The following is a 112,830-nucleotide window of genomic DNA, read 5'->3' as shown; positions in this document are numbered from 1 at the left end:
GACCTCGGCGAGCCGGCGGTCGGCCTGGCGGCGGGCGGAGGTCTGCCGGGCGGTGTCGACCTGGCCGGTGGCGGCCTGCTCGCGGTGGATCCGCTCCAGCAGCTCGCCGACCCGGCGGAGCTTGTTCAGCACGCTGCGGCGGGCGGCCTCGGTCGGGTGCGCGGTGAAGACCGGACGGACCGCCAGGTTGGCCAGGGTGTCCGCGAGGTGCTTCGGGTCGGCCTCCTTCAGCTGGTCCGCGGTCTGCGCCAGCACCGAGCCCTCGCGGGCCCGGCGCGCGGCGAACTCCCGTCCGCGGTGCACCTGTTCGGTGACGTTCGCGAGGTGGAAGTAGGTGGAGAAGGCGCGCACCAGCTTCGCGGCGGTGTCCAGGTCGATCTCGGCGAGCAGCTGCGCGGTGGCCTCGCCGTCGGTGCGGCTCAGCAGTCGGACCTGCTCGACCAGGCCCAGCAGTTCGGGGCCCTCCTGCCGGACGAGCGTCTCGCCGAGCAGATCGCCGAGGCGGCGGATGTCCGCGCGCAGCGCCGCGTTGTCCGCGCTGTCGGTGATCGAAGTGGGGTTGTCCGCCGAGATGGGGACCGGAGCGGTCACGGCTGGCTCCCTGTGGTGGTGGGGTTCGGCAACGGCTCTGCCATCACCGCGGTGCGGGTGACGGGTGCGGACCGCGCTGTCCGACGCGACCAGCATAGGTGGCACGGGGTGCCAAGACGGAGAGGTGGCCGGATGGCGGACAGCCGCCCACGCGCACGGGCGAATGACGGCCCGTCGGAACGCCCCGGGTTTCACCTCGCCGCGTCTCCTTCCCGTTCTCCTGCGGTGCGTAAGGTGTCCGCATGAGTGAGAAGCCGGCGGGGGACGGCCTGTGGTGGTGGACGCGTAGGCGCAGTGCGGTGTTGGACGTGGGGCTGGCGGCGGTCGCCGGGGTGGAGTGCGCGCTCGGCGCGTTCCAACTGCTCCGGGGCCGGCTGGAGCTGGGCCTGGGCGCGGCGGTGGCCGGGGTGGTGATCGGGGCGCTGGCGGGCGGCTCGCTGGTGGTGCGCCGCCGCTGGCCGGTGCTGCCGGTGGTGGTCGCGCTGGTGTTCGTGCCGGGCCTGTTCGGCGTGGTGCTGCTGGTGGTGTCGCTGTACACGCTGGCCGCCACCTGGGAGTGGCCGTCGCGGCGCGGCCGGGTGGTGGTGCTCTCGCTGATCGCCCTGGTCGAGACCTTCTTCATGGTGCTGCTGGCGATGTCGGCGCCGGGCCGCGGCACGTCCGAACCGCTGCCGCCGAGCTGGGTGCTGGCGCTGGTGGCCGGCTTCGTGGCGATCGGCATGGCGCTCGCCCCCGTGGTGACCGGCCTGTACGTGGGCGCCCGGCGGCGGCTGGTGCTGTCGCTGCGGGACCGGGCGCACGGCCTGGAGACCGAGCTGACGCTGCTCGCCGAGCAGGCCCGGGAGCGGGCCCGCCGGGCCCGGCTGGAGGAGCGCACCCGGATCGCCCGCGAGATGCACGACGTGGTGGCGCACCGGGTCAGCCTGATGGTGGTGCACGCCGCGGCGCTGGAGCGGATCGTCCCGAAGGACCCGGCCAGGGCCCAGCAGTCGGCGAAGCTGATCGGCGAGACCGGCCGGCAGGCGCTGGACGAGCTGCGGGAGATCCTCGGCGTGCTGCGGATGTCCGACCAGCACGAGGCCGGCGCCGAACCGCCGGTCGGCGGGCTCACCGAGCTGCCCCGGCTGGTCGACCAGTCCAGGGCCGCGGGCATGGCCGTCGCGCTCACCGTCAAGGGCGAGCACCAGGCGTACGTCGCGGAGGCCGAGCAGACCGCCTTCCGGGTGGTGCAGGAGGGGCTGACCAACGCCCACAAGCACGCCGGCGGGGCGCGGGTGTCGGTGCTGCTGGCGTACGTGCCCAACGGGGTGCGGGTCTCGGTGCTGAACGACTGCCCGCAGGGCCAGGCGCCCGCGGTGGCGCTGCCCAGCGGCGGCAACGGCCTGGTCGGGATGCGGGAGCGGGTGCTGGCGCTCGGCGGCAGCTTCAGCGCCGGGCCACGCGAGGGCGGCGGGTTCCTGGTCGAGGCGGTGCTGCCGTCACGCCTGCTGCGCCGGAGCGACCGACTTGCCTGACGCTGCGTCAACACCGGTCGCCCCGACATGACCTGAAAGGTCGTCAAGGCTCGGGCGCTGCGCGGGCGCGCGCGGCGCCAGCAGCCGCCCGACCGGCGGCTGCACCAGCGGCCGCAGCAGCCGCACGCTCGCGGGCAGCGCCAGCACCACCGCCAGGGCCAGCGCGAACGCGCCGAGCAGCGGGAGCGCGACGTACCAGTGGTGCAGTTCGGGCCGCCGGTACAGTCCGGCGTGCTGCAGGACCTTCAGCACCAGGCCGTGCAGCAGGTAGACGTACAGCGACGCCGCACCGAGCCGGGTCCACCTGGTCGGACGGTCCGGCAGCAGGGCGAGGAACGCCGCCCCGGCGAGCAGCGCGACCGCGCCGAGCGCGGCCCGGACGGCCAGCCACGGCAGGTAGCGGGTGTGCAGTTGGGCGGCGCTGTCGGTGTACTCGATCCAGCCCGGGTCCAGCAGCCGCGGCGCGGCCAGCCAGAACCCGGCGGCGACCAGCGCCAGCACCAGCGGGGCCAGCCGGCGGGCCGGCCGGGTGCGCAGCAGCGCGAAGTGCTCGGGGCGCAGCGTGAGGCCGAGCACGAAGAACGGCAGGAAGCCGAGGGTGCGGCCGAGCGCGAACTGCGCCGGAAGCGCGGTCGCGGTGCCCGACGCGGCGGCCACCAGCACCGCGACCGGCAGCGGGCGGCGCAGCGCCGTCCACAGCGGCACCGACAGCCGCCACAGCAGCAGCGAGAGCAGGAACCAGGTCAGCCAGCGCGGCTCCAGCAGGTGCACCGGGAGGCTGAAGCCGGCCAGCTGGTACAGCACTTGGAAGACCAGGTAGGGCACCGCCAGCTGGGTCACCAGGCGCGGCCCGTCCACCGCGGGCCGCCCCGGCCGGGGACGGGCGAAGTAGCCGCACAGGGTGGTGAACAGCGGCATCGCGAAGGCCGCGACGGTGAGCACCGCGCCGACCGTCACCCGGTCGTCCAGCAGTGGCATCCAGGTGTGCGCGCAGACCACCAGCGCGACCGCCGCGAACTTGGCGTGGTCGAACAGCGCGCGGCGCCCGTCCATGGCTTCTCCCCGGAACCTTCACGTTTCTGTCGGGGGCTCAGTGTGCCGGGCGGCCGGGCCGGTCGGTACCGGTTCGCCGAAACGGGCCGCGAACGCCACCCGCCGGGGGTACGGGCGGGTTACTCGTCGGCGGTGCGCAGCCGGTGCGGGGCCAGGCCCAGCACCAGGGTGGCCAGCGCCTGGTCGACGCTCTCGCCGAGGAACCACTCGCCGGTGTGGTCCAGGCTGAACACCCGGCCCTGCTCGTCCACCGCCAGCAGCGCCTGTCCGTGCAGCTCCTCGCCGAGCGGGGCCAGCCGGGTGTCCAGCGCCCGGCCCAGGTCGGCCAGGGTGCGCGGCTGGTGCAGCCCGCAGCGCGGGTCCAGCAGGAACGGGGTGCGGGCCAGCGTGCGGCCCGCGCCCGGCACGTCGAAGGCCAGGCCGCCGAACTCCGCCCAGGCCTCGATCGCGGCCGGGAAGACCGAGTGCTGCGGGTCCAGCGGACCGCCGTACGCGACCAGGGCGTCGGCCCATCGTTCGGCCTGCCGGATCTCCCACCTCCCCGGGTGCCAGCCGGCCTGCTTCAGGGCGGCGGCCACGTCGGCCGGGAAACGGGGCTGGGTGCGGACGGTGCTGGCGTTCAGGGCGGGCTCCGGGAAGTCGGGGACAGGGGAGGGGCGCGGTGGTCCGCGCTCAGCGGCCGGGCGGGCCGACCGCGACGCTGACCACGTTCAGGTGGTCCAGCAGCGGCTCGCACGAGCGGCACGGCGGCGCGTGCGTCCCGTGCGCCGGGTCGCCCTCCTCGCGGATCCGCACCGTGGTCAGCCGGGCGCCCTTCAGCGCCTTGCGGGCCTCCTGCACCGTCATCGGCTTGCGCGCCGCGCGCTTCGAGCGGGAGGCGTCCACCTGCACCAGGTACTGCGACAGCAGCGCCGCCTCCGGGCAGCGGCCGAGGAACCGCTCACGCCGTTCCACCGGCAGCGCGGCCAGGAACTCGCCGACCAACGGGTGCAGCCGCGGCGCCAGTTCGGACTTCTCCCCGGCCAGTGTGTGCACCTCCCCGCCGCGCAGCGACAGCGCGGCGGCGACCGCGGGCAGCAGGCTGTCGCGCTGATGGCGCAGCACGGGCGGCGGGCCCGACGGTTCCATGACTGCTCCTCGGTCGGTGGGCGGCTGACGGACGGTGGGATCCGGTGGAGAGCGACAGGGTCCGGGAAGTGACCGGACGGTGAATCCTCACCCCAGAGCATCCAGCCTGCCAAACCGCTGCGACACCCGCCGCGCCGGGGGGTCGACACGGGGCGCGCGGAGGTGTACGGAGGGCCCCGTTCCGGACCCGCGCGCCCTGGGGCGGCATCCACCGATTTTGCCGAATACGCCCGCCCCGGTGCACCCGGCCGGTACCGTTCCAGCGACGCGACGGCAAGGGGGGTCTTGCGATGATGTCGAACGTCGTGGCGCACGAGGCGCCAGCAGAACACGTACCCACTCCCGGAAGCACCGACCACACACCCGACCGGCGGATCGGACTGGCCGTCATCGGGGCCGGCTACTGGGGACCGAACCTGGTCCGCAACGCCCAGCAGACACCCGCACTGCACCTGCACTGGCTGTGCGACCTCGACGAGCAGCGCTCCCGCCGGGTCCTCGGCGAGTACTCCACCGTCCGCTCCACCACCTCCTTCGAGGAGGTGCTCGCCGACGAGCGGGTGCACGCCGTGGCCATCGCCACCCCGGCCGCCGCGCACCACCGGCTCGCCCGGGCCGCGCTGGAGGCCGGGAAGCACGTCCTGGTGGAGAAGCCGATCACCACCACCGTCGAGGACGCCGCCGACCTGGTCGCCCTCGCCGAGGAGCGCGGCCTGGTCCTGATGTGCGACCACACCTTCTGCTACACCCCCGTGGTGCGGCGGATCCGCGAACTCGTCCACGGCGGCGAGATCGGCGACGTCCAGTTCTTCGACTCGGTGCGGATCAACCTCGGACTGGTCCAGCCCGACGTCGACGTGCTCTGGGACCTCGCCCCGCACGACCTGTCCATCCTCGACTTCGTGCTGCCGCCCGGCGTCGAACCGGTCGGCGTCTCCGCCCAGGCCGCCGACCCGATCGGCGCCGGCCGCGCCTGCGTCGCCTACCTGACGCTGCACCTCTCCAACGGCGCGCTCGCCCACTGCCACGTCAACTGGCTCTCCCCGACCAAGGTCCGCACCACCATGATCGGCGGCTCCCGCCGCACCCTGGTCTGGGACGACCTCAACCCGCAGGCCCGGCTCGCGGTCCACGACCGCGGCGTCGACCTCACCCCGCCCGACGAACTCACCGACGCCATCCGGCACCGCGCCCTGATCTCCTACCGGGTCGGCGACATGGTCGCCCCCGCTCTGGTCGAGCAGGAGGCGCTGCGCAACGTGATGGCCGAGTTCGCCGCCGCCATCACCGAATCCCGCCCCGCGCTCACCGACGGCCGGGCCGGCCTGCGGGTGCTGCGCCTGCTGCACGCCGCCTCCCGCAGCCTCGAACTCGGCGGCGCCACCGTCCCGGTGGACTCCGCCGCACTCCGCACCGACCTCGACCTGATCGCACCTCAGCTCCCCACCCAGGAGAGGGCCACCGCCCGATGAACGCCATCGCCCTCGCGGGCTCCCGCTGCCTCGTCACCGGCGGCGCCGGAACCATCGGCTCCACCGTCGTCGACCAGCTCCTCGAAGCCGGCGCCCGCGAGGTCGTCGTCCTCGACAACTTCGTCCGCGGCCGGATGGCCAACCTCGCGCGGGCCCAGGAGATCGCCGCTCCCGGTCAACTCCGCGTGGTGGACGGGGACATCCGCGACCGGGCGCTGCTGCGCGAGCTGCTCGCCCCGGGCACCGACGCCCTGTTCCACCTCGCCGCGATCCGGATCACCCAGTGCGCGGCCGAACCCCGGCTCGCGCTGGAGATCATGGTCGACGGGACCTTCGACGTCGTCGAGGCGGCGGCGGAGGTCGGCGTCGGCAAGGTGATCGCCTCCTCGACCGCGTCCGTGTACGGCCTCGCCGACGTCTTCCCGACGCCCGAGACCCAGCACCCGTACAACAACGACACCCTGTACGGGGCGGCCAAGGTCTTCAACGAGGGCCTGCTGCGCAGCTTCCACACCATGTACGGCCTGGACTACGTGGCGCTGCGGTACTTCAACGTGTACGGCCCGCGGATGGACGTGCACGGCCGCTACACCGAGGTCTTCATCCGCTGGATGGAGCGGATCGCCGCCGGGCAGCCGCCGCTGATCTTCGGCGACGGCGCCCAGACCATGGACTTCGTCTACACCGAGGACATCGCCCGGGCCAACCTGCTCGCCGCCGCCGCCCCCGTGACCGACCGGGTCTACAACATCGCCTCGGGCACGGAGGTCTCCCTGCGCGGCCTCGCCGACGCCCTGCTCGAAGCCATGGACTCCGACCTCGACGTCGAGCACCAGGCCGCCCGGGACACCGCGGGCGGCGTCGTCCGGCGCCTTGCCGACATCTCCGCGGCGGAACGCGACCTCGCCTGGAAGCCCGAACTGGGCCTGACGGACGGCCTCCGAAAGCTCGTCACCTGGTGGCGCGAACAGTAGTCCCACCACGCCCACGCCCGCCAGGAAGCGCCCCGCAGGGGCGCGGGGAACTGCGCGAGCAACCACTCACCCACAGTCAGGTCGCGTCCACGTGCAGGTCACTCTCCTGCGCCGCGAGCCTGCTGGTGGGCGCCTTCCTCCCCAGTCGACGTCCAGCCATAGGAGCTCCGTCTCATGTCCACCATCCCCGTCATGATCCCGTGGCTCGGCGACGAGGAGGCCGAGGCCGCCGCGGAGGCCGTGCGGTCCGGGTGGGTGGCGCAGGGCCCGCGGGTGGCCGCGTTCGAGCGGGCCTTCGCGGAGTACCTGGGGGTGCCGCACGCGGTGGCGGTGTCGTCGTGCACGACCGCCCTGCACCTGGCACTGATCGGGGCGGGGGTCGGGCCGGGCGACGAGGTGGTGGTGCCCTCGCTGTCGTTCATCGCGACCGCCAACGCGGTGACCTACGTGGGGGCCACGCCGGTGTTCGCGGACGTCGACCCGCGCAGCGGCAACCTCACGCCGGAGACCGTCGAGCCGCTGCTGACCGAGCGGACCACGGCGGTGATCGCGGTGGACCAGGGCGGCATCCCGGTCGACCTGGACGCACTGCTCGCCGTCACCACGCCGCGCGGGATCACCGTGGTCGAGGACGCCGCCTGCGCGGCGGGCTCGCGGTACCGGGGCCGGGCGGCCGGCGCGGGGGCGGCGATCGCGGCGTTCTCGTTCCACCCGCGCAAGCTGCTGACCACCGGCGAGGGCGGCATGATCACCTGTCAGGACGGCGAACTCGCCGCCCGGATGCGGCGGTTGCGCGAGCACGGGATGAGCGTCTCGGCGGCCGACCGGCACGCGGCGTCGGGCGGGGCGGGCCTGATCGAGACGTACGACGAGATCGGGTTCAACCACCGGATGACCGACGTCCAGGCGGCGATCGGGCTGGTGCAACTCGGCAAGCTGCCCGCGATGGTCCAGCGCCGCCGTGAACTCGCCGACCGCTACCGGGAGTTGCTCGGACCCGAGCTGGCCGGGCGGATGGTCGCGGACCCGGCGCACGGGACGGCCAACTTCCAGTCGCTGTGGCTGATGCTCCCCGACGGCGCGCCGGACCGCAACGAGGTGCTGGCCCGGCTGGCCGCCGACGGGGTGTCGGCGCGGCGCGGGATCATGGCCGCGCACCTGGAGGCCCCGTACAAGGGGACGGCCCGGGTGCCGCTGCCGGCGACCGAGACGATCACCGCGCGGAGCCTGGTGCTGCCGCTGTTCCACTCGCTGACCCACGCCCAGCAGGACCAGGTGGTCGCGGCGTTGCGGGCGGCACTGGGGTGACCCGGATCAGGCACCTGGGGCACGCCGGCTTCACGGTCGAGCACGGCGGGCTGCGCCTGCTGATCGACCCGTGGTTCCACCCGGCGTTCCTCGGGGCCTGGTTCCCCTACCCGGACAACCGGGCGCTGCTGCCCGAGGTGCTGGCGGGGGCCTACGACTACCTGTACGTCTCGCACCTGCACGAGGACCACTTCGACGCCCGGACGCTGGCCGGGATCTCCCGGGAGACCGCCGTCCTGGTGCCGCGGTTCCGCAGCCGCGCGCTGGCCGGGCGGCTGGCGGCGCTGGGGTTCCGGAACCAGATCCCGCTCGGGCACCGCGAGCAGTGGCGGCTGGGACCGGACGCCACCGCCACCATGCTGCTGGACACCAGCCACAAGGAGGACAGCGGCCTGCTGCTCGACCTGGGCGGGTACCGCTTCCTCGACCTGAACGACTGCAACACGCCGATGTCCGAACTGCCCGGCGACGTCGACCTGCTGGCCGCGCAGTACTCGGGCGCGATGTGGTACCCGAACGCCTACGACTACCCGCCCGAGGTGATGGCGGAGAAGACCGCCGCGGTCCGCGCCGACCTGCTGGACACCCTGGTGCGCAAGGTCCGGCTGACCGGGGCGCGGGCCTACCTGCCCTCCGCCGGGCCGGCCTGCTTCCTCGACCCGGAGCTGGACCGGTTCAACGACCGGGCGGCGACCATCTTCCCGCACTGGGAGGACGTCGCCGGGGAGTTCGCCGCCGCCTGCCCCGACGTCGAGGTGGTCCGCACCGCGCCCGGCGACACCGTCGACGCCCCGACCGCCGAGCGGCCCTGGCTGGACGACCCGCCCCGCTACCTGGCCGCGTACCGGGAGCGCCGCCGCCCCGAGTGGGAGGCGTACCGGCGCCAACCCTGCCCGCCGCCCGGCGCCGAGGAGGTGGCCGGGTACTTCGGGCGGCTGCAGCGCCGCAACCGGCCGCTGCTCGCCGGGTACCGGGGCGGGCTGCGGATCGAGGCGGGCGGCACCGCCTGGGGCCTGACGCTCGGTGAACTCGCCGACCGGGTCGAGCTGGAGGATGAGCCGGTCGACCCGGCGTACACCATCCGGGTCCCGCCGCCGGCGCTGCGCGCGATCCTGGACGGCCGGGCCGGGTGGGAGGAGGCGCTGCTGTCGATGCGGCTGTCCCTGCACCGCGAGCCGGACGTCTTCGACCTGACCCTGCTCGGCCTGCTGCGCTACGGCCACCAGCCCGCGCAGACCCGGCAGTTGGTGCGCGAGCGGGCCGGCTCCGGGGAGATGGTGGAACGCGACGGGCTGCGCCTGCAGCGGTACTGCCCGCACGCGGGGGAGGACCTCGGGCACGCCGTGATCGCCGACGGCGTCATCGAATGCCCCCGCCACCACTGGAAGTGGAGCGCCGCCACCGGCGCCTGCCTGTCCGGCGGGGCACTGCCGCTGGTCGTCGAGGCGGCCGAGCCGCCGGTCGCCGAAGCCCTGTCCATCGAACCCGAGAGGCCCATCCGGTGAACGACATCCCCCTGGTCGACCTGCGCGCCCAACACGCCGAGATCGCCGACGAGGTCCGCGCGGGCTTCGACGCGGTGCTGGCGAGCGGCGCGTACATCAAGGGGCCCGACGTGGCCGCCTTCGAGCAGGAGTACGCCGCGTACTGCGGCGTCGCCCACGCCGTCGGCACCGCCAACGGCACCGACGCGCTGGAACTCGCCCTGCGCGCGCTGGACCTGCCGGCCGGCGGGGGAGTGGTGCTGCCCGCCAACACCTTCGTCGCCACCGCCGAGGCGGTGGTGCGGGCCGGGCTGACCCCGGTGCTGGTCGACGCCGACCCCGAGCACCTGCTGATCGACGTCGAGCAGGCCGCCGCCGCGGCGGGCACCGCGGTGGCCCTGATGCCGGTCCACCTGAACGGGCAGCTCGCCCCGATGGAACGGCTGCTGGAGATCGCCGGAGACCTCCCGGTGGTCGAGGACGGCGCCCAGTCGCAGGGCGCCACCCGGCACGGCCGCCCGTCCGGCAGCTGGGGCCGGATCTCGGCGACCAGCTTCTACCCCGGCAAGAACCTCGGCGCGTACGGCGACGCCGGCGCGGTGGTCACCGACGACGCCGACCTCGCCGCCGCGGTCCGGCTGATCGGCGACCACGGCTCGGCCCGCAAGTACGTCCACGAGCGGTTCGGCTTCAACTCCCGGATGGACACCCTGCAGGCCGTGGTGCTGCGCGCCAAGCTGCGCCGGCTGCCCGAGTGGAACGCCGCCCGCCGGGCCGCCGCCGAGCGCTACGACAAGCTGCTCGGCGGCCTGGAGGGCGTCACGCTGCCCCGGGTCCTGCCCGGCAACGAGCACGTCTGGCACCTGTACGCGGTGCGGGTCGAACGCGACCGCGACGGGGTGCTGGCCGCCCTGCAGCAGGCCGGGATCGGCGCGGGCGTGCACTACCCGGTGCCGGTCCACCTGCAGCCGGCGTTCCGTCACCTCGGCCATGCGGAAGGCGCTTTCCCGGTCACCGAGCGGGCCGCCGCCGAACTGCTCACCCTGCCGCTGTTCCCGCAGCTCACCGAGGACCAGCAGATCCGGGTCGCGGAGGCGCTGAGCACGGCCGTCCGCCGCGCCTGACGGTCCGTCGACACCCGGCCGGACGGGGTCCGGCCGGGTACCCCCGCGCCCCTGAAGGACATTCGTCAGTGCCCTACCCTGGACCCCAGGATTTTCGGCTTCTGCCAGTGGGGGACCCCAGATGACGACAGGTCGGCCCGGCACCGCCGCCGCCGTGCCCAACGCGGCCTACGCGGGCCAGGTGGTGCAGTTCCCGGACCCGGTCCGGGCCGAGCGGCACCCCGCGGGCGTCCGCGTCGACGAGTCCGGCCACCCGGACTTCGCGCCGTACGCGGCCGCCGTCGCCGAGGTCGCCGACCCCCCGCAGGGCTTCGGCGTCGACGAACTCCGGCTGACCGACTACGTCTCCGCCAACGCCGCGCTGTACACCCAGGGCCACCCGCTCTGGGCCGACCTGGAGACCGCCGTCGCCACCCCGGCCGGCTGGACCTGGCACCACGTCATCGGCCGCGCCCCGGCCGGCTGGCGCCGGATGGAACTCGTCCCGGTCGAGGTCAAGGCCCTGTTGCGGCACCACGGCGGCCTGGCCGTCTCCACCGCCGACCACACCCGGCGCGGCACCCGCCCGCTGCAGGAGCACCGCCCCGTCCACTTCCCGCTCGCCCGGGACGGCGGCGACCCGGTCGCCGTCACCGAGGACCTGGTCCAGCGCGCCGAACAGCGCCTCGGCCACCCGCTGCCGGCCGCGTACCGCGACTTCCTGAAGCTCTCCGGCGGCCGCGCCCCCGCAGGCGTCGCCCTCGACGTGGACCTCGGCCTGCTGCTCGACCAGCCCTTCCTCACCCTCACCGAGGAGTACGGCGTCCAGGACCTGGTGTACGCCAACAAGTGCCTGCGCGACCACCTCACCAAGGACTACCTCGCCGTCGCCTACCTCCAGGGCGGCCTGCTCGCCGTCAAGGTCCGCGGCGAGCAGACCGGTTCGGTCTGGTTCTGCCCCTACGACGACGCCCGCGACGAGGGCGGCGACGAGACCCCCGAGCAGCGGGTCGAGCGCCTGCTGCTGCCCTGCGGCGACAGCTTCGACGCCTTCCTGCTCCGGCTCGCCGGCAGCCCGTCCGAGCTGGAGACCGTCGCCGAACTCATGGTGGACGGCGGGTTCGCCCGCGCCGTCCCGCTGAACTGACCGAACGACAGGGGTGGGACGAGCCGTGGTGACCACGTACGCGCAGGCGCAGGAAGCCGCCGAGGACTGGATCAACGCCGGAGTGCCGCGCGCACAGCAACGCGAGGTACGGGTCCGGGAGTTCGACCTGGGCTTCGTCTGCTGGGCGGTCGACGGCAGCGAGGGCAGCGGCGAGGCCGGCAGCTCGCTGCGGCTGGTCATCGCCCGCGACAGCGGCGCCAGCACACTGTGGCCGCCGCTGCCGGTCAACGAGGTGGTCCGCCAGTTCGAGGAGCAGTACGGCTCCCGCGCCGAACCCAACCCGGCCGGCGCCGCCAAGCCGGTCCGCGGCGCGGTCGAGGCCACCTCCTTCCTGCTCAGCCCCCCGCAGTGGCTGCACGAGGCCGCCGACGCGGCGATCGCCGCCGAGTCCGTGCAGCTCGCCACGCCCCCCGCCTCCGACCGCCCGGCCGGCGACGCGCCCACCTTCCTCTCCCCGCCGCCCGCGGCCTTCCCGGCCACCGACCCGTACGCCGCCACCGCCCAGCTCCCGGGCACACCGGCTGCCGGCGCAACCCCCGTGCCAGGCACGCCCGTTCCGCCTCCGAGCTCGCCCTTCCCGCCCCCGCCGCCATCCCCGGGCACGCCGCCGGGCGGCACCGCGTTCCCGCCGCCGCCGGTGAGCGTCCCGCCGTTCCCCGGCGGGACTCCCGTGCCCGGTACGCCCGTTCCGCCTCCGGGTTCGCCCTTCCCGCCTCCGCCGCCCTCCCCGGGCACGCCGCCGGGCGGCACCGCGTTCCCGCCGCCGCCCGGGGCGACTCCGCCGTTCCCGCCCGGCGGTCCTGACGGTCCGTCGGCTCCCGCGCCGTCGATCGACCACGCGCCGACCATGCTGGCCAGCGACGGCCCGCCCGGGCTGATGGGCCTGCCCGGGGCGCCGGGCCGCGGCGGGCCGACCGCCCCGCCGCCGCCCCCGCCGGGCGACCTGCTGCCGCCGGTGGGCGGTCCCGCGCACGGTCCGGGCGGACGCGTCGGCCCCGGCGCGCCCCCGCCCCCGCCGCCGAACGACCTGCTGCCGCCGGCCGGCGGCCCGGCGCACGGTCCGGGCGGGCGCAGCGGTCCGGGCGCCCCGCCGCCGCCCCCGCCGGGCGAGCTGCTCGGCGGCGCCCCCGCGCAGCCGTTCGCGCCGCCCGCCCCCGAGCCGCAGCCCGGCGCGGGTCAGGACGCGGCGGCCGTCGCCTACCAGGCCACCCAGCTGGCCCCGGCGATCGAGCTGTCCGCCCCGGCGCCGGGCGCGACCCCGCCGTTCCCGGGCCCGCCGATGCAGGGCCCGCCGCCGGCCAACCCGTTCCCGGCCCCGCAGCAGCCCTTCCCGGGCCAGCCGCCGTTCCCGGGCGCCCCGGTGCCGCCCGGCCCGCCGTTCCAGGGCCCGCCGCCCACCCCGCAGGGCTACGGCTTCCCGGCCGGCCCGCCGGCGCCGCCCGCGCCGGTCCCCGGCCCGGTGCCGATGGGCGCCCCGCCGCAGGCCGCCGCCCCGGTGCCGCCGCCCGGCGTGCCCGCGATCGGCCCCGGCACCCAGGCGGTGGTCAGCTACCGCGGGCCGGACGGCTCCGAGCAGAACGTGATCATGCGCAGCGAGCCCGGCACCCCGCACCCGGAGTGGAAGGCCCTGCAGGAGCTGCGCCGCCTCGGCGTGCCCGCCGACCAGGTGCTGGAACTGCACACCGACCTGGAGCTGTGCGACCTGCCCGGCGGCTACTGCGCGCGGATGGTCAAGTCCTCGTGGCCGAACGTCCGGATCAGCCACACCGTCCCGTACGGCCGCGACGCGCAGGCCCGGCAGAACGGCATGGGCCTGCTGTACGAGCACCTCGACCAGCTGCACCAGCTGGCGTCCGCCCCGCAGCGGCCGCGCGCCGTCCGGGTGCCGCTGCCGCCGCCCGGCGCCGTCCCGCCGCTGCCGCCGCTCGCCCCGCAGCAGCTGGCCGCGGAGCTCGGCCAGTACTTCGGCGCGGGCGTGTTCCGGTTCGAGCAGCGCGCGGTGGCGCGGCAGGGAGTGCCGGAGCAGGTCGCGCAGACCCTGATGTGGGTCGGCCTGCCCCGTGAGTTCGCGCCGTTCTTCTGGGCCCAGGCCCAGGAGGGCCGACCGATCCCGACGCTCGCCGAACTCGCCGCCGAACGCGGCCTGCCGGCCGGCCCGGACTTCGGCGGCTACCTGGTCCTCGGCAACGACTACGGCCGCCAGCTGTGCGTCCAGTACGGCACCGCCGCGGTGGTCGCCGTCGACCTGGAGAACCCGGCCGAGCCGCCCCGGTTCGTGAACAGCGGAGTCCCCGAGTTCGTCCGTAGCCTGGCCGTGCTGGGCCGGATGTGGCGGCTGCGCTACGGTCTCACCCCGGAGCAGGCCGGCCGCTGGACCACCGACCTCCAGGCGCAGCTGCTCGCGGTCGACCCGGCCGCGCTGCACACGCCGGAGAGCTGGTGGTCCGTGCTGGTCGAACAGCTCTGGGACGGCCTGCTGTAACCCCGGCCGTGCGGCCGGTTCCCCCGGCCGCGCGACCGCGGCCTGTTTGGTTTGCGTTCGTATGTGCGCAAAATAGGTCAATGGGACGGGTTAACCCGTGCCCTCCGCACCACGCACCCGGCGGGGCTGCGCAGCCCGCGAGCACGAGGGGATCAGCCTGATGAGCGACGCCGTGTCCCAGTACGGCTTCACCGTCTCCAGGCGCGGCTACGCGCCCGAGCAGGTCGACGCGGCGGTCGCCGCGCTCGCCCGCGACCGTGACGAGGCCTGGGAGCGGCTCAGCGTTCTCGGCTCGGGCATCCGCGAGATGGAGAAACGACTCGCCGAGGTCCAGCAGGCCGCCCAGGACGCCCCCGACCCCGACTACGCCGGCCTCAGCGAGCAGGCCGCCGGCCTGCTGAAGACCGCGCAGAACGAGGCCGAGGCGATCCACACCAAGGCCCGGCGCGCCGCCGAGGACTCCCGCGACGCCGCCCACGAGGCCGGCGAGGCCGCCGCCGAGGCCGCGAAGCAGTACGCCGCCCAGCAGCGCGAGGACGCCGAACAGGCCGCCCGCCGCACCGCCGAGCGCACCCGCGCCGAAGCCGAACGGGTACGCGCCGAGGCCGACGCCGAGGCCCGCGCCGTGGTGCACGCCGCCACCGGCCACGCCGCCCGGGTCCGGGTCGCCGCCGCCGACGCCTCCGAGCAGTCCGAGGTCGCCCTCGCCGAGCGCCGCCGCAAGGCCGACGAGGAGGTCGCCACGGCCGAGACCGAGGCGGACGCCGCCGTCGCCGAGATCACGGCCGCCGCCGAGCGCCGGGTCAAGGAGGCCGAGCAGCACCGCGAGGCGATGCTCGCCGAGGCCCGCCGGCTCGACACCGCCGCCCAGGTCAAGGCCGACACCGCGATCGCCGCGGCGAAGGAGAAGGCCGACCGGATCCGCAAGGCCAGCGAGCAGGACCAGGCCGACTTCACCAAGCGCCTCGACAAGGTCCAGACCCACCTCGACCACATCAAGGGCACCCTCGCCTCGCTGCGCGGCGCCGCGGTCGGTGCGATCGAGCCCGAGGAGGAGGCCGCCGCGGAGGGGCCGAAGGCCGGGTCGAAGAAGGCCGACCTGACCAAGCCGCCGGTCGCCGACGACGCCACCACCGTCCTGCGCAAGACCGAGGACCCGCGCAAGCCCTTCGCCGCCGACCCCCCGGAGCCCGCGGCCCCGCCCGCCAAGCCCGTCCCCAAGATCGTCATCGTCGACGACGGCCTCGACCACGACACCCGCCCCGACAAGGGCCGCATCACCCGCAAGGGCTGACTTCCCAGCCGGGAGAAGCTGCACGATCAGGGGCTCGGGGAACTGCGAGGCGAGTGCCCGGTGGTCTGAGCTCGGCCGGCGGTCTCGGAGACCTCGAGCCGAGTCGAGACCTCGCAGACACCGCCTCGCGTTTCCCCGAGCCCCGATCGTCAGAGCACTTCGACCGCGGCGCCCGTCAGTCGGCGGCGGCAGTCGAGGACGTACTGCGCGTGGGCGGTGATCGCGTCGTAGTCGAACTCGTCGTGGTCCGCGAGCAGCACCACCGCGTCGGCGGCGGCCAGTTCCTCGGGGGTGGCCTCGACACGGTGGACGGTGGCGAGCGGGCCGCCGTCGTGGTCGGGGGTGCGCTGGCCGGGGACGTGCGGTTCGGCGACGTGGACGCCGGAGACCACGTGCGGGTCGGCGGCGCGGACCTCGGCGCCCATCTTGGCGAGGAGTTCGGCGACCCTCGCGGCGGGCGTCTCCCGGGCGTCGCCGGTGTTCTTCTTGTAGGCGAGGCCGAGCAGCAGCACCCGCGAGCCGTTGACGGAGCGCCGGCGCTGGTTGAGCGCCTGCGCGAGCCGCCGCACCACGTAGTCGGGCATGTGGCTGTTGACGTCGTTGGCGAGTTCGACGAAGCGGAAGGACTGGCCGAGGGCGCGTTCCACCCGCCAGGACAGGTAGGACGGGTCGATCGGCAGGCAGTGCCCGCCGACGCCGGGGCCGGGGGTGAAGCGCAGGAAGCCGAACGGCTTGGTGGAGGCCGCGTCGATCGCCTCCCAGACGTCGATGCCGAGGTCGTGGGCGAACATCGCCAGCTCGTTGACCAGGGCGATGTTGACGTGCCGGAAGGTGTTCTCCAGCAGCTTGGTGAGTTCGGCCTCCTTGCAGGAGGAGACCGGGACGGTGCGTTCGACCAGCTGCCCGTAGAAGCCGTCGACCGCGGCCAGGCCCTCGGGCGTGGTGCCGGAGACCACCTTGGGGGTGTTCTCCAGCTTCCACTGCGGGTTGCCGGGGTCGATCCGCTCGGGGCTGTAGCCGAGGTGGAAGTCGGCGCCCGCGCGCAGGCCGGAGCCCTCCTCGAGCAGCGGGGCGAGCAGCTCCTCGGTGGTGCCCGGGTAGGTGGTGGACTCCAGGACCACGGTGGCACCGGGCTTCAGGTGCCGGGCCAGCAGCATGGCGGAGGACTCGATGTAGGAGAGGTCGGGCACCCCGTCCCGCAGCGGGGTCGGGACGGTGATCACCGCGATGTCGAAGTCCGCCACGTCGGCGGGCTCGGCGGTCGGCAGGTAGCGGCCGGAGTCGAGCAGCGGGCGCAGCCGGTCGCCGGGGATGTCCTCGACGTAGGACTCGCCGACGGCGAGCCGCTTGATCCGGCGCACGTCCACGTCGTAGCCGACCACGGTGTGGCCGACCTCGGCGGCGCGGACGGCCAGCGGCAGTCCGACATAGCCCTGACCTGCGATGACGACGCGCATGACGAAGAAACCCCCTGGATCGACGCCGGTGTCCCCACACCTTCTTCACATGAGGGTACGGAGCGGCGGTGTCCGTGCGGGGCGCTTCCGGCGAAGTGGGGCGGACGGTCTCGCACACGCCCCGGAAAAGCGTGACGCCGAGACCCGCGGCGCCCGCCCCAGGCGGACGCCGCGGTCCCGGCGTGAGTGGCACGGGCGCCCCCACCCAGGGTCGCCCGGCCTTCGCACTCCCGACCCCCATCGAGGTGCGATCGCGCTTCCACAGCCATCCCCCACGGTTGGATGCGGCGTGCGCTGAGACCATCTTGCGCGGCGACCATGGACGGACAGTGACAGGAGTGTGTCGCCCGCATGATCTCTGGACGAGCCCGCCCGAATAACGGAGAGAGGGCTCGGACCTGCCGCGCCGCGTGCCGACCGCCGGTGCGGCGTAGGCTGGATACCCCCCGGGCGCACCGCGTTCCGGGCCGTTCGCGTTGCCCGGCCGGCCTCCTCGCGCCGGGCCCACTCCCCGCCGTGGAGAACTTGACGTATGAGCCTGTCCGGACTGCTCGATGTCGTCGTACGCGACGCCGCCCTCGCCGAGGCGATCGAGGCGGCGGCCACGGGCCACAGGCAGCACCTCGACCTGGTCGGCCCGCCCGCCGCGCGCCCGTTCGCGATCGCCGCGCTGGCCCGTTCGCTGGCCGCGCGGGCCGGGGAGCGCGGCCGCCCGGTGCTGGCGGTGACCGCCACCGGCCGGGAGGCCGAGGACCTCGCGGCCTCGCTGCGTTCGCTGCTGCCGCCGGACGCGGTGGCGGAGTTCCCGGCCTGGGAGACCCTGCCGCACGAGCGGCTCTCGCCGCGCTCCGACACCGTCGGCCGCCGCCTGGCGGTGCTGCGGAGGATCGTTCATCCTCGGGCGGACGACCCCGCGGCCGGGTCGGTGCAGGTGGTCGTCGCGCCGGTGCGCAGCGTCCTGCAGCCGCAGGTGAAGGGGCTGGCCGAGCTGGAGCCGGTGGCGTTGCAGCGCGGTGAGCAGCACGACCTGGGCGAGGTGGCCCGCAAGCTCGCGGCGGCCGCCTACGCGCGGGTCGAACTGGTCGAGAAGCGCGGCGAGTTCGCGGTGCGCGGCGGCATCCTGGACGTGTTCCCGCCGACCGAGGAGCACCCGCTGCGGGTGGAGTTCTGGGGCGACGACGTCGAGGAGATCCGCTACTTCAAGATCGCCGACCAGCGGTCGCTGGAGATCGCCGAGCACGGCCTGTGGGCGCCGCCCTGCCGCGAGCTGCTGCTGACCGACGAGGTGCGCGCCCGGGCCGGCGAACTGGCCGCGCGGCACCCGGAGTTGGGCGAGATCCTGGACAAGATCGCGCAGGGCATCGCGGTCGAGGGCATGGAGTCGCTGGCCCCGGTGCTGGTCGACGACATGGAGCTGCTGCTGGACGTGCTGCCGAGCGGTTCGATCGCGGTGGTCTGCGACCCGGAGCGGGTCCGCACCCGGGCCGCCGACCTGGTCGCCACCAGCCAGGAGTTCCTGGCCGCCTCCTGGGTGGCCGCCGCGGCGGGCGCCGACCGTCCGATCGACCTGGAGACGATCGACGTCTCCGCCGCCTCGCTGTGGTCGCTGGCCGACGTCCGGGAGCACGCCGCCGAGATCGGCCTGCCCTGGTGGTCGGTGAGCCCGTTCGCCACCAGCGACTCGAGTGTGAGCGCAATCCTCGAGTTCGACGCGGACACCCTGACGCTGGGCATGCACGCGGTGGAGGCGTACCGCGGCGACACCGCGCGGGCGATCGCCGACGCCAAGGAGCGCCTGGCCGGGGACTGGCGGGTCGTCATGGTGACGGAGGGTCACGGCCCGGCGTCCCGGCTCGCCGAGGTGCTCGGGAACGAGGGCATCGCGGCCCGGCTGGTCGCCGACCTCGCCGAGGCCCCGACCCGGGACGTGGTCTACGTCTCCTGCGGCTCGATCGAGCACGGCTTCGTCGACGAGCAGCTGAAGCTGACCGTCATCACCGAGACCGACCTGTCCGGCCAGAAGTCCTCCACCAAGGACATGCGGCGGATGCCGTCCCGCCGCCGCAACGCGATCGACCCGCTGGCGCTGGCGGCCGGCGACTACGTGGTGCACGAGCAGCACGGCGTCGGCCGGTACGTGGAGATGGTGCAGCGCACCGTCCAGGGCGCCACCCGCGAGTACCTGGTGCTGGAGTACGCCCCCGCCAAGCGCGGCCACCCCGGCGACCGGCTGTTCGTGCCGACCGACCAGCTCGACCAGGTCACCAAGTACGTCGGCGGCGAGGCCCCGACGCTGCACCGGCTCGGCGGCGCGGACTGGGCGAAGACCAAGCAGCGCGCCAAGAAGGCGGTCCGGGAGATCGCCGCCGACCTGATCAAGCTGTACTCGGCGCGGATGGCCGCCCCCGGCCACGCCTTCGGCCAGGACACCCCCTGGCAGCGGGAGTTGGAGGACGCCTTCCCGTACGCGGAGACGCCGGACCAGCTGACCACCATCGCCGAGGTCAAGTCGGACATGGAGAAGTCCGTCCCGATGGACCGGCTGATCTGCGGCGACGTCGGCTACGGCAAGACCGAGATCGCGGTGCGCGCCGCCTTCAAGGCGGTGCAGGACGGCAAGCAGGTCGCCGTGCTGGTGCCGACCACGCTGCTGGTGCAGCAGCACTTCTCGACCTTCGCCGAGCGGTACGCCAACTTCCCGGTCACCGTGAAGGCGCTGTCCCGGTTCCAGACCGACACCGAGGCGAAGGCCGTGCTGGAGGGCCTGTTCGAGGGCTCGGTGGACGTGGTGATCGGCACCCACCGGCTGTTCTCCTCGGAGACCCGGTTCAAGGACCTCGGCCTGGTCATCGTCGACGAGGAGCAGCGCTTCGGCGTCGAGCACAAGGAGCAGCTGAAGAAGCTGCGGGCCAACGTCGACGTGCTGACGATGTCCGCCACGCCGATCCCGCGCACCCTGGAGATGGCGGTCACCGGCATCCGCGAGATGTCCACCATCACCACCCCGCCGGAGGAGCGGCACCCGGTCCTCACCTTCGTCGGCCCGTACGACGAGAAGCAGATCGCGGCCGCGATCCGGCGTGAACTCCTGCGCGAGGGCCAGGTGTTCTACATCCACAACCGGGTCGAGTCGATCGACAAGGCGGCGGCGCGGCTGAAGGACCTGGTCCCCGAGGCGCGGGTCGCCACCGCGCACGGGCAGATGGGGGAGACCCACCTGGAGAAGGTCGTCGTCGACTTCTGGGAGAAGGAGTTCGACGTCCTGGTCTCCACCACGATCGTGGAGTCCGGCATCGACATCTCCAACGCCAACACCCTGATCGTCGAGCGCGGCGACACCTTCGGCCTCTCCCAGCTGCACCAGCTGCGCGGCCGGGTCGGCCGCGGTCGCGAACGCGGCTACGCCTACATGCTGTACCCGCCGGAGAAGCCGCTCACCGAGACCGCCCACGAGCGGCTGGCCACCATCGCCCAGCACACCGAGATGGGCGCCGGCATGTACGTCGCGATGAAGGACCTGGAGATCCGCGGCGCCGGCAACCTGCTCGGCGGCGAGCAGTCCGGCCACATCGCGGGCGTCGGCTTCGACCTCTACATGCGGATGGTCGGCGAGGCGGTCGCCGAGTTCCGCGAGACGCTGGAGGCCGGCGGCGGCGAGCCGGAGGAGGAGCCGCTGGAGGTCAAGATCGAGCTGCCGGTCGACGCGCACGTCCCGCACGACTACGCCCCCGGCGAGCGGCTGCGCCTGCAGGCGTACCGCTCGATCGCGGCGGTCAACTCCGAGCAGGACATCGTCCAGGTCCGCGAGGAGCTGACGGACCGTTACGGCAAGCTGCCCGAGCCGGTGGAGAACCTGCTGCTGGTGGCCGGGCTGCGGCTGTTCGCGCGGCGCTGCGGCGTCGGCGACATCACGCTGCAGGGCAACTTCGTCCGGTTCGGCCCGGTCGAGCTGCGGGAGTCCCAGCAGCTGCGGCTGAACCGGCTCTACCCGCGCACCCAGCTCAAGTCCGCCGCCCAGCAGCTGCTGGTGCCGCGCCCCAGCTCCGGCGGCCGGATCGGCGGGAAGCCGCTGGTGGGCCGGGAGTTGCTGTCCTGGTGCACGGAGTTCCTGAGCACCATGTTCGACGACCTGAAGCGGTAGCCGGTGCGGTCAGGGGCGTCGGGGGGATTCCCTCCGGCGCCCCTGACCGTTTCCCCCCCCCACGACCCGGTCAGCCGAGCTTCCACTGGCCGGTCTGCGGGGCGAAGTCGCTGTCCAGGGCGAACTGCGCCTTGTCCAGCTTGGCGTCGGCCGGCACCTCGAAGGTGATGAAGCCGAGCGCGCTCTCCCCGGGGGCGATGTTCGCCGGGACCTGGAACTCCGGGCCGGCCTTGGTCTCGGCCACGGTCGCGCCGAACGCCTGCCCTTGCACGTCGATCAGCTTGGCGCTGTTCTGCGGGGCGTCGCTGTAGGCGGCCTTGCCGGTCGCCTTGATCCGGAACTGCACCGAGACGAAGCGCTTGCCGTCGGCGGGCTTCGTGAACTCGTCGTTGCCCTCCGCGTTGTCGACCACCTTCACCAGCGTGACGTCCGCGGTGTTGGCCTTGTCGTTCCCCTTGAGCCCGATGGTGTCGCCGAGCTTGGCGACGGTGCCCTTCCCCGCGTCGCCGGCCGCCGGGGCGGAGGAGGCGGCGCCGCCGGCCGGGGCCGCGGCCGCGGTGCTCTTCGGGCTGGTGGAGACGGTGTTGTCGGGGCCGCAGGCGGTGGCGCCGACGGCGAGCAGGCAGGCGCCGAGCAGGACGGCGGCGGAGCGGCGGGTGGTGGTGCGAGCGGTCATGGCGGTCTCTCCCCCAGGGATTGCGGTGGGCCGGTCGTTCCGGCGATGGCTCCACTAGACCATGATGCTGTGAACAGTGTCAACGTAGATTCGAAAAAGAGCTCTGTTCACGTGTGAACCCGTGGCAGTGACGTGCTCGCTATGCTGTGTGGTCACACGCCGCCGTGAAGGAGTCAGCCGATGCCGGACCGTCCCGAGGTGACCGCCGCCGAGATCGCCCGGCTCGCCGGGGTCGGACGCGCCGCCGTCTCCAACTGGCGCCGCCGGCACGCCGACTTCCCGAAGCCGGCCGGCGGCACCGAGACCAGCCCGACCTTCCGGCTCGACCAGGTCGAACAGTGGCTGCGCGAGCAGGGCAAACTCGCCGAACTCCCGCTCCTGGAACGGATCTGGCAGCAACTGGAGACGCTCCGCGACCCGGCCGGACCCGCCGTCGCCCCGCTCGTCACCGCCGGAGCGCTGCTGCTCCTGCTGCACCGCGAGCCCGCGATCCGCGCCGAGCTCGCGGGCCAGCCCGACACCCGCCTCGCGACGACGCTCCCCAAGGCCCTCCGACGCGCCGTCACCGCCGCCCTCGGCCCCGACGCCCCCACCGCCCTCGCCCTCCCCCTGCTGGCCGGCGCCACCCACCTCGACCTGGCCCGCCTCCTCCTCCGCCTCACCACCGACACCACCCCCGCCACCGCCTACGAACACCTCCTCACCCGCCACACCGAAGCCAACCCCCGCCTCCCCCAGCCCATCCCCACCGCCACCGCGACACTGCTGGCCGCACTGGCCGACGTGTCGTCAGGTGTTGTCTCGTCGACTTCCTCCCCGGTCGTGTTCGATCCGGCTTGTGGGGCCGGGGGGTTGCTGCTTGCGGCGGTCGGTGGGGGGGCGTGGGTGGGGCAGGAGGCGGACGGGGGGTATGCCGGGGTGGCGTTGCTGCGGCTGGCGTTGGCGATGCCTGCGGGTGCGGGGCCGCTCGCGGTGGAGGTGGCGGCGGGCGACGCCTTGCGGGCGGACGCCTACCCGGGGCTGGCGGCGGACGCCGTGGTGTGCCGGCCGCCGTACAACGAGCGGGACTGGGGGCACGAGCAGCTGCAGTACGACGCGCGCTGGCCGGGCGGGGTGGTGCCGCCGCGCGGGGAGTCGGAGCTGGCCTGGGTGCTGCACTGCCTGGCGCACACCCGGCCGGGCGGGGTCGCGGTGGTGCTGCTGCCGCCGACCGTGGCGTCGCGGCGGGCCGGGCGGCGGGTCCGGGCGGAGCTGGTGCGCTCGGGCGCGCTGCGCGCGGTGGTGGCGCTGCCCGCGGGGGCGGCGCCGCCGTTCGGGGTGCCGCTGCACGTGTGGGTGCTGCGCGGGCCGGTGCCGGGGGACGGCTTCCGGCACGTGCTGCTGCTGGACGCCTCGGCCGAGGGCGGCCGCGAACGTACCGACCGCGACGCGCTGCACCGCACGGTGCTGGCGTCCTGGCGGGAGTTCGACTCGGCGGCCCGCACCGGCGCCCCGCTGCCCGCGGACCGTCCGGGCCTGTCCCGGGCCGTCCCCGCGCTGGACCTGCTGGACGACGAGACCGACCTGACCCCGGCCCGGCACCTGCCCGCCGCCCCGGCCGAGGCCGCGCCGGACACCGTCGCCGCGCTCCGGCTGCGCCTGGCCGGGCGGCTCGCGGACCTCGCCGACCTGGACGCCGCGCTGCCCGCCGTCCGCGCGGCCGCCGCGCCCGCGGCCCCGCAGGTGAGCATCGGCGAACTCGCTCGCTCCGGCGCCCTGGAGGTGCACTCCTCCGGGCAGGGCACCCCGGTCCGGCCGGGTGGCGGCGTCCCGCTGCTCACCGACCAGGACCTGCTGACGGCCGCCCCGCCGAGCGCGACCGCCGACGCCCCCGGGGTGACGGTCCGTCAAGGCGACGTGCTGGTTCCCGCCCTCGGGGGTGAGACGGCCTGCGCGGTGCACCCCGGCAGCCCGTATCTGGGGGCGGCGCTCGGGCCCCGGCTGCACCTGCTGCGGCCGGACCCGGCGGTGCTCGACCCGGACTTCCTGGCGGGCCAGTTGCGGGCCACCGGCGCAGGGCGGCGGGCCAGCAGCTACGCCTCGACCACCACCCGGCTGGACATCCGCCGGGTGGAGCTGCCGCGCGTCCCGGTGGAGCAACAGCGTTTGCTGGGCGCGGCGTTCCGGCGGATCGCCGAGTTCGAGGGGGCGCTGGCCCGGGCCGCCGCCGAGGCGCGGACGCTGACCCGGGCGCTCACCGACGGCCTGGCGTCCGGGGGCACCGAACCGGCCTGACGGCGACTCAGGTCCGGACGCGCCCGGGGACTCTCGGCGCGGCGGCGTGTGACGGTACCGTGTGCGATGCACTGCCCCGCCGTCGTCGAGGAGCGTCCATGCCCGGCCCCGTCGCGTCCGGTCCGTACCGGCCCTGGGTCTCGGCGCTGTGTGCCGCGCTGCCGGTGCTGAGCCTGGGACTGCTCGGTCTGGTGCCCTCGCTGGTGCTCGCCGTCGGACGCCGCCGCCGGGTGGACGTGGTCGGCGCGGTGGTCTTCGGGGTGCTGCAGCTGGCGGTGTACGTGGCGTCCGGGCTGACCCCGCGGGGCGAGGCGCTGAACCTGGTGGTGGTCGGGGTCGCGCTGATCCCGCTCTGGCTGGGCGCGCCGGTGCACTTCCTGCTGATGAACCGTCGGCGGCACTGGCCCGCCGCGAAGACCGCGTACCCCTTCCCGGTGCAGCCCTATCCCGTCCCGCCGTACCCGACCCCGCCCCAGGCGTACCCCGCGCAGCCCTACCCCGGGCAGCCCGTCCAGCCGACCGGGGCGGCGGAGCTGCGCGAACTCGGCGAGCTGCTGCGGCGTCAGGCCGGGGACGGGCGGCCGTGAGCGAGCGGCGGACGGTCGACGGGCGGTACGCGCTCGCCGAGAAGATCGGCCACGGCGGGATGGGCCAGGTCTGGGCCGGCCATGACCTGCGGCTGGACCGCCGGGTGGCGGTCAAGCTGCTGCGCACCGACGCGATGCCCTACCCGGTGGCGCGCGGCGACAGCCAGGCCGAGCTGCTGCGGCAGCGCTTCCTGCGCGAGTGCCGGATCAGCGCCGGGCTGGAGCACCCCGGGCTGGTCAGCGTGTACGACGCCGGGGCGGACGGCGAGGAGCTGTACCTGGTGATGCAGCGGGTGCCCGGCCTGAGTCTGGCCGACCTGATCGCCGAGGAGGGCCCGCTGCCGGTGGCGCAGGCCGTCGCGGTGGCCGGGCAGCTGTGCGCCGCGCTGGCCGCCGTGCACGCGGCGCAGGTGGTCCACCGCGACCTCAAGCCAAGCAATGTGATGATCCGTCCGGACGGGCGGGTGGTGCTGCTGGACCTCGGCATCGCCGCCGCCCTCGACCCCGGCGCCACCCGCCTCACCCTCACCGGCAGCCCGATCGGCAGCCCCGCCTACATGGCCCCCGAACAGGCCCTCGCCGCCGCCACCGACCCGCGCAGCGACCTGTACGCGCTCGGCTGCATGCTGCACGAGATGCTGGCCGGCCAGGCGCCGTTCCCCGCGCCCACCGCGCTCGGCGTGCTGCGCCGCCAGGTCGACGACCCGCCGGTACCGCTGCGCGAACTGCGCGCCGAGGTGCCCGCCGGGCTGGAGGCGCTGGTGCTGCACCTGCTCGCCAAGCGCCCCGAGGACCGGCCCGCCGACGCCCGCCTGGTGCACGCCCGGCTGCTGCCCCTGCTGCCGGCGCCCGCCGCCGCCCTGCGCACCCGGCTGCCCGCCGTCCCCGACCCGACCGACCCGTACCGCTACCCGCACCACCCCGAACCCGCACACCCGGCGCCCGCCGCACCGCTGTCGGCCGCCGCACCCGCCGCGGTGCCCGCCCCCGCCGCACCGCCCGCCGCCGCGGCCCCCGGCCGGTACGAGAGCGGGTACGACGGCGGCCCGGAGAGCGGGTCCGAGGGCGAGACGCTGGCCCGGGCCTGTGCCCGGCTGTCCGACCTGGTCGCGGCCGGCCGGCACACCGAGGTGCTGGAGCTGGCCGGCCGGCTGCTGCCCCGGGCGGTCGCCGAGCAGGGCGAGGCCGCGCCGCTGGTGCACACCGTCCGGGCGATCCGGGCCCGCACCCTGCTGGCGACCGGCCGCTGGGGCGAGGCGCTGCCCGAGTTCCAGCGGCTCGCCGCGCACGCGACCGTCGAGCGCGGCCCGTACGACCCCGCCGCGCTCGACCACCGGCGGCACGCCGCCCGCTGCCTGGAGCAGCTCGGCCTGCCGGTCGACGCGCTCGCCGAGTACCGCGCGGTGCTCGCCGCCACCGCCCCGGACGCCGCGCACGGCACCGAACTGCGCGAGCGCATCGGCCTGTTGCAGGCCGCCACCGGCCACCCCGAGACCGGCTGGCAGACCCTGCTGGAGCTCCTCCTGGAGACCGAGCGCCGCCACGGCCCGCACCACCCCGACGTCCGACGCCTGCGCGGCCACCTCGAACAGCTCGGCGCGCAGCGCACCACCACCAACCCGTACGCGACCTGATCCGGGCCCGTTCGCGCGGGGGGTCTGGCACCGGACGGCGGGGCTCCCTATTGTTCGTCCCAGCCCCGCACGCCAGCGCACCACCGGAACGCACCCCCACCCGCCGGGAGGCCCCCGTGATCCGCACCAGCTCCGCCCGTACCCGCCGCCTGCGGACGGCCGTCGGCGTCGCGCTCGCCGCCGCCGCGCTGACCGCGTGCGGGACGGCGACGCCGCACCAGGGCGCCGCCGCGGTGGTCGGCGGGGAGCGGATCACCGTCGCGCAGGTGGAGTCCCGGGTCGCGGCGGTCCGCGCCGGCATGGGCCCGCAGACCGGCGCGAAGAGCAACGAGCCCGCCGGGCTGGCCCGGCACGCGGTCTCCGACCTGATCCTCGACAAGGTGATCGCCCGCGCCCTGGTGGACCGTCAACTCGCGATCAGCCAGAGCGAGATCGACGCCGCCCGGGCGGCCGACACGCGCACCGTGGGCGGCGAGGACCGGCTGGCCCAGCTGCTGCTCTCCCGTCAGGGCGTGCCCGCCGCCGGGATCGACGGCTACTACCGCCAGCAGCTCGGCATCGTGAAGCTGGCCGGCGGCCAGGACCCGGAGTCCAGCTCCGGCGACGCCGCGATCCGCAAGGCGCTGGCCACCGCGGGCACCGCCCTGCACATCGAGGTCAACCCCCGCTACGGGGCCTGGGACCCGGCGCAGATCGCGCTCACCGAGACCACCGAGGACTGGCTGCCGAAGAACGCCCAGCCGCTGTAGCGGCGGGGGTCGACCGCTTCGCACCCCGCGCGGCTTTCGCAGTAGGTTCGAGCCGTGGACACTCCCAAGCTCATCCTGCTGACCACCACCCACCGGATCGCGCCCGGCCTGCTCTCCTGGCCCGCCTGGCAGGCCCTGCACTCGAACCCCAGGGTGCTGCTCGGCGCCGCGGACCACCCGCAGCTGCCCGCGCTGCGGCAGGCCGGGATCACGCCCGAGCTGATCGAGCGCCCGAGCGCCCCCGCGCTGGCCCGGCAGCTGCTCGCCGCGGCCCCCGCGGTCTGGCTGGAGAGCCCGGACGGCGACCCCGGGCTGACCGACGCGCTGGCCCGGATCGCCGTCGAGGAGGCCGGCGCGCACCCGGAGATCGAGGTGCTCCCCGGCTCGTACGACCTGCCCGGCGCCCGGCTGCTCGACCTGGCCGCGGTGATGGACCGGCTGCGCTCGCCCGGCGGCTGCCCCTGGGACGCCGAGCAGACCCACGCCAGCCTGGTGAAGTACCTGGTGGAGGAGGCGTTCGAGCTGGTCGAGGCGATCGAGGAGGGTGACCGGGAGACCCTGCGCGAGGAGCTCGGCGACGTGCTGCTGCAGGTGTTCTTCCACTCGCGGATCGCCGAGGAGGACCCGGCCGACCCGTTCTCGATCGACGACGTGGCCGGGGACATCGTCGAGAAGCTGATGTACCGCCACCCGCACGTGTTCGGCGACGTCCAGGCCGAGGGCGCGGAGCAGGTGGAGGCCAACTGGGAGCAGCTGAAGGCCGCGGAGAAGCAGCGCGAGTCGGTGCTCGACGGGGTGCCGGGCGGACTGCCGGCGCTCGCCTACGCGGCGAAGCTGGTCTCCCGGGTGCGGCGGGCGAACTTCACCGCGGTGCCCGACCGGCCGTACCGGCTGCCCGCCGAGCTCACCGAGGAGTCGGCGGGGGAGCTGCTGCTGGCGGTGGCCCAGCAGGCCTACGACCGCGGCGTGGACGTGGACGCGGCACTGCGCGCGGCGGCCCGCGGCTACCGCCGGGAGGTGCGCGCCGCGGAGGGGCTGGAGGGCTGAGCCGGGCTGACGGCGGGTCAGCTCGCCAGGCGGGCCGGGTGGTCGGCGTCGGCGGGCTGCCGCTGCGCGGGGACGACCTCGCCGATCGCCTCGCCGACCAGGGCCAGCACCTCGGCCAGCAGGTCGAGGTGGCCGGGCAGTTCGGCGAGCTGGACGATCCGCTCGCCGTCCGGGCCGGCCACCGCGAACAGGTCGATCGGGCCGAGGTGCTTGGCGGCGGTGTCGACCAGGGCGGCGATGTCGCTGGGGCGGTGGACGTCGCCGGACACGCCGACCACGGGGCAGCCGGGGCGGTCGAGTTCGGCGGCGAGGTCCTCGGCGACCCCGGGGTGCAGGTCGGCGATGAGCAGACCGGCGGCCCCGGCGGCGGCGAACCGGCGGGCCAGGTCGGCCCCCGAGCCTCCGTCGAGCACCGCGATGACCACCACTGCCCCGGCTACCCGCATCGTCTGCTCCCCCTTCAGGGCGGACTCGGGCGGCCCGCACGACCGCCCGCGCTATGACTGTCGGAGGATGGTAGGCACGCCCATCCCCTCTGCAACAGGGATTACCCGCCAGGTGACCAGACTCACGCGGCGGAGCCTTTGGATACGGTCAAGACATGTCCCACACGCCCCACCCCACGCAGCCGGAACTCTTCACCTGGGAGTTCGCGGCCGACCCGTACCCGGCGTACGCCTGGCTGCGCCAGCACGCGCCGGTGCACCGCACCACGCTGCCGAGCGGGGTGGAGGCGTGGCTGGTCACCCGGTACGCGGACGCCCGGCAGGCGCTGGCGGACGCCCGGCTGTCGAAGAACCCGGCGCACCACAGCGGGCAGGCGCACCGCACCGGCCGGGTGGGCATCCCGGGCGAGCGGCAGGCCGACCTGATGACCCATCTGCTGAACATCGACCCGCCGGACCACACCCGGCTGCGCCGGCTGGTGTCCAAGGCGTTCACCCCGCGCCGGGTGGCCGAGTTCGAACCGCGCGTGCAGCAGCTCACCGACCGGCTGATCGACTCCTTCGCCGCCCGCGGCGAGGCCGACCTGATCCACGAACTCGCCTTCCCGCTGCCGATCTACGCGATCTGCGAGCTCCTCGGCGTGCCCGAGGAGGACCAGGACGACCTGTGCGACTGGGCCGGCATGATGCTGCGACACACGAAGCCGGGCCAGACCGGCGCCCGGCGCGGGGGAGTGGGCCGCGCGGTGAAGCGGATCCAGAGCTACCTGGCCGAGTTGATCCACCGCAAGCGGGCCGACCTCGGCGACGACCTGATCTCCGGTCTGATCCGGGCCAGTGACCACGGTGAGCACCTCACCGAGAACGAGGCCGCGGCGATGGCCTTCATCTTGCTTTTTGCGGGATTCGAGACCACCATCAATCTAGTCGGCAACGGCGTGTACGCACTGCTCCGCAATCCCGACCAACTCCAGCGCCTGCAAGCTTCGTTGGACCGCGGAGAGACCGGCCTGCTGGAGACCGGGATCGAGGAGCTGCTGCGATACGACGGCCCGGTCGAGCTGGCCACCTGGCGGTTCGCCACCGCTCCGCTGCGGATCGGCGGGGTGGAGATCCCGGTCGGCGACCCGGTGTTGGTGGTGCTGGCCGCGGCCGACCGCGACCCGGCCCGGTTCTCGGACGAGAACACCCTCGACTTGGCCCGGGCGGACAATCCGCACCTCGGTTTCGGACACGGTATCCACTACTGCATCGGCGCCCCGCTGGCCCGACTTGAGGGCCAGCGCGCGATCGGCAGCCTACTGACCAGGCTGCCGGACCTGCGGCTGGCCGCGGACCCGTCCGAACTGCGTTGGCGCGGCGGCCTGATCATGCGCGGTCTGCGCGACCTCCCGGTCTCCTTCACACCCCGCTGACGCCGTTTCGAACCGTCCGAACCCCCGTTCGCAGTGGCTGACGGCGCGTCGGACGGGGGCGCGCGCCGCACTCCCCACACGGACGAAACCGGACATATATGGATGCTCTGTGTACGAGCCGTAGAGGTTCGTGATTTCGGCGTGATGCCGGTGATATGAGCTTGTGATTGCCCGTCAGCTCTGCCTACTCTCCGATCTGCTCGCAGCAGCGGGCCCCGAACGCGGTACGCCGAGTCCTGTCCGCCGCGTCCTCGGGCCACCGAGTCATCGACCCGGACAGGAGCGGGGGAACCACGTATGACCGCCGCCGTCCCAGCGGCTAGGGGTGAAGCCGCCCGGAGGTGGACGCACACGCGTCCGTGACCACCGGGTGGCCGGGCCAGCCTCCCGGTCCGAACCCGACAGCTCACCTCGCAGGCGTGCGGAGAGGACATCCCATGGCAGTTACCGGTACCGGCCGTCACCGACGCAGTACCAAGGCCGAGAAGGTCATCGCCGCCGCCGGCGTGGTCTCGGTCGGCCTGGCCCTGCCCCTGCTCGCCGCCGCCGGAGCGGCAGCCGCCCCGAGCTCCGTCTGGGACCGCGTGGCCCAGTGCGAGAGCGGCGGCAACTGGAGCATCAACACCGGAAACGGTTACTACGGCGGCCTGCAGTTCAGCTCCTCCACCTGGCGCGCCTACGGCGGCGGCCAGTACGCGGGCCGCGCCGACCAGGCCAGCCGCGCCCAGCAGATCGCGGTCGCCGAGCGGGTCCTGGCCTCCCAGGGCCCCGGCGCCTGGCCGGTCTGCTCGGTGCGGGCCGGCCTCAGCCGCGGCGGCGAGGTGGCCGACACCTCGGACGACACCGTCTCCCGCTCGCAGGAGCGCCCGGCCGCGCCGGCCGTCAAGCCGTCCCCCAAGCCCTCGAAGCCCGCCGCCAAGCCGGCCCAGTCCGAGCCCGCCGCCCAGCCGCCGGCCGCGGAGACCCCCGCGCCCGCCGCCGGCGGCTACACCGTGATCGAGGGCGACACCCTCTCCGGCATCGCCGCGGCCCGCAGCCTCCCCGGCGGCTGGGAGCAGCTCTACCAGGCCAACCGCCGGGTGATCGGCGACAACCCGGACCTCATCCTCCCCGGCCAGGTGCTCGCGCTGTGACGCGCGGCGCCTGACGGTCCGTCCGCCCCGGGCGTGCGCAGGGCAGTTCGCGCCGTCCGGGGCCCCGGGCCTGCGGGCAATCAGGTGAACTACCAGTGAGTAGCGGTGCCACACCGTGAGACGAGGCCCGGCCGGACGTGGCCGCGGGGCGGTGTAGGGCTAGGCTCAGGTCGTAACGACCACACATCCGCTTCCGCTAGGAGATGCCTCGTGCCGTCCATTGATGTCGTCGTAGCCCGTGAGATCCTCGACTCCCGCGGCAACCCCACGGTCGAGGTCGAGGTCGGTCTCGACGACGGCAGCACCGGTCGTGCCGCTGTCCCGTCGGGCGCCTCCACCGGCGCGTTCGAGGCGCTGGAGCTCCGCGACGGCGACAAGAACCGCTACTTCGGCAAGGGCGTCGAGAAGGCCGTCCTCGCCGTGATCGAGCAGATCGGCCCCGAGCTGGTCGGCTACGACGCCACCGAGCAGCGGCTGATCGACCAGGCGATGCTCGACCTGGACGCCACCCCGGACAAGTCCTCGCTCGGCGCCAACGCGATCCTCGGCGTCTCCCTCGCCGTCGCGCACGCCGCCTCCGAGGCCAGCGACCTGCCGCTGTTCCGCTACCTGGGCGGCCCGAACGCCCACGTGCTGCCGGTCCCGATGATGAACATCCTCAACGGCGGCTCGCACGCGGACTCCAACGTCGACATCCAGGAGTTCATGATCGCCCCGATCGGCGCGGAGACCTTCTCCGAGGCCGTCCGCTGGGGCGTCGAGGTCTACCACACCCTCAAGGGCGTGCTGAAGGAGCGCGGGCTCTCCACCGGCCTGGGCGACGAGGGCGGCTTCGCCCCGAACCTGGACTCCAACCGCGAGGCCCTCGACCTCATCACCGAGGCCATCAAGAAGGCCGGCTACACCCCGGGCAAGGACGTCGCGCTCGCCCTGGACGTCGCCGCCTCCGAGTTCTTCAAGGACGGCGCCTACCAGTTCGAGGGCAAGGCGCTCTCCTCGGCCGACCTGATCGCGTACTACGCCGAGCTGGTCGCCGACTACCCGCTGGTCTCCATCGAGGACCCGCTGGACGAGTCGGACTGGGACGGCTGGAAGGCCATCACCGACGCGATCGGCGACAAGGTCCAGCTGGTCGGTGACGACCTGTTCGTCACCAACCCGGAGCGCCTGCGTAAGGGCATCGAGACCGGCACCGCCAACGCGCTGCTGGTGAAGGTCAACCAGATCGGCTCGCTCACCGAGACCCTGGACGCCGTCGAGCTGGCCCAGCGCAACGGCTACCGCTGCATGATGTCGCACCGCTCCGGCGAGACCGAGGACGTCACCATCGCCGACCTCGCCGTCGCCACCAACTGCGGCCAGATCAAGACCGGCGCCCCGGCCCGCTCCGAGCGCGTCGCCAAGTACAACCAGCTGCTGCGCATCGAGGAGATCCTCGACGACGCCGCGGAGTACGCGGGTCGTTCCTCCTTCCCGCGCTTCAAGGGCTGATCCGGCTCCCCGCCGAGCCTGTTGTGACCGGATGCCCCGGCTCCCACCGCGTAGGGTGGGGGCCGGGGCACCGGCATGCGCAGGAGGGGTGAGCAGATGGCCAAGTGGAGGATCCCGGGACTGGCGGCGCGACCGCGCTTCACCAGCCGGGCCACCGTCCTGGTCCTGGTGCTGTGCTCGCTCGTGGCGATACTCGCCTATCCCACCCGGCAGTTCATCGCCCAGCGCGAGGAGATCGCCGCCCAGCGGGCCAAGGCCGAACACGCCCGCCAGCAGGTCGAGGAGCTCCGCCGCGACCGGGCTCGCTGGCAGGACCCCGAGTACGTCAAGGCGCAGGCCCGGGAGCGGCTGCACTACGCGCTGCCCGGCGAGACCCCGTTCGTCTCGGTCGACCCGCAGCCCTCGCCCGGTGCCCGGCCCTCCTCCGCGGACGCCGCGGACACCGCCCGACCGAAGGCGCTGCGGCCCTGGTACTCGGTGTTCTGGGACTCCGTGGACACCGCCGCCGACGCCGCCGCCCCCGCCCCCAAGTCCCCCTGACGAACAGACCCCTGATGAGCAACCAGAACCCTCCCGTCTCCGAGCACGACATCGCCGCGATCGCCGCCCAGCTCGGCCGGGTGCCGCGCGGACTGCGCGCCGTCGCCCACCGCTGCCCCTGCGGCAACCCCGACGTGGTGGAGACCGCCCCCCGGCTGCCCGACGGCACGCCGTTCCCCACGCTCTACTACCTGACCTGCCCCAGGGCCGCCTCGCTGATCGGCACCCTGGAGGCGGACGGCGTGATGAAGGAGCAGACCGCCCGGCTCGCCGAGGACCCGGAGCTCGCCGCCGCCTACCGGCGGGCCCACGAGGACTACATCGCCCGCCGGGACGCCATCGAGGTGCTGGAGGGCTTCCCCAGCGCCGGCGGCATGCCGGACCGGGTGAAGTGCCTGCACGTGCTGGCCGGCCACTCGCTGGCGGCCGGCGAGGGGGTCAACCCGCTCGGCGACGAGGCGCTCGGCCTGCTGGAGGACTGGTGGGCCAAGGGCCCGTGCGTCTCCCCGGCCGAGGTGCAGGCCGCCGGTGAGCGGGTCGCCCGCAACCAGGCCAAGGCCCAGGACCACGAGGCGGTGATCGCCGCCAAGGAGGCGCTGACCGCCGAGCGGGCCGCCCGCAAGGCCGCCGCCGAGGACGCCGCCGACCCCGAGGGAGCTGACGAGTCGTGACCGCCATCCGGGTCGCCGCCATCGACTGCGGCACCAACTCGATCCGCCTGCTGATCGCCGACCTCGACCCGGCCACCGGGGACATCACCGACCTGGACCGGCGGATGCTGATCGTCCGGCTCGGCCAGGGCGTCGACCAGACCGGCCGACTGCACCCCGAGGCGCTGGCCCGGACCTTCGCCGCCTGCCGCGAGTACGCGGAGGTGATCGCCGGGTACGGCGTCGCCCCGGACCGGATCCGGATGGTCGCCACCTCCGCCTCCCGGGACGCCGAGAACGCGGCCGAGTTCACCGCCGGGGTCAAGGAGATCCTCGGCATCACCCCGAGCGTGGTCAGCGGCGACGAGGAGGCCCGGCTCTCCTTCACCGGCGCCACCCGCGAACTGCTCGGCGGCCCGCACCGCCCGCCGTACCTGGTCTTCGACCTCGGCGGCGGCTCCACCGAGTTCGTGCTCGGCGAGCGGGACGTCCGGGCCGGCTACTCCATGGACATCGGCTGCGTGCGGATGACGGAGCGTCACCTCGGCGGCGGGGGACGGCCGTCCGAGGCGCAGATCGCCGCCGCCCGGGCCGACATCCGGGCCGCCCTGGACACCGTGGCCCGGCACGTCCCGCTGGACTCCGGCGCCACCCTGGTCGGCCTGGCCGGCACCGTCACCACGGTCGCCGGGATCGCCCTGGAGCTGCCCGGCTACGACTCCGAGCTGATCCACCACGCGGTGCTCGGCGTGGAGCAGGTCCGGGAGACCGCCGAGTGGCTGCTGCACTCCTCGCACGCCGAGCGCGCCGCGATCCCCGTCATGCACCCCGGCCGGGTCGACGTGATCGCCGCGGGGGCGCTCGTCCTGCTGGAGATCATGGAGCGCACCGGGGCCCCCGAACTGCTCGTCAGCGAGCACGACATCCTCGACGGAATCGCCTGGAGCATCGCCTGACGGGCCCGCCCGGCCCGCCCGGCGGGCCCTCCCGGCGTGTCGGCGAAGAACCTTCGTGAATTTCTTCACATGGGGATCCAGCCTTTCGTCGCACTCCGGTGTCCGGTCCGTCCGATATGTGGGACCGAAGGCTCCGTCGGCGGGTTGCCCGTGGGATCGCAGGTCACCTGACGTTCACGGGGTGGAAATCGAATTCACACCCGGGAACCCGTGCGGTACGGGGATCGTTGCTGCTCAGCGAGGCCCTATCCGCCGGTCCGCTCACCGCGGCGGGCCGGCGGCGGTGAGCGCGCGCCGAGGCCGGGCGGATGTGGGCGCGTAGTGTAGCACCCGGTGTCCAGGACCTTGTGACGGGCCTCACGAATGGTGCGTCAGGTGGGGGTGGATACTTTCGGATATGAGCACCACGGAGCGTCCTCGCATCCTCATTGTCGGCGGTGGTTACGTCGGCCTGTATGCCGCGATGCGCATCCTCAAGAAGATGCGCTACGGCGAAGCGACCGTCACGGTCGTCGACCCGCGGTCGTACATGACGTACCTGCCCTTCCTTCCCGAGGCGGCCGGCGGCAACGTCGCCCCTCGCAACCTCGTCGCCCCGCTGCGCAGCGCCCTCAAGAAGGCGGAGGTGCTCACCGGTCACGTGACCGATGTGGACCACGCCCGCAAGGTCGCCACCATCCAGCCCGCGGCCGGCGACTCCTACGAACTGCCCTTCGAGTACCTGGTCGTGGCGACCGGCTCGGTCTCCCGCACCTTCCCGATCCCGGGTCTGGCGGAGCACGGCATCGGCATGAAGACGGTCGAGGAGGCGATCAGCCTCCGCAACCACGTCATGGCGCAGCTCGACAAGGCCGAGTCCACCGCCGACGAGGACGTCCGCCGCAAGGCGCTGACGTTCGTCGTCATCGGCGGCGGCTTCGCCGGCATCGAGACGATCGCCGAGATCGAGGACATGGCGCGCGACGCCGCCAAGATCTACAAGACCGTCAGCCGTGACGACATGCGTTTCGTCGTGGTCGAGGCCGCCAACCGCATCCTCCCCGAGATGGGCCCGGACCTCGGTCTGTGGACCAAGGGCCGGCTGGAGGAGCGGAACATCGAGGTCTACATCGAGACCTCGATGGACTCCTGCGTCGACCAGCACGTGGTGCTGAAGAACGGCATGGAGTTCGACGCCTCCACCATCGTGTGGACGGCCGGCGTCAAGCCGAACCCGGTGGTCTCGCGCTTCGGCCTCCCGCTGGGCCCGCGCGGCCACGTCGACACCAAGCCGACCCTGCAGGTCCAGGGCTTCGACTACGTGTGGGCGGCCGGCGACAACGCCCAGGTCCCGGACCTGGCCGCCGGTGAGGGCGCCTGGTGCCCGCCGAACGCGCAGCACGCCGTCCGTCAGGCGGCCGTCCTCGGCGACAACGTCGTCGCGGGCATGCGCGGCTTCCCGCAGGCCGAGTACAAGCACAAGAACCTCGGCGCGGTGGCCGGCCTCGGCCTGCACAAGGGCGTGGCCATCCTGTTCGGCAAGGTCAAGCTCAAGGGCCGCCTCGCCTGGTGGTTCCACCGCGCCTACCACGGTGCGATGGTCCCGACCATGAACCGCAAGATCCGGGTCTTCACCGACTGGACCCTGGCGATGTTCCTCAAGCGCGAGACGGTCGGCCTCTCCGAGATGGAGAAGCCCTTCGACGCGTTCCAGGAGGCGGCCGGCCCCGCGCCGAAGCCCGTCGTCGCCCAGGCCGCTCCCGCCAAGGAGCTCGCCGCCAGCAAGTAAGCGACCAGACCCGCCCCACGCGGGTACGAGTCGGAGGCCCTCCGCCCGGCAGCGCAGCCGGACCACGACCTCCGTGGTGCTCAGCCGGTTGCGTCAACCGGGCGGAGTACAACAGCAGTTGACGAAGGCCCCACCGCCCCCGCGGTGGGGCCTTCGGGCGTCCTCAGGCCTCGCCGTCGGCGGCGGTCCGGTCGGTGAGCCGCTCGTGCCGCTGCCGGGCCGCCTGCGGGGTGCCCAGGCCGAGGCCGAACGCGATCTCCTGCCAGGTCATCCCGCGCCCGCGCGCCATCTTCAGCAACCCGGCCTCCAGCTCGTCGAGTTCGGCCCGCACCAGCGGCAGCAGGGTGAGCGCCGCGGTGACGTCCGCCCGGTCGACCTCGGGCTCGCCGTCCTCCGCCAGCGCCGCCCCGCTCAGCAGGAACGCCACCAGCCGCACCGCCTCGTGCGGCCCCACCATGGCCTGGTTCACCTGGCGCCGCCGCTGCTGCTCGGTCGCACCGTGCCGCCCGGCGATCCGGAACAGCGAGGCGTACACCCGCTGGGCCCGGGCCTCCTCGGCCTGCGGGGGAGCGAACGGGTCGGTGGCCGGTTCGGGGTTCTCGGTCATGCCGTCCAGCATGCGCAGCAAACGGACCGACGTCAACGAATTCTTGTGAACACTTCGTTCAACACTCGCGCATCCGAGCGGTCACAGCAGGTCACTACGAGTGCACATGGGAGTGCCCAGAGCCGGACTCGAACCGGCACGGCCTCTCGGCCAAGCAGTTTTAAGCTGCCCGTGTCTGCGTTCCACCATCTGGGCCTGGGGCACGGCGAACTTGAGGCTGAGCCTAGTCGGCCGGTCGGGGGTTTCGCATATTTCCCGGGCCGGAAGTTGTCATGCTTCCATGCCATCTGACGAAGCGTCCGCACTTTCGGCCACGGCTCGACGGTTCTCGGCCACTCGCCGCTCTCAGGGCCCGGGTCATACCGCAGGAGGAGACGTCCGCGGTGCTCGTACGCCTGGCGGGGGTGGGCCAACCGTTCGGCGGAGCGACGAGGAACCATGATCGTCGAGGCGAGGATGGGATAGCGGTCGGGAACTCCTCCCGACCGCCCACCACACCCCGCCCACCCTCTCCGGACAGGAGTCCCCACCGTGAGCACCTCGACCGCGTACGCAGCCCACACCGGTCTGGCAGCGGCCCGCGCCACCGGTCTGAACAAGGTCTACGGCGAGGGCGAGACCCGCGTCGTCGCGCTCGACGACGTCTCGGTGGCGTTCGGGCAGGGCGAGTTCACCGCCATCATGGGGCCCTCCGGCTCCGGCAAGTCCACCCTGATGCACTGCATGGCCGGCCTGGACACCGTCTCCTCCGGCTCCGCCACCATCGGCGACACCGAACTGGTCGGGCTGCGCGACAAGCAGCTCACCCGGCTGCGCCGGGACAAGATCGGCTTCGTCTTCCAGGCCTTCAACCTGCTGCCCACGCTGACCGCGCTGGAGAACATCACCCTCCCGATGGACATCGCCGGGCGCAAGGTCGACCAGGCGTGGCTCGACCGGGTGGTGGAGACGGTCGGCCTGTCGGGCCGGCTCTCGCACCGCCCCTCGCAGCTCTCCGGCGGCCAGCAGCAGCGCGTCGCCTGCGCCCGGGCGCTGGCCTCCAAGCCGGAGATCGTCTTCGCCGACGAGCCCACCGGAAACCTGGACTCCCGCTCCGGCGCGGAGATCCTCTCCTTCCTGCGCAACTCGGTCCGCGAGCTCGGCCAGACCGTGGTGATGGTCACCCACGACCCGGTCGCCGCCTCCTACGCGGACCGGGTGGTCTTCCTCGCCGACGGCCGGATCGTCGACGAGCTGGTCGCGCCGACCGCCGACACCGTCCTCGACCGGATGCGTCGCTTCGACGCCAAGGGCCGCACCAGCTGACGCCGGCAGCTGACGCCCGCCGCGCCGGACCGACCCGACCACCCCAGGACTGACCCCATGTATCGCACCGCACTGCGCAACGTGCTCGCCCACAAGGGCCGACTGCTGATGACGGCACTGGCCGTCATGCTCGGCACCGCCTTCGTCGCCGGCACCCTGGTGTTCTCGGACACCGTGGGCCAGGCCATGCGCAACAGCTACTCCAAGAGCTTCAGCGACGTCTCCGTGCAGGTCGCCGACCACAACGCGGACGGCGACCGGCCCGCCAAGGACCCGGGCGACAAGGCCGCCAACACGCTCACCGACGCCACCGTCAAGCAGCTCGCCGCGCTGCCCGGCACCGCGCACGCCCGCGGCGTGGTCTCCGGCTTCACCGGCATCGCCGACAAGAAGGGCAACCTGCTCGGCGAGGCGTGGAACTCACGCGGCGTCAACTTCGCCCCCGACGCGAGCGGCCAGGACTCCCGCTACCCGATGGCCGAGGGCCGCGGCCCGCGCGCCGCCGGCGAGATCGCCATCGACGCGCAGGCCGCCGAGAAGGCCGGCTACAAGGTCGGCGACACCGTCCGGATCGCCGGCAACGGCGCCGCCGTCAACACCACCCTGACCGGCGTCTTCACCACCGACGACCCCGAGGTCAGCTCCGGCGGCACCCTGGTCCTGATGGACACCGCCACCGCCCAGCAGCGGCTGCTCACCCCCGGCCAGTACAGCGCGATCGTGCTGACCGCCAAGCCGGGCACCACCGAGACCCAGCTGCTCGACCAGGCCAGGAGCAAGGTGGCGGAGACCAGGCAGGTCGCGCTGCAGACCGGCCAGGAGCTCAAGGACGAGCAGACCGCGATGGTCGCCAGCTCGGTCAGCGGGATGAAGACCATGCTGCTGGTGTTCGCCGGCATCTCGCTCTTCGTCGGCATCTTCATCATCGTCAACACCTTCACCATGCTGATCGCCCAGCGCATCAAGGAGTTGGCGCTGCTGCGGGCGGTCGGCGCCAGCCGCGGCCAGGTCACCAAGTCGGTACTGGTCGAGGCGCTGGCCATCGGCGTGATCGCCTCCGTCACCGGCCTGCTGGCCGGCATCGGGATCGGCGCGGGCATGCAGGCGGCCCTGCACGCCGTCAACTCCGGCCTGCCGACCGGTTCGCTGGTGATCGCCCCGGTCACCGTCATCGGCACCCTGGTGGTCGGCGTCGTGGTCACCGTGCTCTCCGCGCTGCTGCCCGCGATCCGCGCCTCCCGGATCCCCCCGGTCGCCGCGATGAGCAGCGGCGAGCAGCCCACCTCCCAGCGCAGCCTGGTGATCCGCAACGCGATCGGCGGCGTGATCGCCGGCGGCGGCCTCGGCCTGATCCTGGCCGGCGCCTTCCAGAAGGGCAGCAACGCCCAGCACATGCTGGAGTTCGGCGCCCCGCTCGCGCTGATCGGCATCTTCATCCTGCTGCCGCTGCTGTCCCGTCCGGTGATCGCCCTGGTCGGCCCGCTGCTGGCCCGGCTGTTCGGGATGCCCGGCAAGCTGGCCCGGCTGAACGCGGTGCGCAACCCGCGCCGCACCGCCACCACCGCCGCCGCGCTGACCATCGGCCTGACCCTGGTCACCGCGCTCACCGTGATCGGCACCTCGGTCAACTCGGCCGTCGCCAAGGCGGTCTCCGGCTCCATGAAGGCCGACTACTCGGTCAGCATGGCCAACGGCCACCCGGTCTCCACCGACCTGGTCCCGCTGGTGGCCAAGGCCTCCGGGGTCACCGCGGCCAGCGCCGTCACCGACGTCTACTGGGACATCGAGGGCAAGAGCCGCGCCGTGCAGGGCTTCGACGCCGCCGCCTTCGATCAGGTGGTCTCGCTCGACCTGCGCACCGGCACCACCGACGCCCTGAAGCAGGGTCAGATCCTGGTCAACGACGAGGTCGCCAAGAACCTGAACCTCGCCGTCGGCTCCACCGTCAAGGTGAACTACGACGACCGGAGCACCGGCAGCCTCACCGTCGGCGGCGTCTTCGAGCGCAACGACAACCTCTCGCCGATCGTCGCGCCCAACTCCGTGATCTCCCAGCACGAACCGGACCCGTACGTGGAGCGGATCCTGGTGAAGTCCGGCGACGGTGCGAGCGCCGCCGTCAAGCAGTCGATCAAGGACGCCACCGGCAGCAACCCGGTGATCAAGGTCGACACCAAGCAGGACATGGCCGACGACTTCAGCCGGATCATCTCCACGATGCTCAACATCATGTACGGCCTGCTCGGCATGGCGGTGATCATCGCGATCCTCGGCGTGGTCAACACGCTGGCGATGTCGGTGTTCGAGCGCAAGCGCGAGATCGGCATGCTGCGGGCGATCGGCCTGGAGCGGCGCGGCATCAAGCGGATGGTCCGCCTGGAGTCCGTGGTGATCTCGGTCTTCGGCGCCTTCATCGGCATCCTGCTCGGCTGCTTCCTGGCCTGGGCCTCGACCCGGATCCTGGCCTCCGACCTGAAGGGACTGACCACCGTGATCCCCTACGGCAGCGTGCTGCTCTTCCTCGCCCTGGCCGCCCTGGTGGGCGTGGTCGCCGCCCTGTGGCCGGCCCGCCGGGCGTCCCGGATGGACATCCTCGCCAGCATCAAGACCGACTGATCCACCGTCGGCACACGCGAGCCGCCCGCCCCGGAGCACTCCGGGACGGGCGGCTCGCGCGCATCGGGCTCAGCGGGTCTCGACGACCACCTTCTCGATCACCACGTCCTGGACCGGGCGGTCGTTGCGCGGGTTGGTCTCGGCGGTGGCGATCGCGTCCACGACCTTCTGGCTGGCCTCGTCGACCACCTCGCCGAAGATGGTGTGCTTGCCGGTCAGCCAGGTGGTCGCGCCGACCGTGACGAAGAACTGCGAGCCGTTGGTGCCCGGGCCGGCGTTGGCCATCGCCAGCAGGTAGGGCTTGGTGAAGGCGAGGTCGGGGTGGAACTCGTCGGCGAACTTGTAGCCCGGGCCGCCGGTGCCGTTCCCGAGCGGGTCGCCGCCCTGGATCATGAAGCCCTCGATCACCCGGTGGAAGACCGTCCCGTCGTACAGCGGCGCGTTGCTCGGCTGCCCGGTGTTCGGGTCGGTCCACTGCCGCTCGCCGGTGGCCAGCTCGACGAAGTTCTTCACCGTCTTGGGGGCGTGGTTCGGCAGCAACCGCACCACGATGTCGCCCTTGTTGGTCTTCAGCGTGGCGTACAGTTCCTCGGCCATCCGTGCGCACCTTCCTGAGAGTCAGTCAGTTCCGGGCCCACCCTGCCCGGTCGCGAGGTGTTCAGGTAATCCTCCTCGCGGCGTACGCGGAATACTTTGCCAAGACATTACCCTTGTGGTCTGTGTGGGTGGTTCCGTGCCGCCCCGGAGGGAATTTGAGATGAGAAGCAGCAACCCGGTCTTCTCGCGGGAGGGGTCCTTCACCCGCGACAACCAGTACGCGGGATTCGGCACGCAGGCGGCGCCGCCCCGCGCGGGCGACCCGTACGCCAACAACCCGTACGGCAACAACCCCTACGGCGGCCAGCGGGCCGCCACCGAGCCGCTGACCGACCAGCAGCTCGCCGAGATGTACGGCGCCCCGTCCGCCGGCCCGGCGCAGACCGGCCGGATGACCATGGACGACGTGGTCGCCCGGACGGCGATGACGTTGCTGACGCTGGTCGCGGCCGGCGCCGTGGCCTGGTTCACGATGCCCGCCGAGAACTTCGCGGCGGCCGGGATCGCGGCCTTCGCCGCGTTCGTGGTCGGCATGGTGGTCAGCTTCAAGCGCAGCGTGAACCCGGCGCTGATCCTCACCTACGCCGCCCTGGAGGGCTTCTTCCTGGGCGCGATCAGCAAGGCGTTCAACACCGTCTGGCCGGGCATCGCGATCCAGGCGGTGCTGGGCACCACGGCCGTCTTCGCGGCCACCCTGATCGCCTACAAGAGCGGCCGCATCCGGGTCACCCCGCGGTACGCCCGGATCGGCATCACCATCGCGATCGGGTTCCTGGTGCTGATGGTGGTCAACTCGGTGGCGCTGCTGTTCGGCGCGGACATGGGCCTGCGCTCCGGCCCGCTGGGCATCGTGGTCGGCCTGATCGCGATCGCGCTCGGCGCGTTCTTCCTGACCCTGGACTTCGCCTCGATCGAGGAGGGCATCCGCGGCGGCGCCCCCGAGCGGGAGTCCTGGCGGGCGGCCTTCGGGCTGACCGTCTCGCTGGTCTGGATCTACCTGGAGATGCTGCGCCTGATCGCCATCCTGCGCGGCGACGACTGATCCGCGCGGTGACGCGGCGGCGGGCCCCCGGGGAAACGGTTCCCCGGGGGCCCGCCGCGGGTCGGGATACCCTCGGCTCCATGTCCGAGCACCCGCCCGCCCAGCCCTCCACCGCGCAGCCGACCCCGGCGCAGCTGACCGCCGCCGTGGACCGGCTCGCCGACCGCTTCCGGGCGATGCCGCAGAGCCGGCTGCTGGGCGCGGTGCCGGGCCACCGCTCGCGCGCCGCCGCGGCGTTGGCGCTGGCCCGCCGGTTCGCGGAGGTCGGCCGGGCACTGGAGGGGCTGGCGCCGCTGGACGTCCCGGACGCCGGGGCGTTCGCGGTCGGCGACCAGATCGCCGTCACCGGCCACGACCTGGCCGCCGCCGCGGCAGGCCACCCGGAGCAGCTGGCCGCCGCGCTCGCGGACCTGGAGCGGACCGAGACGGCCGTCGCCTGACCGGCGCCTGACGGATCGTCGGGAACGCCGAACGGGGCGCCGACCGCGCGGGCAACCCCTTGCCGCGCGGTCGGCGCCCCGTTCGGTGGGACGGCGACGGGTCAGATGGAGGCGACCACCCGGTCGGCCAGCACGTAGACGGTCTCGTCGTCGGTGGAGAAGGTCAGCGAGTAGGAGCCCGAGAACCGGGAGCCGCCGAGCAGCCGGACGTCCTCGCCGGCCCGGACCGCGTCGATCAGCCGGTAGGCGGCCTCGCGGTCGCCGGGGGCGACGCACAGCGTGGTGCCGTCGGCGAAGGCGTACACGTCGAGGGTGCCCAGCGGGCCGGGGCGGACGTCGGTGAGCGCGATCTTCTCGTCGGCGAGCGCGGTCAGCCGGTCGTCGGTCCACTCGCGGGACGGGGTCGGGCTGGGCACGAAGTCCGGGTGCGAGGGGTGGCGGCGCGGGTCCGGGGCGGTGGCCGGCTCGGGCTCGGTGTCCAGCAGCCCGGCCTCCAGGCCGGTGGCCAGCAGGTCGGCCTCGCGGCGCGCCTTCACGTCGCCGGAGTCGACCGGGACGGGGGCGCCGCCGCCCTGGGACGGGTGCCGCAGGCCGCCCTCGGCCGAAGTCGGCGCGATCGGGCCGTCCTTGATGAGGTCCTCCAGCGCGTTGCGCAGCGCCTCGCCGAACTCGGGGTCCATCACACCGCCGTTGTCGGCCGCCTCCTGCGGGCCGGTGGGGCGGGGGAAGAAGATCGGCCACTCCTCGCCGATGGTGGTCAACGGGCTGTCGAACAACGGGGAGTCCTCGGCGGCGCGCGCCTCCTGCTCGGCCCAGAACGCCCGGGCCTCGGTGATCTCCCGCTCCCGGTCGACGGCCAGCGCCTCCGCGACGGCGCGGCGTATCAGCGCTTCGTCGAGCTGCGGGGCGGGCCGGGGTGCGTCCAACTTCCGCGCCAGGGTGCGCAGGTGGAGCAGGACGCCGGCGGTCAGGGCGATCAGGACGATCAGCAGGGAGAGGTAGACGACGCTCACGGAACGTACTCCCAACGAGGAGCGGAACGGGGTTACGTCTCCACACTGCCGTATCGACGGCCGTTACTGCAGTGGCTGATGTCGGATTTGTCGGTGACTTTCCTACTTGTCCTCAAATTGTTAGGTAATACCGTTCTACGCTGCGGAGTTGATCCAATCCGGTGCGTCGACAAAACGGTCCGCGGAGGCGAAAAAACGGGCCGGATCGCACCCGCGGTGTGATCCGGCCCTCAATTACGGAGCGTGACTCCAGACGGGTGAGACGCCCGTCACGTTGCCCGTCCGCGCCCCGTCGGGGTCAGCTCAGGCGCTCGATGACCATCGCCATGCCCTGGCCGCCGCCGACGCACATGGTCTCCAGACCGAACTGCTTGTCGTGCCACTGCAGGGAGTTGATCAGGGTGGTGGTGATCCGGGCGCCGGTCATGCCGAACGGGTGGCCGACCGCGATCGCGCCGCCGTTGACGTTCAGTCGGTCCAGGTCGATGCCGAGGTCCCGGTAGGAGGGGATGACCTGAGCCGCGAACGCCTCGTTGATCTCCACCAGGTCGATGTCGGAGATGGACAGGCCGGCCCGCCGCAGGGCCTGCTTGGAGGCCTCGACCGGGCCGTAGCCCATGATCTCGGGGGAGAGGCCGGAGACGCCGGTGGAGACCACCCGGGCCAGCGGGGTGATGCCCAGCTCGCGGGCCTTGGTGTCCGACATGATCACCAGCGCGGCCGCGCCGTCGTTCAGCGGGCAGCAGTTACCGGCGGTCACCGTGCCGTCCGGGCGGAACACCGGCTTCAGACCGGAGACGCCCTCCACCGTCACGCCCGCGCGCGGGCCGTCGTCCGCGCTGACCACGGTGCCGTCCGGCAGCGTCACCGGGGTGATCTCGCGCTGCCAGAAGCCGGCCTTGATCGCCGCCTCCGCCAGGTTCTGCGAGCGCACGCCGAACTCGTCCTGCTCGGCCCGGGTGATCCCCTTCAGCGCGGCCAGGTTCTCCGCGGTCTGGCCCATCGCGATGTACGCGTCCGGCAGCAGCCCGTCCTCGCGCGGGTCGTGCCACTCGCCGCCGCCGTTCTCCGCGCGGGACTTCGTGCGCGCCTGCGCCTCGTCGAAGAGCGGGTTCATGGTGCCCGGCATGCCGTCCGAGGTGCCGTTGATCGAACGCGAGACGGTCTCCACACCGGCCGACAGGAAGACGTCGCCCTCGCCCGCCTTGATCGCGTGCAGCGCCATCCGCGTGGTCTGCAGCGAGGACGAGCAGTACCGGGTGATGGTGGCGCCCGGCAGGTAGTCCATCCCCATCTGCACCGCGATGATCCGGGCCAGGTTGTGGCCCTGCTCGCCGCCGGGCAGGCCGCAGCCGAGCATCAGGTCGTCGATCTCCCGCGGGTCCAACTGCGGGACGTTCGCCAGCGCGGCGGAGATGATCTGCGCGGTCAGGTCGTCCGGGCGGATGTCCTTCAGCGAGCCCTTGAAGGCCCGGCCGATCGGCGAACGGGCGGCGCTGACGATGACGGCTTCGGGCATGACGGGCTCCTCGCTGAGTGACCTCGGGACACGATCCGGCCGGATCACCCCGAAAGTTACCGCTTGGTAGCCCCGGCGTCATCCGCCTCCGGATGTGAATTGGCTGACGCGAGGGGCCCCTGGCCGGCGTCCTCCGCCGGCAGCTGCGCGGCGGGCAGCGCCAGCCGGAACCGGTGCTTGAGCGTCGCCCACCGCCAGGTCCCGTTGGCCGGCCCGGCCGCCGTCACCTCGGTGCCCGAGCGCCCGGCCGCCGCGGCCGCGGCCACCGCCACCGGCAGCACCGCCTGCGGCTCCACCGCCGCGTTCGGGTCGTCCTGCGGCCACAGCTCCAGCGCCGCGCAGACCGAGGGCAGCAGCGCCATCGACGCCGTCGCGTAGCCCTGCGCCGACGGGTGGTAGCGGTCCGCCGCGAACATCTCCGGCCGGGCCGCGAACTCCGGGCCCAGCAGCGACCCCAGCGACACCGTCCGCCCGCCCGCCTCGACCACCGCGATGGTCTGCGCCGCCGCCAGCTGCCGGCTGAGCCGCCGCGCCACCCAGCGCAGCGGCGGCCGCACCGGCTTGATCGTCCCCAGGTCCGGGCAGGTGCCCACCACCACCCGGCAGCCCGCCGTGGTCAGCCGCCCCACCGCCTCGCCCAGCTCCCGCACGCTGCGCGCGGCCGGCGCGTGCCGGGTCACGTCGTTCGCGCCCACCATCAGCACCGCCACGTCCGGCCGGTGCGGCAGCGCCGCCTCCACCTGCGCGGCCAGGTCCGCGGAGCGCGCGCCCGACCTCGCCACGTTCACCATCCGCACCCGGCGCTCGGCGACCGACGCCAGCCCCGACGCGAGCAGCGCGCCCGGCGTCTCCTGCGCCCGCTGCACCCCCAGACCCGCCGCCGTGGAATCGCCCAGGAACGCCAGCACCAGCGGGGCCCGGCGGTCGGAGGGCTCCGCGAACGCCTCCCCGTACAGCCCGTCGGCCCGCGGCGGATCCCCCTCCAGCACTCCGATCGCCCGGATCGCCATCCGGCTCTCGGTCAGCAGCACCCCCGCCAGGCCGACCCCCAGCAGCCCCAGCCCGCCGCCGCCGTACGCCGCCGCCGTGGCGATCCGCCGCGCCACCCGGGCCCTGGACGCCTGCGATCCGGTCATCACGCGACCCCCTCTCTGCACCGCACACCGCTACCCCCGTGGTACCCGCTTCCCCGTACCCCGTACCGGCGCCCGCCGCCGAACCACTCACCCGGCTGCGCCGTCGCCCGCGGGAACGGCCCTAGGCTGGGGGCATCCAGGAAAAATGCACAGTGATGCCACGGACCGGGAGGACCCCCGTGCGGTACCACAATTCGATCATCGAGCTGGTCGGCAACACCCCCTTGGTGAAGCTCAACAAGGTCACCGACGGCATCAGCGCCACCGTGCTGGCCAAGGTGGAGTACTTCAACCCGGGCGGTTCGGTGAAGGACCGGATCGCGATGCGGATGATCGAGGCGGCGGAGGCCTCCGGCGCGCTGAAGCCGGGCGGCACCATCGTGGAGCCCACCAGTGGCAACACCGGCGTGGGACTGGCCATCGTGGCCCAGCAGAAGGGCTACAAGTGCATCTTCGTCTGCCCTGACAAGGTCTCCACGGACAAGATCAACACCCTCCGGGCGTACGGCGCCGAGGTGGTGGTCTGCCCGACCGCCGTCGCGCCCGAGCACCCGGACTCGTACTACAACGTCTCCGACCGCCTGGTCCGGGAGACCCCGAACGCCTGGAAGCCGGACCAGTACTCCAACCCGGACAACCCGGCCTCGCACTACCACTCCACCGGCCCGGAGCTGTGGGAGCAGACCGACGGGAAGATCACCCACTTCGTGGCGGGCGTCGGCACCGGCGGCACCATCTCCGGCACCGGCAAGTACCTGAAGGAGGCGTCCGGCGGCACGGTCCAGGTGATCGGCGCCGACCCTGAGGGCTCGGTCTACTCCGGCGGCACCGGCCGCCCGTACCTGGTCGAGGGTGTCGGCGAGGACTTCTGGCCCACCGCCTACGACCGCGAGGTCGCGGACCGGATCGTCGCGGTCTCCGACAAGGACTCGTTCCAGATGACCCGCCGCCTGGCCAAGGAGGAGGGCCTGCTGGTCGGCGGTTCCTGCGGGATGGCCGTGGTGGCGGCGCTGGAGGTGGCCCGCGAGCTCGGGCCGGACGACGTCGTCGTGGTGCTGCTGCCGGACGGCGGCCGCGGCTACCTGTCGAAGATCTTCAACGACGACTGGATGGCCGACTACGGCTTCCTGCCGACCGCCACCGACGAGGCGCACATCGGCGAGGTGCTGGCCCGCAAGGACGCCATCGAGCACGAGGGCATCCCGCAGTTCGTGCACATGCACCCGGGTGAGACCGTCGCGGAGGCGGTCCGGGTGCTGCGCGACTTCGGCGTCTCGCAGATGCCGGTGGTCTCCCCGGGTGCCGGGCACCCCGACATCATGGCCGGCGAGGTGGTCGGCTCGATCGTCGAGCGCGAGCTGCTGGAGGGCCTGTTCGCGCAGCGCATCCAGCTCACCGACAGCCTGGACAAGGTGATGTCCAAGCCGCTGCCGGTGGTCGGCTCCGGCGAGTCGGTGACCAACCTGATGGCCGTGCTGGAGAAGGCGGACGCGGTGGTGGTGCTGGTCGAGGGCAAGCCGCAGGGCATCGTGACCCGGCAGGACCTGCTGGCCTTCCTGACCGCCCGGGCCGGCCACTGACCCGCCGTCGGCCCCTGACGTGAGGTCAGGGGCCGTTGCCCGCCGCCCGGGTGAAACGCCCGATCCCGGTCGGTTGGTACCCGGACGTCACAACTGCGCATCACCGGGTTAACACGGCTCGTGCATCGTTGAGTCATCGGCAAGACGCCGGACTCGGTGACAGGCGGTGGGCGGGAGCGGCTCCCCGACCTCGCAGGTCACCGCGGACGCGACGGGCCGGCCCTGACCCGGCCGACGCGTCCGTCGGACCGTGGGACCGCCGTCGTCCCGCCCCTGCTCCGTGCAGGGTGCGGCGGCTCCCGCGGCACCATCGCGCCGCAAGGCGCGGCTCCGTGAGCTCCCGGGTGGGGGAGTCCGCACGGAGGTAACGACGGCCGGTCCCGGGTTTCCCGGGGCCGGCCGTCGCCGTGTTCCGGGGCCCGGGACCGGCCGCCGTTTCCCGATGGCCGCCGCACCCCCTACGCTCGCTGGCATGACCAGCACTGACCTGCCCGAGCAGGACGCACCGCGCTACGTACGCCTCACCATCGAGCTGATCGCCGAGATCACCGACGAGCACGCGCTGAAGACCGCCGCCCTGGCGCAGGTGGCCGACGACGAGTACCTGGACGACGAGGAGCGCGCCCAGGCCGTCGAGGCGATCGACGTGGACCCGACGGGTTCGCTCGCCCACTTCGTCGACCCGGTGGCGCTGCTCGGCGACGTTCCGGGCGTGGAGCTCGCCGCCGCCACCTGGGAGTCCGCCACCACCGACTACGACCCGGACGACGAGGGCTGGGACGAGTACGAGGTGCAGTGACGATTCTGCGCTGAACGCGAGGCCCGGTCCGGATCCGTCCGGACCGGGCCTTTTGTCCGTTCTGGCGCACCCTTGGGTACTCTCGTACGATCTGAACACATTTCGACGTGATCACCTTTGAGCCCAGGGAGCGTGGACGTGACCGCACCGGAGAAGCAGGAACGGCCGCGCGGCGGCCACTGGACCCGACGCGGTGTGCTCTCCGGGCTGCTCGGCGCCCCCGTGCTGCTGCTGGCCGCCTGCCAGAGCGACGGCAAGAAGTCCGCCCCGGCGAGCGCCTCGGGATCCCCCGGCGTCGCGGGGACCGGCTCGACCAGCCCCAAGGCCTCGGTCGCGCAGATCACCATCACCCCCGCCGACGGCACCACCGCCGCGCCGTTCACCGACCCGGTCACGGTCACCGTCTCCGGCGGCACGCTCACCTCGGTCGGCGTCACCGACGACAAGGGCAAGGCGATAGCCGGCCAGCTGGCCGCCGACGGCGCCAGCTGGACCTCCACCACCAAGCTCAGCAGCGGCACCAAGTACGCGGTGACCGCCGAGGCGGTCGACCCGGACCAGCACCCGGCCGACGCCAACGCCAGCTTCTCCACCGCCTCCCCCGCCGACACCTTCGTCGGGTACTTCACCCCCGAGGACGGCTCCACGGTCGGCGTCGGGATGCCGGTGTCGATCAACTTCAACAAGGCGATCACCAACCGCAAGGCCGTCCAGCAGGGGATCACCGTGGTCGCCGACCCGCCGGTGCAGATAGTCGGCCACTGGTTCGACGCCACCCGGCTCGACTTCCGCCCGGAGACCTACTGGGCGAAGGGCACCAAGGTCACCCTCAAGCTCCGGCTGCGGGACGTGGCCGGTGCCAAGGGCGTGTACGGCACCCAGTCCAAGGACGTCACGTTCACCGTCGGCCGCAGCCAGGTCTCGGTCGCCGACCTGAAGGCCGACACCCTCACCGTCACCACCGACGGCCAGGTCACCGCCACCTACCCGGTGATCGGCGGCGCGCCCGACCACACCACCTGGGCCGGGAAGATGGTGATCTCCGAGCAGTTCACCGAGACCCGGATGAACTCCAGCACGGTCGGCCTGGGCAGCGAGTACGACATCCCCGACGTCCCGCACGCGCAGCGGCTGACCACCTCCGGGACGTTCATCCACGGCAACTACTGGGCGCCCGCCTCGCAGTTCGGCCACGACAACACCAGCCACGGCTGCATAGCCCTGCAGGACGTCCAGGGCGGGAACGACCCGAGTACCAACGGCGCCAAGTTCTATGCCAGCTCGATCATCGGCGACGTGGTCGAGGTGATCAACTCCGGTGACCGCACGGTCAGTCCGTCGAACGGCCTGAACGGCTGGAACATGAGCTGGGCGGACTGGAAGGCCGGCAGCGCCCTCTGAGCGAGCGCCCTCCGACCCGCCCGCCGGACCGGGCAGCGCCAGGTCCGAAACCCGCCGGACCGGCGGCCCGCGGCGGCGCAGGCTTCAGCCATGACCACCGTGACCGAGACCAGCCGGACCGTCCGAGCGATCCCCGCCGAGGTCCTCGCCGAACTGCGCCGCCGCGACGACTCCGGGCGCACCCCCGACCCCGCCGCCACCCGGGACGGCGGCGAGCCGCTGCGCTGCTGCCTCACCCGGGCCAGGCCCGGCGAGCGGATCGTCCTGCTCTCCTACGCCCCGCTGCGGCGCTGGGCCGCGGAGACCGGCTGCGACCCCGGCGCGTACGAGGAGACCGGGCCGGTCTTCGGGCACGCCGAGCCGTGCCCGGGGCCGGAAACCCCGGGTGGCTGGCCGGCCGGCTTCCACGGCGGGCAGCGGGTGCTGCGGGCGTACTCCGGGGCTGGCCGGATCCTTCGCGGGGTGCTCGGCGAGCCCGCGGAACTGCCGCGGCTGGCAGGCGAGTTGCTGGCCGACCCGGAGGTCGCGGTGGTGCACGTGCGAGCCGTGGAGTTCGGCTGCTTCATGCACGAGGTGCGCCGGGCCGGCTGACGGTCACCCGGCGGGCTTGGCGTAGTCCACGAAGCCCTGCCAGTCGATCACCACGCACGGCACGTCGCCGAGCACCCAGGCGTCGTGCCCGGGCGGGCAGATCATCAGGTCGCCGGCGCCGAACTCCTCGGCCTGGCCGTCGTCCATCTCGATCCGCATCCGACCGGAGAGCACGTAACCGACGTGCGAGGCCTGGCAGCTCGCCGTGCCCGCGATCGGCCCCACGTGCTTGGACCACTGCCAGCCCGGTTCGAAGACCGCGCGGCCCACGCCGCCGGCCGCCACGTTGACCAGTGCCAGCTGGCCCTTCCCGTCCTGGAACGGGCGGACCTCCTCCGGCTCGTCCAGACTCATCCGCACCAACCCGGCCATCTCGCCGTCACCTCCGACTCGGGTGAACCCGCGCCCGACCGCCCGGAGGGCGCCGGGGCGCGGCTGACCCTTCCATCGTCGGCAGCCCGCCGGGCCACCGCGACGCGAGGCGGTCACCTCGCGGCGGGCGCGCGGCCCGCCGCGGGGTGATGGTGCGTCAGGAGGCGGCGGCGGCGAGCCGGCCGGCCTCGGCCAGCAGGGTGCGCAGCGGGGCGGTGTCCGGGGTGGCCGCGGTGGCGGCGTCCAGCGCGGCGGGCAGCCGCTCGCCGGTGTCACCGGGCAGGACCAGGGCGGCCGGGCGGCTCCAGGACAGCTCCCAGTGGGCCAGCCGCTGCGAGGTGAGGGCGAGCACGGTGAGCGACTCCAGCGCGCGGCGCACGGCGGCGCGGCGCAGGTCCAGGGCGGCCTGGCCGGTGGCGGTGGCGGCCTCCGCGCTCTTCGGCAGGCGCTCGGCGAGCTCGCCGCCGCGGCCGGCGTCCAGCGCGTCCAGCATCGCCTCGACGGTGCCGTGCAGGCCGCTCTCGGTGAGGGCGCGCAGCACCGGCTGGGCGCCCTCACGGGCGTCGGCCAGCAGGGTCTCGTGCACCAGCTCGGGCCACTCCACCCGGCGCTTGGTGGCGGCCTCCGGGACCAGCGAGACGGCCTCCAGCTCGGCGAGCAGGCGCTCCGCGTCGCGCAGCAGGCCGAGCGCGGGACGGTCGGCGCCGAGGCCCGGCAGGCCCGGGGAGTCCGGCAGCGCCTCGACGGCGGCGACCCGCTGACGGATCGGCGGGTGCGAGTCGTACGGGTCGGCCTGCTCCTCGGGGAGGTCCAGGCCCAGCGCGGCGAGCTCCTCGCGGCGCTTCGGGTCGGCCAGCAGGTGGGCGAGGCCGCCGTAGACCTGGCCGGGCGGGGGCAGCAGGCCGGCCTTCCAGCCCATGGTGGCGTAGCGGTCGAGGTAGAAGCTCTGCGCGGCGTCCAGCGCGGGCAGGCGGCGCAGGGCGGCGGCGGTGGCGTCGCGGCCGGCCACGGTGGCGGCGAGCCGGTCGGCGGCCAGCTCCTGGCGACGGCTGATCGACTCGGAGACCCGGAAGTACAGCTTGGCGTACTGGGTGAACAGCATGGCGAGGACCCGCTCGACGCCGCCGTCGCCCGGGTCCTCGGCCTTGGCCTTGCGGCCCTTGGCGAGGCGGTAGGCGTTGTCGTCGGCGATCTCGGCCTCCCGGCCGGCCCGGTGCAGGTCGGCGCGGTGGTGCAGGGTCGCGATGGTGTGGCCGATCGCGGTGCGGCCGGCCACGGTGACGCCGGCCAGCCGGACGTCGTTGTTGGCGTAGTGGCCGAACTCGTGGGCGAGCACCGAGTCCAGCTCGGCCTCGGTCAGGCCGAGCAGCAGCGGGGCGCCGAGCACCAGGTGGCGCGGGCCGGGGACCAGGCCGAGCAGCCGGGTCTCCTCGTACACGCCGGCGTTGACCGCCGGCACCAGGCGGATCCCGGCGGGGCCGCGGACGCCGGTGGCCTCGGCGATCCGGTCCACCCGGGCCCACAGCTCCGGCTGGTCCGCGCGGGTCAGCGGCAGGCCGCCGCCGTGGTCGCCGCGCGGACGGCGGGTCAGGAAGACCACCCGCAGCACCGGGTAGGCGATGGCGGCGGAGAGCAGCCACAGCTTGACCATCCCGCCGTGCAGGCGGTCGGACTCGACCACCAGCTCGACGTTCGCCCAGACCAGCCCGACGACGATGGCCGCCGCGAGCAGGTAGAAGCCGGCCAGCAGCGAGACCGCGAGCAGCGCCCGCGTGGACGTCCGCATGCCGGTGCGCCCGGTGGTCATTGTGCGCCCCCGAATGGGTGTCGATCATGTGTGCGGGGGCAGATGGTACCGGTACGGACACAGATTTTGCGAGGCCTTTGGGATCCGCTCCGGCCTGCGGTGACGCGGTCCGACGGCACGTCACGTCGCACCGCCCGTACGGCCGTACCGCACTAGGCTCGGGAGTATGACCGAGCACCAGCTTTCCCAGGGCTTCGAGACCCTTGCCATCCACGCGGGTCAGGAAGCGGACCCCCAGACCGGGGCCGTCGTCACGCCGATCTACCAGGTGTCCACCTACAAGCAGGACGGGGTGGGCGGGCTGCGGGGCGGCTACGAGTACAGCCGCTCCGCCAACCCGACCCGCACCGCGCTGGAGGAGTGCCTGGCGGCGATCGAGGGCGGCGCCCGCGGCCTGGCGTTCGCCTCCGGCCTGGCCGCCGAGGACACCCTGCTGCGCACCATCCTCAAGCCGGGCGACCACATCGTGATCCCCAACGACGCCTACGGCGGCACCTTCCGGCTGTTCGCCAAGGTGCTGACCCGATGGGGCGTCGAGTTCTCCGTCGCCGACACCCACCACCCGGAGAAGGTGCGCGAGGCGATCCGCCCGACCACCCGCGCGGTGTGGGTGGAGACCCCGTCCAACCCGCTGCTCGGCATCACCGACCTGGCCGCGGTCGCCGAGATCGCGCACGCCGCCGGCGCGCTGCTGGTGGTCGACAACACCTTCGCCAGCCCCTACCTGCAGCAGCCGATCTCCTTCGGCGCGGACGTCGTGGTGCACTCCACCACCAAGTACATGGGCGGGCACTCGGACGTGGTCGGCGGCGCCCTGGTGGTCGCCGACGCGGGCCTGGCGGAGGAGGTGGCCTACCACCAGAACGCGATGGGCGCGGTGTCCGGCCCGTTCGACGCCTGGCTGGTGCTGCGCGGCATCAAGACCCTCGGCGTGCGGATGGACCGGCACTCGGAGAACGCCGCCAAGGTCGCCGAACTGCTCAGCGGGCACCCGAAGGTGACCCAGGTGCTCTACCCGGGCCTGCCCGGCCACCCCGGCCACGACGTCGCCGCCAAGCAGATGAAGGCCTTCGGTGGCATGGTCTCGTTCCGGGTGGCCGGCGGCGAGGAGGCCGCGGTCGCGGTGTGCAACCGCGCGCAGCTGTTCACCCTCGGCGAGTCGCTGGGCGGCGTCGAGTCGCTGATCGAGCACCCCGGCCGGATGACCCACGCCTCCGCGGCGGGCTCCCCGCTGGAGGTGCCGGCCGACCTGGTGCGCGTCTCGGTCGGCATCGAGTCCGCCGACGACCTGCTGGCCGACCTGACGCAGGCCCTCGGCTGACGATCCGTCACCGGTTCAACGGCGGCCCAGCAGGCCGTCGTTGAACCGGCCCAGCAGCACGCAGAACAGCGCCCGCTCCTGCGGCGTCCAGGCCTCGGTCAGCTCGGCGATCACCTGCCGGCGGCGCTCCCGCACCTGGGCGAGCCGCAGCGCCCCGAGCGGGGTCAGCGCGAGCCGCGCCGCCCGCCGGTCCGCCGGGTACGGCACCCGGGCCAGCAGCCGCTCGGCGAGCAGCGGCGCGGCCTGCCGGGTCACCGTGGAGGAGTCCACGCCGAGCGCCTCGGCCAGCGCCTTCACGTTGGCGGGCCCGCCGGAGAGCTGGTCCAGCAGCAGGAACGCCGCCCGGTCGAGCTCCTCGTCGGCGCAGATCCGCCGGGCGAACACCGCGACCTGGTAGGGGAGTTGACGATCGGCGTCGAGCGTGGGGTCGAAGTCGGGAACGTCGGACTGGGGGAAGGTCATCGCGGCTCACGGGGGTGGGGGCGACTCGTGCCCAGCAGCGTACGCGCGCCGGGCGGGCACGGGAACCTTGCGCGCCGAGGGCGCGTCCGACGGGAATCGTCGGACGCACCCTAGGCTTGCCGCCATGCAGAGTTGGCCGATCACCGTCGACGACGTGCGGGGCGCGCAGAAGATGCTGGCCGGGGTGGCCCGGGTGACGCCGATGCAGACCAGTCGGCACCTGTCCGGGGTGGCCGGCACGCCCGTCCACCTGAAGTGCGAGAACCTGCAGCGCACCGGGTCGTTCAAGCTGCGCGGGGCGTACGTGCGGATCGCCGGGCTCAGCCCGGTGGAGCGGGCCGCCGGAGTGGTCGCCGCCTCCGCGGGCAACCACGCGCAGGGGGTGGCGCTGGCCGCCGCGCTGCTCGGGGTGCATTCCACCGTCTTCATGCCGGTCGCCGCGCCGCTGCCGAAGGTCGCCGCCACCCGCGAGTACGGCGCCGAGGTGCGGCTGCACGGCGCCAACGTCGACGAGGCGCTGCGCGCCGCCCAGCACTACGCGGAGGCGACCGGCGCGGTCTTCATCCACCCCTTCGACCACTGGGACGTGATCACCGGTCAGGCCACCGTCGGCCTGGAGGTGCTGGAGCAGTGCCCCGAGGTGCGCACCGTGCTGGTCGGCACCGGCGGCGGCGGGCTGCTGGCCGGGATCGCGGTGGCGATGAAGTCGCTGCGCCCGGACGTGAAGGTGATCGGCGTGCAGGCGGCGGCCGCGGCGGCGTACCCGCTGTCGCTGGCGGCGGGCCGGCCGGTGGGGCTGGAACGGTTCGCCACCATGGCGGACGGGATCATGGTGGGCCGTCCGGGCGACATCCCGTTCGAGGTGGTCAACACCCTCGCGGACGGGGTGCGCACGGTCTCCGAGGACGCGCTGTCGAGGGCCCTGCTGGTCGGGCTGGAGCGGCTGAAGCTGGTGGTCGAGCCGGCCGGCGCGGCGCCGATCGCCGCGCTGCTGGAGGAACCGGGCGCCTTCGAGGGCCCGGTGGTCGCGGTGCTGTCCGGCGGCAACATCGACCCGCAGCTGATGCAGCGGGTGCTCCGGCACGGCCTCGCCGCGGCCGGCCGCTACCTCTCGCTGCGGGTCCGACTCGCCGACAAGCCGGGCGCGTTGGCCGACCTGCTGGGCGTGCTGACCCGGGTCGACGCCAACGTGCTGGACGTCGCGCACGTGCGGATCGACCCGCGTCTGGGCCTCGCCGAGGTCGAGGTGGACCTGCACCTGGAGACCAAGGGCCCGGAGCACTGCGCCGCCGTGATCGGCGAGCTCCGTGAGGCCGGGTACGTGGTCAGCCGCTGACTCCGGGCGGCCGTTGGGGCTCCTGAGACGCGCGTCACCTGGGAGGTTGACGCGATATATCGCGAGTGGCAGCATCTTGCGATGTATCGCGAGCTTCGCCGCGAGCGGACTCGGGTAGCACAAAGTGGATGTTTCCCACCCAAACCGACCCATCAGGAGATGAGGCAGGCCCATGGCGTCAGCCATCGAAGCCGAGAACCTGGTCAAGACCTTCGGCGACGTCCGCGCACTCGACGGCGTGAGCCTGGACGTGCCCGAAGGCACCGTGCTCGGGCTGCTCGGCCCCAACGGCGCCGGCAAGACCACCACCGTCCGGGTGCTGACCACGCTGCTCCAGCCGGACTCCGGCCGCGCCACGGTGGCCGGCGTGGACGTCCTCAAGCACCCCAACCAGGTCCGCAGCCTGATCGGGCTGTCCGGCCAGTACGCCGCGGTCGACGAGTACCTCACCGGCCGGGAGAACCTCCAGATGGTCGGCGAGCTCTACCAGATGTCCGCCCGCGACGCGAAGCGGCGGGCGCTGGAGCTCCTCGAGTGGTTCAACCTCGGCGAGGCCATGGACCGGCCCGCCAAGACCTACTCCGGCGGCATGCGCCGTCGCCTCGACCTGGCCGCCGCCCTGGTGGTCCGCCCGCCGGTGATGTTCCTCGACGAGCCCACCACCGGGCTCGACCCGCGCAACCGGCTCGCCCTCTGGGAGGTCATCGAGACCCTGGTCGAGCAGGGCACCACCCTGCTGCTCACCACCCAGTACCTGGAGGAGGCCGACCGCCTCGCCCACGACATCGCGGTGGTCGACCACGGCAAGGTGATCGCCCGCGGCACCGCCGACGAGCTCAAGGCGCAGATCGGCGGCGAGCGGATCGAGGTCGTCGTCCACCAGGCCGACCTGGTCCCCGAGGCGATCGCCGCGCTCACCCCGTACGCCAAGGGCGACCCGACGGTGGAGAAGAACACCCGCCGGATCACCATCCCGGTCAGCGGCGGCGCCAAGGTGCTCGCCGACGTCATCCGCGAACTGGACGCCCGCTCCATCGAGATCGACGACATCGGACTGCGCCGCCCGACCCTGGACGACGTCTTCCTCTCGCTCACCGGGCACGTCACCGAGGACGAGGAGAACGACGAGGACCAGGGCGCCCGCCAGGGCAAGAAGGGCCGCCGCCAGGGGAAGGACGCCTGAGATGACCACCGCACTGCCCGACGCGGCGATCGGCCCCGCCCCGATCACCACCCGCCGCGGCATCTCCGCCACCGCGCACGACTCCTGGGTGGTCGCCAAGCGCAACCTGCGCCGGATGACCCGGATCCCCGAGATCGTGGTCTTCGGCCTGATGCAGCCCGTCATGTTCGTGCTGCTGTTCTCGTACGTGATGGGCGGCGCGATCGCCATCCCCGGCGCCGCGCCCAGCCACGACACCTACATCGAGTTCCTGATGGCGGGCATCTTCGCCCAGACCGTCACCTTCGCGGTGGCCGGCGCCTCGGCCGGCATCGCGGAGGACATGACCAAGGGCCTGGTCGACCGCTTCCGCTCGCTGCCGATGGCCCGCGCCGCGGTGCTCACCGGCCGCACCCTCGCCGACCTGGTGCAGACCGCGATCACGGTGGTGGTGCTCGCCCTGGTCGCCCTGCTGGTCGGCTGGCGGGTCCACGACGGCGTGCTCAACATGCTGGCCGCGTTCGCCCTGCTGCTGCTGCTCGGCTACGCCTTCTCCTGGATCGGCGCGCTGATCGGCCTCTCGGTGCGCAGCCCCGAGGCCGCGACCTCGGCCGGCCTGATCTGGCTCTTCCCGCTGACCTTCATCTCCAACGCCTTCGTCCCGGTCAGCTCGATGCCGGGCTGGCTGCAGCCGATCGCCTACTGGAACCCGTTCAGCGCCACCGTGCAGGCCTGCCGCAGCCTCTTCGGCAACCAGATCGGCCCGGTGCCGGACGCCTGGCCGATGCAGCACGCCGCGCTGGTGTCGGTGCTGTGGTCGGTGGTCATCACGGCGGTCTTCTCGTGGCTGTCGGTGCGCAAGTACCGCTCCGCGGTCGGATAACCGGGGCCGCTCCGCGGTCGGACAGCCGGGGCCGCTCCGCGGTGGGGTGACGCCTCGCCAGTGACGTACGAAACGGACGGCCGCTCCCCCCACCCGGGGGAGCGGCCGTCCGTTCGTGTCCGGGGTGCTCAGCCGGAGTACGGCTTGGCGTCGACGATCTTCACGCCGGCCTTCTTGCCGTTCGGCAGCTCGTACTGGGCGTCCTCGCCGACCGACCGGCCGATGATCGCCTTGCCCAGCGGGGACTGCGGCGAGTAGACGTCGATGTCGCCGTCGGTCACCTCGCGGGAGGCGAGCAGGAACTCCATCGTGTCGTCGAGGTCGCCGTCGAACGCGACCTTGACCAGCATGCCGGGGGCCACCACGCCGGAGTCGGCGGGGGCCTCGCCGACCTTCGCCCGCTCCAGCAGCTGGGTCAGCTGGCGGATGCGCGCCTCGGTCTTGCCCTGCTCGTCCTTGGCCGCGTGGTAGCCGGCGTTCTCCTTGAGATCGCCCTCCTCGCGGGCCGCCTCGATCTTCTGGGCGATCTCGATGCGCCAGGGCCCGGTCAGGTGGTCAAGCTCGGCCTTGAGCTTGTTGTAGTGGTCCTGAGTGAGCCAGGTCACGTCATCGTTGGTCTGGGTCACAGGGTGCTCCTCGTCGGTGCTGGCGCTGCTGCGGGGTGGTGTCGTCAGCAGTGGTCGTTTTTCTGGCAGATGCAAAGCAACGCCCGCTCCCGGGCCTCTGGCGCGGAAGGGGCGAAACCACGAGCCTAACAAGTTCCCGGCGCGGACGGGAGGGCCATCAGGGGACGACCGGTCCGTCCCTTCGACTATGCGTCCGAACGAGTGAGTCGGGCAACGGAGCGCGCGGGGGTGAACCGGCTCAGTGCCGGTCGGGGGTGCAGCCCAGCAGCTCGGCGGTGGTGCCGCGGGCGGTGGTCCGCAGCGTGACCACCTGGACGTAGCTGGTGCCGGCCGTCGGGACGGGGAAGTCCGACTGGCCGACCACCGCGCCGTCGGCGCCCTGCGAGCGGACCGTGCACACCCCGCCGGTGCCCTCGCTCTTGCGGACCGACAGCTGCAGCTGGACCTCGCCGTCGGAGACCGTCTGGAAGGTCGGCACCGTGCCGTTCATCGTGGTCTCGCGCATCAGGTACGAGCCGCCCAGCCAGCCGATCAGCCCGAGGAACAGCACCCCGCACACCACCGCGGCGACCCGCAGCCTGCGGTCGGCGGCCCGGTCGTCGTCACCGCGGCCGTAGCGGCCGGCCGGCACGGCGGGCTGCCGGGCGGGCGCGGTGCTCGCGGGCGTAGGGGGGTGGTCCATGGGGCGCCGGTCCTTTCGATGAGGGCCTCCACCCCTAGGTCGACCCCTAGTGGGAATGGACGCGCCCTCCAGTCCGTCACTATAGGAGGGGCACGTCCGCGCCAGAGGCGGCGGGGGAGCCGCCCCGACGAGCCGGACATACCTGGAAGGGAACCAGGCGTTGAGCGAGCAGTTGCGGTTGATGGCGGTACACGCGCACCCGGACGACGAGTCCAGCAAGGGCGCCGCCACCATGGCCATGTACGTGTCCGAGGGGGTGGAGGTGCTGGTCGCCACCTGTACCGGTGGCGAGCGCGGATCGATCCTGAACCCGAAGCTCCAGGGCGACCCGTGGATCGAGGAGAACATCCACGAGGTGCGCCGCAAGGAGATGGACGCCGCGCGGGAGATCCTCGGCGTCCAGCAGGCGTGGCTGGGCTACGTCGACTCCGGTCTGCCGGAGGGCGACCCGCTGCCCCCGCTGCCCGAGGGCTGCTTCGCCCTCGAGGAGGTGGAGGTCGCCGCGGGCGCGCTGGTGAAGCTGATCCGCGAGTTCCGCCCGCACGTGATCACCACGTACGACGAGAACGGCGGCTACCCGCACCCCGACCACATCATGACCCACAAGATCTCCATGGCGGCGTTCGACGCCGCGGGCGATCCCGAGGCGTACCCGGAGGCCGGCGAGCCCTGGCAGCCGCAGAAGCTGTACTACAACCACGGCTTCCCGATGGGCCGGATCCGCGCCCTGCACGCGTACCTCACCGAGCACGGCCACGAGTCCCCCTACGGCGAGTGGATCGCCGGCTGGGAGAAGTCCGGCCGCGCCGAGCGGGAGATCACCACCCGGGTGAAGTGCGACGACTGGTTCGAGATCCGGGACAAGGCGCTGATCGCGCACGCGACCCAGATCGACCCCGACGGCCCGTGGTTCCGCGTCCCGATCGACGTCCAGCGCGACGTCTGGCCGACCGAGGACTACGAACTCGCCAAGTCCCACATCGAGACCGACCTCCCCGAGGACGACCTGTTCGCGGGCCTGCGCAAGTAACTCCGTACCACCCCCCGGTGACCCGGCCCGCGTAGGGTCGGGTCACCATGGACGAATGAGCACCCCCGTGAACGTCACCCGGCTCGCCGCCGACCTCGCCCTCGACGAGACCAAGGTCACCCCCGGCCTGCTCGGCTTCGTCGTCTTCGCCGCTCTCGGCATCGCCACCTGGTTCCTGCTGAAGTCGATGAACGCCCGCTTCAAGAAGATCGACTTCGTCGAGCAGCCGGACCGCGAGGACGACTGACCCATCGGTCATTCCGGTGCCGTGCGCGGGCAGGCTGAGATACTGCGCGCATGGTGAACCGTCTGGCCGATGCCACGTCCCCCTATCTGTTGCAGCACGCCGACAACCCCGTCGACTGGTGGCCGTGGGGGGAGGAGGCGTTCGCGGAGGCGCGGCGGCGGGGGGTGCCGGTGCTGCTGAGCGTGGGGTACGCGGCGTGCCACTGGTGCCACGTGATGGCGCACGAGTCCTTCGAGGACGAGGCGACCGCGGGGGTGCTGAACGAGCGGTTCGTGGCGGTGAAGGTCGACCGCGAGGAGCGGCCGGACGTCGACGCGGTGTACATGGAGGCGGTGCAGGCGGCCACCGGGCAGGGCGGGTGGCCGATGACGGTGTTCCTGACGCCCGAGAAGGAGCCGTTCTACTTCGGGACGTACTTCCCGCCCGAGCCGCGGCACGGGATGCCGTCCTTCCGGCAGGTGCTGGAGGGGGTGCACACGGCGTGGGAGACGCGCCGGGGCGAGGTCGACCAGGTCGCGGGCCGGATCTCCAGGGACCTGGCAGAACGGGCGTCGGTGTACGCGGTGGGCAGCGGCGTCGCGTCGCTCCCGGGCGAGGGTGAACTGCACCGGGCGGTCACCGAGTTGACGCGTTCGTTCGACGAGCGGCGGGGCGGTTTCGGCGGCGCCCCGAAGTTCCCGCCGTCGATGGTGCTGGAGTTCCTGCTGCGCCACCACGCGCGGACCGGCTCCGAGGCGGCGCTGCAGATGGTGCAGCGGACCTGCGAGGCGATGGCCCGCGGCGGCATCTACGACCAGCTCGGCGGCGGCTTCGCCCGCTACGCGGTGGACGCCACCTGGACCGTGCCGCACTTCGAGAAGATGTGTTACGACAACGCGCTGCTGCTGCGGGTGTACCTGCACCTGTGGCGGGCCACCGGCGAGCCGTGGGCACGCCGGATCGCGCTGGAGACCGCCGACTTCCTGCTGCGCGAACTGCGCACCCCCGAGGGCGGGTTCGCCTCCGCGCTGGACGCCGACTCGCTGGACGAGGCGACCGGACGGACCGCCGAGGGCGCGTTCTACGCCTGGACGCCGGAGCAGCTCGCGGCCGTCCTCGGCCCCGAGGACGCCGCCCGCGCGGTGGAACTCTTCGACGTCACCGGCACCTTCGAGCACGGCACCTCGGTGCTGCAACTCCCGCGCGACCCCGAGGACGTGACGGACTACCAGGAGATCCGCGGCAAGCTGTTCGCGGCCCGCTCCCGGCGGCCCGCGCCCGCCCGGGACGACAAGGTGGTCGCCGCCTGGAACGGCCTGGCGATCGCCGCGCTCGCCGAGGCCGGCGCGCTGCTGGAGCGCCCCGACCTGGTGGAGGCCGCCGAACGCGCCGCCGACCTGCTGATCGCCGTCCACCTCACCCCCGAGGGCCGACTGCTGCGCACGTCCCGGGACGGCAAGCCGGGCGCCAACGCCGGGGTGCTGGAGGACTACGCCGACACCGCCGAGGGCTTCCTCGCGCTGTACGCCGTCGGCGGCGACCCGGCCTGGCTGCAACTCGCCGGGGAACTCCTCGACCTGGTGCTGCTGCACTTCGCCGACCCCGAGTCCGGCGCGCTGTACGACACCGCCGACGACGCGGAGGAGCTGATCCGCCGCCCCCAGGACCCCACCGACAACGCCGCCCCGTCCGGCTGGAGCGCCGCCGCCGGCGCGCTGCTCACGTACGCCGCGTACACCGGCTCCGCCCGCCACCGCACCGCCGCGGAGCGGGCGCTCGGCATCGTCTCGACCCTCGGCCCGCGCGCGCCGCGCTTCACCGGCTGGGGTCTCGCGGTCGCCGAGGCGCTGCTCGACGGTCCGCGCGAGGTCGCCGTGGTCGGCCCGGCCGGTGACCCCGGCCGCGCCGCGCTGCACCGCGCCGCCCTGCTCACCACCGCCCCCGGCGCGGTGGTCGCGGTCGGCGAACCGGGCGACACCGAGGTGCCGCTGCTCGCCGACCGGCCGCTGCTCGACGGCCGCGCCGCCGCGTACGTCTGCCGGCACTTCGTCTGCGAGCGTCCCACCGCCGAGGTCGCGGAGCTGGAACGGCGGCTGCGGGACTGACCGAACCGGTGGCCCGCCGGGCGGACGGCGGGAGAGGATGCGGCATGGGTTGGACACTGACGACTTCGCTGGACGAATTCCAGGCCGCGGCAGGCGAGTTCCTGACCGCCGCACCCGTCGAGAACACCGTGCTGCTCACCCTCCTCGACCGCCTGCGACGGGACGGCCCGCAGGTCTACGGACCCGAGGCGCCGCGGTACGGCTGGTGGCGGGCCGCGGACGGTGCGGTCGCCGGAGCCACGCTGCGCACCCCGCCGTTCGGGCAGCGCCTCGGCCGGCTGCCGGTGGCCGCCGCCGAGGAGCTGGCCGGGCGGCTGGCCGAGGCCGGGGAGAAGCCCTCCGGGGTCGGCGGCGAACGGGCGGCGGCGCTGGCCTTCGCCGCCGCCTGGGCCCGGCACACCGGCGCCGCGTGGGAGCTGCGGGCCGGCGAACGGCTGTACCGGCTGGCCGAGTTGACCCCGCCCGCCGCCCCGCCGGGCGGCCGCGCCCGGCTCGCCCGGCCCGCCGACCGCGCGCTGCTCGCGCACTGGCTGCGGGCGTTCTGCGACGAGGCCGGGGTGTCGATGCCGGTGGACCTCGCCGCCGACGCCGACCGGCGGATCGCGGCCGGCACCCTGCTGGTGTGGGAGGACGCGGAGCACGTCACCGCGATGGCCGGCGTCAGCCCCGTCCTCGCCGGGATGTCCCGGATCGGCCCCGTCTACACCCCCGCCGACCGGCGCGGACGCGGCTACGCCAGCGCGCTGACCGCGGCCGGCTCGGCCCACGCGCAGGCCGCGGGCGCACACGAGGTGCTGCTGTACACGGACCTGTCCAACCCGGTCAGCAACGCGATCTACCAGCGCATCGGCTACCGCCCGGTCGGCGACTCCGCGGAGATCGAGTTCCGCTGACGCCGGCCGCACCCCTGGCCGTCCCCCCGGCCGTCCCCCCGGCCGCACCCCCGGTCGGATCGCCGCGTGGTCACTCCCAGTCCCAGCGCAGGCCCAGGATGCAGGGCGGCAGGTCGCTGGCGACGAGGTGCGCGCAGTGGTGGCCGTCGAGGGTCAACTCCTCGGTCTCCAGCGGGGACTGGCCCGGGGTGCGGAGGGTGACCCGGTCGCAGCGGACCGGCAGGGCGGCGGGGTCGAAGGTGACCTGGAGGACGTACTGGCCGGCGCCCGCGTTGAAGCCGCGGACGTACTCGCGGCTGGGCTGGGTGGCCGGCGACTCGTCGAAGCCGTAGCCGAGCAGGTGGGTGTCGCCGGTGCGCAGCCGGCGGTCGAGGAGGAGTTCGGCGACCAGCAGGTGCGCCGCGGGGTCGCGGCGGATCCGGCCCGGACGGCAGTTCTCCTCGGCCCGGACCCGGACCCGGTCGATGTCGGAGCCGGGATCGCCCTGGTAGATGGCGAGGTAGCGGTCGATGCCGTCGCGGTGGGCGCGCAGCACGTGCTGGGAGTCGCGGCGCAGCAGGCGGCGGTCGGCGCCGACCCGGATCCGTTCGATGTGGGCGACGGTGTGCAGCCCGGTGTCGGGCGGGCCGGAGAGGACGGCGAGCAGGCCGTCGACGGCCTCGGCGGGGCTGATCAGGTCGCGGTACGGGCGGACGGCGGGCGCCGCCGGGTCGGGGCCCGCCCGGCGCGGGCCGAGCAGCCGGGTGAGCGAGTGCTCGGGCAGGTCGAGGACGTTCTCCAGCACCGCGACGGCCCGGAGCGACTCGGGGCGTTCGGGACGGCGGTGGCCCTGCTGCCAGTAGCTGAGGCTGGTGACGCCGACCCGCACGCCGCGCTGCGCCAGGTGCTGCTGGAGCCGGTGCAGGGCCAGGCCGCGGGCGGCGATCGCGGCCCGCAGCGCGAGGTGGAACGGCCCGGTGCGCAGGGCGAGGGCGAGCTCGGGCGGTGCGGACGGCTGCTGCATGGCCACCTCCTCGATTGACCGTGAATATTCACATCTCCGCGGCCGCTTGTCATCGGTCCGGGCGAGATCCGCGCTGCCCAGGGCGGTTCCGTTCACACGGACGGACGGCCGTTCACACCGCAACACCGGTGAAACAGACGGACGTTGACCCTCCGTCGGGCAGGCCGGATGCTCGTGCGCAGCGCGTCCGGACGCCGCCCCCACACCCACTCCTCGCCTCGCAGGAGGACACCCCCATGCCATCCACCCCGATGCGGTTGCGTCGGACGGTCGCCGCCCTGGCGCTCGGCGTGCTCGCCCCGGCGCTGAGCCTCGCCGCCACCGCCCCCGCCCAGGCCGCCCCCGCGCAGGAGGCCCCCGCCCGGACGGTCACCCCCACGGCCGTCCAGGCAGCGGCCGCCGGCCCCGCGGCGCCCGCGCTCAGCGGCACCTCGCGGATCCTCAACCTCACCATGCAGGCCCAGCAGCAGACCAACTGGTGCTGGGCGGCGAGCGGCAACACCATCGCCACCTACTACGGCTACTCCTACAGCCAGAACCAGTTCTGCAACGCCGCGTTCGGCCGCTCGATCAACTCCACCTGCCCGAACAGCCAGGCCACCCTGGGCGACGTGCAGAACGGGCTGTCCTGGATCGGGATCAACCCCGGCTCGTACGTCACCGGGTACCTGCGCTACACCACCGTGCAGGGCGAGATCGACGCCGGCCGGCCGGTGGAGACCCGGATCCAGTGGAGCTCCGGCGGCGGCCACATGAACGTGCTGTACGGCTACGACACCGGCAACAACTGGCTGTACTGGGGCGACCCGTGGCCGTCCGACTACCGCTACAACTGGGGCGACTACTGGTACTACGTGAGCAACAGCTCGTTCTCCTGGACCCACTCCCTGTACCGGATCGGCGCGTGAGGAGCCCCGTCATGAGCAACCGACTCGCCCGCGCCGCCGCCGTCCTCGCCGCGGCCACCGCGCTCGGCCTGGCCGCCGCGCCGCTCGCGCAGGCCGCCGACAGCCCGTCCGCGCCGACCGCCGCCGACCTGGCCGCGGCCCGGTCGGCCGGCCAGAGCCCCGCCGTCCTCGACCAGTTGGGGCACTTCTTCGCCCGCAAGGGCGTCCCGCCGACCCAGCCGCTGGGGCTCAGCCCCGCCGACGAGGCCGCCGCCGCGACGGCCGCCGCGCCCCGGCTGACCGGCGAGACCGTGCCGGTGTACACGCTGGACGCCGGGTTCGTGGCCGGCCGGCCCGGGGCGGAGGTCGCCACGGTGGAGTTCACCGCGACCAAGGCCGTCGCCGCGGACGGCCGGAGCGCCTCGGTGTGGACCGCCAAGTCCGGCGGGAGCTGGCGGGTGGTCAACATCGCCTCCGGCGGCGACGAGAGCGACTACGCCGCCAGGGCCGCCGCCGACGGCGGCACCGCCTTCCGCGAACCGCAGATCAACGCCTGGTACGAGTTGCGCGCCGGCCGGGTCCTGCCGCTCGACGACGCGGCCCGCCGCTCGGTGGGCGAGCACGGCCTGACCGTCGCCGGCTACCAGCACCTGGTCCAGCAGCGCTACGGCGACAAGCTGCCCGGCTCCGCCTACGACCGGTCCGGCCGGGCCGGCGGCTTCGCGACGGACGCCGGCCCGGCCGGCGCCGACCGGACCCCGCTGCTCACGGCGGGCGCCGCGCTCGGCGTCACCGCGCTGACGGGCACGGCGCTGGCCCTGCGGCGCCGCCGCAGGTAGTACGCGAACGGGCGGCGCGGCCGCCGGGGGCTCCGAGGGTACCGGTCACGGACGGTATCCCCGGAGCCCCCTGCTTCGTGTGCGGGCGGATGTGACGCGCGTAGGCCGTGCAGGCTCCGACCACTGGAGTTGATGCGATGTTGATCCCCCGTTCGCCCTCGGAGCGTGCTGGACATGTCACTCTAGGTGGGGAGTTCTCTGACGACCTGTCAGCCGGCGGGAGGTTTGCCGATGGAGTACGGAACGGCGCAGTTCTGGAGCGGTGTGGTGGCGGTGCTGGCCGCACTGGCCGTGATAGCCGGGTACCTGATCGGCGGCGCCCGGCTGGTCTGGGTGATCTCCGCGTTCGAGGTGGCCGCCGTGATGGGCTGGGTCGCCTACCGCTTCCGCGGCCGCGCCCACCAGCGGGTGGCAGGCGCAGGGCCCGACGCGGCGCACTGCGAGCGCTGCCGTCGGGCCCGGGAGCGGCTGGACGCCAAGGTCCAGCCGGTGCGGTGACCGCGGGGGTGTCACGCCACGGTGTAGGCCACCAGCGAGACGCCCACGTACTGGACGATGAACGCGCCCAGGGTGAAGGCGTGGAACACCTCGTGGAAGCCGAACCAGCGCGGTGACGGGTTCGGACGCTTGAGGCCGTAGATCACCCCGCCCACGGTGTAGAGCGCGCCGCCGACGATGATCAGCGTGAGGACCGCCGGGCCCCCCTTGTGCAGGAAGTCCGGCAGGAAGAACACCGCCGCCCAGCCGAGCGCCACGTAGCACGGCGTGTAGAGCCAGCGCGGGGCGCCGACCCAGAACACCCGGAACGCTATCCCGGCCAGCGCGCCGCCCCACACCAGCCACAGCAGTACCTGCTGCCGCGCGCCGCTGAGCAGCAGCATGGTGAACGGCGTGTACGTGCCCGCGATGATCAGGAAGATGTTCGCGTGGTCCAGCCGGCGCAGCACCGCCTCGCCGCGGGGGCCCCAGGTGAAGCGGTGGTAGACCGCGCTCACCCCGAACAGCATCCACGCGCTGACCGAGTAGACGACGCAGGCGATCCGGGCCGCCGTCGAGTCGGCGAGGCAGATCAACACGATTCCGGCGGCGACGGCGGCCGGGAACATCCCGGCGTGCAGCCAGCCGCGCCACTTGGGCTTGACGAGCTCTGGGGCTTCGGCGGTCATGCGCAGCATCTTACGGAACCGTAGGTTACCGACACGTAGTAAGTGGCAATCCTCACGTTTCGACAGTTTGGACAAAAGGGTGAGCGTGACAGAGGTCTCGCCGCCCGCCGGAACCGGTGGTTCCGGGCCATGAATTCCGACGTCGTGGAGTAAAGATCTCGTCAATGACGCCAATCTGACGAAGTGATGGTGTGTCGGCGGGTCTACCGTGTAACCACCCTCAACCCCCGCGAAGCCGTCTCCTGGCCGAGATGGTGTGAAACGGAGCGATCGTGTCGCCTCAGATCTCTGCGCTCGCCGAGTCCGCGCCCACCCGCCACCAGCGCCTGCTGGAATGGGTCGACGAGATTGCCGAGCTGACCCAGCCGGACCGCGTGGTGTGGTGTGACGGCTCCGAGGAGGAGTACCACCGCCTCGCCGAGCAGCTGGTCGCCCAGGGCACCTTCACCAAGCTCGACGAGACCAAGCGGCCGAACTCCTACTACGCCGCGTCCGACCCGTCCGACGTGGCCCGGGTCGAGGACCGCACCTTCATCTGCTCCGAGCAGGAGAAGGACGCCGGCCCGACCAACCACTGGAAGGCCCCCGCCGAGATGCGGGCCATCTTCGCCGGCGAGAACGGCCTGTTCCGCGGCGCGATGAAGGGCCGCACCATGTACGTGGTGCCGTTCTCGATGGGCCCGGTCGGCTCCCCGCTCGCCGCGTACGGCGTCGAGATCACCGACTCCGCGTACGTCGCCGTCTCGATGCGCGTGATGACCCGCATGGGCCAGGCCGTGCTCGACCAGCTCGGCGCGGACGGCGACTTCGTCAAGGCCGTGCACACCGTCGGCGCCCCGCTCGCCGCGGGCGAGGCCGACGTCGCCTGGCCGTGCAACACCACCAAGTACATCTCGCACTTCCCGGAGACCCGGGAGATCTGGTCCTTCGGCTCCGGCTACGGCGGCAACGCCCTGCTCGGCAAGAAGTGCTACGCGCTGCGGATCGCCTCCACCATGGCCCGCGACGAGGGCTGGCTGGCCGAGCACATGCTGATCCTCAAGCTCACCCCGCCCAGCGGCGAGGCCAAGTACGTCGCCGCGGCCTTCCCGTCCGCCTGCGGCAAGACCAACCTCGCCATGCTCCAGCCGACCGTCCCCGGCTGGAAGGTGGAGACCATCGGCGACGACATCGCCTGGATGCGGTTCGGCGCGGACGGCCGCCTCTACGCGATCAACCCCGAGGCCGGCTTCTTCGGCGTCGCGCCCGGCACCGGCGAGGACACCAACGCCAACGCCATCAAGACCCTGTGGGGCAACACCGTCTTCACCAACGTCGCGCTCACCGACGACGGCGACGTCTGGTGGGAGGGCCTCACCGAGGACGCGCCCGCGCACCTCACCGACTGGCGCGGCAACGACTGGACGCCCGCGTCCGGCACCCCCGCCGCCCACCCCAACGCGCGGTTCGCCGTCCCGGCCGCGCAGTGCCCGACCATCGCCCCCGAGTGGGAGGACCCGGCCGGCGTCCCGATCTCGGCGATCCTGTTCGGCGGCCGCCGGGCCACCGCCGTCCCGCTGGTCACCGAGTCCTTCGACTGGCAGCACGGCGTCTTCCTCGGGGCGAACATCGCCTCCGAGAAGACCGCCGCCGCCGAGGGCACCGTCGGCGAGCTGCGCCGCGACCCGTTCGCGATGCTGCCGTTCTGCGGCTACAACATGGGCGACTACTTCGCGCACTGGCTGAAGGTCGGCGCCGCGGCGGACGCCGCCAAGCTCCCGAAGATCTACTACGTCAACTGGTTCCGGAAGAACGCCGACGGCAAGTTCGTCTGGCCGGGCTACGGCGAGAACAGCCGCGTGCTGAAGTGGGTCGTCGAGCGCCTGGAGGGTACCGGCGAGGGCGTCGAGACCCCGATCGGCGTGCTGCCGACGGTCGAGGGCTTCGACCTGGACGGGCTGGACCTGTCCGCCGCCGACCTGGAGCTGCTGTTCTCGGTCGACAACGAGATCTGGCGCCAGGAGGCCGCGCTGGTCCCGGCCCACCTGGAGACCTTCGGCGAGCACACGCCCACCGAGCTCTGGGACGAGTACCGCGCCCTGGTCAAGCGACTGGGCTGACGCCGGGTCGACGCACAGCCGGATCCGCCCGAGGAGGGGAGTTCCCTCGTCGGGCGGATCCTGTGCGTTCCGGGTCGCTCGCGCAGTTCCCCGCGCCCCTGTCGGGTCGCGCTACGGCTGGGCGTAGCCCGAGAGGAAGTCGCCGATGCGGGTGACGGCGTCGGTGATCTCCTCGGGGCGGGGGAGGGTGACCAGGCGGAAGTGGTCGGGGTCGGGCCAGTTGAAGCCGGTGCCCTGGACGATCAGGATCCGCTGGGAGCGCAGCAGGTCGAGGACCATCTGCGCGTCGTCCTTGATCTTGAAGACCTGCGGGTCGAGCCGCGGGAACGCGTACAGCGCGCCCTTGGGCTTGACGCAGGAGACGCCGGGGATGTCGTTGAGCAGCTTGTACGCGGCGTCCCGGGAGGCGAGGAGCCGACCGCCGGGGAGGATCAGGTCGCGGATCGACTGCCGGCCGCCGAGCGCGGCGGCGACCGCGTGCTGGGCGGGCATGTTGGCGCACAGCCGCATCGAGGCCAGGACGTTGAGGCCCTCGATGTAGGAGCGGGCGCGCTGCCGGTCGCCGGAGAGCACCATCCAGCCGCTGCGGAAGCCGGCCACCCGGTACGACTTGGACATGCCGTTGAAGGTGACGCAGAACAGGTCGGGGGCGAGGGTGGCGAGCGGGACGTGCTCGACGCCGTCGTAGAGGATCTTGTCGTAGATCTCGTCGGCGTAGACCACCAGCTTGTGCGCGCGGGCGAGTTCGACGATGCCTTCGAGGACCTCGCGGGGGTAGACCGCGCCGGTCGGGTTGTTCGGGTTGATCACCACGATCGCCCGGGTGCGGTCGGTGATCTTGGCGGCGATGTCGGCGAGGTCCGGGTACCACTCGGCCTGCTCGTCGCAGCGGTAGTGCACCGCGGTGCCGCCGGCCAGCGAGACCGAGGCGGTCCACAGCGGGTAGTCGGGGGCCGGGACGAGCACCTCGTCGCCGTCGTCGAGCAGGGCCGTCATGGCGAGCTGGATCAGCTCGGAGACGCCGTTGCCCAGGTAGACGTCCTCCACCGAGAGGCCGTGCAGTCCGCGCTCCTCGTAGTGCATGACGACGGCGCGGCGGGCGGCGAGCAGGCCCTTGGAGTCGCCGTAGCCGTGGGCGCTGGCGAGGTTGCGGAGGATGTCCTGGAGGATCTCGGGCGGGGCCTCGAAGCCGAACGCGGCGGGATTGCCGGTGTTGAGCTTGAGGATGCGGTGGCCCTGGTCCTCCAGCCGCATCGCCTCGTCGAGCACCGGACCGCGAATGTCGTAGCAGACATTGGCGAGCTTGCTGGACTGGATGACCTGCATACCCGCCTACTTTACGGCGCTGTTACGGGGTTTCCGGCGTGGTGTTCGCCACCTGGACACGGACGGCCGAACGACCTGCGGGGATAGGGTCGCGGCGGACCGTCAGGGGAGGGCCGGATGCCGGACTGGATGATCGGGGCGCTGCTGGGACTGGCCGCGGGGCCGCTGCTGCGGATCGCGGTGGTGCGCTACGCGGTGCCGTACGGCGAGCCGTGGCGGGCGTGCCCGGTGCGGCCGGACGGCCGGTGCGGGCGCTGCGGGGAGCGGTTCGGGCCGCTGCCGGGCTCGGTGGAGCTGACGGCGGCCGCGGTGGGCGCGGCGCTGGCCGCGACCCAGCCGCCCGGGCGGCTGCCGGTGCTGGTGTGGCTGGCGCTGTTCGGGGTGGTGCTGGCCTTCGTGGACGGCGCGGTGCACCGGCTGCCGGACGCGCTGACCCTGCCGCTGCTGGCCGGGACGGCGGTGCTGCTGCCGCTGGCCGACCACCGGCCGGCGGCGCTGCTGCGGTGCGTCCTGGCGGCGGGCGTCCTCGGGCTGCTGTTCTGGCTGCTGGCGCTGTTCGCCCCGGTCGGCCTGGGCGATGCCAAGCTGGCGCCGTCGCTGGGTGCGGTGCTGGGCCTGCTGGGCTGGTCGGCGCTGTACGCCGCTGTCCTCTATATGTGGGTGGCCGCGGCGCTGTGGGCGGTGCTGCTGCTGGTCGCCCGCGGGGCGGGGCGCTCCACCGAGCTTGCCTTCGGCCCGGCGATGCTGCTGGGCACGCTGCTGGCCCTGGTCTGACGGTCCGGTGGCGCGCCGGGAATGGGCGGGGCCCGCCGTACCCCAGCGGTACGGCGGGCCCCTCGGTGTGCACCGACCCCACCCTCGAGGGGTGGTGCACAGGCAGGTGTTACGGCATGTTGTGGACGAAGGCGCCGACGTTGTTGGAGAAGTCGTTGCCGTTGTTGGCGTCCCAGTTGGTGGACCAGGTCATCGCGCCGCGGATGGTCGGCCACTTGGCCGGCGGGACGAAGCTGCCGCAGTGGTTGCCGGTGGCCAGGCAGTCCAGCGCGTTGTTCACCACGGTGGAGCTGACGTAGCCGCCGCCCGCCGCCTTGGTGGAGGCCGGGACACCGATGCCGACCTGGTCGGGACGCAGGCCGCCCTGGATGTGGGTGCAGATCTGCGCGGTGATGAAGTCGATGGTGCCCTGGTTGTAGACCTTGCCGTCGCAGCCGTTCATGCCGCCCGAGTTGTAGAACTGGGTGTTGACGACGGTCAGGATGTCCTTGGTGTTCAGCGCCAGCTGGAAGTAGGCGCCGGCGGTGGAGTACATCCCGATGGTCTCGGGGGCCATGGTCAGGATGAAGCCCGAGCCGACCTTGGACTGCAGCGAATGCAGGGCCTGCGACATGTACGTCGGGTCGACGCCGTTCTCCAGGTCGACGTCGATGCCGTCGAAGCCGTACTGCTGGATCAGGCTGTAGGCCGAGTTGGCGAAGTTGGTGGCCGCGGTCGCGTTGCCGACCGAGATGGCGCCGTTCTGGCCGCCGATGGAGAGGACGACCTTCTTGCCGGCCGCGTGCTTGGCGGCGATGTCGGCCTTGAACTGGGCGTCGGTGTAGCCGCCGAGCTTGCTGGCGAGCGCCGGGTCCAGGGTGAAGGAGATCGCGCCCTGGGTGGTGGTCGCGTCGGCGAAGGAGACCGCGATGATGTCGTACGCGGACTGCACGTCGCCGAGCTTCTGCACCGTGGAGTTGTTGTCGAAGTTCTGCCAGTAGCCGGTCACCGCGTGCTTCGGCAGGCCGGTGTTGGGCGGTGTGGTGGTCGCCGAGCCGGAGGGGCTGGGCGAGCTGGACGCGGACGCCGAGGGCGAGGCGCTCTGGGTCGGCGAGGCCGACGGGGAGGCGCTCTTGGTCGGCGACGCGGACGCGGTCGGCGAGGCGGAGGTGGCGGAGGCCGACGGGGTCGGCGAGGCGGTGCCGCCGGGGCCGATCAGCTGGATGTCGTCCGCGTTGTAGGTGGCCTGGCCGTACCAGCCGTGCACGTAGAGGGTGACGCTGGTGGTGGACGCGCCGGTGGTGAAGGAGGTGTTCAGCTGGTTCCAGGCGCTCTGCGCCGACCAGGTGGACGGGTCGGTGCCGCCGGTGCCGCGGGCGCCCAGGTAGACGTACGGGCCCTGCACCCAACCGTTCAGCGTGTAGGCGGTGTTGGGGAGCACCGAGACGGTCTGGGTGCACTCGGCGGTGTCCGCGGCGCCCGGGGTGGCGGCCAGCGCGCCGGTGCCGGAGTGCACCGGGGAGGAGACCGTGGAGGTGGTCCCGGTGCAGGTCCAGCCGGAGAGGCCGGACTCGAAGCCGCCGTTGGAGACCAGGTTGCCGACCGCGGCGTTGGCGCCGCCCGCCGTCAGGGCGAGGCCGGCGCCGGCCAGGGCGAGCGCGGTGGTGGAGGCGAGGACCGCGGGGATCTTGTTGCGGCGCCGGTGGGACGGCTGCTGCAGGGTACGGGCCATGACAGGCTCCAGTGCAGGAGTGGGGGTGTGGGAGAACACGCAGGACACGCACGCGGGGACGCGGGGACGCAGGAACACGCTGGGGGAAGGAGCCGCCGCGGTGGGGGTCGCGGCGGCTCCGCTGTGGGGGAGGGTCCGCTGTGGTGCTGACCACACGCTGGACTAGACCAATGGCAAGCGTCAAGACCCGGAATCCGGTTTAGGGAGCGTTTAAGGAATCGGAGACCGTTCCGTATCCGTCGCCGTGCGCGCACTGTGACAAGACCGGTACCTGCGGTTTTGCGGGGCGTAAAGCCGAGCGGAGTAGGCTGCGCTGGGATTTCGCACCCGGAGCAAACAGCACGGAGGGGCCGTACAACATGGGTCTGCGCGATGTGGTGGAGCGCACGCCGGGGCTGCGCTCCCTGCTGGACAACGCCTACCGGCTGTACGGGCGCCGGGTCGAGGTGCACCTGGCCAACACCCCGCACCACATCGGGGTGATCCTGGACGGCAACCGCCGCTGGGCCAAGGCGGCCGGCAACACCACCGCCTACGGCCACCAGCGCGGCGCCGACAAGATCAGCGAGTTCCTCGGCTGGTGCGAGGAGACCGGCGTCCGGGTGGTCACGCTGTGGATGCTCTCCACCGACAACCTCTCCCGGCCCGCCGAGGAGCTGGTGCCGCTGCTCGGCATCATCGAGGACGCGGTGCAGGGCCTGGTCGACGCCGGCCGCTGGAAGGTCAACCCGGTCGGCGCGCTCGACCTGCTGCCCGGCCACACCGCCGAGGTGCTCAAGCAGGCCGCCCAGACCACCGCGCACATCGACGGCGTCACCGTGAACGTGGCGATCGGCTACGGCGGCCGGCGGGAGATCGCCGACGCCGTCCGCTCGCTGCTGCAGGAGCACGCCGGCCGCGGCACCTCGATCGAGGAGCTGGCCGAGATCCTCGACGTCGAGCACATCGCCGAGCACCTCTACACCAAGGGCCAGCCCGACCCCGACCTGGTGATCCGCACCTCCGGCGAGCAGCGGCTGTCCGGCTTCCTGCTCTGGCAGTCCGCGCACAGCGAGTTCTACTTCTGCGAGGCCTACTGGCCGGCCTTCCGCAAGGTCGACTTCCTGCGGGCGCTGCGCGACTTCCAGCTGCGCAACCGCCGCATGGGCCTGTGACGCACTGACCTCCGGTCAGGCCCCCATACCCGTGGGACTGGTGGGAAAACGTTCACCAGTTGTGATCCCGAGGTTCGCTCCGGCGCGAATGCACCACCGCTCGCCTGGGAATACTCGAACCAGACCGGTACCCCGACCACCGGGGTCGCGGGGACCGGTGGGCCGCGGGTGACGTCGGGTCACCCGCTCAGGAGGGCTAGTGGTCAGTTCCAAGAGCCGCCGGACACCTGACCGGCGCACGTACGTCCTCGACACCAGCGTTCTCCTGGCCGACCCTCTCGCGATGAGCCGTTTCGAGGAACACGAGGTGGTCCTCCCGGTGGTCGTCGTGACCGAGCTGGAGGCCAAGCGACACCACCCGGAACTCGGCTACTTCGCCCGCCAGGCGCTGCGCCTGCTGGACGACTTCCGGGTCCGCTTCGGGCGCCTGGACGAGCCGATCCCGGTCGGCGAGCTGGGGGGCACCATCCGGGTCGAGCTGAACCACTCCGACACCTCGATCCTCCCGGCCGGCTACCGGGCCGGCGGCGGCGAGGCGGACACCAGGATCCTCGCGGTCGCCCGCAACCTGCAGGCGGAGGGCTACGACGTCACCGTCGTCTCCAAGGACCTGCCGCTGCGGATCAAGGCGAGTTCGGTGGGCCTGCTGGCCGAGGAGTACCGGGCCGAGCTGGCGATCACCTCCGGCTGGACCGGGATGACCGAGCTGCACGTGCCCGCCGACCGGGTCGACGCGCTCTTCGGGGCCGCCCACGACTCCGCCCTCGACATCGAGGGCGCCGAGCAACTCCCGGTCCACACCGGCCTGGTGCTGCACTCCGAGCGCGGCCGCGCGCTCGGCCGGGTCACCTCCGACGGCCGGGTCCGGCTGGTGCGCGGCGACCGCGAGGCGTTCGGGCTCCGCGGGCGCAGCGCCGAACAGCGGGTCGCCCTCGACCTGTTGCTCGACCCCGAGGTGGGGATCATCTCGATGGGCGGCCGGGCCGGCACCGGCAAGTCGGCGCTCGCCCTGTGCGCGGGCCTGGAGGCCGTCCTGGAGCGCCGCCAGCACCGCAAGGTGATGGTCTTCCGTCCGCTGTACGCGGTGGGCGGCCAGGAGCTCGGCTACCTGCCCGGCTCCGAGGCCGAGAAGATGGGCCCGTGGGCGCAGGCGGTCTTCGACACGCTCTCCGCGGTGACCACCCAGGACGTGATCGAGGAGGTCATCTCCCGGGGCATGCTGGAGGTCCTGCCGCTCACCCACATCCGCGGGCGCTCGCTGCACGACGCCTTCGTGATCGTGGACGAGGCGCAGTCGCTGGAGCGCAACGTGCTGCTCACCGTGCTCTCCCGGATCGGCCAGAACTCGCGGGTGGTGCTGACCCACGACGTCGCCCAGCGGGACAACCTGCGGGTCGGCCGGTACGACGGCGTGGTCGCGGTGGTGGAGAAGCTGAAGGGGCATCCGCTGTTCGCGCACATCACCCTGACGCGGTCGGAGCGTTCGCCGATCGCCGCACTGGTGACCGAGATGCTCGAGGACATCCAGCCCTAGGCATAACCGGACACACCGGGGCAAAGGGGCCTGACGTGCGGCGTCAGGCCCCTTTGCTGTCAGTCGAACTGACATCCCATCGACGGTTCGTCCACCAAACGGCCAGGTCGGGCAGGTCTGTGAGATCTGCCACGGCCAAGGGAATTGCGTAGACACACTCGCGTGCGGCATGGTGAGGGTTCTGTCAGGCCCCGCGTACGGCATTCACGCCCGGCAACTTCGGTCGGCGGGCGGAAAACTGAACACCGAAAGGCCGTACGCCGCTCGACGAGACCGCCCCTCCGGGCCCGCCCCGGGGAGACGGACGAGCCCGCGCCTCCCGTGACCGAGCAGGACGGAGGCCAGTGCCAGGGGCAGATTGCGCCCGAACGGTCATGGCCGGGCGACGCTGGAAGGAAACCATGTGACTCGGATCTCGGTCCGGGGAGTCGCTGTCGCCTCCGCCACCGCGGTGACCGCCGTCGGTGCAGTCGTGGGTGCGGCCTCGGGCAGCGAGGGCAAGACCGTGCAGACGGTCGACGTCGCGAGCGCCACCCTGCTCGCCGACGCGCCCACGGGTGCCCAGGCCCAGAACGTCAGCGACGGCATCAGCCGCCAGGCGAACGCCCAGCAGATCTCCGCCGACGCGGCCAACAAGAAGGCTGCGGAGGAGGCTGCCCGGCAGAAGGCCGCGGCCGACGCCCAGGCGAAGGCCGACGCGGACAAGGCGGCCAAGGCCGAGGCGGACAAGCGGCAGAAGGAAGAGGCCAACCGCTCCGCCGCCCGCAGCGTGCTCGCCACGGTCAGCCCGGGTTCGGTCCAGGACATGGCGCTGCAGATCATCGGCGACGCCAACCAGTTCCAGTGCTTCAGCCAGATCGTCAAGCGCGAGAGCGGCTGGGACTACACCGCCACCAACGCCTCCTCCGGCGCCTACGGCCTGGTCCAGGCGCTGCCGGGTTCCAAGATGGCCTCGGCCGGCGCGGACTGGCGCACCAACCCCGCCACCCAGATCAAGTGGGGCCTCAGCTACATGAACAGCCGCTACGGCAGCCCCTGCGGTGCCTGGTCGTTCTGGCAGGCCCACAGCTGGTACTAGGCCGCGGGTCGCGCCGCGGCAGCCATGCCGAAGGGCCCCGTCCTCCACGCGGAGGACGGGGCCCTTCGTGCTGCCGCGAGACAGCGGCCACGGTGCGGGCCGCTCCGCCCGGGCGGCGCTGACCAGTGCGCTCGCGGGCGGCGCGGTCCGGTGCGGACGCGGGGAAGCGGAGTGGGTCCTGGTTCCTCCGCTCCCGGCCGGTCCGCGGACAGAAGGTCCGGTCTGCATTCGGCCCCTTCCCGCTCCCGAACCGGGCGAAACCCACCGCTTCCCCCCGATTCGCACGGATTGTCCGCGAACGTAGTTCCGGGCCCCCGCCACCACCCCCGCACCCGGCAGGTAGCGTCGTACCGACGGCCGCCGACCGCGGCCGCACGGGAAGCACGACGGGGGAGCGGGGCAGTGACGGAGGACTCGCGGGGCACACCCCGCTGGCGCGGACTGGCCAAGGTCGGCGCCCTGGCGGCCGGCCTGTTCGCCGCCGCCGAACGCCGCCGCCGCGCGGCGATCAGCGCCGAGGCGCACGTCCTGGCCACCGAGCAGGCCGTGGAGCTCGCCGCCGAACGCGCCGCCCGGCGCACCGCCGAGCAGACGGCCCGTCAACTCGCCGAACACACCGGCCGACCGGCGGCCCCCACCGCCGCCGAGCAGCACGAAGGAGCGGCCGTGCGGGCCGACAGCGACACCGTCCCCTCGCCGCGCACCCCGCCGCCCGGCGACCACCCGGCCGGCGCCGCCCCGCTCGGCCGCCCCGCCAACCCGGTCGAGGCGGTGCCCTGGGTACTGCGGGTCGCCGCCGAGTCCACCTGGCGGCTGCTGCTGCTCGGTTTCGCGCTCTACGTGCTCTTCCGGGTCATCGACACCCTGCGCCTGGTCGCCTTCGCGGTGGTCGCCGCGCTGCTGATCTCCGCGCTGCTCGAACCCACCGTCTCCTGGCTGCGCCGCCACCGCGTGCCGCGCTCGCTGGCCGCCGCCGGCACCTTCCTCTCCGGCGTGGCCGGGATCGGACTGGTCGGCTGGTTCGTGGTCTGGCAGGTCTCCAGCAACCTCGACTCGGTCACCGGCAAGGTGCAGGCGGGTGTCCGGCAGCTGCGCGACTGGCTGGTCACCGGGCCGTTCCACCTGACCCAGGATCAGATCGACAACTTCACCAACCAGATCACCGCCGCCATCGGCAGCAACTCCGAGCAGCTCACCTCGGCCGGCTTCACCGGCGTCACCATCGCCGTCGAACTGCTCACCGGGGTGGTGCTCACCGCCTTCACCACCTTCTTCCTGCTCTACGACGGCGCCCGGGTCTGGTCCTGGGTGCTGCGCGGCCTGCCCCGGCACTCCCGCTACGCGATGGCCGGCGCCGGACCCAAGGCCTGGGCGACCCTGACCGCCTACGTCCGCGGCACCGTCGCCGTCGCCTTCATCGACGCGCTGTGCATCGGCATCGGCATCGAACTGCTCGGCGTGCCGCTGGCCATGCCGCTCGCGGTGATCATCTTCCTGGGGGCGTTCGTCCCGCTGGTCGGCGCGCTGGTCACCGGCGCGATCGCGGTCCTGATCGCGCTGGTCACCGTCGGGCCGTTCACCGCGCTGATGGTGCTGGTCGTCCTGGTCGCCGTCCAGCAGATCGAGGGCCACGTGCTGCAGCCGCTCATCCTCGGCCGCGCGGTGCGGGTCCACCCGCTCGGCGTGGTGCTCGGCGTCGCCGCCGGGTCGATCATCGGCGGCATCGCCGGCGCGATCGTCGCCGTCCCGCTGATCGCCGTCACCAACACCGTGGTCGGCCACCTGCGCCGCCGCAACGCCGCGGGCCAGGAGGTCTTCGAGGCCATCGAGGAGGCCCGCCACCACCAGTCCGCCTGAACACGCGAAAGGTCCGCCCGCGGGGACGAGTTCTCCCCGGGGCGGACCTTTCGGTACGTCAGGCCAGCTGGGCCTCGGCGTCCAGCACCGCGGCGACGGCCTGGACGGTGGCGGCGATCTTCACCGACGCCTGGATGACCTCGCGGTCGACGCCGGCCTTGCGCAGGACGCCCTCGTGGGAGTCCAGGCACTGGCCGCAGCCGTTGATCGCGGAGACCGCGAAGCACCACAGCTCGAAGTCGACCTTGTCGACGCCCGGGTTGCCGATGATGTTCATCCGCAGACCGGCCCGCATCGTCCCGTACTCCTTGTCGGAGAGCAGGTGCAGCGTCCGGTAGTAGACGTTGTTCATCGCCATGATCGCGGCCGCGCCCTTCGCGGCCTCGTAGGCCTCGGGCTTCAGGTACGACCGGGCCTCGGGCTCCAGCTCGCGCAGGACGATCGGCGAGCGGGTGGCCATCGCGCAGGCCAGCACGGTGCCCCAGAGCTGCTGCTCGGGGAGGTCGGAGTTGCCGATCACCGAGCCGAGGTTGAGCTTGAGGTCCTTGGCGTAGTCCGGCAGCGCGGCCTTGAGTTCGTCGAGGGCCATCGGGTCAGCCGGCCAGCAGGGCCTGCGCGTCGAGGGTGTCCTCGCCCTTGGTCCAGTTGCACGGGCACAGCTCGTCGGTCTGCAGGGCGTCGAGCACCCGCAGGACCTCCTTGGGGTTACGGCCGACCGAGCCGGCGGTCACCATGACGAACTGGATCTCGTTGTTCGGGTCCACGATGAAGACGGCGCGCTGGGCGGTGCCGTCCGCGCCCTCGACGCCGCAGTCCCGCATCAGCTCGTGCTTGACGTCGGCGAGCATCGGGAACGGCAGGTCGCGCAGGTCCTTGTGGTCCTTGCGCCAGGCGTGGTGGACGTACTCGGAGTCGCCGGAGACGCCGAGGATCTGGGCGTCGCGGTCGGCGAACTCGTCGTTCAGCTTGCCGAAGGCGGCGATCTCGGTCGGGCAGACGAAGGTGAAGTCCATCGGCCAGAAGAAGACGACCTTCCACTTGCCCTCGTAGGACTTGTGGTTGATCTCGGCGAACGCGGTCGCGGCGTCGAGGTCCACGCAGGCGTTCAGCTCGAACTCGGGGAACTTGTCACCGATGGTCAGCACGTTCGCTTCTCCAGGGTCTGAGATGAGGGTTGTCCGGATTGCGGACACACCCACCCTGGCACAGGCGCACTGATCAGTGAAATCGGCTCCGGCGTGCGACCTGATAGGCAAGTCCGATCAGTGCGGCAGACTGGGAGGAGCACCCGTCCGGCCGGCAGAGAGCGACCCGTGAAGAGCACCACCCCCCGCACCCCCACCGTCGCCCAGCTGCGGGCGTTCGCCGCGGTCGCCGAGCACCGGCACTTCCGGGAGGCCGCCGCCGCGATCGGCACCAGCCAGCCCGCGCTGTCCGGGGCGGTGGCCGCGCTGGAGGAGACGCTCGGCGCGCAGCTGGTGGAGCGCACCACCCGGCGGGTGGTGATCACCCCGCTCGGGGAGCGGGTCGCCGCGCACTCACGCCGGGTGCTGGCCTCGCTGCACGCGCTGACCGAGGAGGTGGAGGCCGCCCGCCGCCCGTTCACCGGCCCGCTGCACCTCGGCGTGATCCCCACCGTCGCGCCCTACCTGCTGCCGGCCGTGCTGCGGCTGGTCCGCGACTCCTACCCGGAGCTGGAACTGCACGTCCACGAGGAGCGCACCCCGTCGCTGCTGGAGGGGCTGGCCGTCGGACGGCTGGACCTGCTGCTGCTCGCCCTGCCCGCGGGCGGGGCCGCGCCGGTGCGCGAACTCCCGCTGTTCGACGAGGACTTCGTCCTGGTGGTGCCGCCCGAGCACGAGCTCGCCGGGCGGATCGACGTGCCCCGGGACGTGCTGCTCGACCTGGACGTGCTGCTGCTGGAGGAGGGCCACTGCCTGCGCGACCAGGCGCTCGACATCTGCCGGGAGGCGGGCGCCGAGACGGCCGGCGGCACCACCCGCGCGGCGGGCCTGTCCACCCTGGTCCAGCTGGTCGCGGGCGGCCTCGGCGTCACCCTGCTGCCCGCCACCGCGCTCGACGTCGAGGCCGGGCGCACCGACCGCCTCGCCGCGGTCCGCTTCGCCCACCCCACCCCCGGCCGCCGCATCGGCCTCGCCCACCGCCCGGGCTCCGCCCGCACCCCCGAGTACGACCGCTTCGCCACCGCCCTGCGCCAGGCCCTGGCGGGACTCCCGGTCCGGATCACCGCCTGACGGGAGTCGCTGCGCGACGGCCGTTCGGCAGGGAGGACATGACGGGTCGTCTCCCGCCGGCGCGGAGCGGGTTCCCGGGTATCGGGCGGAGTGGGCGCCGGGCCGGTGGCGCGCGCCGCCTGACGGACCGTCGGCGCGCGGAGCGGGGCCGGCCGACGTGGTTCCGGGTGGGCCGGTTGGGTGACGGTTCGCCGGATCGCCACCTGGCCGGATGCATGACGCTCCGGCGGGGCGGGGCATAACCGTCTCGGCAGCTCGGAGGAGGGGGTGGGACGTGTACGTGTCGCGGATCAGGGTGTCCGGAATGAAGTGCTTCGGCGGGCCGCGCGAGGTGGATCTGGCGATCCCCGACGGGCCCGGCTGGACGGTGCTGGCGGGGCCGAACGGGAGCGGGAAGAGCACCCTGCTGCGGGCCGTGGGGATGGCGCTCGGCGCGGTGGAGGCGGGCCCGGAGGAGCGCTGGCTCGCGGACGGCTACCGGGAGGCGTGGGTGGAGGCGGAACCGGCCCCGCGCTGGCGGATCGGCGACCCGCCCGCCCGGGCCCGGGCCCGGTACGTCGGCCGCGGCGACGGCCCGCAGGTGCGGCTCGCCGCGGAGCTGCTGGACGGCGAGGTGCTGCCCAACGGCTGGCGGGTCACCGACCCGGAGCGGCAGTACGTGGCCCGCGGCGGCCTGGAGGTCCCGCTGGACGAGCTCGGCGACGGCATCGCCGCGCTCGCCCGGCTGGTCAGCGCCGTCGCCGCGGACCACCGCCCCGGCCCGGTACTGCTCGACGACGTGGACCGGCAGCTGCACCCGGCGTGGCAGCAGCGGATCGGGCCGTGGCTGACCGAGCACTTCCCGCAGGCCCAGTTCGTGGTGGCCACCCACAGCCCGTACGTCTGCCAGGCCGCCGACCCGGGCGCGCTGGTGCACCTGCCCGACCCGGCGGAGGACCGGGCGCCGTACCGCCTCGACGAGGAACTGCACCAGCGGGTGCTGTACGGCAGCGGGGACGACACCGCGCTGTCCGAGCTGTTCGGGCTGCCCAGCGCCTACTCTCCGGCCGCCGAGGCCGAACGGCGGCTGCTGGTGCGGCTGGAGCGCAAGATGTACGCGGGACAGGCCACCGACGCGGAGGTGGCCGCGTACCGGGAGCTCGGCGCCAAGCTGAACAGCTCGCTGACCGCCCGGGTCGACGAGGTCACCGCGCGGCTGCTCGGCCGGGACCGGTGATCCCGCTCCAGCGGCCGCCGCTGCAGCCGAGGCTGGCCGCCGAACTCGACCGCGCCACCGCCGGGATACGCGCCGCCGGGCCGAACACCGCCTCCGGCCGCGCCGCCTGGCGCAAGGCCGTCCGCCCCAAGGCCCAACTCCGGCTGCTGCTGCGGCAGATGGCGCCCGGCCTGGAACGGTGCATGTACTGCGGGGACAACCTGGGCACCGACATCGACCACTTCGAGCCGATCGCCCAGGCGCCGCTGCGCACCTTCGACTGGCAGAACCACCTGCTGGCCTGCGCGCACTGCAACAGCAACCGCAAGCGCGACCGCTTCCCGCGCGACCCGGCCACCGGCGACCACCTGCTGGTCGACCCCTGCCGCGAGGACCCCGCCGACCACCTGCGGCTCTACCTGGAATCCGGCGAGTACGACCCGCTGACCGCCAAGGGCGAGGCCACCATCGAGGTGTTCGGCCTCAACGAGCGGCCCGAACTGGTCCGCGGCCGGCGGATGATGTTCGCCGTGGTCAAGGCGCTGCTGCTGACCTGGCGCGGCGCCGAGCCGGCCGAGGCCGCCGAGTACGCGGCGGCGCTGCGCGAACTCCACCACGCCGACGTGCTGCGCACCGTGCTGGGGCTGCGCCGGATCCCCCCGCTGGCCGCCGTGGTGCTCGGCGAGCCGGTGCTCGCCGCGCTCGACGAACTCATCGCGAACGGCGAGAGGTTCAAGGCCTGACCCGACGTCAGATCCGCTGCTCGAACCAGACCACCTTGCCCGCGCCCAGCCGGGTCGCGCCCCAGCGGTCCGCGCACCTGGCCACTATCTGCAGGCCGCGCCCGCGCTCCTCCTCCGGGCCGGCCCGGCGGGTGCGGGGCAGCGCTGCCGAGTCGTCGCCGACCTCGCAGCGCAGCACGGTGGTGCGCACCAGCCGCAGGGTGACCGGGCGGGTGGCGTGCTGGATCGCGTTGGTGACCAGTTCGGAGACCATCAACTCGCAGCTCTCGGACAGGTGTTCCAGGCCCCAGCGGCGCAGCGCGTGGCCGGCCAGGCGGCGCGCCCGGCCGGGGGTCTCGTGCCGGGGCTGGAGGTACCAGTAGGCGACGTCCTCGGCCGGGATGCCGTCGAAGGCGGCGGCCAGCAGCGCGATGTCGTCGGCCCGGTCGCCGGCCGGCAGGATCCGCAGCGCCTCCTGGCAGAGCTGGTCGGGGGTCAGCCGGTGCGCGCCGGCGAGGCGGTCGCGCAGCAGGTCCAGGCCGGTGCCGAGCGGGCGACGGCGGGTCTCCACCAGGCCGTCGGTGAACAGCAGCATCGCCGAGCCGGGCGGCGCGGGCAGCTCCACCGAGGAGAAGTCCACCCCGCCGACGCCGATCGGCGCGCCGGGCGGCAGCTCCAGCAGCCGGCTCTCGCCGTCCGGGCCGACCAGCACCGGCGGGACGTGCCCGGCGTTGGCGATCACCACCCGGTTGGTGATCGGGTCGTACACCGCGTACACACAGGTCGCCAAGTGGTGCTCGCGGCCCAGGCGTTGGGCCTGCTCGTCGAGGTGGTACAGCACCTCGTGCGGCGGCAGGTCGAGGCCGGCCAGGGTCTGCGCGCTGGTGCGCAGCTGGCCCATCACGGCGGCCGAGGTCAGCGAGTGGCCCATCACGTCGCCGACGATCAGCGCCACCCGGTTGCCCGGCAGCGGGATCGAGTCGTACCAGTCGCCGCCGACCTGCGCGCCGCGCTCGCCCGGCAGGTAGCGGTGGGCCAGGCGCACCCCGTGCGGCTGCGGCAGGTGCGCGGGCAGCATCGAGCGCTGCAGCTCGTCGGCGATCTCCCACTCGCGGGTGTAGCGCAGCGCGGTGTCGGCGGCCAGACCGGCGTGGGTGGCCAGGTGGGCGGCGGTCGCGGTGTCCGCCGGGTCGAAGGCGGCCGGGCGGCCGGCCACCGGACGGCGGATCAGCAGCAGCATCCCCAGCACCGCCTGACGCCCGTGCAGCGGCAGCGCCAGCAGCGCCGTGCCCGCCGCCAGTCGGCCCAGCGTCCTGGTGCCCAGCAGTTCGGCGAGCAGACCGTGCCGGGCCGTCGCCGCGGCGGCGTCCAGCACCACCGGCCCGGCCGCGACCCGCCGCTCCAGGGCCTGCTCCAGCGCCCCGCCGGGAAGCACCGGGCGCGCCCCGGAGCCCCGGCCCAGCCGGGTGCCCCGGGTGTGCAGCACCCGCAGGGCCGCGGGCCGTCCCGGGTCGCGTTCGACGTCCGGCAGCGGGTCGCGGACGAACACCGCCAGGGCGTCCGCCAGCGTGGGCACCAGCACCCGGCCGAGGTCGCGCAGGGTGGCGCGTAAGTCCAGCGAGTCGTTGATCTGCCGCGCCGCGGCGTCCAGGTACGCCAGCCGCTCCGCCAGCTGCGGCGGTCCGTCGGCACGCGGGGTCGCCCGCCCGGGCGGCGGGTGCCGCTGGACGGGGACGGCGGGCGGCTGCCCCGCCAGGGACTCCAAGTGGTCGCGCACGGGCTGCCCGATCTGCAGACGAAGGCTAGGAGGGCTGGTGACGGCCGGTCAGCCGGTGCGGCGACAGCGCAGGAACAGCTGGGTCTCCGGCGGCACCGCACTGCCCGCCGGGGCGTACGACCGGCCGTCCACCCGTTCCACCGCGAACCCGCGGTGCTCCAGCAGCCCGGCCAGCTCCTCGCGCAGGTAGCCGGTCACCCGGACCTCCTGGTCCAGGAACGGCAGCGGCGCGTCGTCCAGGTCCGCCTCCACCATGCCGACGGCCAACAGGCCGCCCGGGCGCAGCAGTTCGCGTACCCCGCCGAGCACCTCGGCGATCTCCGCGCGGGGCAGCATCAGCAAGGAGAAGAACGCCGCGGCGGCGTCCAGTGTTCCCGCCCCGGACGGACCCAACTCCGGTACGCCCCAAGCGGATCCGGCGCGTTCGGTAGCCAGGTCGACGATGTCCAGCCGGTGGAAGTCCGCGGTCGGCGCGGCCGCCCGGGCCTGCGCCAGCATGCCCTCGGAGAGGTCGACGCCGGTCACCCGCAGCCCGCCCTCGGCGAGCTGCCGGGCGGTCGGTTCGCCCGCCCCGCAGCCGACGTCCAGCACCCGGGCACCGGCCGGCAGCTCGGCCAGCAGCCAGTCACCGCACTCCAGTTGGCCCGACCTGGCCGGAAACACCTCTTGGTAGCGAGGGCCGATGGCATCGAACGCGGCGGCCTGGCGACCGCGTGCCGCCCGCCGCACCGCCGCCGCGGACGCCGGGTCGGCGGCGGCGGGGTCTGAAGTCTGTTCGTCCGTCACGATGACCTAGGCACCTCTCCCGCGCGCTGTCCTGCCCTACCCGTCGTGGCCCGTTCTCCGCTCCCGACCCTGGCCTTCGAGGATAAACGCGATCACCGCACGGTGGAGTCCGTTTCCGGTCAACCCGTGGTCGGTTGGGCGAATATCGCCCGCCAGGCGAAGCACACCGGTGCCCGCCGGGTAGCGCGCCACCCTCCCGCACGCCGCATGGCGCGGCCCCGCCATCCCCCCTGACCAGCCGTCTCGTCGGATCAACGGTCCCCGCGCCTGCGTTTATCGAACGTCAATCGCCGCCTGTCACAGTCTTCTCAGCGCCGGGGAAGCGTCAAAGCGTTCCCGCAGCCGGGGGGCTGCGGGGACGCTGACGCTCCCGGGGGAACGGCACCCGGCTCGGGGGGGACCTGGGGGGGAACGGGTGCTAAGGCGCAGGGGGAAGGGAGGGCTCGGTGTGCTGCTCGATGAGGCCCTGTACGGGGAGGGCCTCGGGCACACCGAGCCGCGTGAACACCGCAAGCGCCTCCTGAAGACACGCCAGCCCGCGCGCGGGCTGCCCCGACTTCAGGAGCGCCTCGCCCAGCGCCGCGTTGGCCATGCCCTGGCAGTACGCGGCCTCGATCTCCTGGGCGATCGACAGGGACTCCTCGGCCGCCTCGGCCGCCTGCGCGAACTGACCGTCCGCCAGCAGGCACGCCGCCAGCCGCGCCAGCGAGTAGCCCTCCCAGATCGGATGCTGCTGCGCCCGGTACAGCTGGTGCGCCTCCCGCAGGTGGACCGCCGCCTCGCCCGGTGACCCGGTCGAGCGCAGCACCACGCCCAACTGGTAGAGCGTGTCCGCCAGGCACGGCGCGTTGCCGGACGCCCGGGCCGCCGTCACCGCCTCGCGGGCGGCACCGACCGCCTCCTCGTGCCGGTCCAGGCCGACGTACGCGCGCGCCATGTTGGCGAGCAGCCGGGCCTCGCTGATCGTCGCGCCGACGCTGCGGCTCATCGCGTGCGCCTGCTGGTAGAACGGCAGCGCCTCGGCCGGCCGGCCGGCCATGATCAGGACGATCGCCAGGGCGTTCGCGGTCGAGATGCACAGCAGGGTGGGCTGCTCGGCCGGCTGCAGGGCGAGGCTCTCGCGCAGCGCCGCCTCGGCGCCCGCCAGGTCGCCCTCCACCCGGTGGATCTGGCCCAGCGCGTGGTGCACCCGGGCGAGGGTGGCGGTGTCCTGCTGGGCGGTGGCGTTGACCGCGGCCGCCCGCACCATCCGGTGGATCCGCGGCGCCAGGGTCGGGTCCTCGACCAGCGCGGACAGCAGCAGGACCAGGTCCACCGCCGGGCGCAGCACGTCCAGCGGCGCGCCCGCGGCGGCCTCGACGCTGCTCAGCAGCACCGCGTTCTCCGAGCGGAGCCAGCCGCGCGCGCCGTCGCTGTCCGGGAAGGACACCCCGGCCGAGCGGGTGCGGTGCAGCGTCTCGGTCAGCATGTCGTCGGGCTCGATCACCTGGGCGGCGTTCTGCATGGTGGCCAGCAGCACGTCGAGCAGCCGCAGCAGGGCGGCCTGCTGCTCGCCGACGTCGCCGAGCTTGGCGTTCTGCCGCTGGGCGTACAGCCGCAGCAGGTCGTGGTAGCGGTAGCGGCCAGGGGTGAAGCACTCCAGCATGTTCGCCTCGACCAGGGCCTCGGCGAGGTCCTCGGCCTCCTGTTCGGCGGTGCCGAGCAGGGCGGCGACGGCGGTCAGCGGCAGGTCGGGGGAGTCCACCACCGACAGCAGCCGGAACGCCCGGGCCTCCTGCGGCCGCAGCTGCGCGTAACCGAGTCCCAGGGTGGTCTCCACGGCGAGGTTGCCGAGCTGGAGCTCCTGGAGCCGGTTGCGCTGGTCCGCTAACCGCCGGGCGAGGTCCGACACGCTCCAGCGCGGCCGGCTGGCCAGCCGCGCCGCGGCGATGCGCACCGCCAGCGGCAGGAACCCGCACGAGGTCACCACCGCAAGTGCCGCCTCCGGTTCGGCCGCCACCCGCTCGACCCCGACGATCGCCGAGAACAGCGCCAGCGCCTCCTCGGGCGTCAGCTCCTCGATGTCCACCAGGTGCGCGCCGGGGATCTCGGCCAGCCGGGAGCGGCTGGTGACCATCACGGCGTTGCCCGACACTCCGGGGATCAGCGGCGTCAACTGCTGGGCGTCCCGGGCGTTGTCGAGCAGGATCAGCATCCGCTTGTCGGCGAGCAGCGAGCGGTACAGCGCCGCGCGCTGCTCCAGCGAGTCCGGGGCGTCGGAGGTGCCCAGGGCGTGCAGGAAGTCGCCGAGCACGACCGCCGGGTCGGCCGGCGAGGCGCCGGCGCCGCGCAGGTCGACGTAGAGCTGGCCGTCCGGGAAGTCCGGCCGCAGGCTGTGCGCCACGTGCACCGCCAGGGTGGTCTTGCCGACCCCGCCGATTCCGGCCAGCGAGGTCACCACGACGGCTTGGCCGGATCCCGCCCTCAGCACGTCGCGCAGCTCGCTGACCACCTTCGAGCGTCCGCTGAAGTCCGAGACGTCGGCCGGGAGTTGGGCGGGCGGAAGGAACGGGGTGGCGTCCTCGGCGACGGCCTTCGCCGGGGTCGCCAGGGCGGCCATCAGCTCGGGGTCGCCGGCCAGGATGCGGGCGTGCATCGCCGCCAGCCCGCTGCCCGGCTCCACGCCGAGCTCCTCGATCAGCAGCTTGCGGGTGTCCGCGTAGACGCCCAGCGACTCGGCCTGCCGGCCGCTGCGGTACAGCGCCAGCATCAGCAGCTCGCGCAGCCCTTCGCGCAGCGGGTAGGCGGCCGAGAGCGAGTTGAGCTCGGCGACCACCTCGGCGTGCAGGCCGATCTCCAGCGCCATGGCGCAGCGCTCCTCGGCGACCGCGAGCTGGCGCTCCGTCAGCCGGCCGCGCTGGGCCTCCGCGTACGGCCCGGGCACCCCGGGCAGCGGACGGCCGCTCCAGCGGGCCAGCGCGGACACCAGCCCGTCGTGGGCGGCCCGGAAGTCCCCCTCGGTGCGGGCGTTCGCCGCGTCGGCGACCTGCTGTTCGAAGACCGCGAGGTCCAGGGCGTCGGCCGGGATCCGCAGGGCGTAGCCGTCGCTGACCGAGACCAGGACCTCGGAGGGCCGGCGGCTGGCCCGGTTCGGCTCCAGGACGGACCGGAGCCGGGAGATGTAGGTGCGCAGTGCGGCGACCGCCTGCGGCGGCGTCCGTTCGCCCCAGATGCCGTCCACCAGGTCGTCGGTGGTCACCGGACGGCCCTCGCTGAGCAACAGGGCGACCAGTACCGCCTGTTGCTGGGGCGAGCCGAGAGCCAACTGTGCGTCACCACGCCACGCCTGGACAGGGCCGAGCACTTGGAAGCGCAGCGCGTCGGCGGAGCGCGTCCCTTGTAGCTCCATGTCCTCCCCTGTGGCCGATGAACCGTCTGCTTCCCACTCTGACACCGGTCGTGTGGGGGCGTCAGCTTATGAGGAAGCGCGCAAACATCCACCAAGCGGGTGCGCGGTGGGACGTTTATAAGACATTTAGCGGTGCCTAGGATACTGTCCGCGCGCCCGGGGACAGCCTTCCGGGCGTTCCACGCCCTTGAATGGAAAGGCGGCCCACCCCATGGCCGACGACACCACCACGCCCGTTCCCGTGGCCGCCGAGGCGACCCCGGCCCCGGTCGAGCACACCGCCGCCCCGGCCGACCCGAACGCGATCGAGCACGCCCTGGAGGTGCTGGCCGAGCAGCCGGCCGCCCCCGAGACGGAGCTCCCGGTCACCGGCGACAAGAAGACCGACGAGACCTTCGAGCCGCTCGGCACCGTCACCAACTGCCCCTGATCTCCGGTGGCCGAAAAGCCCCGGTCCGCTTGCGGGCCGGGGCTTTCGCCGTCAGGGCGTCACTGCGCCGAGCGGACCCGCAGGTTGGTGATCAGCGGGCCGTCGGTCACCTCGGCGAAGAAGTCGTTGCCCTTGTCGTCCACCACGATGAACGCCGGGAAGTCCTCGACCTCGATCCGCCAGACCGCCTCCATGCCGAGCTCGGGGTACTCCAGCACCTCGACCTTCTTGATGCAGTCCTGGGCGAGCCGGGCCGCCGGGCCGCCGATCGAGCCCAGGTAGAAGCCGCCGTGCTCGTTGCAGGCCTTGGTGACCTGCTTGGAGCGGTTGCCCTTGGCCAGCATCACCATCGAGCCGCCGGCCGCCTGGAACTGGTCGACGTAGGAGTCCATCCGGCCGGCCGTGGTCGGGCCGAAGGAGCCGGAGGCGAAGCCCTCGGGGGTCTTGGCCGGGCCCGCGTAGTACACCGGGTGGTCCTTCATGTACTGCGGCATGCCCTCGCCCGCGTCCAGGCGCTCCTTGATCTTGGCGTGCGCGATGTCGCGGGCCACCACCAGGGTCCCGGTGAGCGAGAGCCGGGTCTTCACCGGGTACTTGGAGAGCTCGGCGCGGACCTCGGCCATCGGGCGGTTCAGGTCGACCCGGACCACGTCGTCGTCGAGGTGCTCGTCGGTGGTCTCCGGCAGGTACTTCGCCGGGTCGGTCTCCAGCTGCTCCAGGAAGACGCCCTCGGCGGTGATCTTGCCGAGCGCCTGGCGGTCGGCCGAGCAGGAGACCGCCATCGCGACCGGCAGCGAGGCGCCGTGCCGGGGCAGGCGGATCACCCGGACGTCGTGGCAGAAGTACTTGCCGCCGAACTGGGCGCCGATGCCGATCTTCTGGGTCAGCTCGAAGACCTTCTGCTCCAGCTCCAGGTCGCGGAAGCCGTGCCCGGTCCTCGCGTCGCCGCCGGTCGGCAGGTTGTCCAGGTAGTGCGCGGAGGCGTACTTGGCGGTCTTCAGCGCGAACTCCGCGCTGGTGCCGCCGACCACGATCGCCAGGTGGTACGGCGGGCAGGCCGCGGTGCCCAGCGAGCGGATCTTCTGCTCCAGGAAGGAGAGCATCGACGACTCGTTGAGGATCGCCTTGGTCTCCTGGTACAGGTACGACTTGTTCGCCGAGCCGCCGCCCTTCGCCATGAACAGGAACTTGTAGGCGTCCCCGTCGGTGGCGTACAGCTCGATCTGGGCCGGCAGGTTGTTGCCGGTGTTCTTCTCGTCCCACATGGTCACCGGCGCCATCTGCGAGTAGCGCAGGTTCAGCTTGGTGTACGCGTCGTACACGCCGCGCGCGATGGCGGACTCGTCGGCGCCCGGGGTCAGCACGTTCTGCCCGCGCTTGCCCATCACGATCGCGGTGCCGGTGTCCTGGCACATCGGCAGGATGCCGCCGGCCGAGATGTTGACGTTCTTCAGCAGGTCCAGCGCCACGAAGCGGTCGTTCGGGCTGGACTCCGGGTCGTCCAGGATGCGGCGCAGCTGGGCCAGGTGGGCCGGGCGCAGGTAGTGCGAGATGTCGTGCATCGCCTCGGCGGTGAGCAGCCGCAGCGCCTCCGGCTCGACCTGCAGGAAGGTGCGTCCGCCGGCCTCGAAGGTGGAGACGCCCTCGGAGGTGAGCTTGCGGTACGGCGTGGTGTCCGCACCGAGCGGGAGCAGGTCGCTGTAGGCGAACTCTGGAGCCATGGGGAAGATCCTCAGTTCTTTCTTCGGCTTCGTCGACGAGGCACCGTCCAGGGTAGGCGCTGCGGGAGCGGCCCCGGCGGGCAGGTAAGCCTGCGTGACGGGGGTCACGCGCTTTGCGTCGAACCATCGTTCGGGCGGCGGGCGTGCTCGCTAGGCTTGTGACGTGGACAACTCTCCCGCGCAGCACCCGCAGGGCCAGCAGCCCGCGCCGAAGCCGAACCACCCCGCCCCGGCCGCCGAGCTGCGGGCCTCGGACGCCGACCGCGAGCGTGTCGCCGACCTGCTGCGCGACGCCTACGCCGAGGGCCGGCTCACCGTCGACGAGCACGCCGAACGCATCGAGGCGGCCTACACCGCCCGCACCTTCGGCGAGTTGGAGCCGCTCACCCGCGACCTGCCGAACCACCCCGGCGCGGTCCGGCACGACCTGACCAAGCCCCCGCTGGAGGCCCCGGCCGCCGCCCCGCGGCCGCCGCTGCCCCCGGCCCGGGCCGAAGCGCCCACCATGGTCGCGGTGTTCGGCGGCGCCACCCGCAAGGGCCGCTGGCGGGTCGGGTCCCACCTGAAGGCCGTCGCGGTCTTCGGCGGCGTGGAGATCGACCTCAGCGACGCGGTGTTCGAGTCGCCCGAGGTGGTGATCGAGGTGGTCGCGGTCTTCGGCGGCGTGGAGATCAAGGTCCCCGAGAACGTCAGCCTGCACGGGAGCGGCACCGGGATCTTCGGCGGCTTCGAGGTCCGCGAGCAGACCGCCGCCGACCCGTACGCCCCGGTGGTGCGGCTCAAGGGCGCCGCGGTCTTCGGCGGCGTCGAGGCCAAGCCGGCCCGCGGCAAGAAGCTCCGCGAGTGGGTCCGCCGACAGCTGGAGGGCTGACCGGCCGGGCTGACCAGCGGTGTTCCGACGGAGCGTCAACTCGCTTCGCGGCACTCGTTGTTGCCTCGAGTGCAGGCTGTAGCCGGATGCGTGCGGTGTGCATGAATCGGTGAGTGGCGGGGTAGTTCCAATCGCACATCACTCCTGTACGGCTGTGACCCCGCGGGTCGGCGACGGTGCCACGGCGGGAGCACGGGGCAGTCGGGCAGGAGGCGACCCATCCCCGAGCCGTGAGCCTGGTCAGGAGTAACCGTGCTGCATCCGATCGAGTCCAGCGCACCAGCCGCCGCCCGCCGCCCGGCGGCGCCGCCCGACCTGGACGACAGCCCCTGGCACACCGGCGCCGCCTGCCGCAGCGACGAGGCCGGGCTGTTCTTCGCGCCCTCCAAGGAGCCGACGGCCGCCCGGTTGTCCCGCGAGGAGCAGGCCAAGCGGGTGTGCGCCCGCTGTCCGGTCCTGCTGGAGTGCCGCGAGCACGCCCTCGCCCAACCCGAGCCGTACGGCGTCTGGGGCGGCCTGACCGCCGCCGAACGCCGCGTCGTCCTCGCCAGGAGGCGCCGCCGCGAGGCGGAGATCCGCGACGCGCGGAGGCTGAGCACCCGGATAGCCGGCTGACAGGACGACGACAGGGGCGCCGGGGGAGGTCCCCCGGCGCCCCTGTCGTCCGCCGTCGTCCGCTCGCGGAGCGTCAGTTCGCCCGGTCGAAGTCGATCGCGCTGTAGGCCCGCAGCTTCGCCAGCTTGTGGGTGGAGTCGATCTGCCGAATCGTTCCGCTCTTCGAGCGCATGACCAGCGACGAGGTGGTCGCGGTCTCCTGGCGGTAGTGGACGCCGCGCAGCAACTCGCCGTCGGTGATGCCGGTGGCGACGAAGAACACGTTCTCGCCGCTGACCAGGTCGTCCGTGCTGAGCACCCGGTCCAGGTCGTGGCCGGCGTCGAGCGCCTTCTGCCGCTCCGCCGCGTCCTTGGGCCACAGCCGGCCCTGGATGACGCCGCCCATGCACTTCATCGCGCAGGCCGCGATGATGCCCTCCGGGGTGCCGCCGACACCCATCAGCAGGTCGATGCCGGTGCCCTCGCGGGCGGCCATGATGGCGCCGGCGACGTCGCCGTCGGAGATGAACTTGATCCGGGCGCCGGCCTCGCGGATCTCCCGGACCAGGTCGTCGTGGCGGGGCCGGTCGAGCACCACCACGGTGACGTCCTCGACGGCGGAGCCCTTGGCCTTGGCGACCCGGCGGATGTTGACCGCGGCGGGGGCGGTGATGTCCACGTAGTCGGCGGCCTCGGGGCCGCAGACCAGCTTGTCCATGTAGAAGACCGCGCTGGGGTCGAACATGGTGCCGCGGTCGGCGACCGCCAGCACCGCGACGGCGTTGTTCATGCCCTTCGCGGTCAGCGTGGTCCCGTCGACCGGGTCGACCGCGACGTCGCACTCGGCGCCGGTGCCGTCGCCGACCCGCTCGCCGTTGTAGAGCATCGGGGCCTCGTCCTTCTCGCCCTCGCCGATGACGACGACGCCGTTCATCGAGACGGTCGAGACGAGGGTGCGCATGGCCTTGACGGCCGCGCCGTCGGCGCCGTTCTTGTCGCCGCGGCCGACCCAGCGGCCGGCGGCCATCGCCGCGGCTTCGGTGACCCGGACCAGTTCGAGGGCGAGGTTGCGGTCGGGGGCCTCCGGGGCGACCTCCAGAGCGCGGGGAAGTGCATGCGGGTACTGCGTGGTCATCGTCGTGACCTCTCTGTACGCGACGGCCAGTGAGCGCCCGGCCACTGCCTGGCAGGAACGCTGCGTTGAGGGTGCTGCGATCGTATCCGCACGTGGGACCGGCGTCTGTGGCGCACTCCCCGGCGCACCGCGACAGGACCCCGGGGGCGGCGGCCGGTGCACGGGTCGGGCATAAGCGACGCCTACCATGTGCGGGTGGCAGGCAACAGCAGCAACAGGGGCCGTCAGACGGTGCGGGACATGGTCCTGTCCATGGCGGCGATCGGCGTCGTGGTGGCGATCGGGTACTTCAGCATCCCGAGCGCCGAGAGCAAGGACGGGGTGCACCCCGTCTCGTACCGGGTCGAGCTGGCCTCGGCGAAGCGCGCCGCCCCGTACCCGCTGCTCGGCCCGGAGGGCTTGCCGGACGGCTGGCGGGCCACTTCGGTCAGCTACGCCAAGGACAAGCAGGGCCACAACGTCTGGCACCTCGGCTTCAACACCCCGACCGGCCAGTACGCGGCGATCGAGCAGAGCGACGGCAGCGCGGACGCCGTGGTGGCGGAGAACGTCCCCGGCGGCAGGCCGGACGGCAGCTCCAGCGTCGCCGGCCAGGAGTGGCAGCGCGTCCAGGGCGACCGCTACCGGGCGCTCACCCGCCCCAGCGGCAGCGCCACCACGGTGCTCACCGGCACCGCCTCGTACGAGGAACTCGCGCAGCTCGCCCAGTCGCTGAAGTAGCGTCGGCGCCGGGAGACGCACGAAGGGCCGCCGCCGCGGCGGGGGCCCTTCGCGTCGCACGCACCGGATCAGACGGTGGTGACGACCTGCTCGTAGGACAGGCGCGGGCTGCGCGGGAACCACGCCTCCTCGCCCGGCTTGCCGATGTTCACCACGGCCAGCACCGAGTGCTCGCCGTCGCCGAAGAACTCCTTGTTCAGGCCCTGGGCGTCGTAGCCGGTCATCGGGCCGGCGGCCAGGCCGGCCGCGCGCACGCCGATGATGAAGTAGGCGGCCTGCAGGGCGCCGTTCAGGGTGGCGGAGGCCTCGCGCACCGGGCGCTCGGAGAAGAACATGTCCTTGGCCTGCGGGAAGTGCGGCAGCTGCTCCGGCAGTTCCTCGTGGAACTCGTTGTCCGCGGCCAGGATCGCCACCAGCGGGGCGGTCAGGGTCTTCGCCTTGTTGCCGTCGGCCAGGTGCTGCACGAGGCGCTCGCGGGCCTCCGTGGAGCGGACCAGGACCACGCGCAGCGGCTGCTGGTTGAACGCGGTCGGGCCGAACTTCACCAGGTCGTAGATCGCCTGGACCTGCTCGTCGCTGACCGGCTCGTCCGTGAAGGTGTTGGCGGTCCGGGCCTCGCGGAACAGCAGGTCCTGGGCGGCGGCGTCGAGTGCCAGGGTCATGATGTCCTACCTCAAGCTGGGGGCGGGGTTCTCGGTGCGGGCGGAGTGCCGCACGGTGCCTTCCAACTTCGGTGAACGTTAAACAATTCCTCGGGGCGATCGTGACGTGTCTCACACCGCCCCGGGCGTCACTCCCCGGCGGACTCCTCCGCCGCCAGCGCCGCGTCCAGCCGGGCCCGGGCGCCGTCCAGCCAGCGCTGGCAGACCTTCGCCAGCTGCTCGCCGCGCTCCCACAGCGCCAGCGACTCCTCCAGCGACGTCCCGCCGTTCTCCAGCCGCCGGACCACCTCCAGCAGCTCGTCCCGCGCCTGCTCGTACCCGAGCGCCTGCTCCGGAGCCGCTCCGCCGCCCTGCTGTTCTGCCATGCCGCCCAGGTTAGGCGCTGCGGCCGACAAAACCCCTCGTGGCCCGGCAAAACCGTTTGCGCCCCCGCCTACGCTGCCGGACATGAGCACCCCGAACACGCCCCGCCCGGCCCGGCCGGAGGACGCCGCGGAACTGGTCCGGCTGCGCACCCTGATGTTCGAGTCGATGCAGGGCGAGGCCCGCCCCGGCCCCTGGCAGGACACCGCACTGCGGCTGCTGACCCGTCAACTCGCCGAGCCGCTGCGACGGTTGCAGGCCTTCGTGGTCGACGACCCGGACCGCCCCGGCGCCCTGGCCAGCTGCGCGGTCGGCACCCTGGAGGAGCGGCTGCCCGCCCCCGGCCACCCGGACGGGCGGTTCGGCTTCGTCTTCAACATCTGCACCGACCCGGCCCGCCGCGGCCGCGGCCACGCCCGGGCCTGCACCGCGGCGCTGCTGGCCTGGTTCGACGAACAGCGGGTCACCCGGATCGACCTGCACGCCACCGAGGGCGGCGAGGCGCTCTACCGCAGCCTCGGCTTCCACGAGCACTCCACCGCGCTGTCCCGCCAGCGGCTGCTCGCCGACTGACCGCCCGCCGACTGGCCGCCCGCCGGCGCGCCGCCCGGCCGCCGCGGGCCCACCGTGATCCGGGCGGCCGCCCGGACGTCCTCGGCCAGCGAACGGCGAAGGTTCAGCCGGGCCCGGTAGGTGAGGGTCTTCACCGCGCCGACCCGCAGCCCGATCCGGTCGGCGATCTCGTGCGAGCTGAGGTCCTCCCAGTACTTCAGGGTCACCACCACCCGCTGACGCTCGTTCAGCACCTGCAGCGCCGCGCAGACCCGGGCCGCCTCGGCGGCGGCTATCACCGACTCCTCGACCCGCACCCCCGAGTCGCGGTCGGCGACCGCCGCCACCGCGGACTCCCGCCGGGTCGAGCGGCGCTTCTCGTGGTCGAGCAGCACATTGCGGGCGATGGTGAACATCCACGCGCCGAGATCCTTGCCGGTCCACCGATAGCCTCGAATTCCCGCCATTGCCCTGACAAAAGTGTCCTGGGCGAGATCCTCGGCCAGTGGCCGATTGGCGGTCCGGCGGAGCAGGAACGCGAGCACCGCGCCGTGATAGCGGCGGTACAGCTCCGACCAGGCATCGGGGTCACCGGACTTCGCGGCCTCGATCAGCGCGGGCGTCACCACCGGTCTGTCGGATGGGGAGGGGTCCATGCCGAACCTCCGGGAGGGCTCCGGAAAAAGGGAAGGGCCGTCACGCTACGACTCGGTACAAGGCGGTGCAAGCAGTTCGCGGGAATCACCCGCGAATGCCGCGAAAGAGGTGGAGCCGAGGGGGCTCGTTGGGATTCCCGCGAGCCGGGTTCCGAACCGCCGGGGAATTCCTGACAGTCAGTCAGGCATTTCCCCCACCCGCACGTCGAAGGCGCCGCCGGCCACCCGGGCGTGCAGCCGCTCGCCGTCCGCGACCTGCCCCGGGTCCGTCACCACCGCGCCGTCCGGCCGCTGCAGCACCGCGTACCCGCGCTCCAGCGTGGCCAGCGGCGACAGCGCCACCACCCGGGCCAGCGCGTGCCCGAGATCGGTCTGCGCATGGTCCAGGCGGTGCCCCAGCACCCGCCGGGCCCGCTCCGCCAGCGCCGCCACCTCCTCGCCGCGCGCCTCCACCGCCCGGGCCGGCGCGGCCAGCGCCGGACGGCTGCGCACCGAGGCCAGCCCCGCCAGCTCCCGGTCCACCCGGTGCTGCACGTAGCGGCGCGCCCGGTCCCGCAACTGCCGCACCCGGGCCAGCTCCTCGCCGACGTCCGGCACCACCCGCTTCGCCGCGTCGGTCGGGGTGGACGCCCGCAGGTCCGCCACGAAGTCCAGCAGCGGCTGGTCCGGCTCGTGGCCGATCGCGCTCACCACCGGGGTGGCGGCCGCGGCCACCGTACGGATCAACTCCTCGTCGGAGAACGGCAACAGGTCCTCCACGCTGCCGCCGCCGCGGGCCACCACGATCACCTCGACCTCCGGCAGGGCGTCCAGCTCGCGCACCGCCGCGCACACCTGCCGCGCCGCCTGCGGCCCCTGCACCAGCACGTTCCGCACCTCGAAGCGCACCGCGGGCCAGCGCCGCCGGGCGTTCTCCAGCACGTCCCGCTCCGCCGCCGAACCGCGGCCGGTCACCAGGCCCACGCAGCCCGGCAGGAACGGCAGCGGCTTCTTCCGGGCCTCCTCGAACAGGCCTTCGGCGACCAGCTTGCGCTTCAACTGCTCCAGCCGGGCCAGCAGTTCACCGAGCCCGACGAGCCGGATCTCGCTCGCCCGCAGCGACAGCGTGCCGCGCGCCGTGTACCACTCCGGCTTCGCGTGCACGATCACCCGCGAGCCCTCCTGCACGGCCTCCGCCACCTGCTCGAACACCGAACGGAAGCAGGTCACCGTCAGCGACACGTCCCGGTCCGGGTCCCGCAGCGTCAGGAACACCATCCCCGCCCCCGGCCGCCGGCTCAGCTGCGCGATCTGCCCCTCGACCCACACCTCGCCCAGCCGATCGACCCACCCGCCGATCAGCGCCGAAACCTTCCCCACCGGCAGCGGGGCTTCAGGAGTGCTCGGATTGGCCATACCAGCAGGCTAGCGCCGCCCCGCGACACCACGACCCGTCAGCGCGGCCCGTCCGGCACCGGCACGCCGGCGGCCCGCTCGCGCGTCGCCGCCAGCGCGTCGGTGAGCCGGTGCTTCAGCGCCCGCGACAGCGGCCGTTCGACCAGCCGGTGCACCAGCCAGGCGGCCAGCAGCATCCCGGCGGTGAGCAGCCCGACCAGCGGCCACGGCGCGATCCGGCCGTGCAGCAGCCGGATCGCCGTCCAGCCGATCTCCTCGTGCATCAGGTACAGCGGGTAGGTGAGCGCCCCGGCGATGGTCAGCCACCGGCCGCGCAGCCAGGACAACTTGCCCAGCGCGAGCGCGATCATCGCCAGGTACCCGAGCGTCATCAGCGCGATCGCGGGCATCTCGCGCATCGGGTGCCCCAGCTGGTCGCTCAGGCCGAGGCTGTAGCGGGCCACCTGGTTCACCGAGAACAGCCACGACAGCAGCACGATGCCCCACAGCAGCGGGGTCGGCCCGTGACGGTACATCAGGTACATCGCGATGCCCGCCACGAAGTACGAGGAGAACTCCGGCATCACCACGTAGTCGGCGAACGGCAGCCGCCCCGCGAACACCGAGGCCACCGACCACAGCAGGCAGAACGCCACGACCCGGCGGTAGGTCAGGCCCTTCCAGACCACCAGCGCGAACAGCAGGTAGAAGCGCATCTCCACCCAGAGCGTCCAGTACACCGCGTCCACCGAGCCGACGCCGAGCGGCTCGTGCAGCATCGTCAGGTTCAGCAGCACGTCCCGCACGTGGGCGGGATGGTGCAGCACCGGCCACAGGGTCAGCACGGCGGTGGTGGCCAGCACCGCGAACCAGTACGCCGGGTACAGCCGCACCACGCGGGAGACGAAGAACGCGCCGAGCCCGCGGCCCCAGCTGCTCATGCAGATCACGAAGCCGCTGATCAGGAAGAACAGCTCGACGCCGGTCCAGGTGTAGGTGCCGAACCGGGACGCGGTGGGGAACACCTGGGCAGTCGTGCGGCCCCACGCGTTGTGTGCGGCGTCCGGCCCGCCGCCGTAGCCCACGTAGTGGTGGAACACCACCAGCAGGGCGGCCACCAGCCGCAGTCCGTCCAGGGCGACCAGGCGGGGCCGACGGGAGATCTTCGGCGCGGCGGCGGGGAGGACCGCGCCTGTCCGTTCGGGCACGAGCGTTGTTCGCATTCCGCGCATGCTAGCGACTGTGAAACGGAATCTGCACATCCGTTCGATCTCAATTGCGACCGCGGGTCGCACCCTGCACCCCCAGGACCGTCAGGCCGGCTGCCAGCCAGATCGCGCCGACGACCTGGGCGGTGTGGGAGGCCTCGACCAGGACGGCGACGAGGACGGCGATGCCGAGCAGGGGGACGAGGACGTGGCGGGTGCGGTCGGGGGAGTGGTGGCGGACGGCGTACCAGCCGATCACCGAGGCGTGCAGGAGGACGAAGGCGGTCAGGGCGCCGACGTTGACCACCGAGGTGAGCTGGTCGAGGCCGTCGTCGCGGCGGGCCGCCCACACCGCCGCCACCAGCGTCACCGTCGCGGCCGCCAGCAGGGCGCGCCGCGGGACGGCGGTCCGGGCGTCGACCGTGCCGAGCATCCGGGGCAGGCGGCCCTCCCGGCCCATCGCGAAGACCAGCCGGCCGGCCGCGGCCTGGCCCGCCAGCGCGGCGAACGCGGCGCCGATCGCCTTGCTGGCCGCGATCAGCACGTGCAGCCAGTGCCCGACGCCCGCCTCGACGGTGTCGTAGAAGGCCGAGCCCTGGGCGGCCGGGTCGGCGGCCAGCTGAGCCGGCGTCATGGGCTCCAGCACCGCGGCGAGGTACGTCTGCACCGTGAACAGCAGGCCGGCCAGCGCCAGGCACCACAGCACGGCCCGCGCGACCGCCGCCGAGGCGCCGACCGCCTCCTCGACGAAGGAGGCGATCGCGTCGAAGCCCAGGTAGGACAGGACCGCGACCGACACCGCCGACAGCACCGCCGTCAACGAGCTGTGTCCGTTTCCTTGGGCGCCGACCCCCTCGAACGGGGACCACCAGTCGCGGGCGGCGCCGTGCCGGGCCAGCTCCACGGTGGCGGCGACCACGAAGACCGCCAGCACCGCGATCTCCATCGCCAGCACCGCGAAGCCGACCGCCGCGGCCGTCCGCACCCCGACCAGGTTCAGCGCGGTGGTCACCAGCACCGCCAGCACCGTCCACACCCAGCGCGACACGCCCGGCACCAGCGAGTTGAGCGCGATGCCGGAGAACAGGTACGCCACCGCCGGGATCAGCAGGTAGTCGAGCATCGCCATCCAGCCCGCGACGAAGCCCGGCCCCTCGCCCAGCCCGGCCCGTGCGTAGGCGAAGACCGAACCGGTCTGCGGGACGGCGCGCACCATCAGCGCGTACGAGTAGGCGGTGAAGCCCATTGCCACGGTCGCCACCAGGTACACCGCGGCGACCGCGCCGTGGCTCTTGGCGTCCAGCACGCCGAAGACGCCCACCGGGGCCATCGGGGCGATGAACAGCAGGCCGTAGACCATCAGGTCGCGCACCCCGAGGGTGCGGCGCAGGGTGCTCGTCTCCGGGGGTGCGCTCACCCTCGCCATTCCACCACCGGGACGCGTTCGGCCCCGGGTGGCGACGCGCGTGGGAGCCCGCCGGACTCGCCCGTACGATGGAGCCATGTCCACCAGCACTCAGCGCCGCGTCCTGCTCGCCGCCCCCCGGGGCTACTGCGCGGGCGTCGACCGCGCCGTGATCGCCGTGGAGAAGGCCCTGGAGCAGTACGGGGCGCCGATCTACGTCCGCAAGCAGATCGTCCACAACAAGTACGTCGTGCAGACCCTGGAGAAGCAGGGCGCGATCTTCGTCGACGAGACGGAGGAGGTGCCCGAGGGCTCGATCGTGGTCTTCTCCGCGCACGGCGTGGCCCCCTCGGTCCACGACGAGGCCGAGGCCGGCAAGCTCGCCACCATCGACGCCACCTGCCCGCTGGTCACCAAGGTGCACAAGGAGGCCGTGCGCTTCGCCGACGAGGACTACGACATCCTGCTCGTCGGCCACGAGGGCCACGAGGAGGTCATCGGCACCATGGGCGAGGCCCCGGACCGGATCCACCTGGTGGACGGTGCCGAGGACGTCGCCAACGTGCAGGTCCGCGACGAGTCCAAGGTCGTCTGGCTCTCGCAGACCACCCTGTCGGTCGACGAGACCATGGAGACCGTCGGCGAGCTGAAGAAGCGCTTCCCGCTGCTGGTCTCGCCGCCCAGCGACGACATCTGCTACGCCACCCAGAACCGCCAGGTCGCGATCAAGAAGCTGGCCCCCGAGGCGGACCTGCTGATCGTGGTCGGCTCCAAGAACTCCTCCAACTCGGTCCGCCTGGTCGAGGTCGGCCTGGAGTACGGCGCCAAGGCGGCCCACCTGGTCGACTTCGCCGACGAGATCGACGAGGCCTGGCTGGACGGCGTCGAGACGGTCGGCCTGACCAGCGGCGCCTCGGTGCCGGAGATCCTGGTCGAGGGCGTCCTCGCGTACCTCGCCGAGCGCGGCTTCGGCGACGTGCAGATCGTCAAGACCGCCGAGGAGCACCTCACCTTCTCGCTGCCCAAGGAACTCCGCCGCGACCTGCGCGCAGAGGCCGCCGGCAAGGTCTGACCCGACGACGCCCGCGCGGTTCGACGCCGCCCACACGCGCTTCGACCCGAGGTCGGCGACGACGCCCGGATCCCCTCCCGAGGGGGTCCGGGCGTCGCCCGTGCGGACGGCGGGCCTGCGATAACGGCTGCGGCCGTCGGCCCGCGCCCGTACGTTGGTGCGGAGGCCGGCGGGCAGCGGACGCCCCCGGCGCCACGGAGGCGACGAGCCCCCGGCTCAACGGAGGCGGCAACAGCGATGACGACGGTCTTCGGCGTGGACATCGGCGGTTCGGGCATCAAGGGCGCCCCGGTCGACCTGGCCAAGGGCGAGCTCACCCACGAGCGGCACAAGGTGCTCACCCCGCACCCGTCCGAGCCCGACGCGGTGATCGAGGCGGTCTGCGAGGTGGTCCGGCACTTCGACCACCAGGGGCCGGTCGGACTCACCTTCCCCGGCGTGGTCGTCGCCGGGCAGACCATGACCGCCGCCAACGTCGACAAGGGCTGGATCGGCCTGGACGCCGCCGCCCGGTTCAGCGAGGCGCTCGGCCTGCCCGCCACGGTGGTCAACGACGCCGACGCGGCCGGCATCGCCGAGGTCACCTTCGGCGCGGGCCGCGACCAGCGGGGCGTCGTCCTGCTGCTCACCTTCGGCACCGGCATCGGCAGCGCCCTGTTCTCCGACGGCGTGCTCGTCCCCAACACCGAACTCGGCCACCTCGAACTGCGCGGCAAGGACGCCGAACGGCGCGCCTCCTCCGCGGCCAAGGAACGCCACGACCTCAGCTGGCCCGAGTGGGCCGGCCGGGTCGACGAGTACCTCGACCTGGTCGAGATGCTGTTCTCCCCGCAGCTGGTGATCGTCGGCGGCGGGGTCAGCCGCAAGCACGAGAAGTTCCTGCCGCTGCTGAAGGACCGCCGGGCCCGGATCGTCCCCGCCGAACTGCGCAACGACGCGGGCATCGTGGGCGCGGCGATGGCCGCGGGCGCCAGGGCCCTGCCGTCCGGCGAGCCGGTGGTGGCGGGCCGCTAGCGGCCGCGCGGCCTGCGGGACGGGCGTCGGCTCGGGCTCGCCGGACGGGCGTCGGCTCCCGCGTACCGGACCGGTGTCAGCTCGGGCTCAGCGGATCCGGCGGTGGTGGCGCTGCGCCAGGTAACGGGCCGTCACGATCGCGGCGGCCAGGCCGGTGCCGGTGAACAGCCAGCCCGCCCGTAGCGCCAGGCCGCCGGCCAGGGACACCAGCTGGCCGGTGACGCCGTGCGCGGTGACCGGCTGGAACAGCACCAGCGCCGCCGCGAAGGCGATCGGGCCGCAGATCGGCGCGGCCGGCAGGTCCGAGTACCGCACCCGCACGGCCAGCTGGAAGCACACCACCAGATAGCCGAGCCCGAACAGCACTCCGAGCCCGCCGAACAGCAGTCGGTCCAGGCCGGCCACCGCGAGCGTCCCCGCCGTGGCGACGACCCCCGTCCCGACCGCGGTCAGCCGGGCCGGCCGCCCGGTGCCCGGCTTCCGGCGGGCCAGCGGCAGCCGCAGGCGCACCTGCGGCAGGGTGCGGGGGCCCCGTCGCGGACCGGCCGACCGCAGCCGGGACTCGGGGGGCTTCGGCTGTCCCGGTACGGCGGCCTCGACGGCGCCGCGTCCCGGCGGTCGCCTTCTCGGCCCTGGCGGCTGGGTACGGATGCTCTGCTCCACCCGACCAACGTACGGTCCGATCATCGACACCCTGTGTAATGGCCGCCGAGGAATTGTCCGTGTCCGCCCGGGCCGCGCCCCGGGTGGTGCGCGTGCGCTCGACGACCGCTTCCGGAGGGCCACCGCGCGCCCCGTAGACTGGGGGATCGGCCCGCACGCGGCGCCGCTCGACGGAGACCAGCCGGGCTCCACGCCCTCCAAGCCACGGGACAAAAGCCTTCATGTCGCTCACGATCGGAATCGTCGGCCTGCCGAACGTCGGCAAGTCGACCCTGTTCAACGCCCTGACCAAGAACGACGTGCTGGCGGCCAACTACCCGTTCGCCACCATCGAGCCGAACGTCGGCGTGGTCGGCGTGCCGGACGACCGGCTGGCCAAGCTTGCCGAGATCTTCGGCTCGCAGCGCATCCTGCCCGCCACGGTCGACTTCGTCGACATCGCCGGCATCGTCCGCGGCGCCAGCGAGGGCGAGGGCCTGGGCAACAAGTTCCTCGCGAACATCCGTGAGGCCAACGCGATCTGCCAGGTCGTCCGGGCCTTCACCGACCCCGACGTGGTGCACGTCGACGGCAAGGTCTCGCCCAAGGACGACATCGAGACCATCCACACCGAGCTGATCCTGGCCGACCTGCAGACCATCGAGAAGGCGCTGCCCCGGCTCCAGAAGGAAGCCCGGCTCAAGAAGGACACCGCGCCGGTGCTGGCCGCCGCCGAGGCCGCCCAGGCGGTCCTCGAGACCGGCAAGACCCTCTTCGAGGCCGGCTTCGACACCACCCTGGTCCGCGACCTGCACCTGATGACCGCGAAGCCGTTCCTCTACGTCTTCAACGTCGACGAGGACGAGCTCTCCGACGAGGACTTCAAGGACGCCCAGCGCGCCCTGGTCGCCCCCGCCGAGGCGATCTTCCTGAACGCCAAGATCGAGTCCGAGCTGATCGAACTCGACGACGCCGAGGCCCTCGAACTCCTCCAGTCGATGGGCCAGGACGAGCCCGGCCTCGCCACCCTCGCCCGCGTCGGCTTCAACACCCTCGGCCTGCAGACCTACCTCACCGCAGGCCCCAAGGAAACCCGCGCCTGGACCATCAAGAAGGGCGCCACCGCCCCCGAAGCCGCCGGAGTCATCCACACCGACTTCCAGAAGGGCTTCATCAAGGCCGAGGTCACCTCCTTCCACGACCTCGTCGAAGCCGGCTCCCTCACCGAGGCCCGCGCCAAGGGCAAGGCCCGCATCGAGGGCAAGGACTACGTCATGCAGGACGGCGACGTGGTGGAGTTCCGCTTCAACGTGTAGGACTGCGCGCGCACTGCACATCAGGCGTCGAGTCGAACGTGCACGTCAGAGGGGCCGGACTCGGCTGAGTCCGGCCCCTCTGACGTGATGGTGTCTGACATTTCTGACGTCGAGTCAGCGGCATTCAGGTCTCGTAGACGGTGGACCGGTGTCCCACGTGAACGACCCAGACCACCAGTTCCCCGTTGTCGATCGTGTAGACGACGCGGTAGTCGCCGACGCGCAGACGGCGGCGGTCGGGCTGGGACACGAGTGCGGTGGTGTTGAAGCCGAGTGGATCGCTTTCCAACTCGGTCAGTTTGGCCAGGATGCGCAGCGCCATGTCGCGAGGGACCTTCCTGAGCTCGGCCTGCGCCTCGGGGCGGAAGATGGTTCGGTACTCACTCACGGCGCGCCAGCGTCTCCCTCATGACGTCCTCGATCGGGATGCCGGGTGCCGGGTTGGCCATGCGGTCGTCGATGATCCGGTTGATCTCGCGCTCTTCCCACTCCTGGTACTTGCGCAGCACCTCGATGGAGACGACGGCGGCGACCTCCTTACCGCGGCGCGTAATCACCGTGGGTACGTCGTCGCGGTCGGCGCGCTCCACGACCTCCGCCAAGTGTGCACGCACGTCGCGGATGGACTCTATGGGCAGTGGCTGCGTCATGCGCTCAAGCGTACCGAGTGTCCCATGTGTACACAACGGGAGCTGAAGTGGTGGGCGGCCCGCCTTGCCGCGGTCGCGGGTGCCGGACCGGAGTCACCGGCCGAGGAGCTGGTCCAGGTCGAGGGTGATGTCGAACGGCACCGGGCGCTGCAGCCTCCCGCGGAAGATGCCGGTGGGGGCGTAGCTGCGGGTGGGGGCGTCGAGTTCGTAGACGTGGACGACGGGGGAGTTCGACTCGTCCTCGATGATCCAGTAGTGCGGGATTCCCGCCTCGGCGTACTTGCGGAGCTTCACGGTGCGGTCGCGGTGGGCGGACTCGGGGGAGACCACCTCGACGACGAGGGATACCTGTCGGGGGTCGTACCAGGTGCTATCAGGCTCGAAGGGCGTGGTGGTCACCAGGAGATCGGGCTCCGGGCGGTTCCGGGAATCGAGGCGGACGGTCATCTCGCGGGCGACCTCGATACCGGCGGGCGCCTGCCGGGCCAGGGCGAAGGTGAGCGTGGTGACGAGGTGGCTGTGCCGGGACTGCTGCGGCCGGCGGAAGACCAAGGCGCCGTCGATCAGTTCGGTGTGGGGCGGAGCCTCTGGGAGGTGGTCGAGGTCGTCGGCGTACCAGCCCTCGGGGCGTGGCGGGTGCATCCAGGCGGGGAGCGCGGTCACCGGGGCACAGTAGCGCGCGAGGGCGGCGTAGACAGTGTCTACAGGGGGTGGTAGACAGTGTCTATGGATGAGCAGGGGTCGTTGCGGGAGCGGTTGGTCGACGCCGGGGTGGAGCTGGTGCTGGCTGAGGGGTCGGGGGCGGTGGGGTTGCGGGAGATCGCTCGGCGGGCGGGGGTGTCGCACGGCGCCCCGCGGAGGTACTTCGCCACGCATCAGGCGTTGTTGTCGGCGGTGGCGCGGCGGGGGTTCGAGGAGTTGGCGGGGCGGTTCGAGGCTGCGGTGGCGGGGGCGGCGGGGCCGCGGGAGAAGGTGGCGGCGTTCGCCCGGGTGTACGTCGCGTTCGCGGGGGAGCGCCGCGGGATGTTCGAGTTGATGTTCCGTCACGACCTGCTGAACGGGGACGGGGTGGCCGAGGGGCAGCCGAGGTTGCGGGAGGCGACGCGGCCGCTGTTCGGCGAGATGGCGCGGCTGGTGGGGGAGTGCCTGGGGGAGCCGGCGCGGGCCGGAGTGGTGACGGCCGCGCTGTGGACCAACCTGCACGGGTTGGCGCAGTTGTGGGGGTGGGGGAGCGTGCAGCTGATGCTGGGGGAGCAGGCGCGGGTGGACGCGTTGCTGGACGCCGTGCTGGACGCGCACCTCGGGCCGGTCGCGGCGTGAGCGCCCGGCTGGCGCTGCCGGTGAGCGCGGCGGCGGCCATGCTGGTGGCGTTGGACGGCACCGTGCTGCTGCTCGCCCAGCCCCGGATGAAGAGCGAACTGACGGCCGGCACGGCCGAGTTGCAGTGGACGAGCACCGCCTACCTGGTGGCGGTCGCCGCACTGCTGGTGCTGGCGGGCCGGCTCGGCGACCGGTATGGGCACCGGCGCACCCTGGTCGCGGGGGTGCTGGGCTTCGGCGCGGCCTCGGCGGGCATCGCGGTGGCCCCCTCGATCGGGTGGGTGATCGCGCTCCGGGCCGGGCAGGGCGCGTTCGGGGCGCTGCTGCAGCCGGGGACGCTGGCGTTGCTGCGGCTGTGCTGCCCGCCCGAGCGCCTGGGGCGGGCGATCGCGGTGCGCACGGGGGCGATCGCCGTGGCGGCCGGGCTGGGCCCGCTGCTCGGCGGGGTGCTGGTGGCGGACTTCGGCTGGCGGGCGGTGTTCTGGATCAACGTGCCGCTCGCCGTGCTGATCGCCGGACTCGCCGCCGCGCTCCGGATGCCCCGGCCGTCCGGGCAGCAGGACGAGCAGCGGCTGGACCTGGCCGGCGCGGCGCTGCTGGCCGCCACCCTCGCCATCCTGGTGCACGCCCTCGCGCAGGTCCCGGAACGCGGCTGGCGGACGGCCGCGACGGTGGGCGAACTCGCCCTCGCGGCCGGACTGGCGGCCCTGCTGATCGGGCACGAGCGGCGCGCCGCGCACTCCGTGGTGCCCGCGGCGGTGGCGCGGTCGCGGCCGGTCAGCGCCGCGCTGGCGCTGCTGCTGACGGCGTCCGCCGGACTGTTCGGCACCCTGTTCAGCACCACCTTCCGTCTGCAGGACGCGCTGGGCATCGGCCCGGTCGGCGCCGCGCTGCGGATGCTGCCGCTCACCGCGCTGATGGTGCTCGGCGCACCCGTCGCCGAACGGGCGCTGCGCCGCCACGGCCCGCGCCGCACCGCGCTGGCGGGGACGCTGCTGCTGGTCGCCGGGATCGCCGGCCTGGCCGGACCGGCGCAGGGGGGTGGTGCGACGGCGGCGACCGGCCTCGCCTCGGCGCTGCTGGGAGCCGGGTTCGCGGCGGTCATGGTGACGGCGACGGGCAGCGTGGTCGGTGACGCGCCGCCCGGATACGCGGGCGCGGTGGGCGGGTTGAAGCAGACCGCGATGAACGTCGGCCCGACGCTCGGCATCGCCACCGCGGCGGGCGCCGGCCCGCACGGCACGCTCCCCGCCCTGGCGGTGCTCGCCGCGCTCGGGCTGGCCCCCGCGGCGCTGCTGCCCGCGGGGACGGAGCGGGGAACCGGACCCGCGGCACGGGCACCGGTAGCGCCCTGAGCTGCGAACGCCGTGCCAGGCTGAAGCGGGTACGGAGCGGAGGAGGAGTGCGGGTGGCGGCCGGGGTGCTGAGTTCGGTGGTGCTGGACTGCCCGGATCCGGAGCGGTTGGCCGGGTTCTACCGGGAGTTGACGGGCTGGGAGGTGACGTACCGCAGCGAGGCCTACGTGTTCCTCGGGGACGGTCCGGTGCGGATCGGCTTCCAGCGGGTGGGCGGTTACCAACCGCCGCCGTGGCCGGCGGACGGGGCCCGTGCCCGCCTGGACTTCACGGTGGCGGAGCTGGACCCGGCGGTCGAGGCCGCGCTCAGGGCCGGCGCCACGCGGCCGGAACACCGGGCGGGCGGCGAGCACGGGGTCACGCTGCTGGACCCGGACGGACACCCGTTCTGCCTCGCCCGCCCGCGCTAGTCCGCCGCGGGATGCTGCACGAGGAGACGAGAGGAGACGAGGAGAAGGTGGGAACCCGCCGATGATGGACGAGGTCGAGGTGTTCCACGAGGTGGACGGCGAGCGGCTGGCCTGCCTGGTGCTGGAGCCGGTCGGGGCTGTTCGGCCGGGGACGGCGCTGGTGATGCACGGGGCGGGTGCCGACCGGTCGCAGGGGCTGCCGCTGGCACGGGAGTTGGCCGGAGTGGGGTACGGCGCGGTGGCGTTCGACTTCTCCGGGCACGGCGGCAGCAGTGGCGGGGCCGAGCGGTTCTCGTTGGCACGCGGGCTGCGCCAGGCGCTCGGCGTGCTGGAGCGCTTCGCTCCGGACGGCCCGGTGCTGCCGGTGGGGTTCTCGATGAGCGCGCAGACCGTCGCCGACCTGCTGCCCGTCCTCGGCGGCCGGGTGCGGGCGGTCGGCCTCGGCGCCCCGGCGGTCTTCCCGCGCGAGGCCTGGGGCCTGCCGTTCGGCGACCCCGGGTTCGGCCGCGCGCTGCGGGATGCCGAGGGCTGGCGCGACAGCACGCTGTTCGGGTCGCTGGCCGACTACGCGGGATCGGCGGTGCTGTTCGTGCCCGGGCGGGACGAGGTCGTCCCGCCCGGGATGACGGAGGCCGTCGACGCGGCACTGCGCACCCGCGCGACCGTCACCCGGCTGACCCTGCCGGGCGCCGACCACGTCCTCGGCCCGTGGCTGGCGGAGCACCCGCGGGAGCGGGCGGCGCTGGCTGACGCACTGCTGTGCGCCACGGACTGAACCGGGAACCGAGCGTCCCGCCGACCGCCCGGCCGCCCGACCGCCCGCCCGGCCGCCCGCCTGACCGAACGTCCCGTCAGTCGCACGTTCCGTCAGTCAGACGTCCCGTCAGCCACCCGCTCGTCAGCCGAGCGTGACGATCAGTCCGCCGTCCTCCGTGGGGCTGACGGTGACGCCGGCGAGGTCGGGGACGTGGTGGTCGGGGTGGTGGGCGGCGGCCCGGGGGCCGATGCCGAGGACGGGCATGCCGGCGGCGCGGGCGGCGGCGATGCCGGCCTCGGAGTCCTCCAGGACCAGGCACTCGGCGGGGACGACGCCGAGTTCGGCGGCGGCCTTGAGGAAGCCCTCGGGGTCGGGCTTGCTGGCGCCGACCTGCTCCGCGGTGACCAGCAGCGGCGGGAGGGGGACGCCGGCGGCGGCCATCCGGACCCGGGCCAGGGCGTCGTCGGCGGAGGTGACCAGGGCGTGGGGGAGGCCGGCCAGCGACTCCACGAGGCGTCGGGCACCGGGGACTTCGACGACGCCGTCGGTGTCGGCGGTCTCCTCGTCGAGCATCAGCCGGTTCTCGGCGAGGTTCTGCTCGACCGGGCGGTCGGGGAGCAGGACGGCCATGGTCAGGTGGCCCTGGCGGCCGTGGACGACCTGCATCACCTCGTCGCCGTCCAGGCCGACCCGGTCGGCCCAGCGCCGCCAGCAGCGCTCGACCACCGCATCGGAGTTGACCAGCGTGCCGTCCATGTCGAGCAGGACGGCCCGGACCGGCAGGGTGACGACGGGCATCGGGACTCCTCGGGAGACGCCTCGGGAAGAGGTTCCGCACCCGGGCGGGGGCGGCGTTTGTTCCTCAATCATACAAACGTCGCCGTGAGGGAGGCCTCAGCCCACCAGATGGGCGTTGACCGCCCGCGCCGCCTCGGCCAGCTCGGGCAGCTCGACCACCTCGATGCCCGCGGCGGTGAGCAGCTCGGTGCCCTGGCAGGCGGCGACGAACAGCGAGGGCTCGCGCCAGGCCATCACCACCCGGGCGACGCCCGCCGCGACCAGGAGTTCGGCGCACGGGTGCGGACGGGAGGCGCGCTGGCCGCACGGCTCGAGGGTGCTGTACACGGTCGCGGTGCGCAGGCGCGGGTCGTCGGCGGCGAGCTTGCCGAGGGCGGCCTCCTCGGCGTGGTTGACCGCGTCGACCTCGCGGCTGAAGCCCTCGCTGAGCACTTCGCCGTCCGCGCCGACGATCACCGCGCCGACCGAGAACGCGGTCTCGGAGGGCGGGCAGCGCTTGGAGAGTTCGATGGCGCGGACGAGCCAGTCGCGGTCAGTGGTCATCGGGGGACTCCTTCGGGGCGTACCGCAGCAGGACGACGTCCCCCACGGTACGGGCCTCCAGCAGGCGCATCCGGCGGGTGGGGCCGCCGGGGTAGGCGGCCGGGCCGAGGAAGCGCGGGGCGTCGGGCTGGCCGACCAGCAACGGGGCGACGGCGAGCTGGAGTTCGTCGGCCAGGCCCTCGGCGAGGAACTGGGTGTGGACGCTGCCGCCGCCCTCCACCATCAGCCGGCGCACCCCGCGCGCACCGAGGTCGTCGAGCACCGCGCCCAGCGGGACCGCCGTGCCGAGGCCGACCACCTCGGTGTCGGGGGCCCCGGCGAGCGCGGCGCGCAGCGCGGGGGCGGCGGCGTCGGTGGTGTAGGCGAGCTTGGCGCCGCCGGTGTGCCAGAACCGCAGCTCGGGGGCGAGGCCACCGCGGGCCGACAGGGTGACCTTCAGCGGGTACTCGGGCAGGCCCGCGGCGAGCCGATCGGCGCGCCGGCCGGGGGAGTTGACCAGCAGTCGGGGGTTGTCCGCGCGCAGGGTGCCGCTGCCGACCAGGATGGCGTCGCTGGCGGCGCGCAGGGCGTCGACCCGGTCGAAGTCCTCCGGGTTGGAGAGCAGCAGCCGGTCGGGGGAGGCGTCGTCGAGGTGGCCGTCGATCGAGACGGCCGCGCTCAGCAGGACGTGGGGGCGGGGCACGGGGCGCACTCCAGGGTCGGTGGACGGGCGGGGTCCACCGTACGACGGGTCGTGCGGCGGGTGGATCACGCCGGGGAGTGGTGGACGGATCAGGCGGGGCGCGGTGGACGCCTCACGCGGGCGGTGGCGGGTGGATCACGCGGGGCGCGGCGGCAGCGGCAGCGGGAGGCCGGGCAGGCCGTCGATGCTGGTGGCGATGTAGTCCTTGCCCTCGCAGTAGGCGCCGAACTCCTCGTCGGTCTTGCGGTCGAAGTACTGCTCGTGCAGCTCGCGGTCGGAGCGGTAGTCCATGAACGGCACGGCGAACCCGCAGGAGTCGCTGACCCGTTCCGCCCGGACCAGGATGATCGCGCGCAGCGCCGAGCCGTCGGCGGCGTCGTCGAAGTGGCCGAGCAGCCCGGCGAACCGCTCGTCGTCGCGGAAGACCGGCTCGCCGCGGCCGTGCACCCGCACCACGGTCGGCGGGCCGTCGAAGGCGCACCACATCAGGGTGATCCGCCCGTTCTCCCGGAGGTGGGCGATGGTCTCGGCGTGCGAGCCGCCGAAGTCCAGGTAGGCGACGGTGAGTTCGTCGATCACCGCGAGGGTGCCGGAGCGGCCCTTGGGGGAGAGGTTGACGTGGCCGTCGCCGGCGAGCGGGGCGCTGGCGACGAAGTAGACGGGCTGCTGCTCGATGAACGCGCGGAGTCGGCCGTCGATGCGTTCGTAAGTCTTTCCCATGGCGTCGATTCTGCTCCCGGACCGGTGCGGCGGGCGAGCTGATAACGACTCAGTCTTGTGATGTGAGACGAGATTGTCCGAGGAGTGGACCTCCGTCCTATCCTGGTGGAGCCGCCCCCGACGAGGAGGGAATCTCAATGATCGTGTCAAGCCGTCTGCGTGACCGACGGGGCGGAGGTGAACAGCCTCTTGTCACGCAGCATCGCCCACAGCACATCGACAC

The 112,830-nt window shown here is 73.3% G+C and carries 101 protein-coding genes, 1 tRNA gene, 2 pseudogenes and 1 riboswitch (1 of these 105 only partly in view); of the genes and pseudogenes, 62 read left to right on the top strand and 42 right to left on the bottom strand.

Going from position 1 to position 112,830, the window contains the following annotated elements:
- Positions 1-591, bottom strand: the start of a protein-coding gene (gene ppc, locus AB0K51_RS08425; RefSeq protein ID WP_363451947.1) for a phosphoenolpyruvate carboxylase. The gene continues 2,208 nt to the left of window position 1, outside the view; only the first 591 of its 2,799 coding nucleotides appear in the window; its start codon is at positions 589-591; its stop codon lies off the left edge, out of view.
- 242 nt (positions 592-833) lie between these two features.
- On the opposite strand from ppc, the gene AB0K51_RS08420 reads away from it, so the two are divergent.
- Complete coding sequence (locus tag AB0K51_RS08420; protein ID WP_363451945.1) at positions 834-2,105, top strand: histidine kinase; 1,272 nt, start codon at positions 834-836, stop codon at positions 2,103-2,105.
- Here the strand turns inward: AB0K51_RS08420 and AB0K51_RS08415 are convergent.
- From AB0K51_RS08415 to AB0K51_RS08405, 3 genes are all read right to left on the bottom strand, one after another.
- Positions 2,070-3,158: a hypothetical protein gene (locus AB0K51_RS08415; protein WP_363451943.1), complete on the bottom strand. Its 1,089-nt coding sequence runs from the start codon at positions 3,156-3,158 to the stop codon at positions 2,070-2,072. The genes AB0K51_RS08420 and AB0K51_RS08415 overlap by 36 nt on opposite strands.
- Positions 3,159-3,277: 119 nt before the next feature.
- Positions 3,278-3,736 carry an SUKH-3 domain-containing protein gene (locus tag AB0K51_RS08410; RefSeq protein WP_363451941.1) on the bottom strand — a complete coding sequence of 153 codons (459 nt, stop codon included), beginning with the start codon at positions 3,734-3,736 and terminating at the stop codon, positions 3,278-3,280.
- A gap of 94 nt (positions 3,737-3,830) precedes the next feature.
- Entirely contained in the window at positions 3,831-4,286 is a 456-nt protein-coding gene (locus AB0K51_RS08405; protein WP_363451939.1) for a YwqJ-related putative deaminase, read from the bottom strand.
- A gap of 290 nt (positions 4,287-4,576) precedes the next feature.
- Between AB0K51_RS08405 and AB0K51_RS08400 the strand changes: the two genes are divergently transcribed.
- The 8 genes from AB0K51_RS08400 to AB0K51_RS08365 all read left to right on the top strand — a co-directional run bounded on the left by AB0K51_RS08400 (position 4,577) and on the right by AB0K51_RS08365 (position 15,571).
- Positions 4,577-5,758, top strand: coding sequence for a Gfo/Idh/MocA family oxidoreductase (locus tag AB0K51_RS08400; protein ID WP_363451937.1), 1,182 nt, complete (start codon positions 4,577-4,579; stop codon positions 5,756-5,758).
- Positions 5,755-6,732, top strand: coding sequence for an NAD-dependent epimerase/dehydratase family protein (locus AB0K51_RS08395; RefSeq protein ID WP_363451935.1), 978 nt, complete (start codon positions 5,755-5,757; stop codon positions 6,730-6,732). Before AB0K51_RS08400 ends, AB0K51_RS08395 begins: the two co-directional genes overlap by 4 nt.
- Positions 6,733-6,906: 174 nt before the next feature.
- Entirely contained in the window at positions 6,907-8,040 is a 1,134-nt protein-coding gene (locus AB0K51_RS08390; protein WP_363451933.1) for a DegT/DnrJ/EryC1/StrS family aminotransferase, read from the top strand.
- On the top strand, positions 8,037-9,545 hold the full coding sequence (locus tag AB0K51_RS08385; protein ID WP_363451931.1) for an MBL fold metallo-hydrolase: 1,509 nt from the start codon (positions 8,037-8,039) through the stop codon (positions 9,543-9,545). The genes AB0K51_RS08390 and AB0K51_RS08385 overlap by 4 nt, the downstream gene beginning before the upstream one ends.
- Positions 9,542-10,648, top strand: coding sequence for a DegT/DnrJ/EryC1/StrS family aminotransferase (locus AB0K51_RS08380; RefSeq protein ID WP_363451929.1), 1,107 nt, complete (start codon positions 9,542-9,544; stop codon positions 10,646-10,648). The genes AB0K51_RS08385 and AB0K51_RS08380 overlap by 4 nt, the downstream gene beginning before the upstream one ends.
- 121 nt (positions 10,649-10,769) lie before the next feature.
- Positions 10,770-11,774, top strand: a complete 1,005-nt coding sequence (locus AB0K51_RS08375; protein WP_363451927.1) for an SMI1/KNR4 family protein — start codon at positions 10,770-10,772, stop codon at positions 11,772-11,774.
- A 25-nt stretch (positions 11,775-11,799) separates the two neighbouring features.
- Positions 11,800-14,277, top strand: a complete 2,478-nt coding sequence (locus tag AB0K51_RS08370; protein WP_363451925.1) for an SUKH-4 family immunity protein — start codon at positions 11,800-11,802, stop codon at positions 14,275-14,277.
- A 160-nt stretch (positions 14,278-14,437) separates the two neighbouring features.
- Positions 14,438-15,571: a hypothetical protein gene (locus tag AB0K51_RS08365; protein WP_363451923.1), complete on the top strand. Its 1,134-nt coding sequence runs from the start codon at positions 14,438-14,440 to the stop codon at positions 15,569-15,571.
- Positions 15,572-15,720: 149 nt separating this feature from the next.
- On the opposite strand, the gene AB0K51_RS08360 is transcribed toward AB0K51_RS08365, so the two are convergent.
- Positions 15,721-17,028, bottom strand: a complete 1,308-nt coding sequence (locus AB0K51_RS08360; RefSeq protein ID WP_363451921.1) for a nucleotide sugar dehydrogenase — start codon at positions 17,026-17,028, stop codon at positions 15,721-15,723.
- Positions 17,029-17,560: 532 nt separating this feature from the next.
- On the opposite strand from AB0K51_RS08360, the gene mfd reads away from it, so the two are divergent.
- Positions 17,561-21,169, top strand: coding sequence for a transcription-repair coupling factor (gene mfd, locus AB0K51_RS08355; protein WP_363451919.1), 3,609 nt, complete (start codon positions 17,561-17,563; stop codon positions 21,167-21,169).
- Positions 21,170-21,239: 70 nt separating this feature from the next.
- Here the strand turns inward: mfd and AB0K51_RS08350 are convergent, their stop codons facing one another.
- Positions 21,240-21,845: a DUF4352 domain-containing protein gene (locus AB0K51_RS08350; RefSeq protein ID WP_363451917.1), complete on the bottom strand. Its 606-nt coding sequence runs from the start codon at positions 21,843-21,845 to the stop codon at positions 21,240-21,242.
- A gap of 180 nt (positions 21,846-22,025) precedes the next feature.
- Between AB0K51_RS08350 and AB0K51_RS08345 the strand changes: the two genes are divergently transcribed.
- The 5 genes from AB0K51_RS08345 to AB0K51_RS08325 all read left to right on the top strand — a co-directional run bounded on the left by AB0K51_RS08345 (position 22,026) and on the right by AB0K51_RS08325 (position 28,136).
- On the top strand, positions 22,026-24,119 hold the full coding sequence (locus AB0K51_RS08345) for an N-6 DNA methylase (protein WP_363451915.1): 2,094 nt from the start codon (positions 22,026-22,028) through the stop codon (positions 24,117-24,119).
- A 98-nt stretch (positions 24,120-24,217) separates the two neighbouring features.
- Positions 24,218-24,706, top strand: coding sequence for a hypothetical protein (locus AB0K51_RS08340; RefSeq protein ID WP_363451913.1), 489 nt, complete (start codon positions 24,218-24,220; stop codon positions 24,704-24,706).
- Positions 24,703-26,340 (top strand): serine/threonine-protein kinase, encoded by a 1,638-nt coding sequence (locus AB0K51_RS08335; protein WP_363451911.1) that lies wholly within the window; start codon positions 24,703-24,705, stop codon positions 26,338-26,340. Before AB0K51_RS08340 ends, AB0K51_RS08335 begins: the two co-directional genes overlap by 4 nt.
- A gap of 116 nt (positions 26,341-26,456) precedes the next feature.
- A complete protein-coding gene (locus AB0K51_RS08330) occupies positions 26,457-27,089 on the top strand; it encodes a SurA N-terminal domain-containing protein (RefSeq protein WP_363451909.1) in 633 nt (210 codons plus the stop codon).
- A gap of 54 nt (positions 27,090-27,143) precedes the next feature.
- Positions 27,144-28,136: a MazG family protein gene (locus AB0K51_RS08325; protein WP_363451907.1), complete on the top strand. Its 993-nt coding sequence runs from the start codon at positions 27,144-27,146 to the stop codon at positions 28,134-28,136.
- Between the two features lie 17 nt (positions 28,137-28,153).
- Here the strand turns inward: AB0K51_RS08325 and AB0K51_RS08320 are convergent, their stop codons facing one another.
- Positions 28,154-28,582 (bottom strand): SDR family NAD(P)-dependent oxidoreductase, encoded by a 429-nt coding sequence (locus tag AB0K51_RS08320; protein WP_363451906.1) that lies wholly within the window; start codon positions 28,580-28,582, stop codon positions 28,154-28,156.
- A gap of 155 nt (positions 28,583-28,737) precedes the next feature.
- Between AB0K51_RS08320 and AB0K51_RS08315 the strand changes: the two genes are divergently transcribed.
- From AB0K51_RS08315 to AB0K51_RS08285, 7 genes and pseudogenes are all read left to right on the top strand, one after another.
- Complete coding sequence (locus AB0K51_RS08315) at positions 28,738-29,997, top strand: cytochrome P450 (RefSeq protein WP_363451904.1); 1,260 nt, start codon at positions 28,738-28,740, stop codon at positions 29,995-29,997.
- Positions 29,998-30,228: 231 nt separating this feature from the next.
- Positions 30,229-30,431: riboswitch (cyclic di-AMP (ydaO/yuaA leader) on the top strand.
- A 3-nt stretch (positions 30,432-30,434) separates the two neighbouring features.
- The gene (locus tag AB0K51_RS08310) at positions 30,435-31,130 is read left to right on the top strand and encodes a transglycosylase family protein (RefSeq protein WP_363451902.1); all 696 of its coding nucleotides are present in this window, start codon (positions 30,435-30,437) and stop codon (positions 31,128-31,130) included.
- Positions 31,131-31,340: 210 nt separating this feature from the next.
- Complete coding sequence (eno, locus tag AB0K51_RS08305) at positions 31,341-32,621, top strand: phosphopyruvate hydratase (protein WP_363451900.1); 1,281 nt, start codon at positions 31,341-31,343, stop codon at positions 32,619-32,621.
- Positions 32,622-32,717: 96 nt separating this feature from the next.
- On the top strand, positions 32,718-33,161 hold the full coding sequence (locus AB0K51_RS08300) for a septum formation initiator family protein (protein WP_363451898.1): 444 nt from the start codon (positions 32,718-32,720) through the stop codon (positions 33,159-33,161).
- A gap of 14 nt (positions 33,162-33,175) precedes the next feature.
- Positions 33,176-33,670 (top strand): annotated as a pseudogene (locus tag AB0K51_RS08295) (DUF501 domain-containing protein); the annotation flags it as partial.
- A 158-nt stretch (positions 33,671-33,828) separates the two neighbouring features.
- Positions 33,829-34,767 (top strand): Ppx/GppA phosphatase family protein, encoded by a 939-nt coding sequence (locus AB0K51_RS08290; RefSeq protein ID WP_363451896.1) that lies wholly within the window; start codon positions 33,829-33,831, stop codon positions 34,765-34,767.
- A gap of 397 nt (positions 34,768-35,164) precedes the next feature.
- Positions 35,165-36,535 (top strand): NAD(P)/FAD-dependent oxidoreductase, encoded by a 1,371-nt coding sequence (locus AB0K51_RS08285; RefSeq protein WP_363451894.1) that lies wholly within the window; start codon positions 35,165-35,167, stop codon positions 36,533-36,535.
- Positions 36,536-36,698: 163 nt separating this feature from the next.
- Here AB0K51_RS08285 and AB0K51_RS08280 read toward each other — a convergent pair whose 3' ends face one another.
- Together AB0K51_RS08280 and AB0K51_RS08275 are read right to left on the bottom strand one after the other, a co-directional pair.
- Positions 36,699-37,142 (bottom strand): DNA-binding protein, encoded by a 444-nt coding sequence (locus AB0K51_RS08280; protein WP_363451892.1) that lies wholly within the window; start codon positions 37,140-37,142, stop codon positions 36,699-36,701.
- A gap of 113 nt (positions 37,143-37,255) precedes the next feature.
- Positions 37,256-37,337 (bottom strand) — tRNA-Leu (locus AB0K51_RS08275).
- 336 nt (positions 37,338-37,673) lie between these two features.
- Here AB0K51_RS08275 and AB0K51_RS08270 point away from each other — a divergent pair.
- The gene (locus AB0K51_RS08270; RefSeq protein ID WP_363451890.1) at positions 37,674-38,447 is read left to right on the top strand and encodes an ABC transporter ATP-binding protein; all 774 of its coding nucleotides are present in this window, start codon (positions 37,674-37,676) and stop codon (positions 38,445-38,447) included.
- A gap of 57 nt (positions 38,448-38,504) precedes the next feature.
- A complete protein-coding gene (locus AB0K51_RS08265) occupies positions 38,505-41,063 on the top strand; it encodes an FtsX-like permease family protein (protein ID WP_363451889.1) in 2,559 nt (852 codons plus the stop codon).
- 69 nt (positions 41,064-41,132) lie between these two features.
- Here the strand turns inward: AB0K51_RS08265 and AB0K51_RS08260 are convergent, their stop codons facing one another.
- Entirely contained in the window at positions 41,133-41,660 is a 528-nt protein-coding gene (locus AB0K51_RS08260; protein WP_363451887.1) for a peptidylprolyl isomerase, read from the bottom strand.
- Between the two features lie 160 nt (positions 41,661-41,820).
- On the opposite strand from AB0K51_RS08260, the gene AB0K51_RS08255 reads away from it, so the two are divergent.
- Both AB0K51_RS08255 and AB0K51_RS08250 read left to right on the top strand, forming a co-directional pair.
- Positions 41,821-42,702: a Bax inhibitor-1/YccA family protein gene (locus AB0K51_RS08255; protein WP_363451885.1), complete on the top strand. Its 882-nt coding sequence runs from the start codon at positions 41,821-41,823 to the stop codon at positions 42,700-42,702.
- Between the two features lie 176 nt (positions 42,703-42,878).
- Entirely contained in the window at positions 42,879-43,142 is a 264-nt protein-coding gene (locus AB0K51_RS08250) for a hypothetical protein (protein WP_363452087.1), read from the top strand.
- A 101-nt stretch (positions 43,143-43,243) separates the two neighbouring features.
- Here the strand turns inward: AB0K51_RS08250 and AB0K51_RS08245 are convergent, their stop codons facing one another.
- From AB0K51_RS08245 to AB0K51_RS08235, 3 genes are all read right to left on the bottom strand, one after another.
- Positions 43,244-44,155 (bottom strand): hypothetical protein, encoded by a 912-nt coding sequence (locus tag AB0K51_RS08245; RefSeq protein WP_363451883.1) that lies wholly within the window; start codon positions 44,153-44,155, stop codon positions 43,244-43,246.
- A gap of 298 nt (positions 44,156-44,453) precedes the next feature.
- Complete coding sequence (locus AB0K51_RS08240) at positions 44,454-45,674, bottom strand: acetyl-CoA C-acetyltransferase (protein WP_363451881.1); 1,221 nt, start codon at positions 45,672-45,674, stop codon at positions 44,454-44,456.
- Between the two features lie 56 nt (positions 45,675-45,730).
- Positions 45,731-46,810, bottom strand: coding sequence for an SGNH/GDSL hydrolase family protein (locus tag AB0K51_RS08235; RefSeq protein ID WP_363451879.1), 1,080 nt, complete (start codon positions 46,808-46,810; stop codon positions 45,731-45,733).
- A 179-nt stretch (positions 46,811-46,989) separates the two neighbouring features.
- Here AB0K51_RS08235 and AB0K51_RS08230 point away from each other — a divergent pair, with 179 nt between their 5' ends.
- The 4 genes from AB0K51_RS08230 (at position 46,990) to AB0K51_RS08215 (ending at position 51,181) form a co-directional block, all read left to right on the top strand.
- The gene (locus AB0K51_RS08230; protein ID WP_363451877.1) at positions 46,990-48,390 is read left to right on the top strand and encodes a cystathionine beta-synthase; all 1,401 of its coding nucleotides are present in this window, start codon (positions 46,990-46,992) and stop codon (positions 48,388-48,390) included.
- A 472-nt stretch (positions 48,391-48,862) separates the two neighbouring features.
- Positions 48,863-49,189 (top strand): hypothetical protein, encoded by a 327-nt coding sequence (locus AB0K51_RS08225; RefSeq protein ID WP_363451875.1) that lies wholly within the window; start codon positions 48,863-48,865, stop codon positions 49,187-49,189.
- A 132-nt stretch (positions 49,190-49,321) separates the two neighbouring features.
- The gene (locus tag AB0K51_RS08220; protein ID WP_363451873.1) at positions 49,322-50,590 is read left to right on the top strand and encodes an Ig-like domain-containing protein; all 1,269 of its coding nucleotides are present in this window, start codon (positions 49,322-49,324) and stop codon (positions 50,588-50,590) included.
- A gap of 90 nt (positions 50,591-50,680) precedes the next feature.
- A complete protein-coding gene (locus AB0K51_RS08215) occupies positions 50,681-51,181 on the top strand; it encodes a DUF1203 domain-containing protein (RefSeq protein WP_363451871.1) in 501 nt (166 codons plus the stop codon).
- A gap of 3 nt (positions 51,182-51,184) precedes the next feature.
- Here AB0K51_RS08215 and AB0K51_RS08210 read toward each other — a convergent pair whose 3' ends face one another.
- Positions 51,185-51,553, bottom strand: a complete 369-nt coding sequence (locus AB0K51_RS08210; protein WP_363451869.1) for a cupin domain-containing protein — start codon at positions 51,551-51,553, stop codon at positions 51,185-51,187.
- Between the two features lie 157 nt (positions 51,554-51,710).
- Positions 51,711-53,360: a M48 family metalloprotease gene (locus AB0K51_RS08205; RefSeq protein ID WP_363451867.1), complete on the bottom strand. Its 1,650-nt coding sequence runs from the start codon at positions 53,358-53,360 to the stop codon at positions 51,711-51,713.
- Positions 53,361-53,526: 166 nt separating this feature from the next.
- On the opposite strand from AB0K51_RS08205, the gene AB0K51_RS08200 reads away from it, so the two are divergent.
- Positions 53,527-54,681: a cystathionine gamma-synthase gene (locus AB0K51_RS08200; RefSeq protein WP_363451865.1), complete on the top strand. Its 1,155-nt coding sequence runs from the start codon at positions 53,527-53,529 to the stop codon at positions 54,679-54,681.
- Positions 54,682-54,696: 15 nt separating this feature from the next.
- Here the strand turns inward: AB0K51_RS08200 and AB0K51_RS08195 are convergent, their stop codons facing one another.
- The gene (locus AB0K51_RS08195) at positions 54,697-55,143 is read right to left on the bottom strand and encodes a MarR family transcriptional regulator (RefSeq protein ID WP_363451863.1); all 447 of its coding nucleotides are present in this window, start codon (positions 55,141-55,143) and stop codon (positions 54,697-54,699) included.
- Positions 55,144-55,267: 124 nt separating this feature from the next.
- Between AB0K51_RS08195 and ilvA the strand changes: the two genes are divergently transcribed.
- The 3 genes from ilvA (at position 55,268) to AB0K51_RS08180 (ending at position 58,524) form a co-directional block, all read left to right on the top strand.
- Positions 55,268-56,479 (top strand): threonine ammonia-lyase, encoded by a 1,212-nt coding sequence (gene ilvA, locus AB0K51_RS08190; protein ID WP_363451861.1) that lies wholly within the window; start codon positions 55,268-55,270, stop codon positions 56,477-56,479.
- Positions 56,480-56,651: 172 nt separating this feature from the next.
- Positions 56,652-57,662 carry an ATP-binding cassette domain-containing protein gene (locus AB0K51_RS08185; protein ID WP_363451859.1) on the top strand — a complete coding sequence of 337 codons (1,011 nt, stop codon included), beginning with the start codon at positions 56,652-56,654 and terminating at the stop codon, positions 57,660-57,662.
- Between the two features lies 1 nt (position 57,663).
- Positions 57,664-58,524 carry an ABC transporter permease gene (locus tag AB0K51_RS08180; protein ID WP_363451857.1) on the top strand — a complete coding sequence of 287 codons (861 nt, stop codon included), beginning with the start codon at positions 57,664-57,666 and terminating at the stop codon, positions 58,522-58,524.
- A gap of 128 nt (positions 58,525-58,652) precedes the next feature.
- Here the strand turns inward: AB0K51_RS08180 and greA are convergent, their stop codons facing one another.
- Together greA and AB0K51_RS08170 are read right to left on the bottom strand one after the other, a co-directional pair.
- A complete protein-coding gene (gene greA, locus AB0K51_RS08175; RefSeq protein WP_363451855.1) occupies positions 58,653-59,150 on the bottom strand; it encodes a transcription elongation factor GreA in 498 nt (165 codons plus the stop codon).
- A gap of 238 nt (positions 59,151-59,388) precedes the next feature.
- Complete coding sequence (locus tag AB0K51_RS08170; RefSeq protein ID WP_363451853.1) at positions 59,389-59,832, bottom strand: DUF4307 domain-containing protein; 444 nt, start codon at positions 59,830-59,832, stop codon at positions 59,389-59,391.
- A gap of 160 nt (positions 59,833-59,992) precedes the next feature.
- Here AB0K51_RS08170 and mca point away from each other — a divergent pair, with 160 nt between their 5' ends.
- From mca to AB0K51_RS08150, 4 genes are read left to right on the top strand one after another with little or no spacing between them, the layout of a single operon-like run.
- Entirely contained in the window at positions 59,993-60,862 is an 870-nt protein-coding gene (gene mca, locus AB0K51_RS08165) for a mycothiol conjugate amidase Mca (RefSeq protein ID WP_363451851.1), read from the top strand.
- A gap of 55 nt (positions 60,863-60,917) precedes the next feature.
- Positions 60,918-61,109, top strand: coding sequence for a hypothetical protein (locus AB0K51_RS08160; RefSeq protein WP_363451849.1), 192 nt, complete (start codon positions 60,918-60,920; stop codon positions 61,107-61,109).
- A 50-nt stretch (positions 61,110-61,159) separates the two neighbouring features.
- Entirely contained in the window at positions 61,160-63,193 is a 2,034-nt protein-coding gene (locus tag AB0K51_RS08155; protein ID WP_363451847.1) for a thioredoxin domain-containing protein, read from the top strand.
- Positions 63,194-63,237: 44 nt separating this feature from the next.
- Positions 63,238-64,086: a GNAT family N-acetyltransferase gene (locus tag AB0K51_RS08150; RefSeq protein WP_363451845.1), complete on the top strand. Its 849-nt coding sequence runs from the start codon at positions 63,238-63,240 to the stop codon at positions 64,084-64,086.
- Positions 64,087-64,156: 70 nt separating this feature from the next.
- Here the strand turns inward: AB0K51_RS08150 and AB0K51_RS08145 are convergent, their stop codons facing one another.
- The gene (locus AB0K51_RS08145; RefSeq protein WP_363451843.1) at positions 64,157-65,089 is read right to left on the bottom strand and encodes a hypothetical protein; all 933 of its coding nucleotides are present in this window, start codon (positions 65,087-65,089) and stop codon (positions 64,157-64,159) included.
- Between the two features lie 236 nt (positions 65,090-65,325).
- Here AB0K51_RS08145 and AB0K51_RS08140 point away from each other — a divergent pair, with 236 nt between their 5' ends.
- The 3 genes from AB0K51_RS08140 (at position 65,326) to AB0K51_RS08130 (ending at position 67,313) form a co-directional block, all read left to right on the top strand.
- Positions 65,326-65,997, top strand: coding sequence for a papain-like cysteine protease family protein (locus tag AB0K51_RS08140; RefSeq protein WP_363451841.1), 672 nt, complete (start codon positions 65,326-65,328; stop codon positions 65,995-65,997).
- Positions 65,998-66,008: 11 nt separating this feature from the next.
- Positions 66,009-66,815, top strand: a complete 807-nt coding sequence (locus AB0K51_RS08135; protein ID WP_363451839.1) for a hypothetical protein — start codon at positions 66,009-66,011, stop codon at positions 66,813-66,815.
- A gap of 231 nt (positions 66,816-67,046) precedes the next feature.
- Positions 67,047-67,313, top strand: a complete 267-nt coding sequence (locus AB0K51_RS08130; protein WP_363451837.1) for a hypothetical protein — start codon at positions 67,047-67,049, stop codon at positions 67,311-67,313.
- Between the two features lie 11 nt (positions 67,314-67,324).
- Here the strand turns inward: AB0K51_RS08130 and AB0K51_RS08125 are convergent, their stop codons facing one another.
- Positions 67,325-67,990: a hemolysin III family protein gene (locus tag AB0K51_RS08125; protein WP_363451835.1), complete on the bottom strand. Its 666-nt coding sequence runs from the start codon at positions 67,988-67,990 to the stop codon at positions 67,325-67,327.
- Positions 67,991-68,253: 263 nt separating this feature from the next.
- Between AB0K51_RS08125 and AB0K51_RS08120 the strand changes: the two genes are divergently transcribed.
- Positions 68,254-70,080, top strand: coding sequence for a phosphoenolpyruvate carboxykinase (GTP) (locus AB0K51_RS08120; protein WP_363451833.1), 1,827 nt, complete (start codon positions 68,254-68,256; stop codon positions 70,078-70,080).
- A gap of 111 nt (positions 70,081-70,191) precedes the next feature.
- On the opposite strand, the gene AB0K51_RS08115 is transcribed toward AB0K51_RS08120, so the two are convergent.
- Entirely contained in the window at positions 70,192-71,406 is a 1,215-nt protein-coding gene (locus AB0K51_RS08115; RefSeq protein ID WP_363451831.1) for a pyridoxal phosphate-dependent aminotransferase, read from the bottom strand.
- Between the two features lie 117 nt (positions 71,407-71,523).
- Between AB0K51_RS08115 and AB0K51_RS08110 the strand changes: the two genes are divergently transcribed.
- Positions 71,524-72,180, top strand: coding sequence for a prepilin peptidase (locus tag AB0K51_RS08110; protein ID WP_363451829.1), 657 nt, complete (start codon positions 71,524-71,526; stop codon positions 72,178-72,180).
- Positions 72,181-72,289: 109 nt separating this feature from the next.
- Here the strand turns inward: AB0K51_RS08110 and AB0K51_RS08105 are convergent, their stop codons facing one another.
- A complete protein-coding gene (locus AB0K51_RS08105) occupies positions 72,290-73,891 on the bottom strand; it encodes a glycosyl hydrolase family 18 protein (RefSeq protein WP_363451827.1) in 1,602 nt (533 codons plus the stop codon).
- A 359-nt stretch (positions 73,892-74,250) separates the two neighbouring features.
- Between AB0K51_RS08105 and AB0K51_RS08100 the strand changes: the two genes are divergently transcribed.
- From AB0K51_RS08100 to AB0K51_RS08085, 4 genes are all read left to right on the top strand, one after another.
- Positions 74,251-75,045 carry an isoprenyl transferase gene (locus AB0K51_RS08100; protein ID WP_363451824.1) on the top strand — a complete coding sequence of 265 codons (795 nt, stop codon included), beginning with the start codon at positions 74,251-74,253 and terminating at the stop codon, positions 75,043-75,045.
- A 199-nt stretch (positions 75,046-75,244) separates the two neighbouring features.
- On the top strand, positions 75,245-76,579 hold the full coding sequence (locus AB0K51_RS08095) for a PhoH family protein (protein WP_363451822.1): 1,335 nt from the start codon (positions 75,245-75,247) through the stop codon (positions 76,577-76,579).
- A 403-nt stretch (positions 76,580-76,982) separates the two neighbouring features.
- The gene (locus AB0K51_RS08090) at positions 76,983-77,657 is read left to right on the top strand and encodes a transglycosylase SLT domain-containing protein (RefSeq protein ID WP_363451820.1); all 675 of its coding nucleotides are present in this window, start codon (positions 76,983-76,985) and stop codon (positions 77,655-77,657) included.
- Positions 77,658-78,059: 402 nt separating this feature from the next.
- Positions 78,060-79,514, top strand: coding sequence for an AI-2E family transporter (locus tag AB0K51_RS08085; RefSeq protein ID WP_363451818.1), 1,455 nt, complete (start codon positions 78,060-78,062; stop codon positions 79,512-79,514).
- A 58-nt stretch (positions 79,515-79,572) separates the two neighbouring features.
- Here AB0K51_RS08085 and AB0K51_RS08080 read toward each other — a convergent pair whose 3' ends face one another.
- The gene (locus AB0K51_RS08080; RefSeq protein WP_363451816.1) at positions 79,573-80,103 is read right to left on the bottom strand and encodes an alkyl hydroperoxide reductase; all 531 of its coding nucleotides are present in this window, start codon (positions 80,101-80,103) and stop codon (positions 79,573-79,575) included.
- A 4-nt stretch (positions 80,104-80,107) separates the two neighbouring features.
- Complete coding sequence (locus AB0K51_RS08075) at positions 80,108-80,659, bottom strand: peroxiredoxin (RefSeq protein WP_363451814.1); 552 nt, start codon at positions 80,657-80,659, stop codon at positions 80,108-80,110.
- 168 nt (positions 80,660-80,827) lie between these two features.
- Here AB0K51_RS08075 and AB0K51_RS08070 point away from each other — a divergent pair, with 168 nt between their 5' ends.
- The 3 genes from AB0K51_RS08070 to AB0K51_RS08060 all read left to right on the top strand — a co-directional run bounded on the left by AB0K51_RS08070 (position 80,828) and on the right by AB0K51_RS08060 (position 83,707).
- Positions 80,828-81,769 (top strand): LysR substrate-binding domain-containing protein, encoded by a 942-nt coding sequence (locus AB0K51_RS08070; protein ID WP_363451812.1) that lies wholly within the window; start codon positions 80,828-80,830, stop codon positions 81,767-81,769.
- Between the two features lie 274 nt (positions 81,770-82,043).
- On the top strand, positions 82,044-82,985 hold the full coding sequence (locus tag AB0K51_RS08065; protein WP_363451810.1) for an AAA family ATPase: 942 nt from the start codon (positions 82,044-82,046) through the stop codon (positions 82,983-82,985).
- The gene (locus tag AB0K51_RS08060; protein ID WP_363451808.1) at positions 82,982-83,707 is read left to right on the top strand and encodes an HNH endonuclease; all 726 of its coding nucleotides are present in this window, start codon (positions 82,982-82,984) and stop codon (positions 83,705-83,707) included. The genes AB0K51_RS08065 and AB0K51_RS08060 overlap by 4 nt, the downstream gene beginning before the upstream one ends.
- A gap of 7 nt (positions 83,708-83,714) precedes the next feature.
- Here the strand turns inward: AB0K51_RS08060 and AB0K51_RS08055 are convergent, their stop codons facing one another.
- The 3 genes from AB0K51_RS08055 to AB0K51_RS08045 form a co-directional block, all read right to left on the bottom strand.
- Positions 83,715-85,463: an ATP-binding SpoIIE family protein phosphatase gene (locus AB0K51_RS08055; RefSeq protein WP_363451806.1), complete on the bottom strand. Its 1,749-nt coding sequence runs from the start codon at positions 85,461-85,463 to the stop codon at positions 83,715-83,717.
- A gap of 48 nt (positions 85,464-85,511) precedes the next feature.
- Positions 85,512-86,249: a class I SAM-dependent methyltransferase gene (locus AB0K51_RS08050; protein WP_363451804.1), complete on the bottom strand. Its 738-nt coding sequence runs from the start codon at positions 86,247-86,249 to the stop codon at positions 85,512-85,514.
- Positions 86,250-86,667: 418 nt separating this feature from the next.
- A complete protein-coding gene (locus tag AB0K51_RS08045; protein ID WP_363451802.1) occupies positions 86,668-89,637 on the bottom strand; it encodes a BTAD domain-containing putative transcriptional regulator in 2,970 nt (989 codons plus the stop codon).
- A 211-nt stretch (positions 89,638-89,848) separates the two neighbouring features.
- On the opposite strand from AB0K51_RS08045, the gene AB0K51_RS08040 reads away from it, so the two are divergent.
- A complete protein-coding gene (locus tag AB0K51_RS08040; protein ID WP_363451800.1) occupies positions 89,849-90,067 on the top strand; it encodes a hypothetical protein in 219 nt (72 codons plus the stop codon).
- 59 nt (positions 90,068-90,126) lie between these two features.
- Here AB0K51_RS08040 and AB0K51_RS08035 read toward each other — a convergent pair whose 3' ends face one another.
- Positions 90,127-91,788 carry a fumarate hydratase gene (locus AB0K51_RS08035; RefSeq protein WP_363451798.1) on the bottom strand — a complete coding sequence of 554 codons (1,662 nt, stop codon included), beginning with the start codon at positions 91,786-91,788 and terminating at the stop codon, positions 90,127-90,129.
- 163 nt (positions 91,789-91,951) lie between these two features.
- Between AB0K51_RS08035 and AB0K51_RS08030 the strand changes: the two genes are divergently transcribed.
- Both AB0K51_RS08030 and AB0K51_RS08025 read left to right on the top strand, forming a co-directional pair.
- A complete protein-coding gene (locus tag AB0K51_RS08030) occupies positions 91,952-92,659 on the top strand; it encodes a DUF1707 domain-containing protein (protein ID WP_363451796.1) in 708 nt (235 codons plus the stop codon).
- Between the two features lie 264 nt (positions 92,660-92,923).
- Positions 92,924-93,274 carry a WhiB family transcriptional regulator gene (locus AB0K51_RS08025; RefSeq protein WP_363452085.1) on the top strand — a complete coding sequence of 117 codons (351 nt, stop codon included), beginning with the start codon at positions 92,924-92,926 and terminating at the stop codon, positions 93,272-93,274.
- A 73-nt stretch (positions 93,275-93,347) separates the two neighbouring features.
- Here the strand turns inward: AB0K51_RS08025 and glpX are convergent, their stop codons facing one another.
- Positions 93,348-94,388, bottom strand: a complete 1,041-nt coding sequence (gene glpX / locus AB0K51_RS08020) for a class II fructose-bisphosphatase (protein WP_363451794.1) — start codon at positions 94,386-94,388, stop codon at positions 93,348-93,350.
- Positions 94,389-94,583: 195 nt separating this feature from the next.
- Here glpX and AB0K51_RS08015 point away from each other — a divergent pair, with 195 nt between their 5' ends.
- Positions 94,584-95,108 (top strand): DUF4245 domain-containing protein, encoded by a 525-nt coding sequence (locus AB0K51_RS08015; RefSeq protein WP_363451792.1) that lies wholly within the window; start codon positions 94,584-94,586, stop codon positions 95,106-95,108.
- A gap of 68 nt (positions 95,109-95,176) precedes the next feature.
- Here AB0K51_RS08015 and AB0K51_RS08010 read toward each other — a convergent pair whose 3' ends face one another.
- Complete coding sequence (locus tag AB0K51_RS08010; RefSeq protein ID WP_363451790.1) at positions 95,177-95,770, bottom strand: malonic semialdehyde reductase; 594 nt, start codon at positions 95,768-95,770, stop codon at positions 95,177-95,179.
- Between the two features lie 128 nt (positions 95,771-95,898).
- Positions 95,899-96,135, bottom strand: a complete 237-nt coding sequence (locus AB0K51_RS08005) for an exodeoxyribonuclease VII small subunit (protein WP_363451788.1) — start codon at positions 96,133-96,135, stop codon at positions 95,899-95,901.
- 82 nt (positions 96,136-96,217) lie between these two features.
- On the opposite strand from AB0K51_RS08005, the gene AB0K51_RS08000 reads away from it, so the two are divergent.
- A complete protein-coding gene (locus AB0K51_RS08000; RefSeq protein ID WP_363451786.1) occupies positions 96,218-96,706 on the top strand; it encodes a GNAT family N-acetyltransferase in 489 nt (162 codons plus the stop codon).
- Here AB0K51_RS08000 and AB0K51_RS07995 read toward each other — a convergent pair.
- From AB0K51_RS07995 to AB0K51_RS07980, 4 genes are all read right to left on the bottom strand, one after another.
- The gene (locus tag AB0K51_RS07995) at positions 96,640-97,341 is read right to left on the bottom strand and encodes an RNA polymerase sigma factor (protein WP_363451784.1); all 702 of its coding nucleotides are present in this window, start codon (positions 97,339-97,341) and stop codon (positions 96,640-96,642) included. The genes AB0K51_RS08000 and AB0K51_RS07995 overlap by 67 nt on opposite strands.
- 177 nt (positions 97,342-97,518) lie before the next feature.
- On the bottom strand, positions 97,519-98,736 hold the full coding sequence (xseA, locus tag AB0K51_RS07990) for an exodeoxyribonuclease VII large subunit (protein ID WP_363451782.1): 1,218 nt from the start codon (positions 98,734-98,736) through the stop codon (positions 97,519-97,521).
- Positions 98,737-98,774: 38 nt separating this feature from the next.
- Complete coding sequence (locus AB0K51_RS07985; RefSeq protein WP_363451780.1) at positions 98,775-99,938, bottom strand: acyltransferase; 1,164 nt, start codon at positions 99,936-99,938, stop codon at positions 98,775-98,777.
- A gap of 49 nt (positions 99,939-99,987) precedes the next feature.
- Positions 99,988-101,349, bottom strand: a complete 1,362-nt coding sequence (locus AB0K51_RS07980; RefSeq protein WP_363451778.1) for an APC family permease — start codon at positions 101,347-101,349, stop codon at positions 99,988-99,990.
- Between the two features lie 76 nt (positions 101,350-101,425).
- Between AB0K51_RS07980 and AB0K51_RS07975 the strand changes: the two genes are divergently transcribed.
- Entirely contained in the window at positions 101,426-102,400 is a 975-nt protein-coding gene (locus AB0K51_RS07975; RefSeq protein WP_363451776.1) for a 4-hydroxy-3-methylbut-2-enyl diphosphate reductase, read from the top strand.
- Between the two features lie 237 nt (positions 102,401-102,637).
- On the top strand, positions 102,638-103,414 hold the full coding sequence (ppgK, locus tag AB0K51_RS07970) for a polyphosphate--glucose phosphotransferase (RefSeq protein ID WP_363451773.1): 777 nt from the start codon (positions 102,638-102,640) through the stop codon (positions 103,412-103,414).
- A gap of 87 nt (positions 103,415-103,501) precedes the next feature.
- Here the strand turns inward: ppgK and AB0K51_RS07965 are convergent, their stop codons facing one another.
- A complete protein-coding gene (locus AB0K51_RS07965; RefSeq protein ID WP_363451770.1) occupies positions 103,502-103,924 on the bottom strand; it encodes a DUF6542 domain-containing protein in 423 nt (140 codons plus the stop codon).
- Positions 103,925-104,298: 374 nt separating this feature from the next.
- Here AB0K51_RS07965 and ychF point away from each other — a divergent pair, with 374 nt between their 5' ends.
- Positions 104,299-105,372 (top strand): redox-regulated ATPase YchF, encoded by a 1,074-nt coding sequence (ychF, locus tag AB0K51_RS07960; RefSeq protein ID WP_363451768.1) that lies wholly within the window; start codon positions 104,299-104,301, stop codon positions 105,370-105,372.
- Between the two features lie 124 nt (positions 105,373-105,496).
- Here ychF and AB0K51_RS07955 read toward each other — a convergent pair whose 3' ends face one another.
- From AB0K51_RS07955 to AB0K51_RS07945, 3 genes are all read right to left on the bottom strand, one after another.
- Complete coding sequence (locus AB0K51_RS07955) at positions 105,497-105,760, bottom strand: type II toxin-antitoxin system RelE/ParE family toxin (protein ID WP_363451766.1); 264 nt, start codon at positions 105,758-105,760, stop codon at positions 105,497-105,499.
- A complete protein-coding gene (locus tag AB0K51_RS07950) occupies positions 105,753-106,022 on the bottom strand; it encodes a type II toxin-antitoxin system Phd/YefM family antitoxin (RefSeq protein ID WP_363451765.1) in 270 nt (89 codons plus the stop codon). The genes AB0K51_RS07955 and AB0K51_RS07950 overlap by 8 nt, the downstream gene beginning before the upstream one ends.
- 93 nt (positions 106,023-106,115) lie before the next feature.
- Positions 106,116-106,685 (bottom strand): Uma2 family endonuclease, encoded by a 570-nt coding sequence (locus AB0K51_RS07945; RefSeq protein WP_363451764.1) that lies wholly within the window; start codon positions 106,683-106,685, stop codon positions 106,116-106,118.
- Positions 106,686-106,748: 63 nt separating this feature from the next.
- On the opposite strand from AB0K51_RS07945, the gene AB0K51_RS07940 reads away from it, so the two are divergent.
- The 4 genes from AB0K51_RS07940 (at position 106,749) to AB0K51_RS07925 (ending at position 109,882) form a co-directional block, all read left to right on the top strand.
- Positions 106,749-107,342 carry a TetR/AcrR family transcriptional regulator gene (locus tag AB0K51_RS07940; RefSeq protein WP_363451762.1) on the top strand — a complete coding sequence of 198 codons (594 nt, stop codon included), beginning with the start codon at positions 106,749-106,751 and terminating at the stop codon, positions 107,340-107,342.
- 38 nt (positions 107,343-107,380) lie between these two features.
- Positions 107,381-108,697: an MFS transporter gene (locus AB0K51_RS07935; protein ID WP_363452083.1), complete on the top strand. Its 1,317-nt coding sequence runs from the start codon at positions 107,381-107,383 to the stop codon at positions 108,695-108,697.
- A gap of 53 nt (positions 108,698-108,750) precedes the next feature.
- Positions 108,751-109,107 carry a VOC family protein gene (locus tag AB0K51_RS07930; protein WP_363451760.1) on the top strand — a complete coding sequence of 119 codons (357 nt, stop codon included), beginning with the start codon at positions 108,751-108,753 and terminating at the stop codon, positions 109,105-109,107.
- Between the two features lie 61 nt (positions 109,108-109,168).
- The gene (locus AB0K51_RS07925) at positions 109,169-109,882 is read left to right on the top strand and encodes an alpha/beta hydrolase (protein WP_363451758.1); all 714 of its coding nucleotides are present in this window, start codon (positions 109,169-109,171) and stop codon (positions 109,880-109,882) included.
- A gap of 123 nt (positions 109,883-110,005) precedes the next feature.
- On the opposite strand, the gene AB0K51_RS07920 is transcribed toward AB0K51_RS07925, so the two are convergent.
- From AB0K51_RS07920 to AB0K51_RS07910, 3 genes and pseudogenes are all read right to left on the bottom strand, one after another.
- Complete coding sequence (locus AB0K51_RS07920; protein WP_363451756.1) at positions 110,006-110,662, bottom strand: HAD-IA family hydrolase; 657 nt, start codon at positions 110,660-110,662, stop codon at positions 110,006-110,008.
- A 96-nt stretch (positions 110,663-110,758) separates the two neighbouring features.
- Positions 110,759-111,887 (bottom strand): annotated as a pseudogene (locus tag AB0K51_RS07915) (dihydrofolate reductase family protein).
- 135 nt (positions 111,888-112,022) lie between these two features.
- Complete coding sequence (locus AB0K51_RS07910) at positions 112,023-112,607, bottom strand: pyridoxamine 5'-phosphate oxidase family protein (RefSeq protein WP_363451754.1); 585 nt, start codon at positions 112,605-112,607, stop codon at positions 112,023-112,025.
- Between the last annotated feature and the right edge of the window lie 223 nt (positions 112,608-112,830).

The sequence above is a fragment of the Kitasatospora sp. NPDC049285 genome, from assembly GCF_040678815.1.
Classification (GTDB): Bacteria; Actinomycetota; Actinomycetes; order Streptomycetales; family Streptomycetaceae; genus Kitasatospora.
This window is presented reverse-complemented; position numbering and strand designations above follow the sequence as displayed.

What these genes read in the sequence shown, in the direction of transcription:
- AB0K51_RS08420 (WP_363451945.1), top strand. Translation starts at nt 834, where the DNA reads ATGAGTGAGAAGCCGGCGGGGGACGGCCTGTGGTGGTGGACGCGTAGG.
- AB0K51_RS08415 (WP_363451943.1), bottom strand. Translation starts at nt 3,158, where the DNA reads ATGGACGGGCGCCGCGCGCTGTTCGACCACGCCAAGTTCGCGGCGGTC.
- AB0K51_RS08405 (WP_363451939.1), bottom strand. Translation starts at nt 4,286, where the DNA reads ATGGAACCGTCGGGCCCGCCGCCCGTGCTGCGCCATCAGCGCGACAGC.
- AB0K51_RS08400 (WP_363451937.1), top strand. Translation starts at nt 4,577, where the DNA reads ATGATGTCGAACGTCGTGGCGCACGAGGCGCCAGCAGAACACGTACCC.
- AB0K51_RS08395 (WP_363451935.1), top strand. Translation starts at nt 5,755, where the DNA reads ATGAACGCCATCGCCCTCGCGGGCTCCCGCTGCCTCGTCACCGGCGGC.
- AB0K51_RS08390 (WP_363451933.1), top strand. Translation starts at nt 6,907, where the DNA reads ATGTCCACCATCCCCGTCATGATCCCGTGGCTCGGCGACGAGGAGGCC.
- AB0K51_RS08375 (WP_363451927.1), top strand. Translation starts at nt 10,770, where the DNA reads ATGACGACAGGTCGGCCCGGCACCGCCGCCGCCGTGCCCAACGCGGCC.
- AB0K51_RS08365 (WP_363451923.1), top strand. Translation starts at nt 14,438, where the DNA reads ATGAGCGACGCCGTGTCCCAGTACGGCTTCACCGTCTCCAGGCGCGGC.
- AB0K51_RS08360 (WP_363451921.1), bottom strand. Translation starts at nt 17,028, where the DNA reads ATGCGCGTCGTCATCGCAGGTCAGGGCTATGTCGGACTGCCGCTGGCC.
- mfd (WP_363451919.1), top strand. Translation starts at nt 17,561, where the DNA reads ATGAGCCTGTCCGGACTGCTCGATGTCGTCGTACGCGACGCCGCCCTC.
- AB0K51_RS08350 (WP_363451917.1), bottom strand. Translation starts at nt 21,845, where the DNA reads ATGACCGCTCGCACCACCACCCGCCGCTCCGCCGCCGTCCTGCTCGGC.
- AB0K51_RS08345 (WP_363451915.1), top strand. Translation starts at nt 22,026, where the DNA reads ATGCCGGACCGTCCCGAGGTGACCGCCGCCGAGATCGCCCGGCTCGCC.
- AB0K51_RS08340 (WP_363451913.1), top strand. Translation starts at nt 24,218, where the DNA reads ATGCCCGGCCCCGTCGCGTCCGGTCCGTACCGGCCCTGGGTCTCGGCG.
- AB0K51_RS08320 (WP_363451906.1), bottom strand. Translation starts at nt 28,582, where the DNA reads ATGCGGGTAGCCGGGGCAGTGGTGGTCATCGCGGTGCTCGACGGAGGC.
- AB0K51_RS08315 (WP_363451904.1), top strand. Translation starts at nt 28,738, where the DNA reads ATGTCCCACACGCCCCACCCCACGCAGCCGGAACTCTTCACCTGGGAG.
- AB0K51_RS08310 (WP_363451902.1), top strand. Translation starts at nt 30,435, where the DNA reads ATGGCAGTTACCGGTACCGGCCGTCACCGACGCAGTACCAAGGCCGAG.
- AB0K51_RS08300 (WP_363451898.1), top strand. Translation starts at nt 32,718, where the DNA reads ATGGCCAAGTGGAGGATCCCGGGACTGGCGGCGCGACCGCGCTTCACC.
- AB0K51_RS08285 (WP_363451894.1), top strand. Translation starts at nt 35,165, where the DNA reads ATGAGCACCACGGAGCGTCCTCGCATCCTCATTGTCGGCGGTGGTTAC.
- AB0K51_RS08280 (WP_363451892.1), bottom strand. Translation starts at nt 37,142, where the DNA reads ATGACCGAGAACCCCGAACCGGCCACCGACCCGTTCGCTCCCCCGCAG.
- AB0K51_RS08265 (WP_363451889.1), top strand. Translation starts at nt 38,505, where the DNA reads ATGTATCGCACCGCACTGCGCAACGTGCTCGCCCACAAGGGCCGACTG.
- AB0K51_RS08260 (WP_363451887.1), bottom strand. Translation starts at nt 41,660, where the DNA reads ATGGCCGAGGAACTGTACGCCACGCTGAAGACCAACAAGGGCGACATC.
- AB0K51_RS08255 (WP_363451885.1), top strand. Translation starts at nt 41,821, where the DNA reads ATGAGAAGCAGCAACCCGGTCTTCTCGCGGGAGGGGTCCTTCACCCGC.
- AB0K51_RS08250 (WP_363452087.1), top strand. Translation starts at nt 42,879, where the DNA reads ATGCCGCAGAGCCGGCTGCTGGGCGCGGTGCCGGGCCACCGCTCGCGC.
- AB0K51_RS08240 (WP_363451881.1), bottom strand. Translation starts at nt 45,674, where the DNA reads ATGCCCGAAGCCGTCATCGTCAGCGCCGCCCGTTCGCCGATCGGCCGG.
- AB0K51_RS08235 (WP_363451879.1), bottom strand. Translation starts at nt 46,810, where the DNA reads ATGACCGGATCGCAGGCGTCCAGGGCCCGGGTGGCGCGGCGGATCGCC.
- AB0K51_RS08225 (WP_363451875.1), top strand. Translation starts at nt 48,863, where the DNA reads ATGACCAGCACTGACCTGCCCGAGCAGGACGCACCGCGCTACGTACGC.
- AB0K51_RS08215 (WP_363451871.1), top strand. Translation starts at nt 50,681, where the DNA reads ATGACCACCGTGACCGAGACCAGCCGGACCGTCCGAGCGATCCCCGCC.
- AB0K51_RS08210 (WP_363451869.1), bottom strand. Translation starts at nt 51,553, where the DNA reads ATGGCCGGGTTGGTGCGGATGAGTCTGGACGAGCCGGAGGAGGTCCGC.
- AB0K51_RS08205 (WP_363451867.1), bottom strand. Translation starts at nt 53,360, where the DNA reads ATGACCACCGGGCGCACCGGCATGCGGACGTCCACGCGGGCGCTGCTC.
- AB0K51_RS08200 (WP_363451865.1), top strand. Translation starts at nt 53,527, where the DNA reads ATGACCGAGCACCAGCTTTCCCAGGGCTTCGAGACCCTTGCCATCCAC.
- AB0K51_RS08195 (WP_363451863.1), bottom strand. Translation starts at nt 55,143, where the DNA reads ATGACCTTCCCCCAGTCCGACGTTCCCGACTTCGACCCCACGCTCGAC.
- ilvA (WP_363451861.1), top strand. Translation starts at nt 55,268, where the DNA reads ATGCAGAGTTGGCCGATCACCGTCGACGACGTGCGGGGCGCGCAGAAG.
- AB0K51_RS08185 (WP_363451859.1), top strand. Translation starts at nt 56,652, where the DNA reads ATGGCGTCAGCCATCGAAGCCGAGAACCTGGTCAAGACCTTCGGCGAC.
- AB0K51_RS08180 (WP_363451857.1), top strand. Translation starts at nt 57,664, where the DNA reads ATGACCACCGCACTGCCCGACGCGGCGATCGGCCCCGCCCCGATCACC.
- AB0K51_RS08170 (WP_363451853.1), bottom strand. Translation starts at nt 59,832, where the DNA reads ATGGACCACCCCCCTACGCCCGCGAGCACCGCGCCCGCCCGGCAGCCC.
- AB0K51_RS08160 (WP_363451849.1), top strand. Translation starts at nt 60,918, where the DNA reads ATGAGCACCCCCGTGAACGTCACCCGGCTCGCCGCCGACCTCGCCCTC.
- AB0K51_RS08155 (WP_363451847.1), top strand. Translation starts at nt 61,160, where the DNA reads ATGGTGAACCGTCTGGCCGATGCCACGTCCCCCTATCTGTTGCAGCAC.
- AB0K51_RS08150 (WP_363451845.1), top strand. Translation starts at nt 63,238, where the DNA reads ATGGGTTGGACACTGACGACTTCGCTGGACGAATTCCAGGCCGCGGCA.
- AB0K51_RS08145 (WP_363451843.1), bottom strand. Translation starts at nt 65,089, where the DNA reads ATGCAGCAGCCGTCCGCACCGCCCGAGCTCGCCCTCGCCCTGCGCACC.
- AB0K51_RS08140 (WP_363451841.1), top strand. Translation starts at nt 65,326, where the DNA reads ATGCCATCCACCCCGATGCGGTTGCGTCGGACGGTCGCCGCCCTGGCG.
- AB0K51_RS08135 (WP_363451839.1), top strand. Translation starts at nt 66,009, where the DNA reads ATGAGCAACCGACTCGCCCGCGCCGCCGCCGTCCTCGCCGCGGCCACC.
- AB0K51_RS08130 (WP_363451837.1), top strand. Translation starts at nt 67,047, where the DNA reads ATGGAGTACGGAACGGCGCAGTTCTGGAGCGGTGTGGTGGCGGTGCTG.
- AB0K51_RS08125 (WP_363451835.1), bottom strand. Translation starts at nt 67,990, where the DNA reads ATGCTGCGCATGACCGCCGAAGCCCCAGAGCTCGTCAAGCCCAAGTGG.
- AB0K51_RS08115 (WP_363451831.1), bottom strand. Translation starts at nt 71,406, where the DNA reads ATGCAGGTCATCCAGTCCAGCAAGCTCGCCAATGTCTGCTACGACATT.
- AB0K51_RS08110 (WP_363451829.1), top strand. Translation starts at nt 71,524, where the DNA reads ATGCCGGACTGGATGATCGGGGCGCTGCTGGGACTGGCCGCGGGGCCG.
- AB0K51_RS08105 (WP_363451827.1), bottom strand. Translation starts at nt 73,891, where the DNA reads ATGGCCCGTACCCTGCAGCAGCCGTCCCACCGGCGCCGCAACAAGATC.
- AB0K51_RS08100 (WP_363451824.1), top strand. Translation starts at nt 74,251, where the DNA reads ATGGGTCTGCGCGATGTGGTGGAGCGCACGCCGGGGCTGCGCTCCCTG.
- AB0K51_RS08080 (WP_363451816.1), bottom strand. Translation starts at nt 80,103, where the DNA reads ATGGCCCTCGACGAACTCAAGGCCGCGCTGCCGGACTACGCCAAGGAC.
- AB0K51_RS08045 (WP_363451802.1), bottom strand. Translation starts at nt 89,637, where the DNA reads ATGGAGCTACAAGGGACGCGCTCCGCCGACGCGCTGCGCTTCCAAGTG.
- AB0K51_RS08040 (WP_363451800.1), top strand. Translation starts at nt 89,849, where the DNA reads ATGGCCGACGACACCACCACGCCCGTTCCCGTGGCCGCCGAGGCGACC.
- AB0K51_RS08035 (WP_363451798.1), bottom strand. Translation starts at nt 91,788, where the DNA reads ATGGCTCCAGAGTTCGCCTACAGCGACCTGCTCCCGCTCGGTGCGGAC.
- glpX (WP_363451794.1), bottom strand. Translation starts at nt 94,388, where the DNA reads ATGACCACGCAGTACCCGCATGCACTTCCCCGCGCTCTGGAGGTCGCC.
- AB0K51_RS08010 (WP_363451790.1), bottom strand. Translation starts at nt 95,770, where the DNA reads ATGACCCTGGCACTCGACGCCGCCGCCCAGGACCTGCTGTTCCGCGAG.
- AB0K51_RS08005 (WP_363451788.1), bottom strand. Translation starts at nt 96,135, where the DNA reads ATGGCAGAACAGCAGGGCGGCGGAGCGGCTCCGGAGCAGGCGCTCGGG.
- AB0K51_RS08000 (WP_363451786.1), top strand. Translation starts at nt 96,218, where the DNA reads ATGAGCACCCCGAACACGCCCCGCCCGGCCCGGCCGGAGGACGCCGCG.
- AB0K51_RS07995 (WP_363451784.1), bottom strand. Translation starts at nt 97,341, where the DNA reads ATGGACCCCTCCCCATCCGACAGACCGGTGGTGACGCCCGCGCTGATC.
- xseA (WP_363451782.1), bottom strand. Translation starts at nt 98,736, where the DNA reads ATGGCCAATCCGAGCACTCCTGAAGCCCCGCTGCCGGTGGGGAAGGTT.
- AB0K51_RS07985 (WP_363451780.1), bottom strand. Translation starts at nt 99,938, where the DNA reads ATGCGAACAACGCTCGTGCCCGAACGGACAGGCGCGGTCCTCCCCGCC.
- AB0K51_RS07980 (WP_363451778.1), bottom strand. Translation starts at nt 101,349, where the DNA reads ATGGCGAGGGTGAGCGCACCCCCGGAGACGAGCACCCTGCGCCGCACC.
- AB0K51_RS07975 (WP_363451776.1), top strand. Translation starts at nt 101,426, where the DNA reads ATGTCCACCAGCACTCAGCGCCGCGTCCTGCTCGCCGCCCCCCGGGGC.
- ppgK (WP_363451773.1), top strand. Translation starts at nt 102,638, where the DNA reads ATGACGACGGTCTTCGGCGTGGACATCGGCGGTTCGGGCATCAAGGGC.
- ychF (WP_363451768.1), top strand. Translation starts at nt 104,299, where the DNA reads ATGTCGCTCACGATCGGAATCGTCGGCCTGCCGAACGTCGGCAAGTCG.
- AB0K51_RS07950 (WP_363451765.1), bottom strand. Translation starts at nt 106,022, where the DNA reads ATGACGCAGCCACTGCCCATAGAGTCCATCCGCGACGTGCGTGCACAC.
- AB0K51_RS07940 (WP_363451762.1), top strand. Translation starts at nt 106,749, where the DNA reads ATGGATGAGCAGGGGTCGTTGCGGGAGCGGTTGGTCGACGCCGGGGTG.
- AB0K51_RS07935 (WP_363452083.1), top strand. Translation starts at nt 107,381, where the DNA reads ATGCTGGTGGCGTTGGACGGCACCGTGCTGCTGCTCGCCCAGCCCCGG.
- AB0K51_RS07925 (WP_363451758.1), top strand. Translation starts at nt 109,169, where the DNA reads ATGATGGACGAGGTCGAGGTGTTCCACGAGGTGGACGGCGAGCGGCTG.
- AB0K51_RS07920 (WP_363451756.1), bottom strand. Translation starts at nt 110,662, where the DNA reads ATGCCCGTCGTCACCCTGCCGGTCCGGGCCGTCCTGCTCGACATGGAC.
- AB0K51_RS07910 (WP_363451754.1), bottom strand. Translation starts at nt 112,607, where the DNA reads ATGGGAAAGACTTACGAACGCATCGACGGCCGACTCCGCGCGTTCATC.